Source organism: Ignavigranum ruoffiae (genome assembly GCF_900110675.1).
Lineage (GTDB): Bacteria > Bacillota > Bacilli > Lactobacillales > Aerococcaceae > Ignavigranum > Ignavigranum ruoffiae.
The window spans coordinates 1-108,833 of record NZ_FOEN01000007.1; the positions used below are offsets into that span (position 1 = coordinate 1).

Annotated in this window: 109 protein-coding genes, 2 pseudogenes and 1 riboswitch; of the genes and pseudogenes, 91 read left to right on the forward strand and 20 right to left on the reverse strand. The window is 39.8% G+C overall.

Annotation, left to right across the window (positions count from 1 at the left end; all coding sequences use genetic code 11):
- The 17 genes and pseudogenes from BMX34_RS06300 to BMX34_RS06380 form a co-directional block, all read left to right on the forward strand.
- Positions 1-810: 3-hydroxyacyl-CoA dehydrogenase family protein (locus BMX34_RS06300; RefSeq protein WP_143440736.1), on the forward strand; the 810-nt coding region annotated here is incomplete at its 5' end.
- A gap of 30 nt (positions 811-840) precedes the next feature.
- On the forward strand, positions 841-2,061 hold the full coding sequence (locus BMX34_RS06305) for an acyl-CoA dehydrogenase family protein (protein ID WP_092571939.1): 1,221 nt from the start codon (positions 841-843) through the stop codon (positions 2,059-2,061).
- 59 nt (positions 2,062-2,120) lie between these two features.
- On the forward strand, positions 2,121-3,368 hold the full coding sequence (locus tag BMX34_RS06310; RefSeq protein WP_092571940.1) for a thiolase family protein: 1,248 nt from the start codon (positions 2,121-2,123) through the stop codon (positions 3,366-3,368).
- 91 nt (positions 3,369-3,459) lie between these two features.
- The gene (locus BMX34_RS06315; protein WP_092571941.1) at positions 3,460-4,800 is read left to right on the forward strand and encodes a GntP family permease; all 1,341 of its coding nucleotides are present in this window, start codon (positions 3,460-3,462) and stop codon (positions 4,798-4,800) included.
- 24 nt (positions 4,801-4,824) lie between these two features.
- Entirely contained in the window at positions 4,825-6,414 is a 1,590-nt protein-coding gene (locus BMX34_RS06320; protein ID WP_092571942.1) for an acyl CoA:acetate/3-ketoacid CoA transferase, read from the forward strand.
- Positions 6,415-6,529: 115 nt separating this feature from the next.
- On the forward strand, positions 6,530-6,757 hold the full coding sequence (locus tag BMX34_RS06325; RefSeq protein WP_092571943.1) for a hypothetical protein: 228 nt from the start codon (positions 6,530-6,532) through the stop codon (positions 6,755-6,757).
- Positions 6,758-6,769: 12 nt separating this feature from the next.
- Entirely contained in the window at positions 6,770-7,249 is a 480-nt protein-coding gene (locus tag BMX34_RS06330; RefSeq protein WP_092571944.1) for a hypothetical protein, read from the forward strand.
- Positions 7,250-7,317: 68 nt separating this feature from the next.
- Positions 7,318-7,587 carry a 30S ribosomal protein S14 gene (rpsN, locus tag BMX34_RS06335; protein ID WP_092571945.1) on the forward strand — a complete coding sequence of 90 codons (270 nt, stop codon included), beginning with the start codon at positions 7,318-7,320 and terminating at the stop codon, positions 7,585-7,587.
- Positions 7,588-7,607: 20 nt separating this feature from the next.
- Positions 7,608-7,730, forward strand: coding sequence for a putative metal homeostasis protein (locus BMX34_RS09740; protein ID WP_159428871.1), 123 nt, complete (start codon positions 7,608-7,610; stop codon positions 7,728-7,730).
- 72 nt (positions 7,731-7,802) lie between these two features.
- Positions 7,803-8,198: a YccF domain-containing protein gene (locus BMX34_RS06345; RefSeq protein WP_092571947.1), complete on the forward strand. Its 396-nt coding sequence runs from the start codon at positions 7,803-7,805 to the stop codon at positions 8,196-8,198.
- Between the two features lie 202 nt (positions 8,199-8,400).
- Positions 8,401-10,494 (forward strand): LysM peptidoglycan-binding domain-containing protein, encoded by a 2,094-nt coding sequence (locus BMX34_RS06350; RefSeq protein ID WP_092571948.1) that lies wholly within the window; start codon positions 8,401-8,403, stop codon positions 10,492-10,494.
- 457 nt (positions 10,495-10,951) lie between these two features.
- Positions 10,952-12,112: an ABC transporter ATP-binding protein gene (locus BMX34_RS06355; protein WP_092571949.1), complete on the forward strand. Its 1,161-nt coding sequence runs from the start codon at positions 10,952-10,954 to the stop codon at positions 12,110-12,112.
- A gap of 68 nt (positions 12,113-12,180) precedes the next feature.
- Positions 12,181-13,077, forward strand: coding sequence for an ABC transporter permease (locus BMX34_RS06360; RefSeq protein WP_092572112.1), 897 nt, complete (start codon positions 12,181-12,183; stop codon positions 13,075-13,077).
- 10 nt (positions 13,078-13,087) lie between these two features.
- A pseudogene (locus BMX34_RS09965) lies at positions 13,088-13,994 on the forward strand (carbohydrate ABC transporter permease).
- Positions 13,995-14,013: 19 nt separating this feature from the next.
- The gene (locus tag BMX34_RS06370; protein WP_092571950.1) at positions 14,014-14,601 is read left to right on the forward strand and encodes an extracellular solute-binding protein; all 588 of its coding nucleotides are present in this window, start codon (positions 14,014-14,016) and stop codon (positions 14,599-14,601) included.
- A gap of 69 nt (positions 14,602-14,670) precedes the next feature.
- Positions 14,671-15,660 (forward strand): type 2 periplasmic-binding domain-containing protein, encoded by a 990-nt coding sequence (locus tag BMX34_RS06375; protein WP_143440737.1) that lies wholly within the window; start codon positions 14,671-14,673, stop codon positions 15,658-15,660.
- Between the two features lie 258 nt (positions 15,661-15,918).
- A complete protein-coding gene (locus BMX34_RS06380) occupies positions 15,919-16,518 on the forward strand; it encodes a YesL family protein (protein ID WP_092571952.1) in 600 nt (199 codons plus the stop codon).
- A 135-nt stretch (positions 16,519-16,653) separates the two neighbouring features.
- Here BMX34_RS06380 and BMX34_RS06385 read toward each other — a convergent pair whose 3' ends face one another.
- On the reverse strand, positions 16,654-17,214 hold the full coding sequence (locus tag BMX34_RS06385) for an NADPH-dependent FMN reductase (protein ID WP_092571953.1): 561 nt from the start codon (positions 17,212-17,214) through the stop codon (positions 16,654-16,656).
- 883 nt (positions 17,215-18,097) lie between these two features.
- Between BMX34_RS06385 and BMX34_RS06395 the strand changes: the two genes are divergently transcribed.
- Positions 18,098-18,514, forward strand: a complete 417-nt coding sequence (locus BMX34_RS06395; RefSeq protein ID WP_092571955.1) for a hypothetical protein — start codon at positions 18,098-18,100, stop codon at positions 18,512-18,514.
- A gap of 343 nt (positions 18,515-18,857) precedes the next feature.
- Positions 18,858-19,340 (forward strand): acyl-CoA thioesterase, encoded by a 483-nt coding sequence (locus BMX34_RS06400; RefSeq protein ID WP_092571956.1) that lies wholly within the window; start codon positions 18,858-18,860, stop codon positions 19,338-19,340.
- 231 nt (positions 19,341-19,571) lie between these two features.
- Here BMX34_RS06400 and BMX34_RS06405 read toward each other — a convergent pair whose 3' ends face one another.
- From BMX34_RS06405 to BMX34_RS06425, 5 genes are all read right to left on the reverse strand, one after another.
- The gene (locus BMX34_RS06405) at positions 19,572-19,979 is read right to left on the reverse strand and encodes a VanZ family protein (protein WP_092571957.1); all 408 of its coding nucleotides are present in this window, start codon (positions 19,977-19,979) and stop codon (positions 19,572-19,574) included.
- A gap of 38 nt (positions 19,980-20,017) precedes the next feature.
- A complete protein-coding gene (locus tag BMX34_RS06410; RefSeq protein ID WP_092571958.1) occupies positions 20,018-20,524 on the reverse strand; it encodes a GNAT family N-acetyltransferase in 507 nt (168 codons plus the stop codon).
- Positions 20,525-20,627: 103 nt separating this feature from the next.
- Entirely contained in the window at positions 20,628-21,857 is a 1,230-nt protein-coding gene (locus BMX34_RS06415) for an ABC transporter permease (protein WP_092571959.1), read from the reverse strand.
- A complete protein-coding gene (locus tag BMX34_RS06420; protein WP_092571960.1) occupies positions 21,847-22,596 on the reverse strand; it encodes an ABC transporter ATP-binding protein in 750 nt (249 codons plus the stop codon). Before BMX34_RS06420 ends, BMX34_RS06415 begins: the two co-directional genes overlap by 11 nt.
- Positions 22,589-23,941, reverse strand: coding sequence for an efflux RND transporter periplasmic adaptor subunit (locus BMX34_RS06425; protein ID WP_092571961.1), 1,353 nt, complete (start codon positions 23,939-23,941; stop codon positions 22,589-22,591). The genes BMX34_RS06420 and BMX34_RS06425 overlap by 8 nt, the downstream gene beginning before the upstream one ends.
- A 416-nt stretch (positions 23,942-24,357) precedes the next feature.
- On the opposite strand from BMX34_RS06425, the gene BMX34_RS06430 reads away from it, so the two are divergent.
- From BMX34_RS06430 to BMX34_RS06530, 21 genes and pseudogenes are all read left to right on the forward strand, one after another.
- Positions 24,358-24,795 (forward strand): VOC family protein, encoded by a 438-nt coding sequence (locus tag BMX34_RS06430; RefSeq protein WP_092571962.1) that lies wholly within the window; start codon positions 24,358-24,360, stop codon positions 24,793-24,795.
- 268 nt (positions 24,796-25,063) lie between these two features.
- Positions 25,064-25,513 carry a SixA phosphatase family protein gene (locus tag BMX34_RS06435; RefSeq protein ID WP_092571963.1) on the forward strand — a complete coding sequence of 150 codons (450 nt, stop codon included), beginning with the start codon at positions 25,064-25,066 and terminating at the stop codon, positions 25,511-25,513.
- A gap of 286 nt (positions 25,514-25,799) precedes the next feature.
- Positions 25,800-26,753, forward strand: a complete 954-nt coding sequence (locus BMX34_RS06440; protein WP_092571964.1) for an ABC transporter ATP-binding protein — start codon at positions 25,800-25,802, stop codon at positions 26,751-26,753.
- Between the two features lie 11 nt (positions 26,754-26,764).
- A complete protein-coding gene (locus BMX34_RS06445) occupies positions 26,765-27,751 on the forward strand; it encodes an extracellular solute-binding protein (RefSeq protein WP_092571965.1) in 987 nt (328 codons plus the stop codon).
- A gap of 10 nt (positions 27,752-27,761) precedes the next feature.
- On the forward strand, positions 27,762-29,423 hold the full coding sequence (locus BMX34_RS06450; protein WP_092571966.1) for an ABC transporter permease: 1,662 nt from the start codon (positions 27,762-27,764) through the stop codon (positions 29,421-29,423).
- 192 nt (positions 29,424-29,615) lie between these two features.
- A complete protein-coding gene (locus tag BMX34_RS06455) occupies positions 29,616-30,464 on the forward strand; it encodes a MerR family transcriptional regulator (protein WP_092571967.1) in 849 nt (282 codons plus the stop codon).
- A 124-nt stretch (positions 30,465-30,588) separates the two neighbouring features.
- The gene (locus BMX34_RS06460; protein WP_412457635.1) at positions 30,589-30,966 is read left to right on the forward strand and encodes a YkvA family protein; all 378 of its coding nucleotides are present in this window, start codon (positions 30,589-30,591) and stop codon (positions 30,964-30,966) included.
- Between the two features lie 221 nt (positions 30,967-31,187).
- Complete coding sequence (abc-f, locus tag BMX34_RS06465; protein WP_092571969.1) at positions 31,188-32,798, forward strand: ribosomal protection-like ABC-F family protein; 1,611 nt, start codon at positions 31,188-31,190, stop codon at positions 32,796-32,798.
- A 31-nt stretch (positions 32,799-32,829) separates the two neighbouring features.
- Positions 32,830-33,027 (forward strand): GNAT family N-acetyltransferase, encoded by a 198-nt coding sequence (locus BMX34_RS06470; RefSeq protein ID WP_092571970.1) that lies wholly within the window; start codon positions 32,830-32,832, stop codon positions 33,025-33,027.
- A gap of 89 nt (positions 33,028-33,116) precedes the next feature.
- Positions 33,117-34,091 (forward strand): 2-hydroxyacid dehydrogenase, encoded by a 975-nt coding sequence (locus BMX34_RS06475; RefSeq protein WP_159428873.1) that lies wholly within the window; start codon positions 33,117-33,119, stop codon positions 34,089-34,091.
- 315 nt (positions 34,092-34,406) lie between these two features.
- A complete protein-coding gene (locus BMX34_RS06480) occupies positions 34,407-34,943 on the forward strand; it encodes a hypothetical protein (protein WP_092571972.1) in 537 nt (178 codons plus the stop codon).
- A 176-nt stretch (positions 34,944-35,119) separates the two neighbouring features.
- Complete coding sequence (locus BMX34_RS09970; RefSeq protein WP_092571973.1) at positions 35,120-36,508, forward strand: GNAT family N-acetyltransferase; 1,389 nt, start codon at positions 35,120-35,122, stop codon at positions 36,506-36,508.
- An 88-nt stretch (positions 36,509-36,596) separates the two neighbouring features.
- On the forward strand, positions 36,597-37,115 hold the full coding sequence (locus tag BMX34_RS06490; RefSeq protein WP_234971691.1) for a GNAT family N-acetyltransferase: 519 nt from the start codon (positions 36,597-36,599) through the stop codon (positions 37,113-37,115).
- A gap of 47 nt (positions 37,116-37,162) precedes the next feature.
- Complete coding sequence (locus BMX34_RS06495; protein ID WP_159428874.1) at positions 37,163-37,462, forward strand: MBL fold metallo-hydrolase; 300 nt, start codon at positions 37,163-37,165, stop codon at positions 37,460-37,462.
- A 301-nt stretch (positions 37,463-37,763) separates the two neighbouring features.
- The gene (locus BMX34_RS06500; RefSeq protein ID WP_143440738.1) at positions 37,764-37,997 is read left to right on the forward strand and encodes a hypothetical protein; all 234 of its coding nucleotides are present in this window, start codon (positions 37,764-37,766) and stop codon (positions 37,995-37,997) included.
- A gap of 119 nt (positions 37,998-38,116) precedes the next feature.
- Positions 38,117-40,018 (forward strand): purple acid phosphatase family protein, encoded by a 1,902-nt coding sequence (locus BMX34_RS06505; protein ID WP_092571979.1) that lies wholly within the window; start codon positions 38,117-38,119, stop codon positions 40,016-40,018.
- 222 nt (positions 40,019-40,240) lie between these two features.
- Positions 40,241-40,558: pseudogene (locus BMX34_RS06510) on the forward strand (MazG nucleotide pyrophosphohydrolase domain-containing protein).
- Positions 40,555-41,115: an LOG family protein gene (locus BMX34_RS06515; RefSeq protein ID WP_092571981.1), complete on the forward strand. Its 561-nt coding sequence runs from the start codon at positions 40,555-40,557 to the stop codon at positions 41,113-41,115. The pseudogene BMX34_RS06510 and the gene BMX34_RS06515 overlap by 4 nt, the downstream one beginning before the upstream one ends.
- A gap of 243 nt (positions 41,116-41,358) precedes the next feature.
- The gene (locus BMX34_RS06520) at positions 41,359-42,330 is read left to right on the forward strand and encodes an FAD-dependent oxidoreductase (RefSeq protein ID WP_092571983.1); all 972 of its coding nucleotides are present in this window, start codon (positions 41,359-41,361) and stop codon (positions 42,328-42,330) included.
- 8 nt (positions 42,331-42,338) lie between these two features.
- Positions 42,339-42,791 carry an FAD-binding protein gene (locus BMX34_RS06525; protein WP_092571985.1) on the forward strand — a complete coding sequence of 151 codons (453 nt, stop codon included), beginning with the start codon at positions 42,339-42,341 and terminating at the stop codon, positions 42,789-42,791.
- 54 nt (positions 42,792-42,845) lie between these two features.
- Positions 42,846-43,802 carry a glutathione S-transferase family protein gene (locus BMX34_RS06530; protein WP_092571988.1) on the forward strand — a complete coding sequence of 319 codons (957 nt, stop codon included), beginning with the start codon at positions 42,846-42,848 and terminating at the stop codon, positions 43,800-43,802.
- A gap of 80 nt (positions 43,803-43,882) precedes the next feature.
- Here BMX34_RS06530 and BMX34_RS06535 read toward each other — a convergent pair whose 3' ends face one another.
- The gene (locus BMX34_RS06535) at positions 43,883-44,830 is read right to left on the reverse strand and encodes an alpha/beta hydrolase (protein WP_092571990.1); all 948 of its coding nucleotides are present in this window, start codon (positions 44,828-44,830) and stop codon (positions 43,883-43,885) included.
- Positions 44,831-45,225: 395 nt separating this feature from the next.
- Between BMX34_RS06535 and BMX34_RS06540 the strand changes: the two genes are divergently transcribed.
- From BMX34_RS06540 to BMX34_RS06550, 3 genes are all read left to right on the forward strand, one after another.
- Positions 45,226-45,456 (forward strand): hypothetical protein, encoded by a 231-nt coding sequence (locus BMX34_RS06540; RefSeq protein WP_143440739.1) that lies wholly within the window; start codon positions 45,226-45,228, stop codon positions 45,454-45,456.
- A gap of 12 nt (positions 45,457-45,468) precedes the next feature.
- Positions 45,469-45,915: a GNAT family N-acetyltransferase gene (locus BMX34_RS06545; RefSeq protein WP_092571994.1), complete on the forward strand. Its 447-nt coding sequence runs from the start codon at positions 45,469-45,471 to the stop codon at positions 45,913-45,915.
- Positions 45,916-46,065: 150 nt separating this feature from the next.
- On the forward strand, positions 46,066-46,845 hold the full coding sequence (locus BMX34_RS06550; RefSeq protein ID WP_092571997.1) for a dimethylarginine dimethylaminohydrolase family protein: 780 nt from the start codon (positions 46,066-46,068) through the stop codon (positions 46,843-46,845).
- A 92-nt stretch (positions 46,846-46,937) separates the two neighbouring features.
- On the opposite strand, the gene BMX34_RS06555 is transcribed toward BMX34_RS06550, so the two are convergent.
- A complete protein-coding gene (locus BMX34_RS06555) occupies positions 46,938-47,582 on the reverse strand; it encodes a GntR family transcriptional regulator (protein WP_159428875.1) in 645 nt (214 codons plus the stop codon).
- Between the two features lie 119 nt (positions 47,583-47,701).
- On the opposite strand from BMX34_RS06555, the gene BMX34_RS06560 reads away from it, so the two are divergent.
- From BMX34_RS06560 to BMX34_RS06575, 4 genes are all read left to right on the forward strand, one after another.
- Positions 47,702-48,469 carry a dimethylarginine dimethylaminohydrolase family protein gene (locus tag BMX34_RS06560; RefSeq protein WP_092572001.1) on the forward strand — a complete coding sequence of 256 codons (768 nt, stop codon included), beginning with the start codon at positions 47,702-47,704 and terminating at the stop codon, positions 48,467-48,469.
- Positions 48,470-48,596: 127 nt separating this feature from the next.
- Positions 48,597-49,685 (forward strand): alanine/ornithine racemase family PLP-dependent enzyme, encoded by a 1,089-nt coding sequence (locus BMX34_RS06565; protein WP_092572003.1) that lies wholly within the window; start codon positions 48,597-48,599, stop codon positions 49,683-49,685.
- A 22-nt stretch (positions 49,686-49,707) separates the two neighbouring features.
- The gene (locus tag BMX34_RS06570; RefSeq protein ID WP_092572004.1) at positions 49,708-51,132 is read left to right on the forward strand and encodes a basic amino acid/polyamine antiporter; all 1,425 of its coding nucleotides are present in this window, start codon (positions 49,708-49,710) and stop codon (positions 51,130-51,132) included.
- A 206-nt stretch (positions 51,133-51,338) separates the two neighbouring features.
- Positions 51,339-51,764 carry an SRPBCC family protein gene (locus tag BMX34_RS06575; protein ID WP_092572006.1) on the forward strand — a complete coding sequence of 142 codons (426 nt, stop codon included), beginning with the start codon at positions 51,339-51,341 and terminating at the stop codon, positions 51,762-51,764.
- Positions 51,765-51,856: 92 nt separating this feature from the next.
- On the opposite strand, the gene BMX34_RS06580 is transcribed toward BMX34_RS06575, so the two are convergent.
- On the reverse strand, positions 51,857-52,114 hold the full coding sequence (locus BMX34_RS06580; protein ID WP_092572008.1) for a hypothetical protein: 258 nt from the start codon (positions 52,112-52,114) through the stop codon (positions 51,857-51,859).
- 196 nt (positions 52,115-52,310) lie between these two features.
- Between BMX34_RS06580 and BMX34_RS06585 the strand changes: the two genes are divergently transcribed.
- From BMX34_RS06585 to BMX34_RS06630, 10 genes are all read left to right on the forward strand, one after another.
- Positions 52,311-54,989: a sensor histidine kinase gene (locus tag BMX34_RS06585; RefSeq protein ID WP_092572009.1), complete on the forward strand. Its 2,679-nt coding sequence runs from the start codon at positions 52,311-52,313 to the stop codon at positions 54,987-54,989.
- On the forward strand, positions 54,982-55,680 hold the full coding sequence (locus tag BMX34_RS06590; protein ID WP_092572011.1) for a response regulator: 699 nt from the start codon (positions 54,982-54,984) through the stop codon (positions 55,678-55,680). The genes BMX34_RS06585 and BMX34_RS06590 overlap by 8 nt, the downstream gene beginning before the upstream one ends.
- A 439-nt stretch (positions 55,681-56,119) precedes the next feature.
- Positions 56,120-56,197, forward strand: a complete 78-nt coding sequence (gene kdpF, locus BMX34_RS09995; RefSeq protein WP_412457636.1) for a K(+)-transporting ATPase subunit F — start codon at positions 56,120-56,122, stop codon at positions 56,195-56,197.
- 21 nt (positions 56,198-56,218) lie between these two features.
- Positions 56,219-57,961, forward strand: coding sequence for a potassium-transporting ATPase subunit KdpA (locus BMX34_RS06600; RefSeq protein WP_092572015.1), 1,743 nt, complete (start codon positions 56,219-56,221; stop codon positions 57,959-57,961).
- Positions 57,962-57,987: 26 nt separating this feature from the next.
- Entirely contained in the window at positions 57,988-60,042 is a 2,055-nt protein-coding gene (gene kdpB / locus BMX34_RS06605) for a potassium-transporting ATPase subunit KdpB (protein ID WP_092572017.1), read from the forward strand.
- A gap of 11 nt (positions 60,043-60,053) precedes the next feature.
- Entirely contained in the window at positions 60,054-60,704 is a 651-nt protein-coding gene (gene kdpC / locus BMX34_RS06610; protein ID WP_092572020.1) for a K(+)-transporting ATPase subunit C, read from the forward strand.
- Between the two features lie 339 nt (positions 60,705-61,043).
- On the forward strand, positions 61,044-61,733 hold the full coding sequence (locus tag BMX34_RS06615; RefSeq protein ID WP_234971692.1) for a type 1 glutamine amidotransferase domain-containing protein: 690 nt from the start codon (positions 61,044-61,046) through the stop codon (positions 61,731-61,733).
- A gap of 101 nt (positions 61,734-61,834) precedes the next feature.
- Positions 61,835-63,133 (forward strand): hypothetical protein, encoded by a 1,299-nt coding sequence (locus BMX34_RS06620; RefSeq protein ID WP_092572024.1) that lies wholly within the window; start codon positions 61,835-61,837, stop codon positions 63,131-63,133.
- Between the two features lie 481 nt (positions 63,134-63,614).
- On the forward strand, positions 63,615-63,965 hold the full coding sequence (locus tag BMX34_RS06625) for a DUF4298 domain-containing protein (protein WP_159428876.1): 351 nt from the start codon (positions 63,615-63,617) through the stop codon (positions 63,963-63,965).
- A 44-nt stretch (positions 63,966-64,009) separates the two neighbouring features.
- Positions 64,010-64,828, forward strand: coding sequence for a glycosyltransferase family 8 protein (locus tag BMX34_RS06630; RefSeq protein WP_092572028.1), 819 nt, complete (start codon positions 64,010-64,012; stop codon positions 64,826-64,828).
- Between the two features lie 221 nt (positions 64,829-65,049).
- Here the strand turns inward: BMX34_RS06630 and BMX34_RS06635 are convergent, their stop codons facing one another.
- From BMX34_RS06635 to BMX34_RS06650, 4 genes are all read right to left on the reverse strand, one after another.
- Entirely contained in the window at positions 65,050-65,706 is a 657-nt protein-coding gene (locus BMX34_RS06635) for a nitroreductase family protein (protein ID WP_092572030.1), read from the reverse strand.
- Between the two features lie 89 nt (positions 65,707-65,795).
- Complete coding sequence (locus tag BMX34_RS06640) at positions 65,796-66,986, reverse strand: ABC transporter permease (protein ID WP_092572032.1); 1,191 nt, start codon at positions 66,984-66,986, stop codon at positions 65,796-65,798.
- On the reverse strand, positions 66,973-68,184 hold the full coding sequence (locus BMX34_RS06645; RefSeq protein ID WP_159428877.1) for an ABC transporter permease: 1,212 nt from the start codon (positions 68,182-68,184) through the stop codon (positions 66,973-66,975). Before BMX34_RS06645 ends, BMX34_RS06640 begins: the two co-directional genes overlap by 14 nt.
- Positions 68,177-69,118 (reverse strand): ABC transporter ATP-binding protein, encoded by a 942-nt coding sequence (locus BMX34_RS06650; protein ID WP_200793423.1) that lies wholly within the window; start codon positions 69,116-69,118, stop codon positions 68,177-68,179. Before BMX34_RS06650 ends, BMX34_RS06645 begins: the two co-directional genes overlap by 8 nt.
- Before the next feature lie 188 nt (positions 69,119-69,306).
- Between BMX34_RS06650 and BMX34_RS06655 the strand changes: the two genes are divergently transcribed.
- Genes BMX34_RS06655 through BMX34_RS06670 form a run of 4 tightly spaced genes read left to right on the forward strand, consistent with a single transcriptional unit; the run spans position 69,307 to position 74,003 of the window.
- Complete coding sequence (locus tag BMX34_RS06655) at positions 69,307-69,960, forward strand: response regulator transcription factor (RefSeq protein ID WP_092572036.1); 654 nt, start codon at positions 69,307-69,309, stop codon at positions 69,958-69,960.
- A gap of 3 nt (positions 69,961-69,963) precedes the next feature.
- Entirely contained in the window at positions 69,964-70,839 is an 876-nt protein-coding gene (locus BMX34_RS06660; protein WP_092572038.1) for a sensor histidine kinase, read from the forward strand.
- Positions 70,840-70,876: 37 nt separating this feature from the next.
- Complete coding sequence (locus BMX34_RS06665; protein ID WP_092572040.1) at positions 70,877-71,557, forward strand: ABC transporter ATP-binding protein; 681 nt, start codon at positions 70,877-70,879, stop codon at positions 71,555-71,557.
- Positions 71,550-74,003, forward strand: a complete 2,454-nt coding sequence (locus tag BMX34_RS06670; protein ID WP_159428878.1) for an ABC transporter permease — start codon at positions 71,550-71,552, stop codon at positions 74,001-74,003. The genes BMX34_RS06665 and BMX34_RS06670 overlap by 8 nt, the downstream gene beginning before the upstream one ends.
- Here the strand turns inward: BMX34_RS06670 and BMX34_RS06675 are convergent.
- Positions 73,984-74,601 carry a TetR/AcrR family transcriptional regulator gene (locus BMX34_RS06675; protein ID WP_092572044.1) on the reverse strand — a complete coding sequence of 206 codons (618 nt, stop codon included), beginning with the start codon at positions 74,599-74,601 and terminating at the stop codon, positions 73,984-73,986. The genes BMX34_RS06670 and BMX34_RS06675 overlap by 20 nt on opposite strands.
- Before the next feature lie 128 nt (positions 74,602-74,729).
- Between BMX34_RS06675 and BMX34_RS06680 the strand changes: the two genes are divergently transcribed.
- The 11 genes from BMX34_RS06680 (at position 74,730) to BMX34_RS06730 (ending at position 86,000) form a co-directional block, all read left to right on the forward strand.
- Positions 74,730-76,502 (forward strand): oleate hydratase, encoded by a 1,773-nt coding sequence (locus BMX34_RS06680; protein WP_092572046.1) that lies wholly within the window; start codon positions 74,730-74,732, stop codon positions 76,500-76,502.
- 170 nt (positions 76,503-76,672) lie between these two features.
- Positions 76,673-77,137 (forward strand): NUDIX domain-containing protein, encoded by a 465-nt coding sequence (locus BMX34_RS06685; protein ID WP_092572048.1) that lies wholly within the window; start codon positions 76,673-76,675, stop codon positions 77,135-77,137.
- Between the two features lie 60 nt (positions 77,138-77,197).
- Entirely contained in the window at positions 77,198-77,704 is a 507-nt protein-coding gene (locus BMX34_RS06690) for a helix-turn-helix domain-containing protein (protein ID WP_092572049.1), read from the forward strand.
- A 106-nt stretch (positions 77,705-77,810) separates the two neighbouring features.
- On the forward strand, positions 77,811-78,587 hold the full coding sequence (locus tag BMX34_RS06695) for a MurR/RpiR family transcriptional regulator (protein ID WP_092572051.1): 777 nt from the start codon (positions 77,811-77,813) through the stop codon (positions 78,585-78,587).
- Positions 78,588-78,664: 77 nt separating this feature from the next.
- On the forward strand, positions 78,665-80,245 hold the full coding sequence (malX, locus tag BMX34_RS06700; protein ID WP_092572052.1) for a maltose/glucose-specific PTS transporter subunit IIBC: 1,581 nt from the start codon (positions 78,665-78,667) through the stop codon (positions 80,243-80,245).
- Complete coding sequence (locus tag BMX34_RS06705) at positions 80,235-81,416, forward strand: MalY/PatB family protein (protein ID WP_092572054.1); 1,182 nt, start codon at positions 80,235-80,237, stop codon at positions 81,414-81,416. Before malX ends, BMX34_RS06705 begins: the two co-directional genes overlap by 11 nt.
- Before the next feature lie 125 nt (positions 81,417-81,541).
- Positions 81,542-82,672, forward strand: a complete 1,131-nt coding sequence (hemW, locus tag BMX34_RS06710) for a radical SAM family heme chaperone HemW (RefSeq protein ID WP_092572056.1) — start codon at positions 81,542-81,544, stop codon at positions 82,670-82,672.
- 76 nt (positions 82,673-82,748) lie between these two features.
- Positions 82,749-83,081, forward strand: a complete 333-nt coding sequence (locus tag BMX34_RS06715) for a hypothetical protein (RefSeq protein WP_092572058.1) — start codon at positions 82,749-82,751, stop codon at positions 83,079-83,081.
- Between the two features lie 269 nt (positions 83,082-83,350).
- Entirely contained in the window at positions 83,351-84,139 is a 789-nt protein-coding gene (gene yghU / locus BMX34_RS06720) for a glutathione-dependent disulfide-bond oxidoreductase (protein WP_092572060.1), read from the forward strand.
- 28 nt (positions 84,140-84,167) lie between these two features.
- Complete coding sequence (locus tag BMX34_RS06725; RefSeq protein WP_092572062.1) at positions 84,168-84,848, forward strand: metal-dependent hydrolase; 681 nt, start codon at positions 84,168-84,170, stop codon at positions 84,846-84,848.
- A 225-nt stretch (positions 84,849-85,073) separates the two neighbouring features.
- Positions 85,074-86,000 (forward strand): DUF4349 domain-containing protein, encoded by a 927-nt coding sequence (locus tag BMX34_RS06730; RefSeq protein ID WP_159428879.1) that lies wholly within the window; start codon positions 85,074-85,076, stop codon positions 85,998-86,000.
- 238 nt (positions 86,001-86,238) lie between these two features.
- On the opposite strand, the gene BMX34_RS06735 is transcribed toward BMX34_RS06730, so the two are convergent.
- Positions 86,239-86,625 (reverse strand): type II toxin-antitoxin system HicB family antitoxin, encoded by a 387-nt coding sequence (locus tag BMX34_RS06735; RefSeq protein WP_092572066.1) that lies wholly within the window; start codon positions 86,623-86,625, stop codon positions 86,239-86,241.
- Between the two features lie 49 nt (positions 86,626-86,674).
- Positions 86,675-86,857, reverse strand: a complete 183-nt coding sequence (locus BMX34_RS06740) for a type II toxin-antitoxin system HicA family toxin (RefSeq protein WP_092572068.1) — start codon at positions 86,855-86,857, stop codon at positions 86,675-86,677.
- Between the two features lie 247 nt (positions 86,858-87,104).
- Here BMX34_RS06740 and BMX34_RS06745 point away from each other — a divergent pair, with 247 nt between their 5' ends.
- From BMX34_RS06745 to BMX34_RS06755, 3 genes are all read left to right on the forward strand, one after another.
- On the forward strand, positions 87,105-87,932 hold the full coding sequence (locus BMX34_RS06745) for an exodeoxyribonuclease III (RefSeq protein WP_092572069.1): 828 nt from the start codon (positions 87,105-87,107) through the stop codon (positions 87,930-87,932).
- Positions 87,933-88,036: 104 nt separating this feature from the next.
- Complete coding sequence (locus tag BMX34_RS06750; protein ID WP_159428880.1) at positions 88,037-88,567, forward strand: DUF1836 domain-containing protein; 531 nt, start codon at positions 88,037-88,039, stop codon at positions 88,565-88,567.
- A complete protein-coding gene (locus BMX34_RS06755) occupies positions 88,560-89,420 on the forward strand; it encodes a DegV family protein (protein ID WP_092572073.1) in 861 nt (286 codons plus the stop codon). Before BMX34_RS06750 ends, BMX34_RS06755 begins: the two co-directional genes overlap by 8 nt.
- Before the next feature lie 378 nt (positions 89,421-89,798).
- Here BMX34_RS06755 and BMX34_RS06760 read toward each other — a convergent pair whose 3' ends face one another.
- The gene (locus BMX34_RS06760) at positions 89,799-90,506 is read right to left on the reverse strand and encodes a DNA alkylation repair protein (RefSeq protein ID WP_092572075.1); all 708 of its coding nucleotides are present in this window, start codon (positions 90,504-90,506) and stop codon (positions 89,799-89,801) included.
- A 130-nt stretch (positions 90,507-90,636) separates the two neighbouring features.
- On the opposite strand from BMX34_RS06760, the gene BMX34_RS06765 reads away from it, so the two are divergent.
- From BMX34_RS06765 to ribH, 6 genes are all read left to right on the forward strand, one after another.
- Entirely contained in the window at positions 90,637-91,656 is a 1,020-nt protein-coding gene (locus BMX34_RS06765) for a serine hydrolase (RefSeq protein WP_159428881.1), read from the forward strand.
- A gap of 81 nt (positions 91,657-91,737) precedes the next feature.
- Positions 91,738-92,373 carry an HD domain-containing protein gene (locus BMX34_RS06770; RefSeq protein WP_159428882.1) on the forward strand — a complete coding sequence of 212 codons (636 nt, stop codon included), beginning with the start codon at positions 91,738-91,740 and terminating at the stop codon, positions 92,371-92,373.
- 128 nt (positions 92,374-92,501) lie between these two features.
- Positions 92,502-92,616: riboswitch (FMN riboswitch) on the forward strand.
- Positions 92,617-92,723: 107 nt separating this feature from the next.
- Entirely contained in the window at positions 92,724-93,818 is a 1,095-nt protein-coding gene (gene ribD / locus BMX34_RS06775) for a bifunctional diaminohydroxyphosphoribosylaminopyrimidine deaminase/5-amino-6-(5-phosphoribosylamino)uracil reductase RibD (RefSeq protein WP_234971693.1), read from the forward strand.
- Positions 93,818-94,465 (forward strand): riboflavin synthase, encoded by a 648-nt coding sequence (locus tag BMX34_RS06780; RefSeq protein ID WP_092572081.1) that lies wholly within the window; start codon positions 93,818-93,820, stop codon positions 94,463-94,465. Before ribD ends, BMX34_RS06780 begins: the two co-directional genes overlap by 1 nt.
- A 13-nt stretch (positions 94,466-94,478) precedes the next feature.
- Positions 94,479-95,687: a bifunctional 3,4-dihydroxy-2-butanone-4-phosphate synthase/GTP cyclohydrolase II gene (locus BMX34_RS06785; protein WP_092572083.1), complete on the forward strand. Its 1,209-nt coding sequence runs from the start codon at positions 94,479-94,481 to the stop codon at positions 95,685-95,687.
- Positions 95,688-95,702: 15 nt separating this feature from the next.
- Positions 95,703-96,173: a 6,7-dimethyl-8-ribityllumazine synthase gene (gene ribH / locus BMX34_RS06790; protein ID WP_092572085.1), complete on the forward strand. Its 471-nt coding sequence runs from the start codon at positions 95,703-95,705 to the stop codon at positions 96,171-96,173.
- A gap of 274 nt (positions 96,174-96,447) precedes the next feature.
- On the opposite strand, the gene BMX34_RS06795 is transcribed toward ribH, so the two are convergent.
- On the reverse strand, positions 96,448-97,005 hold the full coding sequence (locus BMX34_RS06795) for a chromate transporter (protein WP_092572087.1): 558 nt from the start codon (positions 97,003-97,005) through the stop codon (positions 96,448-96,450).
- 1 nt (position 97,006) lies between these two features.
- Entirely contained in the window at positions 97,007-97,573 is a 567-nt protein-coding gene (locus BMX34_RS06800; protein WP_092572089.1) for a chromate transporter, read from the reverse strand.
- Positions 97,574-97,903: 330 nt separating this feature from the next.
- Between BMX34_RS06800 and BMX34_RS06805 the strand changes: the two genes are divergently transcribed.
- From BMX34_RS06805 to BMX34_RS06845, 10 genes are all read left to right on the forward strand, one after another.
- Positions 97,904-99,343, forward strand: coding sequence for a carbon starvation CstA family protein (locus BMX34_RS06805; RefSeq protein WP_092572091.1), 1,440 nt, complete (start codon positions 97,904-97,906; stop codon positions 99,341-99,343).
- Positions 99,343-99,504, forward strand: coding sequence for a hypothetical protein (locus BMX34_RS09745; RefSeq protein ID WP_159428883.1), 162 nt, complete (start codon positions 99,343-99,345; stop codon positions 99,502-99,504). The genes BMX34_RS06805 and BMX34_RS09745 overlap by 1 nt, the downstream gene beginning before the upstream one ends.
- A 266-nt stretch (positions 99,505-99,770) precedes the next feature.
- The gene (locus BMX34_RS06810; protein ID WP_092572093.1) at positions 99,771-101,426 is read left to right on the forward strand and encodes an ABC transporter substrate-binding protein/permease; all 1,656 of its coding nucleotides are present in this window, start codon (positions 99,771-99,773) and stop codon (positions 101,424-101,426) included.
- Complete coding sequence (locus BMX34_RS06815) at positions 101,419-102,189, forward strand: amino acid ABC transporter ATP-binding protein (protein WP_092572095.1); 771 nt, start codon at positions 101,419-101,421, stop codon at positions 102,187-102,189. The genes BMX34_RS06810 and BMX34_RS06815 overlap by 8 nt, the downstream gene beginning before the upstream one ends.
- 468 nt (positions 102,190-102,657) lie before the next feature.
- Positions 102,658-103,869, forward strand: coding sequence for a bifunctional phosphopantothenoylcysteine decarboxylase/phosphopantothenate--cysteine ligase CoaBC (gene coaBC, locus BMX34_RS06820; protein WP_092572097.1), 1,212 nt, complete (start codon positions 102,658-102,660; stop codon positions 103,867-103,869).
- A 193-nt stretch (positions 103,870-104,062) separates the two neighbouring features.
- Positions 104,063-104,983: a peptidase U32 family protein gene (locus BMX34_RS06825; RefSeq protein WP_092572099.1), complete on the forward strand. Its 921-nt coding sequence runs from the start codon at positions 104,063-104,065 to the stop codon at positions 104,981-104,983.
- A gap of 13 nt (positions 104,984-104,996) precedes the next feature.
- The gene (locus BMX34_RS06830; protein WP_092572102.1) at positions 104,997-106,238 is read left to right on the forward strand and encodes a peptidase U32 family protein; all 1,242 of its coding nucleotides are present in this window, start codon (positions 104,997-104,999) and stop codon (positions 106,236-106,238) included.
- Between the two features lie 9 nt (positions 106,239-106,247).
- Positions 106,248-107,726, forward strand: coding sequence for an SLC13 family permease (locus BMX34_RS06835; protein WP_092572104.1), 1,479 nt, complete (start codon positions 106,248-106,250; stop codon positions 107,724-107,726).
- 11 nt (positions 107,727-107,737) lie between these two features.
- A complete protein-coding gene (locus BMX34_RS06840; protein ID WP_092572106.1) occupies positions 107,738-108,016 on the forward strand; it encodes a chorismate mutase in 279 nt (92 codons plus the stop codon).
- Between the two features lie 74 nt (positions 108,017-108,090).
- The gene (locus BMX34_RS06845; protein ID WP_092572108.1) at positions 108,091-108,411 is read left to right on the forward strand and encodes a heavy metal-binding domain-containing protein; all 321 of its coding nucleotides are present in this window, start codon (positions 108,091-108,093) and stop codon (positions 108,409-108,411) included.
- A 187-nt stretch (positions 108,412-108,598) separates the two neighbouring features.
- On the opposite strand, the gene BMX34_RS06850 is transcribed toward BMX34_RS06845, so the two are convergent.
- The coding region (locus tag BMX34_RS06850; RefSeq protein ID WP_200793424.1) for a transposase at positions 108,599-108,833 on the reverse strand (235 nt) is incomplete at its 5' end.

Sequence of the window (108,833 nt, forward strand, 5' to 3'; positions counted from 1 at the left end):
ATTGCGAACGCATTCGCAATGAACGGATACCAAGTTATTTTGCGGGATATTAAAGAGGAATTCCTACAAGGGGGACTGCAACGGATTGAGAAATTTATGGAGAAATCCGTGCAACGTGGGAAACTTTCTCAAGAAGATAAAGAAGCAACCTTAGGTCGTATCCAAACGACCACCGAATTAGCCGATTTTAAAGAGGTTGATTTCGTGGTCGAAGCCGTCCTTGAAAAGATGGACTTAAAGCAATCCGTCTTCAAAGAATTAGAAGGAATCGTTCGGCCAGAGGTTGTCTTAGCCACCAATACTTCTTCGCTATCAATTACGGAAATTGCCAGTGTCTTAGACAATCCAAGTCGTTTCGCTGGTATGCACTTCTTTAACCCGGCGCAAGTGATGAAATTGGTGGAAGTGATTCATGGCTATGAAACCAGTGAAGAGACCGCTCAAACGGTTCGTGAATTAGCTGAATCGATCGGTAAAGAAGTCGTGACCGTGAAGAAAGATTCGCCTGGCTTTATCGTCAACCGGATTATGATTCCACAATTTATTGAAGCGATCAAAGTTTTAGAAGAAGGGATTGCTTCGGTCGAAGATATTGATAAGGCGATGAAATATGGCTTGAATCACCCAATGGGTGCTTTTGAACTGCAAGACTATGCGGGTGTGGATATCGGTTACTATGTGATGGAATACTTCGCGAAAGAATTTGGCGAATCTCGTTGGACGCCACCAACCACCTTGAAGAACTTAGTTCGTGCTGGCCGCATTGGTCGCAAGGTTGGGAAGGGTTACTACGACTACGATAAGAAATAAGGAAAGAATCAAATAAGGGGGACAAACAAAATGGTCAAAGAATCTTATGCAGATAAACAATTTCAGAGTGGTGAGAAATTCTTCTATTCTGACTTATACAATTTCGCAGCCGACCTGACTGAAGGGGAGAAAGAGGTCCTAAGCGAACTTGAACGTGTATTGAAAGAAGATGTCTATCCAACTCTGGATGATGCTTGGGACAAGGCTGAAGTACCGTTAGAAGCGTTCTTGAAGATTATGGACGTTGGCTTAATGGATAACCCTAAATTGTTGGAAGGCCGGGAAAATGGACGCATCTCCGAATTATTCCGTGGTTTCCGTGCTTATACCTGTGCCAAAACAGATCCAGTAGCTGGAACATTCGTGACGGCGAATGCAGGACTGTTCCATGAGTGTGTACGTTTAGGAGGTAGCCAAGAACAAATCGACGAAATTATGCCTGGTGTCTTGTCATATGAACGACCAGGGGTACTGGCAATGACTGAACCAGATCACGGATCTGATATCGCAGGTGGTTTAGCTTCAACAGCCCGCCGTGAAGGGGATACTTGGATTCTTAATGGTCATAAGAAATGGATTGGTGGCGGAACATTAGCTCATTGGCATGCTTTCTTCGCCCGTGATGTCGATGACCAACAAGTAAAGATGTTCTTTGTTGAACGTGAAAGTGAAGGGGTAACCACCTTTGTAACGCCACAAAAAGCTTTCTTCCGTCATATGCCAAATGCCGAAATTATCTATGAAAATGTACGCGTTTCCGAAAAATATCGGGCTCAAAATGTTAATTCTTGGAAAGATTGCGCCAAAATCTTAAGAAACACACGTTCAGATGTGGCTTGGTTATTAGCAGGGGCAACTGCTGGAGCTTTTGAAGCTGCCTTGAAATATACGCGTGAACGTTTAGCTTTTGATAAACCTGTCGCAAGTTTCCAATTAATTCAAGAGAAATTAGCCCGGATGGCGATGAATGCTCAAGCGACCCTAGCCCTATCAGTGAAATTGGCCAAGGCTCAAGAAGCCGGCATCTATTCTGAAGAAGCTTCTTCAATGGCTAAAATGCACAATGGTTTAAGAGCCCGTGAGAATGCGGCCTTAGCTCGTGAAGTATGTGGCGGTAATGGTATCTTATTAATGCATGATGTCCCAAGATTTATGGCAGATATTGAGGGAATGTATACCTATGAAGGAACGCATGAAGTCAATTCCTTAATCATTGGTCGATACTATACTGGCTTAGGTGCCTTTGTTTAAAAGTTCATTTATTCGTAACCATGTTAGAAGCGCAAATATAAAGAGAGAAGGAAATAAATATGCAATATAGAGATGAAGATGTCGTCATCGTTGGTGGCGCTCGAACCCCAGTCGGAAGTTTCTTAGGTGGCTTAAAGACAGTGACCGAAGCAGAACTTGGTGTGATTGCCTTAGAAGAAGCGTTAAAACGATCCGGTGTCGCTAAAGAAGAAGTAGAAGAAGTCATCGTCGGACATGTAACAGGTAGTCAAACGTCTAACAACTTGGGAAATATCATTGGGATCGACGCTGGACTCCCACACACTTCTACTGGAATGACCATCAACCGCATCTGTGGTTCAGGTTTCCAATCTTTAGTATCTGCCGTACAACAAATTAAGTTAGGCGACAATGAAGTCGTGGCGGCGGGCGGTGTCGAATCCTTATCACGTGCACCATTCTATTTACCGATTGAATCACGTTACCAAGGATTGAAGATGGGTAATTTCAAATTGATTGATGCCAACTTAGCAGGACATGCATCAGCCAGTGGTACAGATTCAGGAGTCAACCACATGGGAAATACGGCAGAAAATGTGGTACGTCACTTGAACTTAAGTCGCGAAAGCCAAGACCAATTTGCTTATGATTCACAAATGAAGGCTAAGAATGCGATTGAAAAAGGATATTTTGCTGAAGAAATCGTCCCTGTTGAAGTCCCTGGTCGTAAAGGACAAGTCACTGTCGTTGATCAGGATGAATTCCCTAAGCCTAATACAACCTTGGAAAGTTTAGCTAAACTTAAACCAGTTTTTGAGAAAGATGGGACCGTTACTGCCGGAAATGCCTCAGGTTTAAATGATGGGGGAGCTTTCTCAATTGTTACGACCGCTTCATATGCGGAGAAGAATAACCTAACCGTTTGGGCTAAGGTGCTTGACTATAATATTTCTGGTGTGGATCCAAAAATTATGGGCTTAGGCCCTGTGCCAGCGATTAAGAAATTGCTTGAACGCAATCACCTCGATCTGCAAAAAGATATTGGCATTCTGGAAATTAATGAAGCCTTTGCTGCTCAACAAGTCGGTTGCTTAGTAGAGTTAGGTATTGATATGGATTCAGACTGGTATAAGAACCAATTTAACCCGCAAGGAGGCGGAGTTTCATTAGGTCATCCACTTGGTATGTCTGGCGCCCGTATTACCGTATCACTGCTTTATCAAATGAAACGTCATCCTGAATACAAATATGTGATTGGATCAGCTTGTATCGGTGGCGGTATGGGAATTGCTGTATTGTTTGAGAATGGGTTCTACCAAGGAGCCTAGACGGACGATTTCAAGTTGAAGGGTTCCTTTGTGGCCACGGGAAGACTTCCTTTGAATTCTGACAACAAAGAAGAAGTAAAGGAAGATGTATATGGAATATATAGGGGTTATTGGCATATTTATTGCGATTGCGACCATTATTTTTCTAACGGTGAAACGCTTAAATATTGTTATTGCGGCACCCTTAGCAACATTGATTGTTGTATTAGCCAATCAGATGAATGTCTTCGAGGCTTATTTAGGAGAATATCCCTCTTATATGACTGGATTAGCTGGCTTCTTGATAAAGAATTTCGCTATATTTCTGCTGGGAGCCATTCTAGCCCAATATATGGAGAAATCGCGAGCAACGATAGCGATTGCCAATTTTGTCTTAGAACGGGTAGGTACTGAACATAAATTCAGAGTGATGGTCGCCTTTATGGCCATTGCTGCTGTCTTGACTTACGGAGGCATCAGTTTATTTGTGGTCATGTTTGCCCTCGTTCCTTTAGCACGACCGATCTTTAAACGAATGGATTTAAATTGGGCACTTCTACCTATCCCTTTATTCATGGGAATGGCAACCTTTACCATGTCGACTTTGCCGGGAGCTCCTTCGGTTCAGAACGCGGTTCCGACGACCTATTTAGGAACGTCTTTAACCGCTGCTCCCGGCTTAAGTTTGGTGGGGACCGTAGTGATCATTAGCTATGGTTTAGCTTATATGTATATCATGTTAAGACGGAGCTTAGCCAAAGGGGAAACATTCTATACTTATTTAGAAAAGCGTCAGGACCCGTCAAGACCTGTTGAAGAAGATTATGATATTGATCCAGCCGATTTACCGTCGATTGGGATTGCCTTAATTCCCATTATTGTGCTTATCGGTATTAATTTAATATTTAGTCAGGTGACTAATATCATTCTCTTAGCTTTATCGACGGCCATTCTTTTAGCTGCCATTTTGTATCGTGATTATATTCCTAGCAATCAAGAACTATTAAATAATGGATCCGTAGGTGCGGTGGGCTCGGCCTTCGCCACCTCATCTTCGGTAGCTTTTGGCACTGTACTGACTTCAGCGGCTGGCTTTAGTCTGATTCAATCGGCCTTAATGTCTCTGTCGAATAATCCACTAATTGGTCTTTCATTGGCAACCGGTTTACTCGGGGGAATAACCGGATCAGCTTCTGGAGCGATTGGGATTGTAATGGGGAGCTTTGGTCAGCAATACATTGAGATGGGGATTCATCCTGAATTGCTTCATCGTATTGCGACCGTTGCTTCAGCCATTATTACGGTCGTGCCCCATTCTGGGGTGACGATTACTTTTGAAAGTTTATCGGGTACCCGTTTCAAAGAGACCTTCTGGCATCAATTTTTTGTGGTCAATGGGGGCCATATTGTGACGTTAATTGTTATATTGTTAGTATCGTCTTTATTCTATTAAAAGAAATTTAAGGGGGAAAATGAGATGGCTGAAAAACCAGTTATTTCTAGAATTGAAGCAGCCAAACTGCTCAAAGATGGAGATACATTAGCAACGGCTACTTTTGGTTTAGGGGGCTTGCCAGAAGATTTATTAGTCGGTTTAAAAGAACGTTATGAAGAAGAACAACATCCTAAAGAAATCTCAATTATGTGGTCTTGTGGAATCGGTAATAATCAACCAGGCCGTGGAGCAGACCATTTATTAGCGGATGGCTTAGTTAAGCGAATTATTGCTGGACACGTGGGTTCTTCGCCAGGTATGGTTCAAGCAATTGTTGATAACAAATATGAAACCTATCTGTTTCCACAAGGTGTATTTACCCAATGGTATCGAGCCATTGCCGGTAAGAAACCTTATCTCACGCAAGTTGGTTTACAGACCTTTGTCGATCCTCGATTAGATGGAGCCAAATCGACACCCAAAACGACTGAAGAATTAATTAAGGTGGTTAATATTGATGACCGAGATTGGCTACAGTTTCCACAGATGGATATCGATGTGGCTTTCATTCGCGGAACCACAGCCGATGTGAATGGAAATATCTCCGTCGAACATGAAACTTGTAAGTTGGAACAACTTGAATTAGCGATGGCAACCCATAACTCTGGTGGAGTCGTCGTTGCTCAGGTCAAATACCTTGCTGAAGGTAAGTCGATCGATCCGAAGTCGATTCTCGTTCCAGGTGGTTTAGTTGATTACATCGTAGTAGCTGATCCAGAATATCACTATCAAACCATGGGGACCTTCTATAGTCCGGAAATTTCCAACCAAGTGCGTAAGTCGGTGAAAGATGCTAAACCAGTGAAGTTCAGCACTCGTAAGATTATTGCCCGTCGGGCAGCCATGGAACTGAAACCTCAATCGATTGTCAATCTAGGGATTGGTACTCCAGATATGGTGGCCCATGTCGCTCAGGAAGAAGGGGTCAATGACGAGTATCAAGTAACTCTAGAAATGGGTATTTGGGGAGGAACGCCTACAGGTGGATTAGACTTTGGCGGCTCATACAATTCAGATGCGCAAATTCCGATGGCCAACCAATTTGATTTCTATGATGGTGGGGGTCTGGACCTTGCAGTGTTAGGAATTGGTGAAATTGATCAATACGGGAATAATAATGTGACCAAATTTGGACCTAAAGTTCCGGGACCGGGTGGCTTCATTAATATCTCGCAAAATACTAAGGATATTGTTTTTGTGGGTACTTTCACCATTGGCTCTAAAGCCCATGTTGAAGACGGTAAGTTAGTCATCACAGATCAAGGTAAGGGGCCAAAATTTGTTAAACAAGTAGAACAAGTTTCATTCTCTGGTAAATATGCGGCAGAGAATGAACAAAGAGTTCTCTATGTAACCGAACGGGCTGTCTTTGACTTATATCAAGGACAAATTCGTTTGATTGAATTAGCGCCTGGTGTTGATTTACAGAAAGATATTCTCGATTTGATGGAATTTGAACCTCTTATCGCCGAAGATCTTAAAGAAATGAATCCGGATATCTTCAAGGAAGAGTGGGGTGGTTTGAAAGAAATTATTCAAGCCAAGAAGCTCCAAGAAGAAGAGATTATTTAAGTTCACGAGAAATAGCATGGTAGCAATGACGCCTTTAGGGCGTCTTTTTTTATGCGAATGGGTCTTGAAAACAAGAACGTTTGTTCGTATAATTAAGAGGCGAGGGAGGGATTTCATGGAAACTAAGCTATTAAATCAATCGGTTCAGCCCATTCAACAAGATGGTGACGAGATGGCCGCGGTAATATTACGGGCATACAAAGATCAATATCGTGTTTGTTTAACGTTAAATCCAACGTGTATCGATCATGAGGGATATATTACTAAGTTAAGTCATCAGGCTATTTGTTTGGGACAACGGTGGATTGCACGAGAAAGTATTCGATGTATAGAATTTATTTAAGAGGCGATGAAGATGTTTGAAATTTTTGAGGATTTATATCGACAAGCTGAAAGAAATGTTAAAGAGGATAAATATGTTTTAGCTTTAGTTAAATTATGTCTATTAATGGACTTGGCGGTGCGTTATGATTATCATCAACTTTCAGAAGCGTCCTATTTGCAATGGCTTGAGGATCAGTTTGGCCAGCAATCTTATAATAATCTTACGTCGAGTATTTTGAAGATAAGAAATCATATGCTGCAAGGTCATCCTTTTAACGCGGAAGATAACTTACCGATTATCAGTTTAAGAAAGCAACCAGTAATTTTTAGAGCCTTGCTAGACCATCAGGAGCACTCCTTTATACATCTAGCCTATCTTAGTCAGATTTTATTAGATCACTTACTCCTTTGGCTAAAGAAAATTCCACGAGATGAAGATCATCAACTATTCGATATCAAGCAAGGTCTGATTTATGGGGATCAACAAATACTTATTACAAATAAAAAATAACTTGACCTTTCATAAAATTATGTTAAACTCTTTAAATAGTAATAATTACTTTTAAAAAGGAGTTTAATATGGCTAAAAAAGCAAAAATTGAAAAATATAAAAAACAAGTCGCTATGGTCGATCGCTATCGTGAACGTCGTCAGGCTCTAAAAGAAGCAGGAGACTACGCCGCTTTAGCAAAATTACCACGAGATTCTAGTCCAGTTCGTCTTCATCGTCGTGACGGGATTGATGGCCGACCTCGAGGTTATATGCGCAAATTTGATATGTCCCGGGTTAATTTCCGTCAACTGGCGGCTAAGGGTCTGATTCCTGGAGTTAAGAAAGCGTCTTGGTAGAAATAGAAAGGAAGAGTTTGATGAAAGAAAGTTTAGGAGCAGCCTATCGTCAATTACATAGTCCTAATATTAAAACACGTAAACGAGCAAAGAAAATCATTCAAGACTATAAACGAAATCAAAAAGCTAAACTATCAGCTTAATATCAGCCTAGGGTAGGATGTCCAAGGTCCTTCTCTCTCTTATAATTATTATAAGAGAAAGGGGGAGACAGGATGAATTTACTTGCTAATCTAATTTGGTTAATTTTTGGCGGATTGTTTGATGCGCTGGCTTGGTTTATTATTGGCTTACTTTGGTCGATAACGATTATTGGTTTGCCCATCGGTATCCAATGCTTTAAGTTAGCCCGCCTACATTTCTGGCCCTTTGGCAAACGAGTAATCTATAGTCCTCAAGTTTCTTCACTGATATTAAATATTCTTTGGCTTTGTTTCGGCGGAATTCCAATTGCACTGGCTGAATTAGCGAGCGGAGTTGTTCTGTGTCTTACGATTATTGGCATTCCCTTTGGTATCCAACAATTCAAATTATCCGTCCTGGCCTTAATGCCATTCGGGGCTAAAGTGGTTCGGAGTTCTGAATATTATGTCGCTGTTGAACGCGGATAAAAATATAAATATTAGCTTGAACTGGTGTCCTTATAGGGGACATCAGTTTTTCTTTGCTCAAAAAATGTATTGATATAGATTTGTAATGTTTGTGACAATAATGTAATAATATTTTGAGCTATTTTCTTCGAATTCATGATAAGATAAGCATGCAAAGGCTTTTTTACTTAGGTTTGATTATGACATATAAAGGGGAAGAATCATGGTTAAGAATGGTAAAAAATTAGGAAGTGCTAGCTGGGTCACGATGTCGATGGCTTTGTTAGCCTCTCTTTCTGCGGGAGCCCTGTCTCAAGTAGCAGCTGAAGAATTAGCAACAGACACCTATGCAGTAACAGATTCTAATTATACCGTGCAAGCTGGAGACGGCTTATATCGTATTGCTATAAATCATGGCATGAGTCTGGAAGAATTAAAAGCTTTAAATGGTTTATCATCTAATTTTATTTATCCAGGTCAAGTTCTACGCGTATCTACGGGAAATGCACCGGTAGAAACGACGGATCAGGAAGAAACAAATGTGACAGAAGAAACGACCAATAATTCATTCGAACAAAGTGAATCGGTTCAACTTAGTGAAGCTCAAACACTTCAACCCTTAACTCAGAGACAAAATAATGGAACTTATACGGTTAAAGCGGGTGAATGGGTTAATAAGATAGCTCAAGATCATGGTATTACGGCAGACCAGTTGCGCCAATGGAACAATCTAAAATCAGATTTAATCCACCCAGGTCAAGTCCTAGTTGTAAGTCAAGGAAGCACTACGCCGACCCAACCCAAACCAAGTCAACCCAAACCAAGTCAACCAGGTAGTAGCACTCAACCATCTAAAACTTATACTGTAAAAGCGGGTGAGTGGGTTAATAAGATAGCTCAAGACCATGGTATTACGGCGGACCAGTTGCGCCAATGGAATAATCTAAAATCAGATTTGATCCACCCAGGTCAAGTCCTAGTGGTAAGTCAAGGAAGCACTGTGCCGACCCAACCCAAACCAGCACAACCCAAACCAAGTCAACCAGGTAGCAACACTCAACCATCTAAAACTTATACCGTCAAAGCTGGGGAATGGGTTAATAAGATAGCTCAAGACCATGGTATTACGGCAGACCAACTACGCCAATGGAACAATCTAAAATCAGATTTGATCCACCCAGGTCAAGTCCTAGTGGTAAGTCAAGGAACTACTACGCCGACCCAACCAAAACCAGTTCAACCTAAGCCAAGCCAGCCTGGTACAAGCACTCAACCGTCTAAAACTTATACTGTCAAAGCTGGGGAATGGGTTAATAAGATAGCTCAAGACCATGGTATTACGGCAGACCAACTACGCCAATGGAATAATCTGAAATCAGACTTAATCCATCCAGGCCAAGTCTTAATTGTCAGTCCTGGCACCAACAATACACCAAGCCAACCAAAACCAGCTCAACCAAGTCCAAGCCAACCTTCAGGATCCTATGTGGGAACAAACTTGTCACGAGTAAATTATGGGGTTCAAGCTGGGGATACCCTTTATACGATTGCAAAGAATTTTGGTGTAACCCCTGAAGCAATTCGTCAAGCGAATGGTGGACTAAGTCGTCTGTATGTAGGACAAACCATTATTATCCCAAATGTGCAAGTAGTACCGATGAGTCATTCCCGGAGTTTTGATGGTAAGCGTGTGGTTTGGCTAGATGCCGGACACGGAGGCAATGATTCCGGTACACATACTGTTTCCGGACGAATCTATGAGAAAGATATGAACTTGAATTTAGACAATCAATTAACACGTATTCTCGAAGATATGGGTTATATTGTGCGTCGAACACGTACAGATGATTCTTCTTATGATTTTAGAACAGAACGGTCTCGTATGGTTAATGGATCTGATGCGGATATCTTTATTTCTCTTCACCATAATGCGATGCCAACGCCATCAGCTACCGGAATTGTATCTTTCTATTATGAATATGAAGATGGTTATAAACCTGTCATAAATGGTTCCCTTCATAATGATGGTATGCGGATTGCCAATAGTGCCCATCTAACGAATTTGATCCATAATAATTTGATTAGTACCGATCACCGCTTCTTCCCGAATAATCCAGCACGTAATCATGGAGTTCAGTCAGCATCTTATGCTGTGTTACGTGAAACCAAGGTTCCGGCTGCCTTACTTGAATTTGGTTTCGTAGATACTTGGAATGACTTTAATAAGTTAGTTGATAAGAATTATCAAAATCAAATCATGCACGCGGTGGCTCGTGGTATCGATACTTACTTTAATACTGTCTTTAGCAAGAAATAACAATAAATTTATTTTCCAAATAGAAACATGCTGGGTCTAAGAGGCTCAGCATTTTTTTGATTTGCATAATAGCAATATGAGTCGGGTTCATTGTTGAATTGAATAGCCATAAATTAAACATTCATCTGAGATGGATGGGTTACCCTGTACCTTCGCTGAATGAAAGCTCCAGCTAACAAAAAATTGAAATATTAATCCTATTGATTGATTAATAAAACCACATAAATAAGATTTTACTGACAGGGATTGATTTCAAATAAATCATATGAAATATAAGATGTTCTAATGCTAAGGATTAACATATGAACGATCAGGCATATTAATAGACAAGAAATAATGACTATAGTAAAATATTCTTGAATGAAAATGAATGCGCTTTCTTTATTTTTTAATGACTTTTTACTGAAAGTCATTTTTCTTTTCCGTATTTTTAGTCAACTGAATAGGGGGAAATATCATGGCAGAGGTTAACCTACACAATGTTTCTAAAATCTATCCTGATGGTTTTAAAGCAGTGGACCAAGTAAATTTGTCTATAGAAGATGGAGAATTTGTAGTCTTGGTTGGACCTTCAGGGTGCGGTAAATCTACTACCTTAAGGATGATTGCGGGTTTAGAAACAATTAGTCAAGGAGAATTATGGATTGATCAGCTAATGATGAATCAACGGCAACCAAAAGATCGTGATATTGCGATGGTGTTTCAATCTTATGCCCTCTATCCACATATGACAACGCGAGATAACATTGCTTTTGCCTTAAAGATTGCTGGACAAGACCGTAAGACACGTTATGCGAAGGTAGACCGAGTTGCTAAGATTCTCCAGTTAGAAGAGGTATTGGATCGTAAACCTGAATCTTTATCCGGTGGTCAACGTCAGCGAGTGGCTTTAGGTCGAGCCATGGTTCGTGAACCCAAAGTTTTCTTACTGGATGAACCTTTATCGAATTTAGATGCCAAGTTGCGAGTAACCATGCGATCTGAGATCGTCAGTCTTCATCGTAAGCTAGCAACAACCTTTATTTATGTGACTCATGACCAAACCGAAGCCATGACCATGGGTGATCGGATTGCTGTAATGAATCAAGGCCGTGTTGAGCAATTTGATACGCCCGATAATTTATATAATCGTCCCCATAATTTATTCGTCGCTCAATTTATAGGCAGTCCACAAATGAATATTGGCAAAGCAGTCATACGTAAGCAGGGTCAACAGACCATCTTAGATTTTGCGAATCATCAAGTTGATCTCTCTTATTATCCGATTGGACAAGTAGAGATTCCTTCAGAAGGTCTAGAAGTCTGGGTTGGCATTCGTCCTGCGAATATCGCATATGTGGAAGATAAGGACCAGCTGCATCGTGAAGAGAGTATAACTTCAAAGAATGAAATAAGTATTCGTTTGGAGAATGTAGAGCAAGTAGGCTCAGATACTTATGTTTATTTTAATTTTGCCGAGAATTCTTCGCCATGGGTGGCTCGTTTTAACCCACCTCTGAATGTCAAAGTCGGTCAGACAGTACAAGTTCATTTCAATCCGGATAAACTATTATTCTTTGACCGAAAGACTGAATTAAACTTGTTAGCAGAAGAAATAGATAAGGAGGCCGGCTCGTGAAGAATAAAGACATCCGAAAGTTAAAGCGGCCCACTCCGAAGCAAGCATCTGTCAAACTCACTCAGCGTATGAAGAACCATTTCCAGCGGTATTGGCAATTATATGTGTTAATAGCCCCGGCTGTGATCTATTTCTTGATCTTCCATTACGGACCCATGTATGGTGTTCAGATTGCCTTTAAGGATTATAAGCCATCGTTAGGAATTCTGGATAGTCCTAGGGTAGGCTTCAAGCATTTTAAACGATTTTTTAATTCTTACTATTTTTCTGATTTGATGCGAAACACCTTGCAAATCAGTCTTTATGAGCTAGTTGTGGGGTTTCCGATGCCAATCATCCTGGCTTTATTATTCAATGAACTACGCAATGGATTCTTTAAGAAATTCGCTCAAACAGTAACTTATGCTCCTCATTTTATTTCGACAGTCGTGATTGTGGGGATGCTCGTCGCCTTCTTGTCGCCGTCTACAGGTTTATTAAATCATTTATTAGCGAGTCTAGGTTTTGAACGGGTGGCCTTTCTCGAAGAAGCTTCTTGGTTTAAGACGATTTATGTCTTTTCCGGCATTTGGCAGAACACAGGCTGGAATACCATCATCTATATGGCAGCCCTTTTAGGAGTTGACCCCCAACTTTATGAAGCAGCTTCCATCGACGGAGCTAGTCGTTGGCAGAAATTAATCTACATCAATCTACCCGCTTTGATTCCTACGATGGTGATTTTATTAATTCTGAATTTTGGGTCAATAATGGCCATGGGTTATGAGAAAATTCTTTTAATGCAGAATGCACTCAATATCTCAGAATCAAATGTGATTGCGACCTTTACATATAAGCAAGGTCTACTGGATGGTAACTATTCTTATGCAGCCGCGATTGGTCTCTTTAATTCGGCGATTAATGCCATCCTTCTAGTAGTTGTAAATAAATTCTCACGCAAGCTCAGTCGTATTAGTCTTTGGTAAGGAGGGAATTATGGATAAAATTCAGCGGAATTATCAAGATATTATCTTTAATGTTTTAGTATATATATTTGTAGGATTGGTTTTACTTAGTGTGCTTTATCCTTTGATTTATATCCTCAGCGCTTCCATATCATCGCCGCAGTCAGTGAATTCTGGTCAGATGTTATTATGGCCTAAGGAGATTACCTGGGAGGGTTATCGTCTTATATTTGCTAACCAAGCGATTTGGCGGGGTTATCTAAATACGATTTTATACACGGTGACTGGCACCTTAATTAACTTGGCTTTTACTTTACCGGCTGGATTTGCGCTATCACGTCATGATTTTCCGGCTCGTAATTTTTTTCACTCAATTTATCATTGTAACGATGTTTGTTTCTGGAGGCTTGATTCCTTCGTATATATTAATTACTAATTTAAGTTTAACCGATACGATTTGGGCCATGGTCTTACCTGGAGCCGTGTCAGTTTATAATCTAATTGTGGTACGTTCGTATTTCGAGAGTTCGATACCAGAAGAATTGATTGAATCTGCCGTGGTTGACGGGGCTTCGTATTTCGATATTTTTCGCTTAATTATCTTCCCCTTGTCAAAACCGATTATTGCCGTGATGGCACTCTTCTATGGCATCGGCCATTGGAATCAGTTCTTTAATGCTCTACTATATCTCAATGATCGGGATAAATATCCTTTACAGATGATTCTAAGAGAAATCCTGGTAATTCAAGATATGTCATCGAATCCAAATTTGAATGTGACGGGTGAGATGGCCGAATTCATCTACAGTCAACAACAATTGGGCCAAGTTATTAAATATGGTGTGATGATTGTCTCTACTCTGCCGATAATTATTATTTATCCGTTTCTACAACGATATTTTGTCAAAGGTGTCATGGTTGGTGCGATTAAGGGTTAGTAAGTTAAGGAGGAAGAAGATGGAAGGTCACAAGGGAAGATTATGGATTATCTGGGCTGTATGTTGTCTGTTCTTATTAGGTTGTAGTAATAAAATGGCTGAAAAAGAGGCAGAAAAACAAGGCAATAATTCAAAACAGGATCAAGAACAAGTCGCTAATAATGTAAATAAAGAAGGTTTTCCCATTACTAAAGATACTTTAGAATTAACCATGATGGCGCCTAATCTGGGTCTTGCTGAATGGGCTGATATGCCTCTCATTCAAGATTATGAGAAGAAGACCAATATTAAGCTCAGCTTCCAAACACCACCGCAAAGTGAGTTCAGTACTAAATTTAATTTAGCTTTCGCTTCAGGCGAGCTTCCTGATATTATCTATGCGGGGGGACCCAATACACTTAATGATGCGATTGAAGTGGATTATGGTCAGCAAGGTTTACTGGTGCCGCTAGAAGATTATTTGGAGGAGTATGCCCCTAATTTCTATAAATTGATGAAAGAGAATCCTGAGATAGAGAAATCTATCACGACAGGGGAAGGCCATATTTATGCGTTACCACATATTACTAAGGGACCTACTTCTCAATGGATTATGGGGCCAATGTGATACAATGGGCAATGGTTAGAAGCTTTAGGGGTCGAAGAACTGCCCAAAACTACCAATGAATTTTATGACTTGATGGTTCGTTTCCGGGACGAAGATCCTAATGGGAACGGCGAGAAAGACGAAATCCCGATATCTGATGTGAACTTCGGTGGAATTCGACATTGGTTCATGCCAGCTTTTGGTTTAAAAGGTTGGGGAATTCAAGTGAAAGATGACAAGGTAAGTTATACCTTTGCCGAAGAAGGATTCCGTGATTACTTAGAATTTATGAATAAGCTATATCAGGACAAACTAATTGACCAAGAAATATTCTCTCAGTCAGTAGAACAAAAACAGGCAAAAGGACAGGCCAATCGTCTCGGTCTATTTCAAGATTGGTTCTCTTATTTTACAACGGGGCGAAGTGAAGAAGAAGCCTTAGAGGATCCTATGTATGCGCCGTTGACAAGTTCTTATCAAGAAACGCCTTTGATGCCGATTGGACCGGGAATTAAACGGGGTTCCTTTGCGATTACAAAGCACAATCCGAATATTGCCGCCAGCCTGCGGTGGATTGATTATTTCTATACCGAAGAAGGGTTCGATTATCTTTACTACGGACCCGAAGGAGCCTATTGGCAATGGGGTGCGAATAAAGAGCAGCGGCAATTGACGGAAGAAGCGGCAAGTCAAGAGAATGTCGAGGAATATCGAGGAACGATTACTCCCGCCTATGGCATCACGGTACCAGCTCTTTCAATTCCATTAGATCCGATTGGTGAAGAGATGGATCAGACGTTCAATGATTTTATTCAGAAAGAAACCGAAGAGAAGATTTTAAAGCACGGGGAAATCATATTCCCACTGACTTATCTCACGGTGGAAGAGCAGAATGAAGTGACGGATATTATTGTTGAACTAGAAACCTATATGCTGGAAAGTGAAGCTCAATTCATTAAGGGAAGTAAGCCGATTAACGATGAAACTTGGCAAGAATATCTAAAGACAATGGAAAATATCGGTTATAAACGTCTCGAAGAAATTTATCAAGCAGCCTATAATCGCTGGAAGGAAGTATAAAAGTATATTGTCAGCTGGAATGAGATGATTTGCGGAAACAAAATATTATTACTTATCCAGTTGATTAGTAATCACTTATGAAGCTCCACTTGAGAGACCTACCCCTATAAGCAACGAAAGTGGGGGTCTCTCTTTTTGGCTAGATTATGATGACATTTGATTTAATAGAGCTTCTTGTCTGATTTGAAAAGTTAGGTTAAGGCTTGAAAAAATTGGACGAAGTCGTAAATTTAGTTGAAGCTGAAGGAGTCAATAAACATGCGATGGAGTAAACAGATTGGCAATTTATTAGTAAATTTTATACGGATTCAATATTATTTCTATAAAGCCAGTTTCCAGGGCTGGATTCTTGCTGGAGTCTTTCCCGCTTTCTTTGCCAGTGTAGGTTTGTTGGCGAATCTTTTCCATTCTGACAGTCCTGAGGTTTCTTGGAGTCAATTCAAAATTTCTTTAGCGTCTGACGATCAATTGGCGAATAAAGTTGGCTATACGGCTCTGGGAATATTTTTAGTGTTATGGTTGGACCTAAAAATTATTAATCATTTCCCTCAGGCCGGTGTTTATTGGATTATCCCAATCCTCTTACTTCTTTATTGTGTCATCTTATCTCATTTGCCAATAGTCTTTGTCCGCTATCGTTTAACTTTGTGGCGCTATTTTCAACAAGCAGGCTTCATCGCTTTAGCCAGTATTTGGCAAGTTCTAGCAATTGGCCTCTCTTATCTCTTGCTAGATTTTCTATACCCTTATCTGGGTTGGTTATATTATCTTCTGCCGATACCTATTTTGGCTAGCCCGATCGCTTTCTTTGCAAGTCAGTCAATTATCCATATCAAAGAACTAAAGAATAACATGTAAAAACGACTAGGGAACATCACTAACCTAGTCGTTTTTTTGCGAATAATTATTGTATTTATCAGGGGAGTCGGATGAAGGGCCTCCCCTTTAGTATCGTAGTTTAAATGATTTTAGAGCTAGGGGTAACGATATAGCCTAGCGAATAGATGCGAATGCTTGAGCCCAAAGTAGAACATCTTCAAAAAGGGCTTTAATTGAGTTCGCATGATAATCTGCTGGTTGGAAGTCAGACATGTTCTTAAAGTCTGTCATCAATGAGAAGGTTGCTTGAGAGGCAACAGTAGCTAATTTCAAATTAGCTAAGACTGGACGTAAGCCAAAGGCGGCAGAAGCGCCCAATTGTCCACCATAAGAAGCAATACCTGCAGCTTTATTGTTCCATTCATGATATAAGCTATCCAAAGCATTTTTTAAGCTTGGGCTGGTAGCACGGTTATACTCCGGTGTTACAAAGATATAACCATCGAATTCTTGAATTTTTTCAGAGAAGCGTTTCACATTAGGGTGGTTACGTTCTGTAGTAAATGCTGGTGGTAAAGCTTCATTTAGAATAGGTAGATCATATTCTTTGATATCTACTAATTCAAAAGTATGATCAGCAAAATTTTCTTGAGCGAATTTTAATAAATATTCAGCAACTTGTAAGTTGACCCGGGTATCACGAGTAGACCCGGTTACAATGGCAATTTTAGACATTATTGTATCCTCCTAGGTGTTAAATTTATATTACAAAGACAATTATATCGAATTCGAACTAAATTGCAAGCGATAAATTTATCTATTAGTAAAAGTTATAGAAAATAATATTATTGCTAAATATCTCTAAGTAAAACTTGTAGAAAAAATAGAAAATAATCCAATATTTCAAGGCGAATGGCTATCATAAATCTAGTCAATGGCTTATAATGAAGATAGATAATAATGAATGTCTAGGGAGTGAGCTTTATGCGAGTGATTCGAATGCTTTCGTCTATCTTCGAAACCTCATCAGCATCTTTATCGTTATTATCTGCAACTTGGCTACCTGTGGAATTAGGTGGTCCTACATTGCTATCGACAAAATTAGCACCCATTCCTTGAGAATGTGGTGTTTTTTTGTGGTTCTAATCTCTTAGACGGAAGCGGTACGAAAGGAGTTGAAGTGGATTGATTTTGACCAATTATTCTATTAAAAAGAAAGGTTAAGGTGATCCATATGCCTTGTGCAGTATCTCGTGACTAGGCCGTAACCTAGAGAAATTATAAAAATTGAGAGGACCTAGCAGTGATAGGAAATCTCCTGCTGTTAGGTCCATTTTTTATTTAAGATCTGATGCCTAAACAAAATAGGAGGGAATCAATGCATAAATATTCTGAGTACAATTTATCCACAGCATTCGACCGGATCATGATGTTGAAGTTGATAAGATATCCTATCTGTACCCAGAGCTCCATTGCAATTATTAAACCTTTAAATTTATTAATGAATTTGAAACTAGCAAAACCTCCTTCTAACTGTGTGTCTATGCAAATTCTTTGAAAAATGGTGCTTTCCCCGCTAAAATAAACTCATAATTAATCATGATTAGGAGGAAGAACCATGACCGTTGAAAATCAAGTCTATTTCGATGCCTATGATTCTTTAGCAGAAGTGAAAGTGCTTGAAGACGTGATGAGACAAAATGGTCTCCCTGTCAATGCGCTTCATTTATACGCTGATGATGAATTTATCAAGGACAAAGAATGGACCACCCGTCTCGCTGGGATTAGTGAAGCATCGAATCTTATTGGTTACAAATTAGCTGACCAAGCAAAGAATATTATCGTTGGTATTGATGAATGTCACCAAGATAAGTTCCCCAATCTAAAATTCGCCATGGAACAAGCTTTGAATCAGTCAGGTTCTTCTTCAGACCTTGATGAAGGTCATGAATTAGAAAGTTTTGAACAAGATTTACGCGACCAAGAACTTGATGTACCCCCTGAAGAATTCGGTGTAAATCAGGATAATTATTAGGCAAATTTTAAGAAAAATAGAAAATCTCAGCTCTGGTACTGGTGAGATATCATCAGTACTTTTTTAATAGGAAAAACTAGATAGTATAGTAGAACATTCATGGATTTTTTCCATTATTTGAAAAAGAGAGATAAAGTTTAAGATATTTGCTTTATGGGGAAATAGTTAGTTGTCAAAATTTAGATACTAAATCAACCATGATTATACGTTTGCTGGAAACTTAAATTTTTGCGAAAGATTTATCATGCTTCCTTTGCAGATGTTTACTTTGCTTTTCGATGTCGTTATAATCAAATTGTAAGGGCTTTATTATTGAAATTAGTAGAATAAGGAGGGTGATTCTATGTCAGTAAACACCAAATTAGCCATCCAAGAAACCTATGGTGAGAGATTTCAACATTGTTGGGGTTGTGGACCTAAGAATGAACAAGGAATGCATATGAAGTCCTATCCCAGTGAAGATGGGGAGAGTTGTATTGTTCGCGTGATGCCGGATCAAATGTATACGGGGGGTGTCCCAGCCAATCTTTTCGGCGGTATGATTGCCGTAATCTTTGACTGCCATGGGACAGCTTCTGCAGCCTGGTTTAATCATCGGGCAAAAGGTCAAGAATTAAATCAAGACACGGTTATTGGACGCTTTATTACGGCTAGATTGGAGATCGATTATAAGTCACCGACACCGATGAATGAAGAAATTACGGTAACGTCTCAACTCGAAGAACTGACAGAAAAGAAAGCCATTATCAATATGACCATGGAAGTCAATGGCAAAGTCACAGCAAAAGCAAGAATGATTGCCGTGGCAGTCAAAGATAATATGTAAGATAAAAGAATTACGAAGGAATAATGACCCATGAAATCAATTCTATGTTTTAATTAGTGTTGAGAGGTTCGTATTAGGTTTAAAATTCATAATAAAGATAGTAAGACAGGGGGCTAAATTGTGTTTGATTAGCTCCTGTCTTTAAATTGATTCGTGATATTTTCCCTTAGTTAGAATTTTGGTCTCAAAGCTGACTGTCTTTTGGATTAAGAATCTTTGGACTGGATTAATTTACAAAATTCTTTCTCGATGGAGCAATTTGGCCAGGCCAAGCCCCACGGCTCCCCCTAAGGTATTAGAGATTAAATCGGTAATATCGGAAGCGCCAATAGCAAACACATATTGGCTGATTTCAAAGATTAGACTTAAGCCGAAGATCAGCAATAAATTTCTGATAAAGCTTCGTTTATAAACCAATCGGAGTAAATCACCAAAAGGAACAAATACGAGTAAATTCAGGAATGCTTCAAATAATGGGATATCTCCTTCGACTACATTCTCATAGTGAAATGGAATTAAATTGAGGTCTCTAACTCGGTGGATGTCGGTCCAAGATAAATTGAATTTAAAAATCACTAACCAAATCAAAAATATTAAATAAAGCCAAAATATCATCTTGGCAACGCCTTGCCGTCTCACTTTATATTCTCCCTCGTTAAGAACATCTCGAACAAATCTTATAATTCAATCCAGTATCTTCTAGAAGTTACCGTTCCGCGGCCTAATTCATTGATAAGCTTATTTTGTAGTATTCCACCATTCTTCTCAATGACTCGAATCGATCCCCAATTATTGTCATCACAGGTTAAGAGAACACGGGCTAAACCCAGTGTTTCCCGACAGTATTCTAGGCCTTTGCTTAGCATCTGAGTTCCGTAGCCTTTACCTTCTTCTGACCATCGTACTTCATAACCAATATGTCCTCCGTAATTTAATAAGGCAGGTGTCAGCTGGTGGCGAATATGAATCTCTCCAATAAACTTATTCTGGTCAATCAGCCAAAAGATAGAGGAATTTACAATACCTGGTGGCAAATTCTCCTCGTATTCATAATAAACTGCTTTTTGGATAATTGTGTCTGGATTTAAAAATAAGCAGGGTAAATGAGGTCGATGTAGGTAATCTTCCTGGATCGCTTGTCGATAGGCGTCAAGGTATTGCTCGTTGGGTCGACGTAGTTTCATCATATCCCCCCTTTATTCAAATGAGATGTTAAATCGACAAATTTTCTATATTTGCTTTCTGACCAAAATATAAAAATAGATCGTAGCCACCAGATTTGTTCCCTTAGCGTAAGATTTCAACGACGTTCTTCCGAGCAGCTTGGCGAGCGGGGAAGACACTAAAGATGATGCCAATCATAATCGATATAAAGACACTGACCAGGGCTGTGGGGATATCAATCGCTGCCTTAAAGGGTAAGAAGTTTCCGGCAATCGTAGCGATACCAATGCCACACAGGTAACCAATCGCGCCACCAAGTAAAGTAATGGAAATCCCTTCAAGCAGGAATTGCCATTGAATCGATTTGGCCGTGGCACCCATTGATCGGCGAATTCCAATTTCTTTGGTCCGTTCAGAAACAGAAATATACATCATGTTCATCACGCCGACCCCAGCAATAAATAATGAGATAGCGGCGACGGCGGAGATGAAGTAGGTAATGGTCTGCAAGGTGTTGGAGATTTCTTCCATCATTTCAGAGATATCGAAGTAGGTATAGGAACCTTTCTCCAGACCGGCACCTTCTTCTTGTAGATAGGTATTAATATCAGCCGAGATGGCTTTCATATCGGCCCCTTTATCAAAATAGACTTTCATCGAGAAATTAATCATATTGCTATCATTATATCGCTTATAAGTCTGAGTTGGCATATATACCTGGGCCTCATCCCCCATGGTAATGTCCATCATACCATCTGATTCTTCAGGCATCTGTTGGCGAAAGACACCGACAATGGTATATTCTCGTTCGTTCAGATTAATCGATTTTGATAAGGCTTGATCTGGTTGCCCATAGAGTTCGGTCGCTAACATCTCATCAATAACGATATACGGCTTGGCGCCTTGATTATCAGAAAAACTCAAATTCCTACCGTCAACTAAGTCTAATTCACTGTGGTCGACGACCTTTAATCCAGTATTCAGGCTTTTATCCCGATTTTTGATTTCTTGATAGAAAGTCTGATTACTTTGATCTTCATTCTCTAATACGACTTCAGATACTCCAGGAAATAGTTTGATATCTTGGACGTTCTTTTCAGAGAAGGGGTTGAAAGTAGCCCATTCATGGTCTAACAGGGATCCTTCAAGATTATAATAGAATTCCTGGCTCACCCGCCCCGATTCATCTTTAACGACTTCTTCCATAAATTGTTTACGAAAACCATTCCCTAAACTCATAATCGTGATAACTGCCGCAATCCCGATAATAATCCCAATCATAGTTAGGAAGGTTCGTCTCTTATGTAGACGCATGGTGGCTAGGGTAGATTTGAGTAATTCGTTAATTCTCATCATCAAGCTCCTTTAACTGGTTGAATTGGGCCGCCAAATCTTGCGCTTCAATGGCACCAGTTTGGTGAATTTGACCATCGACGATGACTAAATGTCGATCAGCATAGGTTTGTAAGCTCGGGTCATGGGTTACCATAATGACCGTCGTTTGAAATTCTTGATGCAAATCGGCCAAGACATCCATAATGACTCTGGAAGTTTTGGTATCTAGGGCTCCAGTCGGTTCATCGGCAATGATAAACTGAGGGCGATTGACCAATGCTCGAGCGATGGCCACACGCTGCTTTTGTCCCCCTGAAAGTTCATAGGATTTATTCTGGGCTTTCTCTAAAATTTCCAAGCGACTAAGCATTTTCTCAGCAATTTGTTTTGCATCTTTTCGAGATTTACCAGCATATAAAAGCGGTAGGCAAACATTTTCCATGACGGTCATATTCTCAATTAAGTTGAAGCTTTGAAAGATAAAGCCGACGTGTTTATTTCTCAGGGTCGAGATTTGTCGATCGTTTCGCTTGCGGACCGACTTGCCTTGGAAGAGATATTCCCCATCAAAATCGTTGTCGAGGAAACCAATAATATTAATTAAAGTTGACTTTCCCGAGCCGGAAGGACCCATGATTGAAACAAATTCTCCTTCATAAATGGTTAAGGAGATATCTTTCAAGACTTGAAAAGAATCCTTTCCTAATTGATAGTATTTATTTAAATTTTTGAGTTGAATCAAGGCTTGCTTATTCATTGCCATCTTTCCCCGCTGTCATTTCATCAATGGTTTTCACTTCTTGTCCGTCAGTGAGTAGTGAGCCCGCTAATAATACTTGGTCTCCTTCGTTGACACCACGGTGAATGACTACATTGCCACTTTCTCTTTCAGTTTTGACTTCGGTTTTGCGGGCGATACCTTGATCATAAACAAAGACGTAAGTTTTACCTTGTTCTTCTACGAGTGCTGAAGGGGAAATCATAAAACCAGGTGATTTAATCTTCACTTTGACCGAAAATCCTGGTTGAATAAATTCGTCAGCTTGAACAGTATAACCGTATTGGCTACCAGTTTGTGATCCAGGGGCAGGGCTAAATCCTGCAGAGAGACCAGCGGGATCCTCTTTACTAGGCGCAAAGCTCTGAGGATATTGATCATAGGCGACTAAGGTTCCCGGTATTTCTCGGTCTTCTGCGTTGATATAAATATCGACAGGGATGTCTTCTTTCAACAAATAAAATTCATATTCGCTGGCAGTCCCCGTAATTGAAATATCCTCACTAATAATACGGACTAGCGGGATTTGAGCATTATCTTTGCCGTCTTGGTTTAGGATGACTTTACCATTGACTTTAGCCTTGACTTGGGTTTGAGATTTCTCATTAAGTCGACCAATTTCAATTTCAATATCCTCAATCTCGCGGTTAAGTTGACGAATTTGTTCCTTAATCCCTTCAACTTGTCCTTCGAAATCATCCATCATCATAGCCTCATCCATACTAGGCATCTGTGCGGCTGCTTCGTTATTCTCGTTCATTGGATAATCTTGCGCTTGGCCAATTTCTTCGAGGATATAATAGCCACCTTTTTCGTCCCAGCCATTATAGTCAATCCAATCTCCTTGATAATTATAAATATTTCCAGTTAATTGGCTTAACTGGTCAATCAAATCTTCTCGCGCATTATAAAGGCGCGTTTGTTTACGTTGGGCATCTTCCATTTGGTAGATGATTTCTTTGTCAGCAGCCTGATAAGTAAATAGAACCTGTCCTTTCTTAACTTTTTGACCGTCTTTCACCTTGATATTATTGATATCACCCAGCTCTGGGTTATAAAAGTAGGATTGGTCAGTAGCTAATTGAACTTCACCTTTGAGACTAATCGGTTCTTGGGGAGTCATCATTTCATAGTAGTAGAACTCATTTCCTTCTTCATCGGTTAAAGGAGCTTGGTTCATCATGGCTGGATCCATGGACGGATCACCTAGTTGAGCACCGACGCGATCTTGGCTAACCGGAATGAAAAGATTAGAAAACCATACAATCCCAACCATTAATACAATTATTGCAGCCACTACTATACTTGTTCGTTTCGTGCTCATTTATCTTTGCCTCCATCTTAACATCATCATTGTAAGGCGGATTAAGCGCCTTCTTCATGCTAAGTGTATTATACCAATGATACACCCAAAGTCAATGAAATTTAGAAGAAATATTTGAATAAATAAAGATTATTTGATTAGTATTTTTGCTGATATGAATTGACTATTTGCAAACTGACAATGCAACAATACGATATGCAATAATATGTTATTGCATATTATATTGTTATATAATAATAATTTTCATGAATTTTACTCATTAGAAAAATTTTTATTAAGAAATTTAGATTTTCCTAGCAAATTAACGCCTTATTTAATCTTTATTCGTTGCTTTCCTTGAGTTCACTCGATATTATTTACTTGAATCGTAGCTTATTAAGAGTTTGCCGATTCAATATCAAAAGGGAGTGATATCCATGTTTAAAGCGGTCGTTTATTTAAATACCAATCGGGCGAATGAAATGCTAGATTTCTACCAAGAACATTTTGATGCAAAAATCTTGAGTAAAGTGATGGGCGATGATGCCATGTTTGCTGATTCAGCTGAAGATATGCAGATGCCAGCGGATATGGCTAAAGATTTTGTGATGAATGCGGAATTTGAGATTTTGGGTCAGACTTTAATGGTCTCTGATACCTGGGGGAAACGCGAGATTGATAACACAGGAGCGAATGTATGCTTCACTTTTGATGGTAATCATCCAGAAGAAGTGGCGATGGCTAAGGAGTTTTATCATAAAGCAGAAGCAGCGGGCTGTGAAATTACCATGCCTTTGGGTGAAACAGAATGGACTTTCTTATTTGCCATGTTCGATGATCCTTTTGGAATTTCATGGATGTTGTCTGCTTACTAATAAATTGAAGAGAATATGGTATCGAATCGAAATATTCTTTCATAAAAATTGTAATAGCAAGTAATTTTTTCGCCAAAATTAAGCAAGTGAAATGTTGGATTTGACACGGGTCGTAAACTTTGTTGTTACAGGACGTAAAATTCTGGGTCAATTAAATAAGCTATCGTGAAGTCTTAAGTTTCTTTAATATCTTCAAACTGTATTTGCTTGGGCTTCTTTCTTTAAAGTGATAAGATATTGCACAAAGAGAACTTTCTAAGGAGGAACTATGGAGCGATTATACTTACTCAGACATGCCAAGAGTTCTTGGGATCAAGCTCAATTAGCAGATTTTGATCGGCCCTTGAATCAACGAGGCTACAATGATGCCCAAGCCATGGCTGATTATATTGACCAACAGGGTTATCAGCCCGAGGTCATTCTTTGTTCGAGTGCCATGCGGACCCGAGAAACCCTCAGTCCAATTCTCAAATTAATGAAAAATCAACCAGAAGTGATTTTTCTAGATTCAATTTATGAGGCAGAATGGACAGCTCTACGTGATGCGGTGGAAGAACGGACGGAAGACTCAATTATGTTGATTGGTCATTGCCCAGGGATTGAGCTGTATTTATCACGTATTTTAGGTCAGATCAAGGAGATGAAAACTTGTCATTTGGCGGTCATTGATTGGCCAGACAAAAAACTCGTTGATTTTATCCGACCGAAGGAATTTTAATCTTTTCGATTGATTTGTTCGTAGGATTTTCACTTTAATATCAGTTCATGGCAAACTATTTTTATGATAAATTCTAAATAAGCTGTTATAAATGATAAGCTCTGATCAATTAGGTCAGAGCTTTTTTTGATGGATTGAATCACAGATTTTAATGGTTTCTGGTGTTTTAAGAATGAGATGATGATAAATTCCAAATAAAACATCTTTACATATTATTTACAAAAAATCTACATAGAGTTTACATTGCAAGATTATAATATATATGTTGTTATGAAAGGAGGAAATTATGGAAATTAAGCTGATCAATCTTAGTAAGAGTTTTGATCACAAGCTAGTATTGAAAGATATCAATTTGACGATTGATTCGCAGTCTTTTACGACGTTATTGGGTCCATCGGGATGTGGAAAAACAACTTTGTTACGCATGATTGCTGGTTTAGAAGAACCAGATGAGGGCGAAATATATTTCGATGATACTTGTGTTTTTTCTCGTAATAAAGGGATTTTCGTTCCTACTGAACAGAGAGGGTTAGGCTTCGTATTTCAAGATTTTGCCTTATGGCCGCATCTAAGTGTTTTTGAGAATGTCGCTTTCGGTTTGAGAGTGAGGAAGTATCAGGGGAATATCTCTGAAGTTGTCCTAGAAGCACTTAAAAAAGTTAAATTAGAATCTTTTGCTCAAATGAAGCCGGGTTCTTTATCGGGAGGACAACAACAGCGGGTGGCCTTTGCTCGTGCTTTAGCGATAAAACCAGATATTATTTTATTTGATGAACCATTCTCGGCACTTGATGCCATACTCCGAGAACAAATGCGTCTTGAAATCAAGAATTTAGCTGATGAGTCACAATTTACTTCGGTCTTTGTCACCCACGATCAAATTGAGGCTATGGCGATGAGTGATCAAATTGTAGTCTTATCAAATGGTCAGGTGGAACAAGTTGGGACACCAGAAGCAATTTACAATCAGCCCGCTAGTAAATTTGTCGCCCAATTTATAGGCGATTCTAATTGGTTGGATGATGAAAGAATGTTTCGAACTGAGTCAGCCTTGCTCAATCAAGAGGGCAAAGGTTTTCCAGTAAAAGTAATGAGTAGTGAATTTCTTGGCACTCAGTATAAAATCCATCTATCTTATAATGATAAACAATGGATTGGTTATTCAAGATATAAGTTTACAAAAGATCAACATTTAAACATGGACATTCAGCAAGAAAATATTATTCAAGTTAAATCTTAGGAGGGTTAACCATGAAAAAATTATTTAAATTTATTTTGGCATTTTTATTAATCGTTCTTCCAATCTCAAATTTATTAACAAAAAATACTGTTGCTGCTCAAGACAAAGGTAAAATTACGGTCTATATGCCATCACCGGCGGGACTTGCTGAGAAAATTGCTCAAGCCTTTACCGAAGAAACTGGTATCGATGTTGAGCTCTTCCAAGGAACCACTGGAGAAATAACAGCTCGTCTTGATGCAGAAGCCGCTAATCCAGTAGCTGATGTGGTAATTCTTGCTTCATGGACTGATGGACTCCGAATGGAAGCTGAAGATAAAATTGCCAATTATGATTTAAAAGCGGAAAATATTGTCGAAGGATGGGTTGATAATGATTCAACTTTATTTGGTTATTCTGCTTCTGCCATGGGGGTCATTTATAACACTGATCAATATCCAGAACTCGATGCGGATTGGGCTGATTTCGCTAAAGAAGAATATAAAGATAATGTGGCTTTCCCTGATGCTGAAAAATCTGGATCAGCTAAAGATTTCTTAGCCGCTTATGTTGAAAATAATGGTTGGGATACATTTGAAGCGATTGCTGCCAATGGTTTAGTCATTCCTGGAGCCAATAAAGCTGCCTTAGAATCAGTAACCGTGGGTGAAGTAGGTGCCTTAATCGCTGGCGTTGACTATAATGCTTATAAATCGATTGCAGATGGAGAACCATTACAAATCTACTACCCTAAAGGTGGAACCATTGTTAATCCTCGTCCTGCGATGATTATGAAAGAAGCTCCAAATCCTGAATTAGCTCAACAATTTATTGAGTTTTTATTCTCAGATAAAGCACAAGAACTTGTTATTGACGCTTATCTATTACCCGGACGATCTGACATCGAAGTAACGAATCGTGCCGCTTTACAAGATATTCCACAATTAGAAATTAATTGGGAGAAAATGATGGAACACGCGGATGAAGATGCTGCCCATATGAACGAAATCGTTCAATAGTTTCTATTCCATGCAGAAAAATCAAAAGATTCCCTTTCTCAGAATAGGATTGGGAATCTTATTCTTTATACTTATTCTCGGGCCGATTTTGATACTTTTATCACGGGCAGTCTATTCAAATGGGCAATTGAATCTGACACAATCATTTACCGTATTATTGGATTCTGAGAATGTAAATACCATTGCAAATTCACTTCTTTTAGGTTTTCTGGTGGTGGTCGTAAGTACGATTTTAGCCTTTCCCATCGCATTCTTATTAGCCAAAACTGAATTTAGTAAACATCGTTGGCTTGATATCATTCTTATGGTACCTTTTATGACACCACCATATATCGCTTCGATGGGCTGGATTCTTTTTATGCAGAAAAGGGGATTGCTGCAACAGCTGATACCACAAATTACTGGGAGTCACCGATGGTTTTTCTCGTTGGCGGGTTTGGTTATTGTGATGACCTTTTCTAATTTTCCATTTATGGTAAATATGATGCGCGAGGCTTTAAGTAATGTTCCCCATAGTCTCGAAGAAAGTGCGGCTGTATTTGGGGCGCCACTTCATCAAAGAATCAAGAAGATTTTATTCCCCTTAATTCGAGCAAATTATGCTATCGCAGCTTTATTGATTTTTGTACGGACAATTTCGGAGTATGGTGCTCCCGCGACAATCGGAGCTCGTTTTGGTTTTGAAGTTTTTACAACATCGATTCATCGCAATGCGACCGTCGCTCCAGTAAGTTTTGAGAATGCCTCGATTTTATCAATCTTACTGATGGTGATTTGTTTTTTGGTGTGGTGGGTTCAATCCAAGATTACCCGTAAGAGTCAATATAATTTGGTTGGATCGCGGTCCAATCGAACGGGAACCATGAAGCTTTCTTTGATTAAAAAGTTATTTTCTTGGATTTATCTCCTTATTATTTTTCTAGTTAGTATAGGTATCCCTTATTTTTCAGTAATTATGACCTCGTTGATTAAAAGACGGGGCCGAGGTTTACAATCTGGAAATTTTACCATGGATCATTATATCCATCTATTTACTGATAATCAGAGAGCTTTGAATGCTTTAGGAAATTCTTTTGTGCTAGCCACGGTATCTGCTTGTCTCTGCGTGCTTATTGGGACTTTGCTCGTTACAGTTATCCGGAAAAAAGAGAAAAGGATGGACTACATTTTAGAATTCACAGCCTTGATTCCACAAATGTTGCCAGGAATTGTAATTGTCTTGGGCTTAATGATATTTTGGAATACTGTATACCAAACTCTGCCGGTCTACAATACTATGGGGATGTTATTGATAACCTATGTCGCTCTGTTTATTCCTTACACGATAAATTATGTCAATTCAGCTTATAACCAAATTGGAGAAAATATTGTTGAAGCGGGTAAAATATATGGAGCATCTACCCTTCAAATATTTATTAGGATTCACTTACCACTTTTAGCGCGGTCAATTATCTTGGCCTGGATGATGTCCTTTATTATTGGATTAAGAGAGCTTGTCGGATCGAGCATGGTTTCGCCGCCAGGACAATATGTGATTTCAACATTTATCATGCGTGAATCTGAACAAGGATCGGTCTCGATTGGCATGGCTATGGCGACAATTACGGTTGTACTTACAATATTGATTTTATTGGTTCTCTATCAACTCATTCATCGTTTAAAGAACGAATAGGGACAAACCTTCAATTCAATCACCATATTCCCATTTCCAAAAACCACTCACAGATATTTCTGAATAATCATTCAATGGAGATATTTTGTTTGGTATTATAGTTTAAGCACGTACCTTTTCATAAAAATTAAAAGTGTACTTGACCTGTTCCTTGGGGGCGGTGATATAGTGCTTATGAAGGGGGAGAGGATGATGTTAAGAAGTCAAGTTCAAGAAGTTACCGGCCTGACTCGGAAAGCCATTGAATACTATGAAGAAAAAGGGTTAATTCAACCTACTAAAGATGCCAATGGCTATCGAGATTATTCAACTCAGGACATTCAGCAATTAAAAAAGATTAGTCTTTACCGCAAATTAGGATTAAGTTTGAAAGATATTCAGACGATATTGACTGGGTCAGAAAATCGGGCCTCCATTTTGCGTCGACAACAGCACCAAGTAGAAGTGGATCAAAGACGAAATGAGCTACTTAGCCAGTTGATTGATGGACAAGCTGATGAGGAGATTGAGCAAGAATTAGCCCTTTTAGAAAAAAGCGAAAGTATTTACCAGCGATTAACCCACATCTTTCCAGGTTACTTTGGCCAAGCTTTCTTCGCAGCTTATCAACCATTCTTTACTGAAGAGCTGGTTGAGGATAAAGCATCGGCATTTAATCGCTATGTTGCCTATTTAGATTCTCTGCCGGATATTGATTTTTCTGACCTTGAAATATCTTATATTGAACAAGTGACGGCAAACTTCGATTATCAAGTCTTAGCAGAAATTCAAGCGGATAAACAAGCAGCCGTTGAACAACCTGAACAATGGTTGGCTGAACATAAGGAGGAAGTCGACACCTATCAAGCTTTCATACAGAGTCAAGATTATTTGACCAGTCCTTTGAAATCTATCAAAGATAAAATCAAACAATTTATGTTAGATCATAAATACTATGAGATTGCTATTCCAATGATCCGCGAATTTAGTCCCCAATATGATGCTTATTATCATAAGCTGATCAAAGCAAGTCAGGTAATGGAAGAGAAAACTAATTTATAGTCATCTCCAAAGACAGGCATGTTGGATAATCAGCAAAATTATTCCCATTTAAAGGGTGAGAAGGGTAAGAAACGACGATTGGATTGGAAAGTTACTGAAAGATTAAATATTGCTGATGGAGAAGGTGAGTGCGATTCGATTAAGGGAGCGAGCTAAACAGTTGAAGACGGATATTCCAGCCTTATATTTGTGTTTGAAGAGTTCGCAAGTATCACTGCTGCCTAAATTTATTGCCGGAATCACAGTCGCTTATGCCTTATCGCCGATTGATTTAATTCCTGATTTCATCCCTGTCTTAGGTTACCTTGATGACTTAATCATTCTACCCTTATTGATTGCTTTAACGGTTTATTTAATCCCCAAAGACATCCTAGCTGAGAAACGCCAACAAGCTAATGAAGTTTATGCTTCAACCAAGAAGAACAAATGGCTCTTTGCTTTACCAATTCTGTTTATTTGGCTAGTATTAGCGGTTTGCTTGTATCTTTTGTTTCAAAAATAAGTTAAGATGATTCAAACTGAAAAATATTAAAGATGCCCTCAAACTTAGTTTAAGAACCAGTTTGAGGGTTTTCGACTTGATAAAGGGCATTGCTTTGGAAATATTGGCTTCAATGGTAAAATATGATTAATAAGATACAGGAGGTACAATGCGATGAACACAGTATGTTGTCTATTACCCAGTTAATGAGAGGATAAGTCCTCTCAACTAAAGGAGGATTTATGATAAACATACAACAATTGAATAAAACTATTGGCGTTCGTAACCTACTTCATGTAGAAGCCCTATCGATTGAAGCGACTGATAAAATAGGCTTAATTGGCCAGAATGGTGTAGGTAAATCGACTTTACTCAGAATATTGGCCGGCTTAGATCAAGAATATAGCGGACAGATTGATATTCAAATGTCCCTAAGCTATCTTTTCAGCGATGATCAGCTTGGCGTAGAGTCTGGTCAAGATCAGGATACTTCTATCGAACAAACGGATTTACTCAAGCAGGGCAGTCCAGGACAGGTCCAAAGCCAACGATTGGCTCAAGTCTTAGACCATCCTGATTCATTCTTGTTATTAGATGAGCCTACTTCTCATTTAGATCTCGAACAGAAGGATTTATTGAGCCAGCGATTGCAAGCGAGAACTATGGGATATCTAGCTATTTCTCACGACCGGGATTTTATCAATCAAAATTGTCATAAAATCTTTGAATTGAGCCAGGGAAGTATTGAAATTTATAATGGCAATTATGAATTCTATTTGGACGAGAAGATTAAGCGCGAGAAGTTTGCTCAACGTGAATACCAGCAATTTGTCAAAGAGAAGCAACGCTTAAAGAAGTTAGCTCAGGAGGTCCGCCAACAATCGGCTGCCGTGCGAAGAACACCCAAGAGAATGGGGAATTCTGAAGCGCGTCTGCATAAAATGGGGGGTCAATCCGTTAAGAAAAAGTTAGATAATAAAGTCAAAGCCATTGAAACTCGGATGCAACAGCTTGACGTTAAAGCGAAACCCAAAGAAGATAGCGTGATTAGACTTTCGTTGCCTGAGGGAGAAGCTATTCAGGCTAAGGTTTTGGTTTCGGCTGAATCGCTGAACAAATCATATCAGGATAAGAAAATTTTTCGACAGGCTAAATTTACCATTGAACGCGGGGATCGAATTGCATTAATCGGTCCGAATGGTTCGGGCAAAACCACGTTGTTAAAGATGATATTATCAAGAAAGCAAGTCCAGACCCATCCTCGGTTGCAGATTGGTTATTATAGTCAAATGGAAGAAAATCTGGATTTAGAGTCCAGTATTTTAGAGAATATTTTGATCAGTTCGATCTTTGATGAGACTTTGACTCGGATTGTCTTGGCTCGTTTAGGATTCACAGGCGATAGTATTTATAAAAGGGTGGCGGTTCTCAGTGACGGTGAGCAAGCTAAAATCAAACTCGCTAAGTTAATCACCTCAAAAGCGAACCTGATAATGTTAGATGAACCGACCAACTATTTGGATATTCAGGCCATTGAAGTCTTAGAAGAACTCTTATTGCATATGGATCGTCCACTTATTTTTGTGAGTCATGATGTTTCACTCATCAATCATTTGGCGAATAAATTATTTCTGATTAAGCATCAGCAAATAGAAACTTTCGCTGGAAATTTACAAGACTATCAACAAGATCAGCTGACTAAGAAACAAGCAAAAAGTGATCAACAGATGTTAATCGATTTCAGATTGACCCAGCTAAATAGCCTACTTTCTCTGGATTTACCGGCCGATGAGAAAGCTCGTCTAGAAGAAGAATATCTTGATTTATTAAATCAAAAACACAACCGTAATTAATATCCTTTTGGCAGAAAGAAGGAGAAAGCTTATGACAGAGATAGAGAGCCAACGAATGATTATTCATCATGTAAAGAACGTTTTAAAGATTCCTTATCCCCTGATGGCATTGACTAAGGAAGATAATCTTCCATCTCGCCGAACTGCCGAAAGTTTAGGTTTAGTGTATCAGACAACATTTGATCGTTACCAAGGTCAGGGAATGTATATTATTGCAGTTCCGATTTAAAGCGTGAATATTTCAAAAAATAGATTGATAGCAATGAACAATCTGCAAAGATTTCTTACAATCGTTATCCAAAGAAAGGAATGAAGTCATTGACTAAGAAAATTTATTCAGCGGTTAAATTACCTCAAGAAGCAGTTGATATGATTAAGGATGCTGGTTTTGAACTGGAGATGCATGATGAACTGACGACACCATCCTCCAAAGAGATTATAGAAAAAAGCAAGCAAGCTCAGGCGATTATTTCTGGAGTGAATGTTCAGATAACGGCTGAAATCATTGAAGCCAGTCCCCAATTAGAAATCATTGCCAACGTGGGTGCGGGCGTCAATAATATTGATATTGAAAGCGCAGAACAACATCAGGTCGTTTTAACCAATACTCCGAGCCGAGATTCTGTTGCTTCAACGGCTGAATTAGCCCTTGGTCTCGTCTTAGCCTTATCGCGAAATATTCTGCAAACCCAGGAAATGGTCCAAGCCAATGATTTTCCCGGTTGGCAAGTGATGGGCTTCTTAGGCGGCCATCAAGTAGCCTATAAGAAACTCTTGATTGTTGGCTTCGGCAATATCGGTCAGGAAATTGCCCGGATGGCCAAAGCTTTCCATATGGACTTGTATTACTACGATATTAAAGACCGTTCAAATTTTGCAGCGGCGGAAAAAGAGACCGGCGCTCAATATATTGACTTCGAACAAGGATTGAGCTTGGCCGATTACGTCATTCTGCAAATGAACTACACGCCAGATAATCATCATTTCATCAGCGAAAAAGAACTTAAACAGATGAAAGAAGAGGCCTATTTAATCAACACGGCTCGTGGCGGAATTATTGATGAAGCAGCCTTAGTCAAGGCGTTGAAGCAAGGTTGGATTGCTGGCGCTGGTATCGATGTCCACGAAGAAGAGCCAAAGATTAACCAAGATTTATTGGCGACTCAGAAAGTTGTGATGACGCCACATATTGGTAACGATACCTACGAGGCTCGAACCGAAATGGCTAAAATTGCAGCCACTGAAGCGGTCAAAGGGCTCAAAGGCCAGACACTAACTTATCAGGTAGACTAAAAATATTCTCATCCTCCTGTCGATTTCCAAAAGACGAAAACAAGTGAGGATGGGAGTTTTTTGTGGCCAATTTTTCTATTACGTTAGACATTCAAGGAGGGATTGTGTGTTTGCTTTGACGGTGTCTAAATATTGTTTCATCTCAAACATTATCTTTTCTCGTATGCTGTTCTTTTATTTAGAGGAATGAAGCAGGCAGTTTCAGGTGTTGTCTACTCGCGGAAAAAATAAAGGTGCTAAATAGGCTAATAAATAGAAAATCTAAAATACTCATGGCATAATTAAGAAAATTATCCCGATGAAGGAGACTCCTATATGTTTACAATTATTATTATCTGCCTTGCCTTTCTTGGCTTAAGTATTTTTATATTTTTTAAGCAATTGCGAAAAGACCAAGTTTGGCAACATAGATTTCTACTCTTGCCAGCTAGTCTTCTTCTAATTGCAGCTTCTTTACTCCCTATTTTCTTTGTGTTAGAAATGAGCCAGAGTCTTTCTAGCGAGGATGAATATCGATTTGGATTTATTATTATTTTAGTTTTGACCCTTCCCATCCTGATTTTAACCCCGCTTTCGATGATTCAGAATTTGATCAATGGATATATTTTTTGGAAACATCGAACAGTAGTCAATATCTCATCAAAGCTGACCAAGATTTATTTCGGCAATCTGAGTCTTTACGCTCTATTTATTTTGATAAAAATCGTTTCAATCTTAGTTGATCATGCCGTTTTTTATTTTCATCTTATCACTGTTTTACTAGACTTGATTTTTGCCATTGTGTTGGTAATTTCGACAAAAGAGGTCAAGGATCAGATCTTGCTGACCTTAGAGCCAGAGAGCATCTCATGATTTTGATAGATCAAGATGATATAACTACGGACTATTTCTTTGGAAATGTATTAGTTACTTAATATTGAGTATTTATAAGTGGATTTAGAGTTGGGACGATAAGGACAATCTTCTACAGTAGAGTAAAAGTTAATCCTTTTGAACAAATATTGATTGATTAAGAAAGGAGTCTTTAAATGGTTTATCCTTTAATGACACCCTTTGGCGAAATAATAATTAGCTTGGATGGTCACGAAATAGTTTATGAAGCTTATCCTTTGAGTTTGCTTTATCGAGACATTAAGTTATCGGGGCGGTATGCTATCATAGTCCCCTTTAATCCCGATCGGAAAAATCATCTCATCAGCTGTAAATTGAATACTGAGGAAAAGTTAAACGTTGATTATGAATCCGGCGAGAACGTTCAGATAGTTAATTATGCAGATGTTGAGAAGCAAGGTTATGATTTGTCAATTGGCATCTCCGCAGAGACAGACTATATATATGGCTATCGTTACTCTTATTTTGATTTTGATGGAGCAGAGGTTAGAAATGGGATTGGCTATCAAGTCCTACCCTTTACTAAAACCCAACATTATCCTTTTGCTATTGCTTGGTCAGAAACAATGTCTGAAAATGAGGACACTCAAGCAAATTTACATCGGCTAACAATGACTTCGATAGCGGCGGAACCACAAGATTTAGATATTCAGCTAGGGCATAAGCAAACAAATGGGGATATTATTTGGAATCAGAGGTCAAAAAACTTCTTATATCATACTTGGTTGGTAGGCAATCATTATGTAGATACTGATATAGAGCTAATTGCATATGGGGAGAAACTATCTTTAGTTCGGGAACCTCGAAACACTTATGATAAGTGGGCAATTAGAGTGAACAACGAACAAGGAGATAAATTAGGTTATATTCCCAAAGAGTTGAGTAGAAGATTGGCTCAGCGAATGGATGCTGGCCACGAAATAATATGTTTCGCTGAAGGAATCTCGAACATTCAAGGAAAACGACGCTTATTTTTAGGGATTTATACTGAAAGGATATTTCCTCGAACCATACAAACAGATCGACTAAGTATTAGGCCCTTTAAACTATCAGATCGAGCAGATCTCTTAGAAATTTATGGGAATCCTGAGGTCTGTCAATTCTTGCTCCATGAACCTTGGAATGAACAGCAAAGTTACGATGAAATTATTATAAAGAACAATCATGATTTATTAACAACAGATGCGCCCTTAAACTTAGCCGTTGAGCTTGACCAGAAAGTAATCGGTGAAATTTCGGCATGGTTTACGGATATGAAGGAGACCCTTGAAATTGGTTTCGTCTTTAATCTAGACTATGGGGGACAGGAGTATGCGCAAGAAGCTGCAAGAGCGGTCATTGAGCATCTGGTTAAGTATTATAAGATTCATCGGATTATTGCCAATCTTGATGCGCGAAATCAGGCTTTAGCCAGATTATGTCAGCGAATTGGTATGCGTCAGGAAGGACAGTTTATCCAGGACTATTGGAATAAAGGTGAGTGGACGGATAGTTATATCTATGCCATCTTGGCCAGTGAAATTTAAGTTGATTTGGCAGTCAAGCTTTTGATGGGTTTAACTCTGGTTTAGTACTAGCTAAGAATTTCGATTGACTTTTCTCTTATGAAGGTGATTGACCTTTGAAGGAGCTAAATCAGCTGAAATTCAACGAGTAAAGAAAGATTATGGAATTGTAGATGGAGATTGTATGATTATTAGAGAAATTAAGCATCGGAAACGAGATTATTTGCCACTCTTGTTATTGGCGGACGAGCAAGAGAGTATGATTGATTGTTATCTTGATCGAGGGCAGCTTTATGTCCTCGAAGATCCAGATCTAAGAGCGGTCTGCGTTTTGACCGATGAAGGCGACGATATTTTAGAAATTAAAAACTTGGCCGTCGATACTCCTTTTCAAGGGCGGGGATACGGTAAGGCAATGATTGAATTTGTCGTCGAAAAATATAGGCAGACCTATTCAATTCTACAAGTCGGAACTGGGGAAAGCACTCTAACGCTCCCTTTCTATCAAAAATGTGGTTTCAGCCCTCATCATCGTCTTAAAAACTTTTTCATTGAAAATTATAACCAGCCAATTATTGAAGCGGGCCAGCTGTTAAGGGATATGATTTATTTACGCCGAGATATTTAATAACTTGATTTCATAACTATGCAAATGACAAAAAAGGAGTGAACTCGTTGAAGATTACCAGTTTTGGCACGACCACTTTGTTGTTTGATGATGGTAGGGATCAGATTCTATTTGATGCCCATTTTAGCCGTCCATCGATCGGTCAAGCCCTGTTTACCAAGTTGAAAGTTGATCATGAAATCATTCAAGAGATGATAGAAAAGCATGATTTCAGTCGTTTGAAAGCAATCTTTGTATCTCATTCACATTACGACCATGTACTTGATGCGCCTTATCTGGCTCAAATAACCGGGGCAAAGTTATATGGCAGTCCTTCAACAATTAACGTAGGGCGCGGGCCTTGCTGACAGCCAATTAGAGACTTTCCAGGCTGATCAAGCTTATCAAATAGGGGATTATCAGATTCGCATAATTCCCTCGATTCATTCCAAACCAATTCCTTTTAATGATGATTTAGGCCAAGAAATCGAAGAACCGCTGAGCCAACCTAATCGTGTTCGGGCCTATAAAGAAGGAGGCTCGTTTGATTTTTATATTCAACATGGTAAGAAGTCGTATTTAATTCATCCAAGCTGTAATTATATTGAAGGAAATCTAAAGGGTTGGACTGCTGACCTCTTGTTCTTGGCTTTAGCCGGAATTACCAAGATGAAACCCGAGGAAAAAGAGGCATATTTTGATCAAACCATCGGCCAGACCCAAGCCAGTTTAGTGATTCCCATTCATTGGGATAATTTTTTTGTATCTTTGGCTAAGCCGACTAAAGCAATGCCTCAGCTTGCCGAGCATACCGATCAGGTTCTTTTCGAATTAGTTCAATATTGTGAGAAACACGGCATCAACACCTTAGTTCAACTCCCACGTACGAGTTTTGATTTTTAATGTTGAAAGACATTTTGGAATTTACTCAATCTTTACCGAACCTTTACAGAAGATTTACACTACTCAGTTATACTGAACATTGTAACTGAGTTTACAATATCTTTGTAAAGGAGAAGTCGATGAAATCTTTAAAGAAAGCGGTATTAACGACTGTATTGGTATCGAATTTATTAGCTGGTGTTAGTGTTCCGGTGTTTGCTCAATCAGTAGCTGAGGAAACTTTAGCCCATAATGAGGAAAAGGCTAAGGATCCAAAATTAACGCCTGAAGCCTTCTCAGAGAATGATGGCATTGAGAAGGATGATCAAGGCAAGGTCATTTCTGTCACCATCGGTGGCGAGAAAGCTGAAGTTCTTGAGGAGAATCCTGCTAAGACCGAGGCGCCTGTTAATAACAAGCCGAATCGTATCACCACGAATCTAAGTGAAGATCCAGCGACCTCAATGTATTTCCAATGGCATACGACGGATGAAGACAAAGAAGCGCGTTTGTATCTTTGGGAAGAGGGTCAAAGTATTGATGAGGCGGTCGAAATAACGCCAGAGATCTCAGTGATTGAAGATGCTTATTATGTACAACAAACCGATGATGGACATTTCGTCTATGCGATTATGTGGGACGAAGAGGAAGATGAACCTTTAACCGATCTTGATGATCCATTTCAACCCCTTGATCAAGCTGATAAAGTTTTAGGTTACTTCACCGATGAAGCTTTTAGCAAGGATAATTTATTATGGTTGGATAAAGGCTATGAAGAATATTCCGTGCCAGTGCCTTATGCTAAATTTAATGAAACAGCTTATAAAGCAGTGGCAGAAGATTTAAAACCAGCAACGGTTTATCATTATGCTGTAGGCAACAAAGAAGGTGAATTGTCAGAAGAAGCTAGCTTTACTACTGCCCAAGCTGAAGCTAAAGATTTTACTTTCGTCCACTATACCGACACACAAAATGCGTTCGCTTCTCAAAATCAACGTTCAGAGGCATATTATTCTAAATCTACTATGGATTCAATTTTAGCTAATGAGGAGGCTCAAGGAGCCAGCTTTGCTATCCATACGGGTGACGTGGTTAATGATGATTACAATGATACTGAGTGGAATTTAACCTTGACCGCTTTAAGTGAATTAAATCAAACCATGCCTCATCTATTCGTAACAGGTAATCATGACAATGAAGATTTCCAACAACATATTTATACCCCCAATGAAATTGAAGATATGAAATCTGGTGTGGCTTATTCAACACGTTATAATGGTGTTCAATTCATTACCCTCAATACAGAAAATGATATGGAGTCAGAAGAAGATGCATCACCAATGATTTCTGAGGAACAAATGACTTGGTTTGAAGAAGAACTTAAGGCAGCTCAAGAAGCACGAGATAAGGGTGAAATTAATTGGATTATTGTTAATTATCACCGTCCGCTGGTATCAGCTTCTTATCACTCTTTAGAAGATGAGAAAGTTCAATTAGTTCGCGATGAGTTAATGGCTATCTTAGACCAATATGATGTCGATTTAGTCTTAAATGGTCATGACCATAATGTTACAGCCACCCATGCATTGAAATACGATGAGAAGAGTTTCGTTAAAGCCAGTGTAGCTACTGAAGGGGTTACCAAGGATAATGTAACAACTTATAGCTCTCCGGAAGGAACAATTAATATCGTGCCTGACACAGCCGGAACGAAGAACTATGATGCGATTTATAAGAATCAATCCTTTGAATGGTTAAAAGAGAATGAAGATATTCATGAGACTTTCGCTGAATTGATGGATTACGAAGTCACTGAAGATGATATCAAAGCTTTCCGCGAATTATTTGTTACTGAAGATCAACCCTTCCGTTCACCATTCTATACCGACGGCCACTCCAATGCCCGTGAAGGAAATATCCAACACTATGCAGTGGTTGATGTGACCGCCGATAAGATTACATATAAAATGTATGAAGTGATTGGCGAAGATTTAGATAATCGTGAAACCAACTTAATCCATACTTATGTGATTGAAAAATAAATCTTAAATTTACCTACGGAATTCATATATCCCTATTTATATTCTTAACTCGATTTAGTTATAAGTTAGGAATAAAATAGGGATTTTTTAATGAATAAAAACATATTCAGATGGCGAAATATAGTTGATCATCAAGATACTAGATGAAAAAAGTTCTTATGTTACAATAGTTCAGACAGTGTTCTCTGCATTGTCTGAAAAGTAGTAGAGGTGATTGAATTAATGGATATTAAGAATTATCAAGCTTGGGTCAGTGAATTTTATTAGGAGCGCCACTGGTATCAATATAATCCTTTTATTCGGAGCAATTTTTTGACGGAAGAGGTAGGCGAATTAGCCCAAGCCATTCGTAAATATGAGATCGGTCGTGACCGACCTGATGAAGAAGTCCCTTCACAGGTTGAGAATCTAGCCGATATCAAAGAAAAATTAGGGGATGTCTTGGATAATATCTTTATTTTAGCTGATAAGTATCAAATTTCTTTAGAAGAGATCATGGTTGCCCATAAAAATAAACTAGAAAAAAGGTTTGATCAATGAATATTACCGTATATTGTGGAGCAAGCGTAGGGAATCATCAAGTTTATCAAGAAAAAGCTCAGGAATTGGCCAAATGGATGGCTCAAAATAATCACACGTTAATTTATGGTGGTGGGAATGTTGGTCTGATGGGGGTGATGGCCGATACCATATTAAACGATGGTGGTCAGGCTATAGGTGTGATGCCGTCATTCCTAAAAGAACGTGAAATCGCTCATAATCGACTGACCGACTTATTTCTAGTAGAAAATATGACTGAGCGAAAGCTTAAAATGATCCATCTGGCTGATGCCTTTATTGCTTTGCCTGGAGGTCCTGGAACCTTAGAGGAAATATCTGAGGTCATCTCATGGGCGCGGATAGGACAGAATAATAAACCTTGTATTCTTTATAATATTGCTGGTTATTACAATCATTTAAGTTATCTATTTGATCATATGGTAAGTGAAGGTTTCTTGAACCAAGCTGATCGTGATCAGATTATGATTGACAATAGCCTTTCGCGGATGGAAAATTTTATCATAAATTATCGTCCGCCTAAAATTAGATCCTATTGAGTGAGGTGCTTGCTTAATTTGTTCATAACATATCCTTAAATTGCATTACTTCAGCAAATTGGGATTAGGGATTAAATTATTAGATTTACATACAAAATCATAAATGTTTTTGTAGCTTTTTCTCTGCAGCCATAAGTGATATTCCTTGTAGACATTCTAATCTATGATAAAATAGAGATGTAAAGCTTAGATTTCGAAATATCAGCACAGCTTTTGGACTCAATAGAAAGAAGGAATATTTCAATGGTCTTAGAGAAAATTGAAGCAGTCCTTGATTATGACATTGTTGTGATTGGAGCAGGGTCACCAGGTGTGCCAGCCGCCCTAGCAGCTGCTGAAAGTGGGGCAAAGGTAGCCATTATCCAAAAGGAACGCCATGCCTCTGCCTGTGGTCACATTAGTGCAGGAATTGATGTAGATCATTCTGATCCCGTTGCCGTTCAAAAATTAGTCAAACGAATGATGACTGACAATGATGATCGATCTAAACGGGGTTTGATTGAATCCTATGTGAAACACTCAGACAACGCTTTGTTATGGCTGTACGACAAGATGAAAGAAGCTGGCGTTCATGTGAATGAACTAGGGAATGGACCGCAACAAGGATTGATTGAGGAAGAAGACTTAGATTTACAATTTGTTACCTTGCTTGTCGGCCCTAAACCTAATGATGTCGGCGACGCCATGATTGCCCTTTGTCAACTAGCCCAGCAACAAGGCGTTGATATTTATTATAATGCACCTGCTGTACGATTGATTAAGGAACAAGGACGAGTAACCGGCGTGATTGCCCGAACGGTCGATGGCTATCAAAAATTTTATGCCAGTAAGGGAGTCATCTTAGGTACGGGTGATTATCAGAATGACCCAGCCATGATGCAGCAGTATTTACCAGATGTGGCCCATTTTGAGAAGAAGAAGACGGGCTGTACAGGCGATGGTCATAAAATGTTAATCGGTATCGGCGGCCGAATGGAAAATGTAGGTCATACCAAGATGGTTCATGATATGGATTCTGGACCGAGTGCAATGATGTCCTTACCATTCTTACGGGTGAAACTCGATGGAACTCGTTTCGTCAATGAAGAAGTTAAGATGGAATACATGAACTGTTATACCTTAGCCGAAGGTGGCCATTATGCACAGATCTTCGACGATGCCTATCTGGAAAAGCGAAGGATTGGGCCAAGAAAATTCCAGATAAAGCTGAACTGAAGAATTATATGCCTGAAGAGCCCGGCGAGAAGAAAGGGGTCCTAGTTGATCAGATTGCAACTTTTAAGGCCAATAGTCTCGAAGAACTTGCTGAAAAATTACAGATCACTGATGTCGAAACCTTCAAAGAAACCGTCCAACGGTATAATGAATTAGTTGAAGCAGGTAAAGATGTCGACTTTGGTGTTGCTCCAGAACATCTTTCAGCCATTGATACGCCACCATATTATGGAACCCACCGTCATGTTCGCTTTACTCAAGGTTGTTCCGGTATTGTGGTTAATGAATATAATCAGGTCCTTGATGTTCATGATCAACCGATTGAGGGAGTTTATGCGATTGGTAACCTAGCGGGTAATTTCTACGGCTCGATTGATTATCCTCTTTCAATTGGTGGTTTGAATTTAGGTCACAATTACACTCAAGGTTATGTTGTTGGCAAGATGTTGGCAGAACAGTAATCGACATTAAGTAGGCGGATTGAGGTAATTCATACACATTAAGGAGGAATTTGAATGGGACTTTTAGTGGATGGTGTTTGGCAAGACAAATGGTACGATACCAAGAAATCTAAAGGACATTTTGTCAGAACTCAAACTCAATTTCGTAATTGGATCACTAAGGATGGTAGTCCGGGACCAACGGGTGAAGGGGGCTTTAAAGCAGAGAAAGATCGCTATCACCTATACGTATCTTATGCGTGTCCTTGGGCTTCTCGTGCTTTAATTTTCCGGAAAATCAAGGGATTGGAAGATATTATTTCTCTATCGGTGGTCCACCCTTATATGGGCGAAAACGGCTGGACCTTTGAAGAAGGGGACGGTGTGATTCCAGATACAGTACATCAATTTGATTATTTATATCAAGTATACTTAAACGATGATCCTAAGTATACGGGACGGGTAACTGTGCCAGTCTTATTCGACAAGAAACAAGATCGCATCGTTTCCAATGAATCGGCTGATATCATTCGCATGTTTAACTCAGCCTTTGATGACTTAGGGGCTAAAGAAGGCGACTATTATCCAGAAGAATTGCGTGAAGAAATTGATGAAATTAATGAGTTAGTCTACCACAATGTGAACAATGGGGTTTATAAGGCTGGATTTGCCACTAAACAAGAAGTTTATGAAGCAGAAGTTCGCAACTTATTTACCACCCTAGATAAATTAGAAGAACGGCTTATCGATCAAGATTATTTAGTAGGAAATACACTTACTGAAGCGGACTGGCGTTTGTTCACCACTTTAATTCGTTTTGAACCGGTATATTTTGGCCATTTCAAATGTAATCTGAAACATTTAACGGATTACCCAAACCTATGGAACTATACTAAGCGTCTGTATAATTATCCGGGTGTCAGCGAGACGGTTAATTTTGATCATATCAAGCGTCACTATTATATGAGCCATCCAACCATTAACCCTAATCAAATCGTGCCACTGGGTCCTGATTTGGATTACACTGTTTAAAAGTACAATAAAACATCCATCCTGGGCAAGTCATCGAGCTTGTCAGGATGGATGTTTTTTGTTTGTTATTTTATGATGAGTCAATCAGAAGTTTGATTTAGAAACTGTTCAATCGATTGACGATACAGATCCGTTTGTTCATAGAAGAGAGAAGCATGTTCCCCTTGATTTACCGAGATAAACTTTTTGTGTTTTGCCGGGCTAGCCTGAAAAACTTCTTGACCCATGGTATAAGGCACCACTTCATCGGTTTTGGAGTGAACGATTAACAGTGGGGTGGGAACCTCTTTAATCTGTTCGGTGACCTTACTGTCAGCTAATGAGAAGCCTTGGCTAATGCGGAGATTCCAATCACCTAATGTTAGCATGTAATCTAGAGGAAGGCCTGTCTCTTCTGAAATACTGTTAAGTTCTTGCCGAGTCATGGCTTCACCATCAGCAACCGGACTATCTAGAATGAGATAATCGACCTCTTTACTTAAATTTTTGGCTCCTAGACCGACTGTTGCTCCACCGAATGATTCTCCCCATAATATCAGTGTTTGATTGGAATCTAATGACTTGGCGACCCGATGAGTAACATCTTCTAAGTCTTTACTTTCTAATACGCCAAAGGTGTTAGTCTCAGCCATATTTTCGCCAGAATTGCGTTGGTCATAAGCGTAAACATCATAACCTAAGTCTAGAAACATTTGACTAATAGGTAGGATACTCTCCTTGCTGCCCCCAAGGCCATGGACCATGATGACGGCTCCATTAGATGGGGCGCTTGTCTTGACCTCAAGCAAGGGAATTTTATGGCCAAAAGCTGAAGAAGTTATTTTTGAAAATATCATCTTGTGCTCTTTCTTAAATTGATCCAAATCAAAGTCATGTTCTTTTAAATAAGTCAATGAATTTTCGTAGGTATCTTCACGCTCGACTAAATGAGTCGTGCCGTCAGCTACCTGTATCGAAATATAGACCGAAAAGCCTACGAAAAGTAACCCAATGACAGCCAAGATTGACCATAATATCTTCTTTCTCATTCGTTCCTCCTAAATAAGCAAATAAGCATGGTGAGCCCTTTCAAAAAATAGTGAGCGAATTAACTAGTTATATTTTAACATAGGTAGTATATTAATAATAATCAAAATAAAGATATTTTGAATCTTTATCTCGGGACAAACTCAATAAAACTTTTTTCCAAGGTTATAAAAGCATAGGTTCTCAGATTTTTCTAGATTTATTACTTGGTGGGATATATTAACCAAACCGACATAAGAGGAAAACTATAACCATTTGTGTGCTAAAATAGATGCTTTAGCTAAGATAAAAAGATGTTTTAAGTCTTGCTTTTGCAGAAGATGAGGGTCCTAATGGTTAAGTAAAAATATTTATTTTGGCTCCTTTAGCTGTCCTATCTGAGGGTATCAGTTCACAATTGGTCCGTCAAGGCCATCAAATTGCGCGTAAACTTTCGTTTCCATATTCGATTGTGTTGGGCAATCCAGCCTATTATCAGCGCTTTGGTTATCGACCTGCCGATCAGTTCGGTATAAATTCTCCTTTTGAAGTAGCCAAGGAATATTTTATGGCCTTAAAATTAGATTCAGCCGCTATGACACTATCGGGCACCATGCGCTATGACCAAGCATTTAAGATTTACAACTAAAAGGAGAATAAAATGACAGTGATTGAAATTAATCATGAATTAAGCTTACTTCCATATTATGCCAATGAAGCAGAGGCTCTAGTCTGGTACCAAGACAAAGAAACCTGCAAAATGGTCGATAATATTGATCAAGTTTATGATATAGATCGACTCAAGGCGATGTATCACTATCTGGATCAACATGGAGATTGTTTCTATGTGAAATATCGGGGCAAGTTAGTCGGGGACTGTTCGTTACAAGATTCTGGTGAGCTTGCTATTGTGATTTGCAAGGAATTCCAAGGACGAGGAATTGGAAGTAGATGCATTCAAGCAATGGTTCAGCGGGCCCAAGATAAAAATATGGCCAAAGTATTTGCTAGAATTTATTCGTTTAATGAACGCAGTCGACAGATGTTTATGAAGCAAGGCTTTCAACAGGTGGAAGAGGAATTGTTTGAATTACGATTTAACAAATAAAAGTTGTATACATTAATTTTATGTGATTTACCTTAATATAACAGTTCTCGTCAATTTTCTTAATAAATTAAGTTTACTTTGCATATTGTATACTATATAATAACAATGAAAGCGCGTAAACGCTTAAATAATTTATTAGGAGGATGTTTCATGCTGACTTTTGATAAGGCTATCGTGCGTAAACCAAGTAAATCAATGTTAGAGGGGATTACTACGGGAATGTTTAGTGATGATGCCCCGATATATGAGGATGCTGTAAAGCAACATGCAGGTTATGTGAAAGCTCTGGAAGAATTAGGTCTGGATGTTTTGGTTTTGGAAGCATTGGAAGAATACCCAGATTCATGTTTTGTTGAAGATCCTGCCGTAGTGATGAAGGAATGTGCTATTATCACCAATTCACCTCGAGAATCAAGAAACGGTGAAAAATTTGAGATCATGGATGCGATTAAGAAATATTACAAAGATGATCAAATTTTTCATATTGAAGCACCCGGAACCATGGAGGGTGGCGATGTAATGCAGGTTGACAAACATTTCTTCGTCGGACTTTCCGATCGAACCAATGAAGAAGGGGCTAAACAATTTAATGACATTGTCAGCAAATTCGGTTATACTTCTTCAACCGTTCCTGTAACTGAAGGACTTCATCTAAAAGATTTCGCCATTTACTTAGAAAATAATAATATGTTGGTAAGTCCAACCATGAATAAGGTTGAGGATTTCCAAAAATTCGACCGGCATGTCGTTGAAGATGAGGAACTCTATGCTATAAATAGTTTATACATAAATGGAACGGTTTTAGTACCAGCTGGACATCCGAAAACACAAGCTTATATTGAAAGTAAAGGTTATCCCGTTAAAGTTGTCAATACCGATGAATTTAAGAAAATAGACGGTAGCTTAACCTGTCTTTCATTAAGATTCTAATTATAATCTGCTACCTACATATAAATATCCCTTAAAACTTATGGCCTTGAGAAGGTTCTCCTAAGTTTTAAGGGGTATTTTTTCTTTATATTTTACCAAAGATCATAACGGGCATTTTCAATTCGCCAATGGACTTCTTCTAAATAACGACGCAGTTCACACAAATTATTTTCCTTAAACAGATTTAAAATGACTTGATGTTCGTCGTTGGTTTTATTCAAAATATCTTTCAAATTATTAGGATCGGATTTACTAAAGGCTTTAGCGATTAAAAATTGTTTTTGCTGATGAATTTCTTTAATTAATCGTCGATTTTGTGCCTTATTTATATAGATATCATGAAAAGCTTCCTGAATCTCGTTGTATTTTATATACAGACCATTCGCTATTGCTGAATACATCGTATCGATATGGAATTGCATTAAAGAATAATCTTCTTCGGTCAAGAAAGGTGCGGCTAATTGAGCCGATTTTCCGTCTAATACACCAATTAGTTGATAAACTTCTTCAAGATCTTTGAGCGTATAGTTGACTAGTTTAAATCCTTTATTTGGCGTATGTTCAATAATCTCTAAAGCAGCTAGGTGTAATAAGGCTTCTCGTATTGGTGTACGGCTAAGACCTGTCGCTTCTGCCAGCGATTGTTCAGTAATGCGTTCATTAGGGAGAATATTTCCTTCAGTAATTTGTTGGGAAATATACTCATAGACTTTATCTTTAGAATTGATAACTAGCACCTCCATCGTTTATAAAAAATATTGTAGTATATATTTTTCTTTCTGACAATCGAGTAGCTATTGACAAAAAACATTGTATACAATATACTTTAGATAAGAAATCATAAAGGAGTGGTGTTATGTTCAAAAATGTTATCGTTCGTGTACCAAGTAAATCAATCTCTGAAGGCTTGACCAGTGCTAACGAAGGAAAACCGATTTACGAAAAAGCATTAGTTCAACATGAAAATTATGTAAGCGCTCTAACTAAATGTGGTGTGAATGTAACAGTATTAGAACCTAAAGATGAATTTCCGGATGCTTGCTTTGTTGAGGACGTGGCTTTATGTACACCAAAATGTGCTATCATCACTCGTCCTGGTGCTGAAACCCGGCGCGAAGAAGCCGCTTTAGAAGATATGCACCAAGCACTTAGAAAATTCTACGACAATATCGAGAAAATAGAAGCTCCTGGGACGATTGAGGCTGGAGATATTATGATGGTTGGCGATCATTATTACATTGGTTTGTCTGATCGGACTAATCAAGAAGGAGCCGACCAAATGATTGCAATTCTAGAAAAATATGGAATGTCCGGAGAAACCGTCAAATTGGACACTATGCTCCATTTAAAAACTGGACTTGCTTATTTAGAAAATAATAATTTAATTGTCTGCGGAGAATTTACGACCAAAGAATGCTTTAAAGATTTTAATAAACTTGAAGTGGAAATGGATGAGGCTTATGGGGCTAACTGTATCTGGGTAAATGGAACAGTGATTGTGCCAGAAGGTTATCCAAATATTAAGGCAAAGATTGAAGACTTAGGATATAAAACTTTAGTAGTTGACACTTCGGAATATCGCAAAATTGATGGTGGCTTGTCTTGTCTTTCATTACGTTTCTAAGAAAATAATATAAATTTGAATGGTGTAGGGTAGGATTCGCAATGAGTTTGATAGTGGATGCTGCCCTTTATTTTTACATATCATCTATTTGAAAGCGGTAACAATGAACATCCAGGGAGGGAGAATCATGACTAAGGGACCATATCCTCGTTTACTCATTGATACTAAGAAATTACAATCAAATATTCAAACCATGATGAAGGTGTGTCAAGATTATGGAATCGTAGTTAGTGGAGTAGTTAAGGGTACTAATGGTATACCCGAGATTATAGAAAATTTTATCCAGGCTGGGATGAAACACTTAGCTTCATCAAGACTTTGTCAACTTGAAAGGATTAAAAAGATGGATTCGTCGGTCCATACTTTAGCCTTAAGAATTCCCATGTTAAGTGAACTCGATGAATTGATTGAAGTTGCAGATTGCAGTCTGAATTCTGAAATAGAAACATTAACTGCATTAAACGAACTTTGTCAGAGAAAAAACAAACATCACGAAGTCGTCTTGATGAATGATCTTGGTGATTTGCGTGAAGGATTTTTTGAGCAAGAAGAACTGATTCAGGCAGCGGTTTATGTAGAGAACAAATGTCCCAATCTTTATCTAAAAGGCATCGGAACTAATTTAGGATGTTATGGTTCGATAGAACCAGATCAAGAAAATTTAGGCCAATTAATTGAGAATGCGCGCATTATTGAAGAGCAGATCGGTCGATCGCTAGATTGGATTTCTGGAGGTGCTACGACCTCCGTGCCATTAGTCTTAAACAAAACCATGCCAAAGGGAATCAATCATCTGCGGATTGGTGACGGCATTTATTTAAGAGATATGGAATTATATTTTGACTATCATTTTGATCAGATGTATGGGGATGTATTTATTTTAGAAGGTGAAATTATTGAGATCCATAATAAACCAAGTCATCCGATTGGTACGATTTCAGTAGATGCTTTCGGCAATCGACCAGTGTACGAAGATATCGGCCGAAGAGATCGGGCTCTCTTAGCAATGGGACGGCAAGACATTGGCGACATGACCAAATTGATTCCCATAGATCAGAATATTGTAGTAAAAGGCGGTTCAAGTGACCATACTATCGTAGATATTACTGAATCTGAAAAAAATTATAAATTGGGAGATACAATAAAATTCACCTTACAGTATGAAAATTTATTACTGGCATCAAGTTCAGAATACATCTATAAGCAATACATATAATTTATAATAAAGGAGTAGAACAATGGAAACAAAAGAAAAGAAAGTAGGTTTATGGGGCCTCGTTGCCTTGACTGTAACTTCTGTCGTCGGTGGCGGTATCTTCAACTTGATGTCTGATATGGCTAAGTCAGCTGCTGTCGGACCAATGATCGTATCCTTAGTTCTATCTGGGATGGGAATGGGCATTTTTGTCCTATGTTTAGAAAATTTAAACAACAAATTACCTGAGTTGGATGCTGGAATTTATAGTTATGCCAAGGAGGGCTTTGGAGATTTTGTTGGTTTTAATTCTGCTATTGGTTATTGGTTGTCCATTGTATTGGGGAACGTGGCTCTAGGTTCATTAGCTCTCAGTGCCCTAGGTTATTTTATCCCGGCCTTTGGAGATGGTCAGACGATTTGGGCGGTCATCGGGGCTTCCATTCTTTTATGGATAATGCACTTTACTATTTTACGTGGTTCTGATTTCGCGTCTAAAATTAACGGTTTGATTATGATTGCTAAATTGGTCCCTCTGGCAATCTTCGTGGTCGCATTATTAATCGCTTTTAACTTTGATATGTTTACTGCTGATTTCTGGGGAACAATGAATCAAGGTTTTGATTGGGGACTGGTCGGACCGCAAATTAAAGGAGCAATGATTTCAGCGGTTTGGGTCTTTGTGGGTGTGGAAGGTTCTATCGTTTATTCTGCTCGTGCTAAAGATAAAGCTACAGTAGGACGTTCAGTGATTCTCTCTTTTGCAATTATTACGGCGATCTATTTGTTAACTACTGTATTGAGTTTCGCAGTAATGAGCCAAGGAGAGTTGGCTACCTTGGGCAAACCAGCCATGGCCTATGTCTTAGAAAGTGTGGTCGGTCCTTGGGGAGCTGCTTTAATTAATATTGGTGTGGCCATTTCTGCGATTGGATGTTGGTTTGCTTGTATCATGTTTAGTGGGGAAATCTGTTTCCAAGCGGCCAAAGAAGGTATATTCCCGAAAATCTTTGAAAAAGAGAATAAATATAAAGCCCCAGTTAATGCATTGTTGATTTCCAACGGAATCATTCAATTCTTCTTCCTGTCTTTATTAGTCAATCAGTCAGCCTATAACTTCATGGCTTTACTTGCATCCAGTACCATGTTAGTGCCATATTTCTTCGTCTCCTTGAGTCAAGCTAAACTATCCTACAAATGGGAAGGTGGTTTATCAAAGAATGTTATTTTAGGAATTATTTCAACGATTTATATGGGGTATTGTATTAATGCTTCAGGGATTGAGTATATTCTGGTCACCACATTCTTATTTGCTCCTTGTATGCTGTTCTATATGCTAGCTTGTAAGCAGAATAATAAGAAGATGTTTAACAAGTATGAATTAATCGGTGCGCTGGCTATTCTCGTATTGACATTAATCACCATTGTTATGGTAGTCAATGGCACCATTGATATCGCCTCAATGTAGTATATATTTAATCTTAATAAATATTCTCGGTTGTATTTCAAGGAATTAAAATCTGAATTCATTCTCTCAAGTTTTTTAATCCAAATAATATCTTTTCTTAAAATTATAATCGCGAATCTATGTTATAATGAAAGTAGATTGAGAAATGAAATAATTTAAGGGAAATTCTCATGAATATAATATAGAAAGGTTTGTAGGGGGCAACAATGGCTAAGGCAAATATCAAGGTCACTTTATTGTGCCCGATCGATCGGGTATGGCAACAAGTGACTGATGTTGCGAATTATCAATGGCGTAGTGATTTAAGTTCAACAAGGATTATCGATGATAAGCATTTTGTAGAAGTTAGTAAGAATGGCATCGAAACTACGATGACAACCTGTCAAGTTGTGAAATATAAATTATGGGAGTTTGAGATTGATAATCGTTATTTAAAAGGTAAATGGACGGGGAAATTCTATAAGCAAGGTGATAATACCACCCTTGATTTTACTGAAGAAGTTGTTGCTAAGAAGTTATATTTAATACCTTTCGTCGGCAGTTTTATACGGAATCAACAAAAGTTATTCATGAAAGATTTAAAGAAAAGTTTAGTCTGTGAAGAAGCCTGTCTGATTAGTGTCCTAGGTTAACATCAAAAAAATAAAGACAAGATAAGTGTTGCAACTTGCTTATCTTGTCTTTTTTTGTCTTAATGATGTTGAAATAAGAAAATCGCGAATGGTTAACTGAGAGAATCGAAGAAAACAAAAAAGAGACTGAATAATGAAGTCATGGTAGCTACAGCCAAGAGGCTGGCTAAAGGCATTCCCACAAGAATCACTATCCACCATAACCATGGGTGCTCTTGTAAATGATTAATCAATTGGTGATCATGCTGGAAACTTGTCCGCGATACGGACGGTTTTAAGGTATATTTATGCGTTTCTGTTGGACTGATTAAGAAATGCACTTTTGGCACGGTAGTATGTTGGTTGCGCATGATAAGTCCTCCTTTTTTATTTGTCTTTAGTATAGGACAAATAATAAAAAGATAGTGTTAAAGCATCAGCAAAGGTATTAATATTAGATTAAGATAAAATCTTTATACAATCTTAATGTCATGGTATTAGTCTTTACGAGGTCAAAAGGTCGGATAAAGTACAATAATCTTAGGAGAATCGAAAGAAGGTGAGCTTATGGTGAAAGATTTAAAATCGGATTATCAGCTTGATCAGTCAGGATCGATGCAAGGGAAATTAAAGATATTCTGTGGCTATGCCGCAGGAGTAGGTAAGACCTATGGAATGTTAGAAGCAGCTCATAGCGCCAAAGACCAAGGCATTGATGTCGTGATTGGCTATATTGAGCCCCATACTAGACCGGATACTTTGCGCTTACTTGAAGGATTAGAGACGATTCCAGCGCAAGAGATTAACTATCGAGGTTTGACTTTGAAAGAATTCGATCTTGATGCAGCATTGGAGCGTAAACCGCAACTTATTCTGGTCGATGAATTAGCTCATTCTAATGCCCAGGGCTTAAGACATAGCAAGCGATATCAAGATGTTGAAGAGCTATTGCGCGCTGGGATTGATGTTTATACGACCTTAAATATACAACACCTTGAATCATTAAAAGACGTGGTCGACACAGTTACTCAGGTGGCCGTGACGGAACGGGTGCCTGATTCAGTCTTCGATGCAGCTGAGCAAATTGAGTTAGTTGATATTGAACCAGATGATTTAATCCAACGCTTAAAGTCGGGTAAGATTTACCAACGGGTTCAAGCTTCACGTGCCCTAGATCACTTCTTTACTCGTGAGAATTTAACCGCTTTAAGAGAAATCGCAATGCGTCGAACTGCCGATCATTTAAGTCGCCATGCCCAAAGAGCGGGAAATGAACAAAGTGTCAAGGCCAGTGAACATATCCTCGTCTGTATCTCAAGTTCGCCGAGTAATGCTAAAGTGATCCGGACAGCTGCCAGAATGGCTGAGGCCTTTCATAGTCATTTTACGGCTTTGTATGTGGACGATTCAGAACACAAAGCTGTAAAAAGTAATGAACTGAAACAACTAAGAGCTAATTTACGTTTAGCAGAACAACTTGGCGCTCAGATTTCTACCGTATATGGCGATGATCCAGCTACTCAGATTGCCGAATATGTTCGAGTCAGTGGCATTACTAAAATCGTGCTCGGACGGACCCATCAACCCAATCGTTTATTGATGGACCAGAAAACTTTGGCGGATAAGTTAACTCGATTAGTAACTGATATTGACATATATATTATCCCCGACAGCCAGATGAATCAGCCAAGAGATTATAAGCTGTTTAATAACACATCGCTCGCTTTTTCTTGGGAGGATATTCTTAAAGTCATTGCTTTAAATATTTTAGCCACGGTGATTAGTTTTGGTTTTTATCAAATTGGTTTACGGGAAGCCAATATTATTACGGTGTATATTCTGGCAGTATTATTAACCGCTGTCTGGACTCGGGGGCATTGGTATGGAGGCTTAGCTTCCTTATTAAGTATGATTGGCTTTAATTACTTCTTTACGATTCCACGGTTTTCGTTGGCGGCTAACGCGCCTGATTATCCGGTTACCTTTCTGATTATGTTATTTTCTAGTTTGATTTCGAGTACATTGGCCAGCCGAGTGAAGAAACAGGCTCAAGAATCGGCTCAGCGAGCTTATCATATGGAGATTCTGATGAATAGTAATCAGAAATTAGCTCAGGGCCAAAGTGAAGCTGAGATTCTTCAAGTAGCGGCAAGTCAAATTACTGAGCTCCTCAAGCGCCCCATCTTATATGGCTTGGCCAAAGTCAATATGCCTTTGCAGTTTCATGAGACTAGCCGACCTGGGATGGGCAAGCTGATTGGTGAATTAACTCAAGACGAATTAGCGATTGCGAGTTGGGTGATTAAGAACAACAAGCACGCTGGTGCAACCACCAACACCTTATCGCATGCGCAGAACCTATACATGGCAGTGCGGGGAACTCAAGGGGTCTTAGGAGTCATCGGTATTCCAACCAAATATTATCCAGATTTAACGATGTTTGAGAAGAACCTGATGGTTTCCATTTTGAATGACTGTGGTTTAATGTTGGAAAGACGACGACTGATCGAGGAAAAACAATTCATTGAAATTGAGACACAACGAGAGCGACTGCGGTCTAATCTCCTACGATCGATCTCTCATGATTTGCGGACCCCTTTAACGAGTATTAGTGGCAATGCTTCTGTATTAATGGATCAAAGTATTCATTTAGCAGAGAGTAAGAAGCAAGAACTTTATACTTCAATTTATGATGATGCGATGTGGCTAGTCAATCTGACAGAAAACTTGCTCTCAATAACCAAAATTGATAATGGAACCATGCAGTTAGCCATCAATGCTGAATTATTAGAAGATGTCTTCCATGAGGCGGTGACTCATGTGGACCGAAAGATAGCAAATCATCATTTAAAGGTTGAACTCCCCGATGAACTTCTCGTCGCAAGAATGGACGGCCGCTTAATTGTCCAAGTGCTAGTGAATTTATTGAACAATGCGATTAAATATACTCAAGAAGGCTCTGAAATTTATTTAAAGGCAGAACGAAAAGCCCATTCGGTATGGATTCAGGTCAAGGATAATGGACCAGGAATTCCGCTGCGGGCCAAAGAACATCTTTTTGATATGTTTTATACAGCGGATTTAGGGCGGTCGGATAGTCGTAGAGGCTTGGGGTTGGGCTTAAGTCTTTGTAAGTCTATTGTGGAAGCCCATGGAGGTAGAATTTGGGTGAAAGATAATCAACCCCAAGGGACAGTCTTTACCTTTACGCTTCCTTTAGAAGAGGTGAATATAGAAAATGTATAAACCAAAAGTATTAGTCATTGAAGATGATCCTGCAATTACAAATTTGATTCGAACAACTTTGGATACGCAAGCCTATCAATATCATACAGCTAAGACTGGATCCGAGGCTTTGTTAGATGCCGTATCTTATAATGCAGATGTCATTATTTTAGATTTAGGTTTGCCTGATATGGACGGGGTGGAAATTATTCACAAAGTACGCGGTTGGAGCCAAGTGCCAATTATTGTGGTTAGTGCTCGTAGCGAAGACCAAGACAAAGTAGAAGCCCTGGATGCCGGTGCCGATGATTATTTAACCAAACCCTTTAGTATTGAAGAATTCCTTGCTCGTTTACGAGTTGCTCTAAGACGAAGTCAAACAGAAACAACGCTAACGCAAGCGCCATCTAGCCTATACCAAAACGGCGACTTAGAAATTGATTATGCAGCTGGGTGTGCTTATATGCATGGTGAAGAAATCCATTTAACGCCAATTGAATATAAATTACTAACGGTATTGGCCAAACATACAGGTAAAGTCTTAACCCATAATTTCATCCTTAAAGAAGTCTGGGGAAGTAGTATCGGTGCTGATGTGCCGTCTCTACGCGTATTTATGGCGACCCTGCGTAAGAAAATTGAACCCACCCCCTCAGATCCCAATTATATACAAACCCATATCGGTGTGGGTTATCGAATGATAAAACAATAAATTATTGATGATGAAAGAGCTGACGAGTTAAACAACTTCAATGATTCCCATAGCTCAAGATATAAACGCGACCTCTTGTTTATTCATCACATAAAATTGAACTGATGAAATTTTTAGGGAAATCCAGCACTCCTTGCTATCAGCTTTCATAACATCCGTGTCTTTCTGACCGTAATAGATCTTGGATGATCTAATTCGGTGGATTGATGCGGATTTTTTCTTATTTTAGTTAATCTTTATGCAATCTTAATGTCCGAGCTCAAGCACTAAGACCAACTTTATAAGCTTTGCTGTACACTAAGTTTTGAAATGATGAAGGAGGAATAACCATGTTAGATATCCTAATGATTTTAATTGGAATGATGTCTATTATCGCTGTCATCTTATTAATTCAATGGTGTCAGGGACAAATCGAACACAAAGAGTAAGGAGTCAGATTATGATTGTACTTTCAGTAATTATTATCTTGTTATTTATCTATTTGATTTACGCTTTAGTCCATCCAGATAAATTTTAAAAAGACAAAGAAGGTGAGTTTATGTGGCAGATTCTGCTGACTTTATTGATTTATTTAATCTTGGTAATTCCGGTAGGGACTTATATGTTTCGTGTCACGCTTCAGAAGGAGACTCGACTAGATCCGCTATTGAATCCACTGGATCAATTTATTTATAAATTGGCGGGGATTCATCCAGAACAGGCGATGAATTGGAAACAATATGCTTTAAGTTTGGTCAAGACCAACGGTATCATGCTCTTATTGACCTATCTTATTCTACGTTGGCAAAGTATAGGATTATTCAATCCGAATCAGATTGGGGCAATGGAAGCATCTTTATCATTTAATACTGTAATCAGCTTTATGACCAACACGAATTTACAACACTATGCTGGAGAAAGTGGTTTGTCCTACTTATCTCAGATGTTGGTCATTATCTTTATGATGTTCGTTTCAGCAGCTAGTGGTTATGCCGCTTGTGTGGCTTTTATCCGTGGACTTGTCGGTAATTCCAAGGATAATATGGGAAATTTCTATGTCGGCTTGGTTAGAATTACCAGCCGAATATTACTCCCATTCTCTTTAATCGGGGGTCTACTTTTGGTCTGGCAAGGAGTTCCGCAAAACTTATCGGGAAACATCATTGTCGATACCTTGGAAGGCAGTAAACAAGTCATTGCAATGGGACCGGTAGCGGCTTTAGAGATTATCAAGCACTTAGGAACGAATGGGGGTGGATTTCTGGGCGCCAATTCGAGTACGCCAATTGAGAATCCAACTATTCTCTCTAATTTGATTGAACTCTATTCAATGATGCTTTTACCAGGCGCTTGTGTTATCACCTTTGGCAAGATGTTGGTCGAACGAAACCAACCTTCAAATCCACTCAATCTAGTAAAGTATCGAGTTAAGGGGCTCACAGCCCGATTCTTTGGTCCGCAAGGTCGAAGTATCTTTACGGCCATGAGTATCTTGTTCTTCCTAGGTCTAATTCTCTGTGTTTGGGCTGAAAATCAAGGTAATCCGATCCTAGCAAGACTCGGCTTGAGCCAGGCGATGAGAAGTATGGAAGGCAAAGAAGTTCGCTTTGGTATTGCTCAATCCGCTTTATTTACCACCACCACGACTTCCTTTACGACGGGTACTGTTAATAATATGCATGATACGTTAACCCCACTGGGTGGCTTGGTTCCCCTGCTCCATATGATGCTAAATGTGGTCTTTGGGGGCAAAGGGGTAGGATTAATGAATATGATTATGTATGCCATCCTATCAGTATTTATTTGCGGATTGATGATTGGCCGTACACCTGAATATTTGGGTAAGAAGATAGAAGGCCGAGAAATGAAGCTCACCGCTTTAGCCATTATTATTCATCCCTTATTAATTCTAGCTTTTTCGGCTTTAGCCGTTGGGACGACTTGGGGAAGAGAAGCCTTATCTAATCCAGGCTACCATGGACTATCGCAAATACTTTATGAATATGCTTCTTCGGCGGCTAATAATGGTTCTGGCTTTGAAGGCTTAGGCGATAATACACCATTTTGGAATATTACGACAGGTTTGGTAATGTTCTTTGGGCGATATTTATCGATCGTGATTCAATTAGCGATTGCTGGATCTTTAATGCGCAAACCTTTCATGAATCAATCTGTCGGAAGTCTAGAAACGGATACAATTAGTTTCGCGCTGATTTTAGTCTTTGTGGTCTATATCTTTGCTGCTTTGACCTTCTTTCCGGCTTTGGTATTGGGTCCAATTGCAGAGCATTTAACTTTATAAGATTATTTGATGAGGAGGAAGATTCCATGGCGCGAGATAATCAATCGTTGCTTACTAAGGATTTAATGAAAGATGCCCTGCTGGGGTCAGTCAAGAAACTAAATCCACTCTATATGGCAAAGAATCCTGTGATGTTTGTCGTTGAAGTTGGTTTCTTGATTAGTTTATTGTTAAGTGTATTTCCCCAATTATTTTCTAAGACAGGGGTGGATGCGAATTCACAGACTTATAATTTGTTTGTGTGTTTGATTTTATTACTGACTTTATTATTTGCTAATTTTGCCGAATCTATTGCTGAAGGCCGAGGAAAGGCTCAGGCGGCCAGTTTGAAGAAGACCCAACAAGATACTAAGGCACGACGGCTCTTAGCAGATGGCACTGAAGAAGTCGTTCTTTCTAGTGAATTAAATAAAGGTGATCTTGTCTTAGTCGGAGTGGGCGAAGTCATTCCAGGTGATGGTGAAGTATTGGAAGGAGTGGCTTCGGTTGACGAATCGGCGATTACTGGTGAATCCGCACCAGTTGTCCGTGAATCGGGCGGTGATTTCTCATCGGTAACTGGGGGAACGACGGTTGTATCGGATTGGTTGAAGATTCAAATTACTTCAGAATCTGGGAACAGTTTCTTGGATCGGATGATTGCACTGGTAGAAGGGGCTTCAAGAAAGAAGACGCCTAACGAAATTGCCTTGAACACACTGTTAGTATCTTTGACCATTATCTTTCTTATTGTGATTGTAACCTTATATCCAATGGCCCAATATTCAGGAATTACTTTACCTATTTCAACCTTGATTGCTTTATCGGTCTGTCTGATTCCTACGACGATTGGTGGACTCTTATCCGCGATTGGGATTGCTGGAATGGACCGAGTCACTCGATTTAATGTCATCGCCATGTCAGGGAAAGCTGTAGAATCTTGTGGCGATGTTGATACCATGATTCTTGATAAGACCGGAACGATTACTTATGGAAATCGCTTAGCTGCTGAAATCATTCCCGTCGGCGATGTTGATTTATCTTCAGCACTTCGCTGTGCCAGCTTAACGAGTCGCCATGATGAAACTCCGGAAGGGAAATCAACCTTAGATTTGGCCATTAAATTAGGCGACCAAAGTCATATCGAGGATAGGGTCGAATTTATTCCTTTCACTGCTCAGACTCGAATGAGCGGGGTAGATTTAGCAGATGGGAGTCAATTACGTAAAGGTGCTGTCGATGCCATCATATCTTTTGTCAAAGAACAAGGGGGGCAGGTCCCAAGTGACTTAATCGGTCAAGTAGAACATATTTCGAGTTTAGGGGGAACGCCTTTAGTGATGTGTGAAAACAATCGCATCCTTGGGGTCATCTACCTTAAAGATACAGTCAAAGAAGGTATGGCAGAACGGTTCGAACGCCTACGGGCGATTGGAATTAAGACGATTATGTGTACCGGAGATAATCCTTTAACCGCTGCTACGATTGCTAAAGAAGCTGGCGTCGATGGGTTCATCGCTGAATGTAAACCTGAAGATAAGATAGAAGTGATTAAGAAAGAACAAGCTGAAGGCAAGATTGTAGCGATGACTGGGGATGGAACGAACGATGCCCCTGCTTTAGCCCAAGCTAATGTTGGTTTAGCCATGAATAGTGGTACGACTGCGGCGAAAGAGGCGGCTAATATGGTCGATCTAGATTCTGATCCAACCAAGATTCTGGAAGTGGTTGAAATTGGTAAGCAATTATTGATTACGCGTGGAAGTTTGACAACTTTCTCAATTGCCAATGATATTGCCAAATATTTCGCTATCATTCCAGCCATGTTCATGCTAGCGATTCCTGAATTAGGTGTGCTAAATATCATGCAACTAGCGACCCCTCAAAGTGCCATACTCTCGGCTTTAATCTTTAACGCCGTAATTATTCCTTGTTTAATTCCCCTAGCCATGAAGGGTGTTAAATATCGACCTATGTCTGCCGCTAAATTATTAGCTCGCAATATGATGATTTATGGTCTGGGTGGCGTGATTACCCCGTTTATCGGGATTAAATTAATCGATATCTTGATTACTCCACTATTAAATGGATTAGGAATGTAGGAGGCGGATTCATGAAAGTAAAACAATTATCTTTCTGGCAAGATTTAGCGCAAGGGTTCAGATTAACGTTGGTCATGCTTGTTCTCTGTGGCTTTATTTTTCCGATGATTTTGACCGGATTGAGCGCTATGTTATTCCCCAGTCAAGCTAAGGGGAGTTTAGTAGAATTTGATGGTCAGCATGTTGGCGCGAAGAATGTTGGCCAAGAGTTTCGTCAAGATTATTTCCTCTGGAGTCGACCATCGGCTTATCACTACAATGTATATCGAGAAGATTCAGCGGGCAATCAAACCTATCTCGATGGCAGTGAGTTTGCTGGCTTAGCATCGGGTTCAGATAATTACGCTCCATCCAATCCAGCACTCGCTGACCGGGTTAAACAAGATATGCAGACATTTCTGGCCAAAAACCCAGGAGTTAAAGTCGAAGACATTCCGACGGATTTAATGACCGCTTCAGGATCAGGTTTAGATCCACATATTTCCAAAGCGGCCGCTGAAATTCAAGTCGACCGGATTGCCAAGGCATCAGGTCTAGCTAAAAGTAGTATAGAAAAGATTATTCGGAAACATACGCAAGGGAAATTATTGTCTATCTTAGGTGAAGAAACAGTCAATGTTCTGCTCGTAAATATCGATATTGCTAAAGCGATGCAGAATTGATCCGTTTGAATAATATGTAGGCTCTCTACAGGATTTGCAATAAACAAGTTCTACTGAACGATAGTGACCATTAAATTTAAAAATTTCTACCTAACAGGCTGGATAATCAGTGCCGATTGTTAGGTAGTTTTTTTATGGAGAATGTTTTTCATTGATAGGCTTAAATATCTCAACCAAAAATAATTTGTGATATTTGTGACCCTAGAGAAACTTTTTGTTTAAATATCGCTTTATATTTTGAGCGTTTAAGTAAGAAAGCAAAGCTGAATTGTGCTAGGCTTAAGTTAAGCAATACAAATATTTATGAGTCATTCAAGGTCAATAAGAGGGGTGGTTGGATTGAAGGTCTTAGTTGTCTTAACGAATTCTGAGTATTACGATCGAGCACACAAATATGCTAGCGGTTTATGGTTAGCCGAGGCGACTGATTTCGTCGATGTAGTTGAACAAGCTGGACTAGAGGTAGATTTTATGAGCCCTAAAGGAGGGGTGGTGCCGATTGATCCAATGAGTCTCCACTGGTTATTTACCAACCGATCAACCTTAAATCGTTATCAATCCGTTCAATTTCAAGATCGGGCCTTAACTTATTCGCTGAATCCAGCGCAAGTTAAATCTCGAGATTATGTAGCGATTTATTATACAGGGGGTCATGGGGTCTTAGCAGATTTCAAGGATAATCCAGCTTTGAAGCAAGTTGCTGAAGAAATCCACCAACGAGGGGGTTATCTTTGTTCAGTCTGTCATGGCTTAGCAGGCTTGTTAAATTTACAAAATTCAGATGGAAGCTATCTTCTCCAAGGTAGAAGAGCGACTGGTTTTACCACTCGCGAGGAGAAGTTAATGGGTAAAGCCCAAGCTGTGCCTTACCATGTCGAACAGATTGCACGCGAACGCGGCTGTAATTTCCGTCGGGGCATTCCTTTTACACCTTTTGCCCTTAAAGATGGGCAAATAATTACAGGACAAAATCCGATGTCCAGTCACTATGTTGCTCGCTTGTTGATGCGTAGTTTAAGCAAAAAGTAAATCATTATTAGTTAAAGCTTTTCGCGTAATCAAGAAATAGATTTAAAATGTTAATCAATACTAGCCTTAAAAATATGAATCAATATGATAGGAGCGATAAAATGGTCGAAGTGAGTTCAAGTGCCGAATTAATGCAAGCTGTTCGAGAGAGAAAGACGGAGATTGTGTTAACCCGTTCAGTGACCTTGGCCAGTCCTTTATATTTAAGTCCTGAGGTATCGATCTCTGCCAAGGCTCAAGAAGATGGGAGCCTGCCGCGATTAATCTTCTCCCATTCAGATGGGCTGATTCTTAGTGGTTCTAGCCAAATTAAAGATATGATTTTGATGACTCGACAAGATAAGAAAGCGATCCAAATATTAGCTCAACAAAGTGAAGAAGATTTCGGTCAACTTATTTTGGAGAATTTAAAGATTAATGGACAAGTCTCATTGATCTTCCGGGCGCCTACCTTGAAAGCATCAGTCAAAGTGAACGATGTACATGTGATCAATACGGATACGCGGGCTTATCTGGAACAACCACAAAAATATGGGGTCAATGTTTTGCAAGGGGCTTTTACCCTTTATAACTTCAATCCGAACCAAGATAGTCAGATTGAAGCGAGTATTGAAGGGTTGGCCATCGGTTTACCAGATCAACCGGTTTGGGGTTCTGGTGTTTTTATTTCTGGCTTTGGCGACCAAGGTAGTCAAGTTCATGTCGACCGCCTACAAGTAAATGATATTTATTCTACCGGAGTGCTTCCTCAAGGTGTCGCTGATTATATCACGGCAGGAATGTTTATTTCATACGGCGCGCTGGTCGACGAACTTATCCATGATGGTGTGACCATGACCTATGGGGTCAATGATATGGTTCTTGATGCTTGGGGCAAAGTTCAACGATGGATCGTTAACGACAAGGTAGTTTCTTATGGACCTTCTGGTGTGGGCTTCGTTAATTTCGGTCAAGTTGATTATTTTGAAGCCAATGCTAGCATTGAAACCTACGGTACTGGGGCACGTGCTTATAACCAATATGATGGATACCTCAAAGAAGGCCTTTTCTCTGATATTATGACTCATAATGATGGGGCCGTCGGGATTCAAATTTCTAAGAAAGTAGATCGCTTAAGAATTCGCGGGAATATTCATACCTTTGGTAGTCTAGGTCAATCCCTAGTCAAAGGGGTGAATGTTGATCTTCCGGCTTATGCCTTCTCACTCAAGGAAGGGGGAGCTTTGGACGAATTCATCGTTGAAGGAGATATCCTCAGTGAGGGAGACCAAGTAACGACTGTGATTATGGAAGAAGGCGCTCAGATTGGTCAAGTGAAAGTCGCCGGTCGGGTTGACGCCAAGGGTCAAGACTCTCAAGCCTTTTCAAGTCAAAGTTTGGCGCAACAATTTGAAGCTTAATTTAGTATTCACTAAGAAATCTATTTGATTTCGCCGATATCACGAGATTTGAGATAATACATTGACGGACCAGATTGGCCCTTTCGAACAAATACAACCATTCATCCTTATAAAATAACATCTGTTTCTTTGTATTGAACAAGAGAATAGCTCATCTAGCTAGTTAATCAGCCTATGTTTATTGATTCGTTAGCTTTTTCACTGTATTTTTCCGTGAAAGCTGGCTGTTTAGCTGGAATGACGACGCTTGTTCTTGCGGAGATTCAGATGTTTTCTTTTTCTAAGCTGAAATAAGGATTGATCTGCTTATAAAAGTTTCCCACGCTTAGGGTATTATCTTCAGCCATGCAGTCTGGTCAATCTATCTGAAGTTTATGTGTTAATTTATATATTTATATCATTGATTTCTGAAAGAAGATTCTTGCAAATCTTTCATGATTGGTGGATGATAGAGAAAAGATCAAAAGGAGTGGAACCCTCGATGTCATCTCATCAACCTGAAGCAGGAAAAGAAGAAACTCAATTAAAGCAGCGGATCGAGTGGGTCGAATATATGGAGGCAGTCAAAGATCGTCGTTGGCAGCTTGTCAAAACATTGGACCAGGCCCTGTCACAACTCGTAGACTCCGAAGAAGACTACCAGCGCTTATTAGATTATTACGGAAGTCAAGAATTTCGCCAAGATGTGGATGACAGCAACCAAGGAATTATTCCGGCCGAAGTCAAACAAGGCGTTCTTTCTGAAGATGAAGTGTTTAACTTGGTTGGGGCCAACTACGATTTGTCGGTTCGTTTGATCGAAGTTGCTGCTTTACTCTTAAAACATCCCTAGGAATTTATTGAAGGAAGTTGTCTATGATCTAGGAAGGAAGTCCCATGAATCTATTATTTTCAATCGATGATAATTTTGTCGATCAAATGTTGACCACACTATATTCTATTTCTTGTCATCATCAAGAAAAGATGAGCGTCTATATTCTACAAAAAGAGGCCCTAAAGGAGACCGATAAGATAACGGATTTTATTAATAAGCTGGGCTATGACTATCAACCCATAATTATTGGTCAGACCGGGTTTTCTGATGCGCCAACCACCGACCGGTATCCAGAAACCATTTATTATCGGCTCTTAGCCCATGAATTCTTACCGGAGGATTTAGATCGAATTCTCTACTTAGATGCTGATATTCTTTGTATTAATGATTTTTCTAATCTTTATAAGTTAGATTTAGGCTTGAATTTATATGCGGCAGCAAGTCATACCAAGGTTGGTAATTTATTAAATAAATTCAATCAGAAGCGTTTAGGTCTGGCTGAAGTGACCGAGTATTTCAATTCGGGTGTCCTGTTAATGAATCTTAAGCAAATTCGCCAACAAGTTCGACGAGAAGATATTTTTGCTTTTATTGAGGACAATTATCGGACTCTATTTTTGCCGGATCAAGATGTTTTAAATGGTCTCTATGGACCGGAGATTATTTCACTTCCCGACGAAGTCTATAACTATGATACACGCTATGGTTTTATTTATGAAAGCTTGTCGCGCGGTGAATGGAATTCAGATTGGGTGATGGTCCATACGGTCTTTCTCCATTTCTGTGGTCGCAATAAACCTTGGATTCCCAAAGTCGCTGACGGCTTGGCTTTACTATACAAGCACTATCAAGCCCAAGCTCAGAAAATATTAGAAAAATAATATAGCTAAAATCCACCAAGGCAGGATTTCTTAGTCGTTCAGGCTAAGAAATTGCTTGGTGGATTCTTAGTTTATCTTTACTACAGTATTAAGACAAACTGTTGTGTTCGAATTAATCAAAGTTAGCTATAAATGACCTTAATTTCATGACATGATAAATAGGTCAAGCGAAAATTGCTAATTTGATGGTTAAGCTAGGCATCATCGATTCATCTGACCACTTAATCGACGAAGCTTAATACATCTTCAAGGGCATAACGGATAGATTTAACTTCTTCTTCGGCATGGTCAGGATCGGCTTTACCAATAGCTAGGGCCATACATGGCGTATAACGTTCAGGATCCAAATCAAGTAATTGAGTCAATTGCTTGCCATCGTAGCCAGCAATCGGATTAGAATCATAACCGTAAGCCCGGGCAATCAACATGAGCTGCATCGCAGCCAAAGAGGCATCCCGTTGGGCATCGACGATGAGCATTTCCTTGGGGGCTCTTTCATATAGAGGTAAGAAAGTAGCCAGAACTTCATCGCGTTTCTCGGCCGTGATTCGACCAGCTTGGTAAGCTTGATCCCACAAATCTCGATAGGAATGGAAGGCTAGGGCATCGGCGAAGATGACGACCATGGCGGCACAAGTTTCCAATTGAGGAGAATTAAACTTCATAAAGCATTGTCTTAATTTGTCCTTGCCGGCTTCGGTATCGACAACGATAAACTTCCAAGCCTGCAGATTACAGGCTGAGGGAGCCGTAATGGTGGCTGAAATCATATCGGTCATCGTTTGGCGATCAATGTTTACTTTCGGGTCGAAGTGACGGATAGAGTGGCGATTGAGTAAAATATCAGCAAAATCATTATTCACAAAGTCTTGTTTCATAGCAATCCTCCTGTTCATTTGTTCACAATTTAATTATAAAACTAAATGAAAGGGGATTCAAGCCGTCTAAGCTACCGCTTATCAATCATTTAATTTACTCTATTCATAAATCGATGACGCTGGATCATATAGCTGATAGCGAAATAAGCGAGGATAATCAGCACTTGGATGCCAAAATTGCGCCAGATTGCTTGACTATGAGCCCAGTCAAAGCTAGATAAGTTAGCAATCATTTCATTGGTTTGGACTTGCCAGATTGGTGTGGCTAAGGATGCTAGCTTCTTCATGGTTGGGTCAATAATTTGCAAAGGAACGAACACACCAGAGAAGAAGGACAAGAGTAGACTTAAGCCAATGGATAGGAAATCAATCACGCCCTTTTTTTGGGCTAAGGTAGAAAGTAAATAGGCCAATCCATGAATACCGAATATCGCCAGCAAGGCATTCAGCATGTAGAGTTGACCTTGGGTTTGGAACAAGGGCTCGAAGCCAAAAATAATCAGTCCCAGCATCATTAGCATTAGCCAATAAGTAAAGGCCCAAGTCAATGAGGCGAACCAGAGTTGACTGGTTCGAGAAAATTCAGTCATTTTACTGAGGTGGTCTCTTTTTTTAATTTCTGGATTTTGGGTTGAACGTTGGACTCCACCAATCACTTTGATAAAGGTCATCATCGTGACAAAACCAATCATCGAACAGTAGATTAAACCAAAATTTCTAACATTATTCTGCTGATTTTCTTGGCGAATCACATGTGGTTGAATATGGGGCTGTAAATCAGCCTGCATTTGATTTAAAGAGCGCTGAATGGTTTCATCGTCGGAATTCTGATTGAAATTGATTATTTCGGCTTCCAGACTTTTCAAATAAGTAAAGATGATATTATCAATATAAATTTCAGCTTCGCTGTCGGCAGTAGGCTGCTTTGCTAATGGTGGAATGGTCTTATCAGTCAGAATCGTCTCTGACCAATGTTCAGGAATCGTTAAGATGTAATAAGTATCAAAGTTGTAAAGGGCATCCGCCTTCACTTCGGCATCATCTTCTAGTTCGACGATTTCGGCCTTACTTGCTAAATAGTTAACTAAATGCCTAGAAATTGACCTTTGATCTTGATTGAAGATGGTAATTTTGAAATCAAAACTTTGAAATTCCTGATCGTTTTGAAAGGCTGAATTACCTTTTAAGGGTAAGGTGACGACCAGTAATAAAATAATGGTAATCAAATAATATATTTTATATTTTCGGGCCAGTCGGAAGAATAATTTAAAGAGTTTCATAACGCTTCCCTCCTGTTCCTAGGAAGATAATTAAACTTAAGCCGACGACATAGCTGGCTAGAATGAGCAAGTTCTGCTGATATTGTTGCTGGCTGGGATAATTATTTAAATAATAAATCCCTTTGCTGACTAAAGCAACGGGGTTGATCACGTTAACCCAGCTTAGGTTCTTCTGCAACCATGCTGTTAGTGGCGGGGCCATTAAACCAGCAAACGCACCCAGAATCAGACCAATCACACTCATAATCGCTGAGATCTGTTCAGGACTTACCGGAAGAATTAGGGCGAGAACCATACCTAGTAATAAACCGGTCAGGACCCCCAATGTCAGTAATAATAGAATTTCAAGGTGATAGGGACCTAAGGGTATCTTAGCGATGACAAAGATAGCATAAGCGAGATAGGTCAAGCAGAGTGAACTGACAGCCACTGGGATAAAAGATCGTAGAATCTGGAGCCGATGAGGCAGGGGAGCAATCTCTAATCGGCCAGCTTGGACGACACGATCAGCCCGATTGTTGATGATAATCTGACTGCCCGATGTCATAAAATAAATACAGATATAGCCCAGACAGGCATAGAAGAAGACCGTAAATCCTGAACTGCCTTTATTCCCCTGCGCTTGGATAATCGTTTGGGGTTGAATTCCAGAGGATAGATTCTTCTGCATCTCTAATAAAGAGAGTGGTTGATCAAGATGGGTCTTGATTTGGCGCTGGATGACCTGTTGAATACTTAGAACAGATTCTAAAGCTTGGTAGAGGACACTGGTTGATAAACTTTTGGTCGCTGCTGGTAATATTTCTAAGTCTGCCTTGATTTGCTCCTGATCTTGACGGAGAATTAATTTATGACTGAAGATTTGTTGTTCGAGGTAGCGGTCAGCCTCCGCTTCGCTCAAGGGCACATAGATGATTAGGTCCATAGCATCTTCTTTAGTTGGCTCTAGTGCTTGGACTTGGTCATCAACAATTTCACCTGGACGACCAATATTATCTAACACTTGACTAATTTGTTCCGGCTGATTTTCAAATATGGTGGCGACCGGTAGGGGGTCGAAAGTAGCTTCGTCTGACAAAAGATTCGAAAAAGCAAAGACATAGATCAGGGCAAAACCAATCGGAAATAAGATGCCGAACAAAGCCCCATCACGGTTACGGTAAAATTTCTTAAATTCATAATGGAGGTGTTCAAGCATGGTCACGCAACTCCTTCCCAGTAATCTCCAGGAAGACATCATTGAGGCTAGGTTTTTGGATGGTTAGGTTGAGAATATCGATTTGAGCTTGGTCAAAGTGATGGATTAGGGGAACAATTTGTTGACTGTTCTTCTCAAAGCGGATTTCGAGCCCTTTATCTAAAGGTTGAACCGATTGAACACCAGGAAACTGGGACAGTTCTTGGATAAAACCTTCAGGCAGGGCATAACTTTCAACTTGGACCACATCCCCACTGACTGAGAGCGCCTTAATTTGCTCGCTGGTGCCCGACACGAGTTCTTTGCCCCGATCCATAATGGTGATGCTATCACACAGGGCTTCCACTTCTTCCATATAGTGGGTAGTATAGATAATCGTCTTGCCCTGATTCCTTAAATCTTTAATCCCTTGCAGGATTTTATTGCGAGATTGAGGATCGACAGCTACCGTTGGTTCATCCAAAATAATCAATTCAGGCTGATGGGCGATTCCGCAAGCCAAATTCAGACGTCGTAAAAGCCCCCCAGATAGTTTCTGTGGTCGATACTTGACAAAATCTTCTAATTCAACAAATTCGATTGCTTGTTGGACCAAGTCTTTGCGTTGCTTGCTATTATCGATATATAAGCTACAGAAATAATCAATATTTTCATAGACGGTTAATTCATCATAGACGCCGACATTTTGCATCACTAAGCCAATCCTGCGTTTGACACCATAGTTATCTGGCGACATCGGCTGACCAAAAATTTTGATGGATCCTTTCTCAAATTTGAGTAAAGAGAGTAGGCAATTAATGGCGGTTGTCTTTCCCGAGCCATTTGGACCGAGTAAGCCATAGATTTCTCCTGCTTGGACTTGTAGATTAAAGTGATCTAAGGCCAGCGTTTGTTGATAACGTTTCACCACATTTTCCATTTCGACGATGTTCATTGGGCGCCCTCCTTTTTACTTTTCTTTCAGATTCATTATGGCATGAAACCGGTTAAAAAGTAATTGGCGGATGTCATCAGTTAGATGACAAATGTCATTAACAACGCTCAAGAAGCATCTATTTAGCTACAGCAACAATGGTATAATAAAGAAGTCATCAATATTTATTAAAGAAAGGGTGAGGGTCCTTGAATGCTAAGTTGTTACTCATCGAGGATGATCCGGTCATTGGACAAGCAGTTCAAAGCTATTTAATTAATCTAGGTTACCAGGTTGATATTAGCCAAGATTATCTGACGGCTAAACTAAAAATAATGGCGGGATATTCCTTAATTATTCTTGATTTAAATCTTCCTGATGGAGATGGATTAGATTTATTACCCATAGCTAGGAAACAAGGTAGTAAAGTGGTTATTACAACGGTTAAAAATAAACCGCGAGATATCGTGACTGCCTTAGACCAAGGGGCGGACGATTATCTAACGAAACCCTTTGATTTAGCAGTTTTACGAGCGAGAATCGATGTGTGTTTACGCCAATCTACCATAAAGTCAGGATCAATCATAAAATATAAATCCTGTTCATTAAATACTGACCAAGGACAAATTACTTATCGCCAGCGGCTCCTAGAATTGACCGCTTTGGAATATGAGATACTAGCTCACTTTATTCTTCATCCCCAGCAAATTTTCACTCGTCAACAATTATTGGCACGGTTTTGGGATCAACGACAAAAGTTTGTCAATGATAATACTTTAACCGCGACCATTAAACGAATTCGTGATAAAAGTGATAAAAGCATTATTACAACAGTTCGTGGGATTGGTTATAGAATGGAGTAAATTATGGTATTAATATTTTGGCCATTAAGCATTCTAGTGGTTTACTTATGGCTTCGTTGTCGTCAAAGTCGAAGAATCCGTGAAATCCTTGAATATATTGATCAAATGTATCATCAAAATTATAGGATGACCATGAAACAAGATGATTTTGCCCTTTTGGAAGATCAAATTTATAAATTATTTCTTGAATTAATCGAAGAGCGTGAACAAACTCAGGCCATGGCTGCCCTTCAAAGTCAGAATCTAGAAGATATTGCCCATCAAATTAAAACACCCATGACAGGCATTTCCTTAAATATCGAAAAACTGAGACAGGGACAGGCTTCTAGTGAAAAGTTAGCGGTATTAGAAAGTCAATTTACTCGGCTTCAAGTGTTGAGTGAACAATTATTGAAATTAGCCAGTCTACAAGTGCCAGATAAGTCGATGCAGGTCGAAATAATTTATAGTAATGAGTTGGTTGACTATGCTCTAGAAATATTAGAAGAAGACATGGATGTCCACAGTGTTCAGATTATTCGCCAAGGCGAGTCAGATCTGATTGAAGGAGATTTTTATTGGTTGGCCGAATCATTGATTAATGTATTGAAGAATGCTCTTCAACAGCAAACTACTCGAAAAATTATTATTTCTTTGCGTCAGAATCCCATTTACCATCAAATTGAAATAGAAGATGATGGTGGGGGAATTGACGAAGATTCACAAAGCAAGATTTTCCAGCGTTTTTATAAGCAACCCGATTCCAATGGTTTCGGACTTGGCTTAGCAATCGCCAAAGAAGTGATGCTAAAGCATCATGGGGACCTTGAAGTTATGAATACAGACCAGGGCGCCAAATTCTCGTTTAAATTCTATCATGTCACTTCTTTATCACATTGACCTTGTATGATGACAGTAGAAGGAGGTCATCAATACGATGGAGATTTTAAGAACAGAACATTTAACAAAAATTTACCAGCAGGGAAAGCAAGATCTCTATGCGGTAAATGATGTCAGTTTGAAAGTTGATAAAGGTGAATTCATAGCATTGGTTGGACCGAGTGGGTCGGGGAAATCAACTTTCTTGCATATGATCGGCGGAGTAGATAGTCCGACTTCGGGAAATATATATATTGAAGGGACCAATGTAGTTACTTATTCCGAGAAAGAATTAGCGTTGTTTCGCCGTCGTAAAGTGGGTCTGATTTATCAGTTCTATAATCTTATCCCTAATCTTAGAGTTAAGCACAATATTGAGTTACCATTGAAGCTAGATCATCGACCTGTTGATTTAAATTTCCGCGATGAACTCTTAAGGAAATTAGGCATTGAAAATAAATTAGACTACTTTCCTAATGAACTTTCTGGTGGCCAGCAGCAACGGGTGGCTATTGCCCGTAGTCTAATCTATCGTCCAGCGATTATTTTGGCAGATGAACCAACGGGAAATCTTGACCGAGGTAATTCTCAAGAAATCATTGAACTATTGAAATATTTTAATCGTTCATTAAAGCAAACCATTATTATCATTACTCATGATGAATCAATTGCTCTTCAAGCAGATCGTATTCTAACTTTCGTTGATGGACAGCTAGTAGGAGATGATTCTAATGGGTAAACGAAGACTGCCATTAATCTTGGCTATTTTCATCAGTTCGCTCTTTATAACATTTATTCTTTTCTTTTCCTACATTCAAATGAAAACAATTAAGGATGCTTTCACTTTAGAATCACCTTATCAGGCTGCATTGAATCAACCGCTTAGTCTTGAGGAAAGTAGAAAAATTGATCAAGTCAAACAAGTGGAACGCGTAGCTAATGAAGGCACGAGAAAAGTTAGTCAGATTGCTGATCAGCTTACAATTGTTCGTTCAGTAGATTTAAATTATCTAAAGATGTTAGGATCAGGATTGATTTTAAAGGGCCGCTTACCTCAAAAGCCAAATGAAATCATCTTGTCAGCAGATTTAGTCGACACTTTAGGGCTATCATTGGATAATCAGATAGAAGTGAACTATGGACAGCGCCAATTAGGATCGGAAGCGATTCCTATTGATGCGACATTGACCTCACAAGAAAGTTTTATTATTCAAGACTCAGAGTCATATCGCTTGGTTGGCATCATCGATAACCCATATAATCGAATGACTGGGCTTCATGGAGCCTATCGTTTGTTGAATCCTAAGGATCAAATTGAAAAGACATTTTTGAATTTTTCAAATTTTGTCGCGGCATATCAAGATAAAGATGAGCTCGAAAGAATCATCCAAGAGGAAACCCATAAACAATCTCCTGAAATTAACTTTGTTCAAAGTTGGGTAAGCTATTATCGTGCGGATCAAACTTTTTGGCAACGAAATCGAGTCATGATATTAAATGGTTTCTTCTTAGTTATTTTAATCTTGGTTTTGGTTTTCTTTATCAAAAATATTTTTACTGTTTGGGGCTTGGAGAAAGTTCGAGAGTTATCCATGTATAAATCAATTGGATCGACATCTTGGCAAATATATTTACAATTATTAAAGGACGGTAGTCTGATTGCGATAGTGCCCCTACTTCTGGGGCATGGTTCGGGCTTCGTGTTAACCAATTTGTTGAGTAATCTACTAGCAAAAATTAATGGTGTCCCTATAATTCGCATTCCCTATCATTTGGGTATAAGTCTGACTTTCCTACTAGTGATGCTAGTCATGATTAGTTTAGCAATCATTGCACCTGCACGAAGATTAAGTCAGATTTCTATCATTGAGGGATTGCGAGGGAATATTGAATTATCTCATTATCAAAGAAAAGCTCGGCCAAATTTCTGGCAAGAACTTCATGGAAATAACGCCAGGGTTATTCGAAGCCAGCGCTATATTTCAATGATTGGGATTTTTATAGTGGCCTTGCTTTGCTTTGTAGGGGGTATAGCTCGATTTTACCGAGTTCATTATAGTTATCAACCAGCCTATAATTTGGAAATTAATTTACGAACCCAACAAGCCGAAACACCTGAAATATTGAAGGATTTAAAAGAGAGCATTGAAGCAGAATCTTCCTTTATAAGTACTCAAAAGTATTTAATGATTGATCCTCAATTGAATTATTCTGAAGCTTTAGAGGAGAATTTACTAAATGAAGAGCTTTTTTCACGAGAAAATTCTGAATATCTAGAAGGATTCTTATTTGGGCTTGATGATCAAGCGTTTGCCAACCTTGGGGGCAAAAAAGGCGAAATTTTATTGTTGAACCAAACACAAAGCGATCCTAATCAAGCACTTGATGAAGCAGATTATATTCCATATTTCTCTTCATTAGAATCTATTGATTACAGTATTCTTGAAAGTCAGCTGACGCAATCTGACACGTTTAAATTGCCTATCGATCGTCTGATTGATGATGTAGGGATTTATCAGGAGCGTTTATTGCCTTATCAAATCTTTATGTATACAGATATGGATACTTTTCATACCTATATGGAATCTTGGCAAGACTACTCAGAAAAGAAACATTCGCAGAAATTCGCTCATAATTATTCCTTGAAATTAAAGGTGGATCCTTCAATCATTGATGATTTGAAGGAATATGTTGTTCAGCGATTGAAGGACACAGTAGCGCCCAATGAGCGTTTTGGAATCAACGATGTCCGCGATGCAGAAGCTGCACGTATCAAAGATCTGAAATCCTTAGCCATCCTAGCTCTTTTTACTGCTTTATTAGTGTTGATTTTTAATCTTACCAATGGATATGCTTCAATTCAATTGGCTTTACAGACGCAAAGTAAAGAGATTGGTGTCCTTCAATCTTTGGGAATTCACCGCAAGGATTTAGCTGCTGAATATCAAAAACATTATAGCTTGGAACAAATTAAATCATTTGTTCTCGTCTTTATTCTGTTAGCCATCGTTATCCTCGTCACTTCTTGGTTAAATCCTGATTTGAGCTTGCCAATTCTGCTGAATTATTTTCCATGGCCTCTTTTTATGAGTTTTGCCCTGTTAATTTATTTACTGAATATAGTCATCTTCCACTACAGCCTTAAGAGAATTCTAAATCAAGCTATTATTGATTTAATTCGCTAGAATCTTGGCTTTGTTGAGTATTCGGAATTGATTTCCAGAATTGAATCAACATCTTATAAATTTGTTCAGACAGTAGATCGATTTCAGTGGTTTGACCACTGCGAACCCAGTTAAAGACAACGCGGATAATGCCGCCGGCCAAGAACTCGGCCAGCCGCTCTTCTTCCATACAGAAGACAAAGCCATTTTTCTTTTCCAGTTGGAAGCGATTGGCGATGGTCTGATAAATTTGCTGGTAGAGGATATCAGCGATTAAGGTATAGTAGTCACTGGAAAGCAGACTCAAAGATAGATAATGGTAGTCCTGGAGGAAATTTAGGATATCTTCGATTACGGCCCGATAGAAATCCTCTGGTTGAAGAACGGAGTAGCTGGTACGATTTTTTTGGTTAAATTCGGCCAATAAATAATGGGTGAGCTGACCTAGGAAGTCAAATTTATCTTGGTAGTGGCGATAAAAGGTCGAACGACGAATTTGGGCCTGATTACACAGGTCTTGAATAGTTAATTTGTCAAAGGATTGGTGGCGAGTTAAATCTAGGAAGGCGTTTCGTAGGGCTTGTTCGGTTTTCTGGGCTCTTAAATCTTTTGAACTCATAGCTTCACCTCTTTTGTGGACAATTATACGCTATTTGTCGCTTATGCGACACTGAGGAGCTTTTATCTCTGTAAGGTAGAGATTAATCGCAGTAAAATGAATACATAGATTAATAAGGAGTGATATCTATGTATTACACAAATGGTAATTACGAAGCATTTGCTCGCCCAAGAAAACCTGTCGGAGTCGACCAAAAATCTGCCTATATCATCGGTTCAGGGCTAGCCTCCTTAGCGGCCGCTAGTTTCCTAGTCCGTGACGGTCAGATGGCTGGCGAACGCATTCATGTCTTAGAAGAACTGCCCCTGCCTGGTGGTAGCTTGGATGGAGCCTATGTACCCAATGAAGGCTTTGTTTTACGTGGGGGTCGTGAAATGGAAAACCATTTCGAATGTTTGTGGGATTTATTCCGTTCGATTCCTTCTTTAGAAATCGATGACGCCTCAGTCTTGGATGAATTCTATTGGTTAAATAAAGATGATCCTAATTTCTCAAGATGTCGGATTATTCGTAAGCAAGGTCAACGGATTGATTCGGATGGCAAAATGGTCTTATCAGATCAAGCTCAAGCAGAGATTATCAAACTTTGCTTAAGAAAAGAAGAAGACCTGGATGATGTCACGATTGAAGAAGTTTTTAGTGAAGAATTCTTTAAATCTAATTTCTGGATTTATTGGAAGACGATGTTTGCTTTTGAGCCTTGGCATTCAGCGATGGAAATGCGCCGATACTTAATGCGCTTCATCCATCATATTGCGGGTATTGCTGATTTTTCAGCCTTGAAATTTACCAAATATAATCAATATGAATCGTTGGTGCTACCATTAGTCGCTTATCTAGAAGAACATGGTGTTGAATTTGTTTATGATACCCGTGTAGATAACATTGTAGTCAATGCTTCTAATGATAAGAAAGTGGCTACACAGATTGAAATGACTCAAGAAGGTGAAAAGAAAACAATCGACCTTACCGAGAACGATCTGGTATTTGTTACAAACGGTAGTATTACCGAAAGCACGACTCGAGGTGATAATCAAACACCAGCACCCCCAACGGAAGCGATGGGCGGATCTTGGAAACTATGGCGCAATTTAGCTGCCCAAGATAAAAGCTTCGGCCGACCTGAGAAATTCTACCAAGATATTCCCAAGAAAGCCTGGTTTGTCTCAGCAACAACGACAACTTTAGATGATAAAATACCTCCATATATTGAGAAAATTTGTCAACGGGATCCGTTTTCTGGTAAGACAGTGACGGGAGGTATCGTAACCGTAACCGACTCCAAATGGCAATTGAGTTTCACTTTAAACCGGCAACCTCAATTCAAGGCACAAGCCGATGACCAATTAGTTGTTTGGATTTATGCCCTATATTCTGACGTTCCCGGTGATTATATCAAGAAACCAATTGTCGAATGTTCAGGGGCTGAAATTGCTCAAGAATGGCTCTACCATATGGGAGTACCACTCGATCAAATCGAAAGCTTAGCCAATGAATCATGTAATACGGTACCAACATATATGCCTTATATTACAGCATACTTTATGCCGCGCGCCAAAGGTGACCGTCCTTTAGTAGTACCCCATGGCTCCAAGAACCTAGCCTTTATTGGTAATTTCGCTGAGACAGAACGAGATACCGTCTTCACGACTGAATATTCTGTTCGTACTGCGATGGAAGCTGTTTATCAACTCCTTCATGTCGATCGTGGTGTGCCTGAAGTATTTGCTTCTACCTATGATTTAAGAATGTTACTGCAAGCAGTCAATTGTTTAGCCGATGGCCAAAAATTAAGCGAGCAGAAATTACCACTTTCTAAACAAATGCTTATGAAGAAAATCCTCACTAAAACAGAGGATACCTTTATCGAAGAACTCTTAGAAGACTATGATTTAATTTAGAGTTAATCGAATAAGGAAACATTCATAAGTAATCAAGTAGCTCCCCTCTCGCAACTTGATTAATATAGAGTCTCACTGGAGTCGTTGACTGAGTGAGGCTCTTTTTTGATTCTCATATTGGTGGATTTCATATTTTTCGCTATAATATAAAGAAGATAGGAGTGGAGTCGATGAAGCAAACAGATAAGATTCAAGCTCGAGAGCCCAAAGAAAAAGCTTGTGGGGCGGTATTATTTACTCGAAATCACGAAGAAATTAATTATTTATTAATTGAAGACCAACACGGGACTTTTGGTTTTCCCAAAGGACATGTAGAAGCGAACGAAAGTGAGGTTGAGACAGCACTTCGTGAAATCGAGGAAGAAGTCGATGTACGTCCGCGCCTGTTGGCTAATTTTCGTAAGGTTGAACGATATATTCTTCCTGAAAAGAACAATGCAGAGAAAGAAAATATCTATTTCTTAGGGGAGTTTGACCAAGAGGAGATTAAGATCCAAGAAGAGGAAGTGCGCCATGCACTGATTTTACCTTATCAAGCCTGTTTGAAGTACTTACAATTTGAAAGTAAGAAACAACTCTTGCAAGAAGCTAACGAATTTCTGCGCAAAAATATTAATCAATTAGACTATCTGTAGCAATAAGTAAGTGCGATCAGGTCGGCCAGTAAGATAAATAAGACTGAAAAGAGGAAGATGATGGATCAAATTGGAGAAATTATCAAGCATCGTCGTCTACAATTAGGAATGACCCAATATACGCTAGCAGATAAAATCTATGTAGTCCCTAAGACGATTCAGCGATGGGAACACAATAAATGTCAGCCGGACTGGTTGTCCCGGCGCTTGCTTACTCGATTGTTTCAATTAGAGGCGGGCAGTGTGCAGATGAATTCACCGGAACGGACAGATTCGAATTCCTCAGCCAGTGATTTCTTCAAGAAAGCTTTACGCATTATTTTAGCCGTGGGTGCTTTATTAGCTTTTGTCTGTCGCTTTCTTTATCTCTTTATCCATCGGCCTGGGCAAGGTTTACTTAAAATTTTTATCAAGACGGGGTGTGGCTTACTGATTGTGCTAGCTTTAAGATTTATGCCGGCAACCAGTTTCTATATCAATCTATTATTGTTGACGGCGATTTATCTGGCCCTCCGTCTATATTTCTATTATGGCCAGGAAGTCAATGGTTCTGAGAAGTCAATTTAGCCAGAATTTTTTCTGCCAAGGTGAAAAATTAAAGCAACATCAACAAGACAAATCAAGAAATGATGAATCAACTATGACGATTGTTTGAGTGAGGTGATCTAAGTTATTGAACCAGAAGATTAAATATAGCAAAATGCGTGCTCAGCTCAGTGAATCTGAGAAACGTCTCCTAGATTATTGCTTGCAGTACCCCCAACATATCGAGCGAATCACCATTAATCAGTTGGCCAAGGAGTTGTACATCTCACCCTCAACCATTTCCAGAACCGCCCAGAAATTAGGCTTTCACGGATTTAAAGAAATGAAATACGGTTTCTTGAAAGAAGAGTCAACGTTGACTGATCTAACAGCTCATAATGGGTCAATCAAGCCGGGGAACCAGGCATATTTCAGTGAGATTCAGACTAAGCTCCAGACAACCTGTCAACAGCTGGATAAATCATCACTTGAGCAAGCCGTATCTTTTATTCATGATGCTGAGAATATCGAAATTTTCGCGGTGGGCGGGAGCGAGTGTATTGGCAAGGAATTAAACCGCAAACTTCAACAATTGAATTACTCAGCCAATGCCCGCAGTGATTGGGATGATTTAACCCGTGTTTCCAAGCGCTTAGATGGTCAATCCATAGCGATATTTATCAGCCAAACTGGCGAAACGCCCTTATTACTTAACTGGGCTCAAAGCATCCACGACAATCGGGTCCGCCTAATCAGCATCACTGGGAATCAGCATTCTAGCTTACAAAGCTTATCCACCCTGCATTTTTATGGACCGACCGCACTTAGATATCAATTGGATGCCGATATTAGCTCGCGACTCAGCTTGCAATATCTTTGCGATCTCTTAGTCTGGAAATTAGTGGAAATATTTGAAAGTCATTGAAATTATTTCGAACTTATTTGTAAGTGCTTTCGAATTTCGCTTTCTTCAGTATAATGAGTCAAAAAGGAGTTGATTCAATGAAGAAGAAATCATCAATGATGGAATTCTTTCAAGGCTTAGGCCGAACATTCATGTTGCCGGTAGCCCTTTTAGCCTTTATGGGCTTGTTATTAGGAATAGGAAGTTCATTTACGAGTCCAGCCGTGCTGGATAAATTACCATTTCTAGCGCATCCTATTCTGCAGTTAATTTTTGCCTTCATGTCGACCATTGGGAGCTTTGCCTTTACATATCTACCCGTGATGTTCGCGATGGCGATTCCGCTCGGTTTAGTTCGCAAGGAAAAAGGGGTAGCTGCCTTTTCCGGATTCGTCGGTTACACCGTGATGCATTTAGCGATTAATTTCGTCTTAAATGCTCGAGGAATGCTGGCTGAAGCAGATCAAATGCGGACTGCAGGTCAAGGGATGGTCTTTGGCATTCAAACGCTAGAGATGGGAGTCCTCGGCGGAATTATTGCTGGGCTAATTGTTTATAAGTTACACAATAAATATTTTGACATTCAATTACATGATAGTTTCTCTTTCTTCTCTGGTGTCCGTTTTGTACCTATTATTAGTTCCTTGTTGATGGGCTTAGTCGGCTTGGGCTTACCCTTTATCTGGCCTTACTTTGCCATGTTTATTGCTCTAATTGGTAAAGCCATTCAAAGTTCTGGGGTCTTTGGACCTTTCTTATTTGGTTCTGGGGAACGCCTTTTACTGCCTTTTGGTTTACATCACATCTTGGTTGCTCTGATTCGCTTTACCGAAGCCGGAGGATCCATGTTGGTCGATGGTCACCAGACTGCTGGAGCTTTAAATATCTTCTATGAAGAATTGAGTAAAGGCTTAGCGATTTCACCCCAAGCCACAGCTTTCTTGTCACAAGGTAAGATGCCGACATTTATTTTCGGTCTCCCTGCGGCCGCATTAGCCATGTATCATACAGCATCGGCTGACCGTCGAGCTTCCATTAAAGGTTTGCTAATTTCTGGCGTCGTAGCTACCGCTGTGACTGGAATTACCGAACCGATCGAATTCTTATTCCTATTTGTGAGTCCTTTATTGTGGGTCTTCCATGTTATTATGACTGGACTCGGCTTCATGGCAATGGCCTTACTTGGTGTGACCATTGGTAATACGGATGGCGGTATTCTAGACTTTATTATCTTTGGAATTCTACAAGGTAATCAGACTAAGTGGTATCTGGTCTTAGTGGTTGGATTAATCTGGTTTGCGATTTATTATTTCGTCTTCAAGACGGTTATTCTTAAGAAGAACTTACCCACACCAGGAAGAGCGAAATTAGCTAGCGAAACAGAATATAGTCGGGAAGAGTTGAAGAGCAAAGGGCAATCAGACTATGATATTCCAGCAATCTTGGCTGCTTTAGGTGGGAAAGATAATCTATTATCATTGGATAATTGTGTAACCCGTCTTCGTTTAGTGCTGGCTGACGGCGACCAAGTTCAAGATGAGAGATTAAAAGAACTCGGTGCCCTAGGGGTCGTTCACTTAGATAAAGAGAATGTTCAAGTCATTATCGGAACGAAGGTCACTTCGGTCCGCAATCAATTGGAAGATTATATGATGAGTGGGGATACTCATGAACTTTGATCAAGTCATCAATCGAAAGGGAACCTATTGTACTCAATGGGATTATGTTTATGATCGATTTGGTAAAGCTGACTTGCTGCCTTTCACGATTTCAGATACTGATTTTCCTTTGCCTGAATCTACCATTCAGCTTTTGAAGAAACGACTGGACCATGGTATCTTAGGGTACACCCGCTGGAATCATCCAGATTTTAAAGAAAGTGTTGTGTCTTGGTTTAAGCAACGCTTCGATTCAACCATTGATTCAGACTGGGTGGTATATAGCCCCAGTGTGATGTATTCAGTGTCCTTATTAATTCGTTTATTAAGTCAAGAAGGCCAAGGAGTGATTGTTCAAACACCTGCTTATGATGCCTTTTATAAGACGATTCGAACCAACCAACGTCAAGTTGTTGAGAACCCACTCTGCTATCACGAGGGACGCTATTCTATAAACTGTGATCATTTGGAGTCCTTAATGCAAGATTCACAAAATCGGATCTTGTTACTCTGTTCGCCCCATAATCCGACCGGTCGGGTATGGCAGCGGGAAGAATTACAGAAGATCGTTAATTTGTGTCAGCAATATCAAGTTTTTATTATTAGCGATGAGATACATATGGATATTGTCCGTCAGGGCACACAACACCATCCGATTCTAGATTTCAAGCAAACAGGGGTTGCCTTACTTAGTTCCGGTTCCAAGACCTTTAACTTTGCTGGTTTATTGTTCTCATATCTAATGATCCCTGATCAGGACTTACGAGACCAATTCTTAAGTTTGCTTAAAGGAGCAGATGGGCTTAGCTCACCGAGTAATCTAGGCATGTTAGCGACCATGGATACTTATCAGCACGCCGGAGATTTGGTAGATGAGCTAAATCAGTATATTGAACAGAACGAACAAAGAACCATCGAATTTATTGAACAATATTGTCCTAAATTATCGGTAGTTCCGGCTGAAGCCACTTATTTATTATGGATTGATATGAGTCAATTGCCTAGCTCGATGAAGGATTTTCAGAACTTACTGGTTAATCAAGCTAAGGTGGCGATTATGGATGGCTCAGTTTATGGTGGCAACGGAGCTGATTTTCTCCGCTTAAACATAGGTTGTCCGTGGTCCAAACTACAAGCAGGGTTGAATGGCTTGCGACTGGCCTATGAAATTGTTGAGCAGCAGAAACCCTAATTTCCTCAATAAACGGTTTGAATCGAACGGATTCAAATCGTTTTTTTGTTAAGATTTAGTCTAGAGGCTGTTATTCATCGATAGATTCTTTATAATAAACTTAAGAAAACAAGAAGAGGGTTTATATGAAAGAAACAATGGGACTCTATGTCCATATTCCATTTTGTCAGAAGAAGTGTCATTATTGTGATTTCCTTACTTTTGCCCGACAAGAAGGGATGATTAAGAAGTATGTCGATTATTTAATTAAAGAAATGGCTTTATATGCCAAAGAAGATTACTTATTAGATAGTATTTATTTTGGTGGTGGCACCCCGTCCTATCTGGCTGCTGAAGAGATGGATCGAATTATGCAGGCAATTTACGCCTATTTTGACGTAAGTGAAGACTGTGAAATTTCAATAGAAATGAATCCAGAATCGGTCACGGCGGAACGCCTTGAAGTCTATCTTAAGCACGGCTTTAACCGTTATACGATGGGGGTCCAATCGTTTGATGATGCGGTATTGACTTTGATGGGTCGCCTACATGATGGTCAAACCGTTCGCGACCGAGTGGATTTATTACGCAAGATGGGTGTCAAGAATTTAGGCATTGATTTAATGTTTGCCAATCCGAAACAAAATATGGCGATTCTCAAATCTGACTTGAAACAAGGCTTGTCATTAAATCCGGACCATATTTCTTATTATTCCTTGATGATAAAAGAAGGGACTCCCTTTGCTCGTTGGGTTCAGACGCGGCAAATTCAATTAATCGAAGATGAAGCAGAACGCGATATGTATCATTACATACAGTCTGAGCTAGCTAAAGCGGGCTACCAGCAATATGAGATTTCTAACTTTGCCCGACCTGGTGCAGAAAGTCGTCATAATCAAAAATATTGGACACTAGCGAATTATATTGGTCTAGGCTTAGGGGCCCATTCGAATATTGATTTGGTTCGTTACAGTAATTGCCGGCAATTTGATCATTATTTTGCCAAAATTGACCAAGGTCAGAAACCGATTGCTTATCAAGAACAGTTGTCACTCGAAGATCGCGAAAAGGAATACATCATGTTGAACCTGCGTTTAATAAAAGGCTTTGCCATTACCGAACTTAATCAGAAATTCAACATCAATTTCGAAGAAAAATATAGAACAGCTATCGACAAACACCTTAAACTCGGAACGGTATCAATCAAAGATGGGCAATTCACTTTTACCAAATTTGGTTTGGATGTCGGCAACCAATTTTATCTAGATATATTATAAAAGATTAAAATTACGGCTGAGGACTGAGGTATTTCAGACAAAATCTGGTATCTTTAATTTATAAGGAGTGATGACAATGGAACAGCTTCGTAATAAATTAACGACTATGCCACAGAAATTCTGGATTTATAATTACGCCATGTCGCTTGTTTACTTTCTGTTAGATAATCATTGGGCTGCATTGCCGCTTATCTTATTTCCAGTAGCAGTTATTTTAATTTCAAGTCTAGCCAAGACATATCGGATTGATCCCCACTATCAGACTTTGATTGGGTTTTATCCTTTTGAGAAAGGGAATCTCTTGAGTTTTGGCCTGGCCTTATTACTTAATTTCATCATTTGGCAGGTTTCTCACTGGTTAGTATTGATTGCTTTGTTTCTACTTTATACGCAAGATAGAAATCATTAATTGTACAGACTACCTCAGAACGTTGGCGATTGGTTTAAGGCTGTTGGAGTGTCAATATTAGGCGATTGGAGTAATTCAATCGCCTTTTTTGGTCTGTACTTGAGACCCGGGTTGCTAGGTAATTACTAGACCAGAATAATTATAGAATTGGCGGTCTTTCACTGATCTGGCTTTGCTTCTTGAAGCTATCTAAACCATCGACGGCCTTATTTTTATCTTTCTTTGTAATCAATGATATAATGTTGTTAAGTAAGAGAAGGAGGGATTAGATGGAAGCATACAAAGTTCCTAAAGTTTGGCAATGGGAAGACGAGAATTCTAAGCGTTCTGGTAATCGACCGACAGCAGGTAAGCGATTTGAGCAAAGCTTGCCCCAAGGCGACCATGACTATCAAGTTTATTCACTCGGCACACCCAATGGGATTAAGGTAACGATTATGCTAGAAGAATTAAAAGCGCTAGGTTTTTCGGTAGATTATGACTTGTTCTTAATTAATATCCAAGAAGGCGATCAGTTTGGTTCTGACTTTGTTGAATTGAATCCGAACTCCAAGATTCCTGCCTTGTTAGATACGTCAGCAGACCCAGCGATACGTGTATTTGAATCCGGATCAATTCTACTATATTTAGCTGATAAGTATCAGGCCTTGATTCCTCAAGATTGGGCAGGCCGCACTGAATGTTTGAATTGGGTCTTTTGGCAAGTAGGGGCGGGACCTTTTATTGGTGGAGGATTCGGTCATTTCTTTACCTATGCTCCGACCAAACAGAAATATCCGATTGATCGATATGCTATGGAAACCAAACGTCTGCTAAGTGTGCTTGAGGGTGTACTGGCTCATCAACCATATTTATGTGGCGATGATTATACTATTTCCGATATTATTAATTGGTCTTGGTTTGGTCGCTTAGCTTTGGATAAGATCTATCCAGGCTCGTATGAATTCTTATCATTAACAGATTATCCTAACGTTAAGGCTTGGGCCGAACGGATTAATCAGCGCCCTGCCGTCCAAGCTGGATTAGCCGTAGAATATCAGTCCATTGATGCAGAATAATTTCAGCTAAGCAGAAAGGAGCCTTACCATGAAAGTTTCATATCATAATCATTCAGTAGTTCAAGTCTTCCCCAATTCTGGCCACCGACTTATTATTGATCCCTTTATTGAAGGGAATGAAGGAACCGATCTTGAGGTTGAGCAAGTTAAAGTCGATTATATTCTTTTAACCCATGCACATAGTGATCATTTTGGGGATACAGTCGCGATTGCTAAAGCCAACCAAGCCCTAGTGATTTGTAATGTAGAGCTGGCGGGATACTTAGCGAGTCAAGGCGTTCAATGTCATGGTATGCAACCAGGCGGTAGTCATCGTTTTGATTTCGGTCGAGTAACCTTCACCCAGGCGATCCATGGTTCCTCGTTAGAAATCGATGGCTTACCTGTTACTTTGGGCTTAGCTGCTGGTATAATTATCGAAGCTGATGATCAGGTCCTTTATCACTTGGGTGATACTGCTCTATTCTCTGATTTGAAATTGTATGGCGACCTATTTGATATTGACTTAGCGCTGATTCCAATCGGCGATAATTTCACGATGGGTCCGCGCGATGCGCTTTTAGCAGCTCAGTGGCTCAAAGCTAAACATGTCATGCCGGTTCATTACAATACCTTCCCACTCATTAAACAAGATCCCCAGGCTTTTGTCGCCAGTTTACCTGATGGCCAAGGTTTGTTAACCGATATTGGCGAAGTCATCGAACTATAAGATGAGTAAGGATAGCGATTTAGACCAGTCTGCCTAAGTTTTGTTATCAAATACCAAACCCACAAGACGTCGTATTAAATCAGCGAGTTCTTGTGGGATTTTTTGTTTTACGATAGCCAAACGAGAAACACGCTCAACCATGCATACGAATTCAAAGAAGAGACGTCATATTATTTCTAATGTTTAATCAGACTCAGTATAATGAGTACAAAAGGAGGAAATCTCATGAAATTAAAGAAGATTGTTTTGTTCCTGTTTTGTGCCTTATTTCTCTGGGGTTGTGACAATGCGACTAATCTATTTCCAAATACGACACCGACACGAACGGATTATGTTGAGAAATCTGAATCAGGATATAGCAGTCAACAACAGGTATCTTATAGTGGGTCGGCAACGATTGAAAGTAAAGCCTATCAGAAAGATTACGAACGTTTCCTACAATCCGTAGAAGCTGTTAAGGGCAAAGTTACCTCTCAGAGCTCGACTCAGTATTCTGATGAAATGAGTCGAAGTGTCTTAAATCAAACTTCTATTACCGTGGATGTCCCTCAAGAACAATTACAAGAATTTATTCAAACGATTAAGAAAGATTACAAGGTGGCCAACTTTTCCTTGTCTAGCCAGGATCAGACCGACACAATTAATCAAGATCAAGAAAGGCTAGAAGAAGTAAAGGCGGAGATTGCTGATTTAGAGAAGAAATTAGCGGAAGAGAATCTGCCTTCAGCCGAAAAAATTGCTTATCAAGATAATTTACGTGAATTAAAAGCCGAACAACGAAATCTGGAAGCTAGTCTGAATCAGACCCAAGACTCGGTGAAATATTCTACTTTAGATATTAGTTTGAAAGAAGTAAAACGTTACTATAACGAGAAACCTAGTGTGGCTGATTATTTCGTCCAAGCTTTCTCCGGATTCTTCACTTTCGCCATTCCTTTGTTTGCTTGGTCATTAATCAGTCTATTCTTTGTGATTCCTTATTTATTCGTCGCTGTCTTTACCTATGTCTTTGCCCGTAAAATGGTCAACAAGTTCGTTCACAAAGGACATGCACCGACTAAAGTCTATATCAAAGAGATTCCTTCAATTCAAGCAGACAAAAATGCGGACACCCGTGACGAAACAATAGATAGTGTAATCGATCGGAAGTAACACTAGTTGGTCAATAGAGTTTGCAGAGAAAAATTGGATTCAAAGGACTCCTTTAAATAAAAAATGAAGCACAATTTCCGAATTTTGAGAGCAATAGCCGCCAAGATTCGGTTTTTTTATCGCTAATCAGTGGCTTAAAACTAGAAAAAAGTATCGCGAGTCAAGATTTTTCCAATCTAATAATGATATTGAACGAATTGATTGCTCAAAGTGTATAAGCATAAAAAAACTAGCCGTTTTACACGCCTAGTTTTTCTTTTAATGCTTCAGTTAATGTTTGGGAGAAATTAATGTTATAGCTTACTGCGATATCGTTTAAATATTTGGGAATCGTAAGTGTTTTCTTAATTAATTTAGCTTCATGTTTTTCTCGGGCTAATTTTAAATCAACTTGGATAGGAATCAGGAGCTCATCAGGTTCAATTTTAAGCGATTCAGGTTCTGAGGCTTGGGGGATTTTATCATGTTCATTCTCGGCAACTAATAACCAACCTTCAAGTAAGTCCTTGGCCATGGCTAATGCGTCAGTCATATCATTACCAAAGGTATAGGCACCTGCTAAATCAGGAAAATGGACATTATATTGATTATTTTCTTTTGTGAAAACAGCATAGTACAGATACATTTAATCACTCCTAAATATCATTAAGAAAATATGGCTAAAGTTTAATGAGTTATTTGAGTCCAGCTTGTTTAAAAATGCTATTCAGGGTTTTAATAGGGAAATCCCTAAGTGGAGGAGAAACGGTTACTTTAACCTTTTTAATAAGATGGTTGAAATGTTTATGACTACCAACAGATCCGACAAGATACCCACCATCTTCTTTTAAATATTTAATAATTTCTTTCGAATCCACTACAATCTCCTTTATAAATTTTTATTATGATATTTATAAAACTAATCAATCCACTCAAGCGTTTGTCAGAGGCTGTTTTTTTAGAGACTGATTGTGTCGGTTTAAGAGTATTAGATAGACTTTCTAGCTTGATTTTATTCCTTTATCCATCATCTTTAATTTAATCTCTAATCAAGTCTCTGTTCTATATTGTTCTAAACGTCTATGCTATAATTTAAATGATAAGCATTAAATAAGGAGAGTAGTTATGAGATTAATTTCATGGAATATTGATTCATTAAATGCAGCCTTAACTTCAGATTCAGCGCGCGCTATTCTATCACGAGAAGTGCTCAGCACGATTAAGGAATTGGATCCAGATATAATTGCCTTGCAAGAAACAAAGTTATCGATTAAAGGTCCGACTAAGAAACATTTAGAAGTTCTTGTCTCTTACTTCCCCGACTATGACCTTTGTTGGACTTCTTCTGAAGAACCCGCCCGCAAGAGTTATGCTGGGACCATGTTCTTATACAAAAAGGCTTACCAACCTCAAGTAAGTTTCCCTAAAATTGGGGGACCTGAACCAATGGATAGCGAAGGACGAATTATTACTTTAGAATTCGATGATTGTTTCATTACCCAGGTTTATACACCAAACGCGGGTGATCAACTGCGTCGACTGGCTCATCGTCAAGTTTGGGATCAGAAGTATGCTGATTACCTCAGTCAATTAGATCAAATCAAACCTGTCTTAGCTACAGGAGATTATAATGTTGCTCATAAAGAAATCGACTTAGCCCATCCCGAATCTAATCATATGCATGCAGGCTTTACAGACGAAGAACGCGCAGGTTTTACTGCGTTATTGAATCGCGGATTTACAGATACATTCCGTCACCTACATGGTGATGTCGAAGGGCAGTATACCTGGTGGGCGCAACGAGTGAAGACCAGTAAGATTAATAACTCAGGCTGGAGAATTGATTATTGGTTAGTCTCAAACCGGATTGCCGATAAAGTTCTTACTTCAACCATGATTGACTCCGGAAGTCGTCAAGACCATACGCCAATCATGATGGAAATCGAATTATAAAAATCGAATGTCCACAGTTCTCCATCTTTGTCCTCAAAAATATTGACTTTTCTTTTATAAATCGCTAACATATGGTTATCTTGACTAGATACGGAGGATTAATCATGTTAGATAGCGAAGCCATCTTGAAATTTCGTTGTCCACGCTGGGATGATTTACCTGCAGAATCCCTGTTTAATCGTGAAGTGGTCGAATATTTATCAAAGACACTTTCCGTATTATTCGCGGAAGATGATTTTATAACGCAGACGATCATTCAAAATTACAGCAAACGTGGCATTATTCCTAAATTAGCTGGTAGGAAATATGAACGAGAACATATCGCTTATCTGATTATCATATTAATTTATAAACAGATTTTGAGTATCGATCGGGTCAAGCAAGGTGTTGATTTACAATTGGCTTTAATGCCACCAGCACAAGCCTATAATGTTTTCGCTTTGGCTTTGGATCAAGCTATTCAGCGAACTTTCAAACCTGTTTTCGATCAAGATAGATATACCATTGCTGCTCAACCAATTGAATTAAATAGTGAAGGTGTTCAGGTCATTGCCAATGCCTTTGCCTTAAAATTATTAGGAACGATTATTATCCAAGCAGAAGGATATAGAAAAGTAGGGGGAAAAGATGAATAAACTCGTCGTTGTTACGGATACCGCATCCGATTTAACCTTTGAAATCGCTGAAAAATATAATATTGCTTTGATTCCTTATCAATTACAAATGGGTGACAATCACTATAATGACCAAGTCGATATTAGTGCTGAAGAATTCTATGCCACGATGGAGAATTATGATGTCCTGTCTACTGGGATTCCTTCAATCCAGACCGTAATTAATAAATTAGAAGAATTACAAAAGGAAGGCTATACTCAAGCCCTTTTGGTTTGTTCATCGGATCGGATTACCGGTATGGAGCAACTTTATCAAGTCGTTAAAGATGAATATAGTGATATGGATTTATATATCGTCAATAGTGGCCAAATTGCTTCTAGTACGGGACTTTTGGCGATCTATGCTGCGCAATTAGTTCAACAAGGACAAACCATTGATGAAGTCTTGTCCGAATTAGACCGCGTAGGTCAACATATTAATATCTTTGCTGTCTTTAGAACCCTGACCTATATTATTAAGGGAGGCCGTCTGAATAAATATAAGGGGGCCATTGGGAATCTGTTAAATATCAATCCGATTCTATCTGAGGTCAATCGTGAAGTAAGTATTATCAAGAAAGTCCGAGGTACCAAACGGAGCTTGCAAGCTCTGATTGACCAAGCTAAAGAGGAATTAGGTCAATCTAAGGAATATATGATTGCAATTTTCCATGCCAATAACCCTGAAGAAGTAGAAGAAGTCAAGAAACAAATGGCTGATGAAATCAGCAAAGCCAAATTATTCTTGGTAAGTAACTTAACTCCAGTCTTGGGTAGCCATTCAGGACCTAAAGCGATTGGTATATCAACAATCCGGATTGATGGGATTCAATAAACTTAACTGAATATACAATATTGCCCCCATTTTTATTTAGGATCTTACTTGTCGAGACTGTTCCGACAATCCTAATTACAGAAATGGGGGTTAAATAACGTTTTATAAGAAATTAAATTAGAAATACATGTATCCACTTGCTATATCGTTTTTCGCATGAATTATCTGCCGTAATGAAATAATAAAACCATTGGCACTGCTAAGATCCTTGAATATCCACCTAGCTTACATGGCCATAGCGAATATAAGCTTCGGCAATGTCTATTGAATTGAATCTGGAGAAGTCCTGACTTGTAGGACAATCTCTTGCCAGTATCATAGTTCGAATAATTTTTTTGTTTTTTAATGACAGTTTATCAAGCTAAGACCATTAATGACTTAACAACGCACGTATTTGCGTTTAAATCCAATCCGATCTTTCTCGACCTGCTTTTGAATTTGTTCGTAGGCCGAGAGTTTTTTTATTTTCTGTTGTGGATTCATGATTTCCACGCTACCAATTTGCTCAGCAATCTTTAGTGCTTCTTGATGAAGGGGGCGATAGGAAATGCCAACCGTTTGGATAAAATTAACTAAACTAGCCTTAACCACGTCGGGAGCATCAGCCATTTCAGCTTGCGCCTGCTTTAATAGCTTATTCATCTTTTGTTGATCGAATTGCTCATCTGGCCAGCGTCCTAGGGACCAACAATAAGTAGACCAACCTGCTGATCGATCCAAAGGACGACTTGATTGAATCCATTGATCGGCCAAGGTTTGATTAAGCGAAGATTCAGTTAAGGTAACCGCCACTACGAAATCCGAGATCATGTAGAAATAAGCCTGATCCAGCCAGCGATTAAAGTCCGCTTCGGTCATGGCTAAGGGGTCGGCAATCACTCCAGCGAAATACATGGCATCATAATTCCCACTAGCATAAAGTTCTTCTGCTAAATCCTGATCTTGTTTAATTTGCCGGCTTAAGGGTTTCATCGCCCCCGTATTCACCCCAAATAAAGGTTCGCGAGCCCCGTTCTTTAGATAAATCTTCTTGGTTCGTTCTTTACCCAAGCTTTCCAATTCTTTCATCACTGTTTGATAATCCATTGGACTTTGCTCCTTTTTGCTAAACTATAGCATAATTTCTGGCTGAAGTATTTAGACATGCTTTATGAATTGTATTTTCATTCCATTAGGGTACAATATGACTAAGTTTATTTGGAAGGGTGAAAATGTTGTGTCGAAGATCCAGAAAATGATCCTGGCCTTAACCCTGGTTCTTATCATATTGGCTTCTAGTCTAGTATTGGGACTGACTAAGCAAACTCGCCGCCAGGAGCTGGCAACCCGTCAGGCTATAGAGGAATCAATCCAAGAATCTGTTCAAGCGATTAAAGAGGCTGAACAAAAAGAATTAGCTAAATTTGATTACCCGTCTGACATTTACGACAAAGAATTACTGAAAAAGAATCAACTTCAAGTCTTAGCGACTGATCAATTCTCCAGTGTGGATCAAGTCATTGAGAAAGTCTTAACCGATTATCATATAGATACGAATGCCGTTTCGATAGTTTATCAAGATTATGTGACTGGAGAAGCTTATCGCTTAAATGCAGACCAATATCGGATTGCTGCGTCGACTATCAAACCGATCTATGCCATGCTATTCTTGGATCTAGTTGATCGTGGGGTATATCAATTGGATACTGAATTTCCCTATTCAGCATCCTACCATGCTGATGGTGCAGGCTCGATTACTAACGGTCAACCCCAAGCTTCATATAGCTTGAAAGACTTAATGGCTGAAATGATTATCTATTCAGATAATACAGCAACCAATATGTTATATTCGATTTATAATGGTCAAGTACAACCGATTCTTCAAGCTGTGGCCCAACGAATGAATCTGCAAGATTTACCTGGAGATTTCTATGTCGATAATTATATTACGGCGGAGGCCCTCTCACAGGCTTTGACAGCGATCAGTCAAGAGACAAAATATGAATACTTGTTGACACTCATGAAAGAAGAGAAAGAACGGCAATTATTTACTAGCTATGTCAAACAAGGAATGGCCAATAAATTTGGTCGAATTAATCAATATGTACATGATGCCGGAATTTATTATGAGAACGACCAAGCACAATACAGCCTAGTTGTTATGACGGAAAACTTAATCGATGCTGATCAAGTCCTTGCAGAACTTAATTTGCGAGTCAATGAATGGCACCGGAGTCAAGTTCAGTCACAAGAATGACGGATTGATTTTACTTCAATCATTCCTCTATAAATACATTGATTAGCAATCTATATTTACTTAAGAAAGGAGGCGGTTCACTTGAATTTGAATCTTCAACAATATATCGAACAAGAGATTATTCCTCAATACCAAGCCTTTGATCCGGCCCATCAATCCGAACATGTCTATCAGGTCATCGAGAACAGTTTGGCTTTAGCCGAATCGATACCCGTGAATCAGAATCTAGTCTATACGGTAGCAGCTTACCATGACCTCGGCTTAAGTAAGGGACGGGTAGGACATGAGACCGCCTCCAAATTGATTGTTTATCAGGATCGAAACTTAAATCAATTTTTTAGCCAATCAGAGATTCAGCTTATCGGTGAAGCTGTTGAAGATCACAGAGCGTCGATTGAATACGAGCCACGATCAATATACGGTAAGATTGTCTCCGATGCAGATCGAGATATTGAGATTCATCGCTTAATACAACGTACTTTAAGTTTTATTCATCACTATTATAGCCAGGCAGATTATTACTATTGCCGCCAAGATACTTATTCATACCTATTACGAAAATATGGTCCCCAGGCTTCGCTGAGGTTATGGCTAGATTTGCCAGCAACCCGACAACGACTAAGGAATTTGCAGGCTCAATTGCTTAATCAACACGTCTTCAAACAGATTTTCGACCCGATTTATGAGGAGATAGTCGGGCCTGTTCCTAAAGATTAGCCAAGAATAGAAATTCTAGCTATTGAATAGATCATTTCCTGGGAAATTTTAAAGAAAATGTCTTATGCGAAGCTATTGACAAGGCTTACATTATTTCCTATACTTAGATTAAATAAATATTAAAAAACTAATATCTTCAGGGCAGGGTGAAATTCCTGACCGGTGGTTATAGCCCACGAGCCGTAAGGCAGATTCGGTGTGAGTCCGAAGCCGACAGTAAAGTCTGGATGAAAGAAGATAGATAAAATGAACTGTAAGAGAACCGCTCAAGGTTTTTTTATGCTATGTTTATGTAAGCTTTTATCTACATGTCCTGTTTTCAGGGCATGTTTTTTTTATTGGGGGAAATTATGATGAATGATGATCTTAAATATATGAAGCTTGCGATGGATTTGGCGGCAAAAGGGAAAGGATGGGTCAATCCCAATCCCATGGTCGGGGCAGTCATCGTTAAGAATCAAGCTATTATTGGACAAGGCTATCACCAGCAGTTCGGCGGTCTTCATGCTGAGCGAGAGTCCCTAGCCAATTGTCAAGAAGATCCATCTGGCGCCACTATCTACGTCACTTTAGAGCCGTGTTGTCATTGGGGCAAGACCCCACCCTGCACGGAGGCACTCATTGAAGCAGGAATCCAGCGAGTGGTAGTAGCTTGCTTAGATCCCAATCCCTTGGTGGCTGGCAAAGGGGTTGAAAGACTCCAAGCAGCCGGTATCTCAGTGGATGTAGGAATTTTGGCTGATCAAGTCAGTGATCAACTTCGCTATTTCTTCCATTATATCCGTACCGGACGGCCTTATGTAATCTGCAAATATGCCATGACTTTAGATGGCAAGATTGCCAGTCGAACAGGAGATTCTCAATGGATAACCGGACCCCTAGCTCGAGAACAGGTCCACCGACAACGTCATGAATTTATGGCGATTATGGTCGGTATCAATACAGTTCTGCAAGACGATCCATTACTAACTTGTCGGCTGGCTGGTGATTATCGCCAACCAGTTAGAATCATTTGTGATCGTCAACTTCGCCTTCCGCTGGATTCACAGCTCGTGCATTCAGCCAGTCAAGTTCCTACATTAGTCGCTACGTCTAGTCAGAATCAAAGCAAAATTCAACAACTACAAGCCAAGCAAGTTGAAGTGATCCAAGTCAACGAGAATGAATCCGGTATAGATTTATCTGCATTACTATCCATGCTCGGTGAACGAGGAATCGATAGTCTCTATGTTGAAGGCGGGGCGCAAATCCATGGTTCACTCGTTGATTTAGGCTTAGTCAATGAGTTTCAGATTTATCTTGGCAATCAAGTCCTAGGGGGAGTTCAAAGTCCAAGCCCGATTGCCGGACAAGGCTTTGCTAAGATGAATCAGGCACTGACAACAAACTTAAAGGAAGTCCAACAATTAGGTAAAGATATGTTTTTGCGAATGGAGGTTGAATAATGTTTACCGGAATTATTGAAGAAGTTGGTCGGTTAAAGGAAATTCAGAGCAAAGATCGAGGGAAGCGAATAGAAATCTTGGCCCATGAGATTTTGACTGATGTGGAGTTGGGTGATTCGATAGCGGTCAATGGGATTTGTCTAACGGTTAGTCAATTAGCTCATCAGAGTTTTACAGCGGATGTGATGCAAGAAACCTTGGATCGAACTGCTTTGGCTAAATTAACGTCAGGAGACCGGGTCAATTTAGAAAGAGCGATGGCAGCTAACGGTCGTTTCGGCGGGCATATCGTATCGGGGCATATTGATGGGGTTGGGACCATTCAACGGATTCGTCCAGATGGTATGGCCCAGCGCTATACGATTAGAGCCAACCCGAGTATCCTCAAATATGTCATCGAGAAAGGATCGATTGCGATTGATGGGATTAGTTTAACAGTAACTGAAGTGACGGCGCAGACCTTCTCGGTATCAATTATTCCTCATACTCAGGAACAGACAAATTTATCCGATCGGGCTGTGGGTGATCCAGTCAATTTAGAAGTAGATATTGTAGGAAAATATATCGAGAAATTCATTAATCAAGACAAAACAGGTCCAACCAAAATGAATCAAGATTTTCTTCAAATACATGGTTTTATGGGATAGAAAGGGGATTACCATGGCGATTGAACAAGTGGAACAAGTGATAAAAGATTTACAAGCAGGGCAAATTATTCTGGTCACGGATGACGAAGATCGGGAGAATGAAGGAGATCTAATTTGTGCGGCTGAGTTTGCTACTACTGAGAATGTTAACTTTATGGCGACCCATGCCAAGGGATTAATTTGTATGCCGATGACTAAGGAGATTGCTGAGCGCTTAAATTTTCCCCAGATGGTCACTCACAACACTGATCATCATGAAACAGCCTTTACAGTTTCGGTTGATTATTGGCAGACCAGTACGGGAATTTCCGCTGAAGAAAGAGGTTTAACTGCACGAATGGTGGTGGATGAAGCCAGTACAGCTCGTGACTTCCGTCGGCCTGGTCATATGTTTCCTTTAGTGGCTAAACCAATGGGAGTCTTAGAACGAAATGGTCATACCGAAGCCACCGTTGATTTCTTGCGTTTAGCGGGATTGAAAGAATGTGGACTCTGCTGCGAAATCATGGCCGATGACGGTCGGATGATGCGCTATCCGCAACTCAAGGCGTTTGCGCAAGAGCATCAAATAACCATGGTTACCATTAAAGATTTACAAAAGTACCGCAAAATTTATGATGAGCTATTAGAATGTAGCTCGATCAGTGCCATGCCGACTAAATATGGAGACTTTGTAGCCCATTGCTTTGTCAATCGAGTGAATCAAGACCATCATGTGGCCTTAGTCAAAGGAGATATTTCTAGTGGTGAAGATGTACTGTGTCGGGTTCATTCTGAATGTTTGACCGGCGATGCATTTGGCTCCTTGCGCTGTGATTGTGGTCAGCAATTAGCTGCAGCCATGCAGGCGATTAACCAAGAAGGACGTGGCATCTTGCTTTATATGCGCCAGGAAGGTCGGGGAATTGGTTTGGTCAATAAGCTACAGGCCTATGCCTTACAAGATCAGGGGCTTGATACTTTACAGGCTAACCACGCCTTGGGCTTTGCGGGAGATTTAAGAGATTATTATGCGGGGGCTCAGATCTTACGGGCTCTGGGAGTTAAGACCTTGCGCTTACTGACCAATAATCCTGATAAGGTCTATCAATTGGAAGCATTTGGCCTCAAGATTACTGAACGCTTACCGATTATTATGCCGGTTACCCCTTTTGATCAGAATTATTTACGCACCAAGCAAGTCAAGATGGGTCACCTGTTGAATATCGCTGAAGGACAATAAGAAAGGAAGAATAGAATGACTGTATATGAAGGAAGTTTAGTGGGGCAGCAACTTAAAGTGGCGATTGTCGTTGCTCGATTCAATGCCTTTATCAATGAGCGATTACTCGCTGGAGCCCTGGATGCTCTGAAACGCTCTGAAGTAGCCGAAGAAGCCATTGATATTTGTTGGGTGCCTGGGGCTTTTGAAATTCCATTATTAGCGGCCCAATTAGCCCAACAAGATAAATATGATGCCATTATCTGTCTGGGAACCGTCATCCGCGGGGCAACCAGTCATTATGAATATGTCTGTGCCGAGGTTTCTAAGGGCTGTGCGCAAGTTTCTATGCAGTATCAAATTCCGGTCCTCTTTGGCGTGTTGACAACCGAATCGATTGAACAAGCGATTGAACGCGCAGGCACTAAGGCTGGTAATAAGGGCTTTGAATGTGGTCAAGCTGCCGTTGAGATGGCTAACCTGATGAGACAAGTCCAACAAAATTAAAAGAAAAACCAAAAGACTGGCTAGCTCACGAAGCAAAGCAATACAAAATGATTGTCTATTTATTTAAAATTATAGGGTTGAGGGAAGATGAATACTTCCTACAACCCTATTTTTTACATTATATTTTGGAATCATGTATCTTGCAAAGGCAATTAGCTTCGTTCGTAGGTAAGATTTTTGTTTGACACTTATCGTGCAACGAAACAAGGAATCTCGCTGACTCAATCAAATTTTTGCGGTGAATTATTTTTTCAATTTATTCTAGCTCCAATCTTTATTGATAAATAAAGGCGCCGAGAATTCCCGTGGCAATGATGATCAGAATCGGGTTGATTTTTATTTTTCGTTGGATGAATAGAGCAGCTAGGAAGATAACGACGGCGATCCAGTTGATATCCTGAATATTACTGCTGACACCCGCTTCGCCCCAGAAAGCCAGGACGACAATGGCCGAGCCAGCGGTGGCGATTAAAGAGACGACTGCAGGTCGCAGTCCCGAGAGTACCCCTTGCATTAAGCGTAAGTCCTTGTAGCGGAAGTAGAACCAGGCTAGAGCTGAAATAATAATACAAGAGGGGGCGATACAACCCAGCGTAGCCACGATGGCTCCTGTTGGACCAGCGAGCCGGGTGCCGACAAAAGTAGAAGCGTTAATCGCAATTGGACCTGGGGTCATCTCAGCCATGGTTAATAAATCGGAGAATTCGGCGATCGTCAGCCAACCATGACCTTCGACAATGGCCGATTGAATTAGCGGTAACGCCGCCATGCCCCCGCCAAAGCTTAAGAGACCAATTTGGAAGAAGGCGATAAATAAATCAATCAATAACATCTTATACTCCTCCTTCTTGGAAATGAAGCAGCGTTCGTAGAGCGCCTAAAAGACCACATACTAGAATAATATAGACTACATTAATATCAAAGACAAAGGTCGCCAGGAAAGCGCCAACCATAATCGCTATCGAGAGCAAGGATTTCTCTTTGAGGACATTCTGTCCCATATTCAAGACAATATTAATGATAATAGCAGCGACCCCTGCTTGCATCCCTTTGAGGACGGCTTGAACGAGTGGATTGTCACGGAAAACTTGATAGAAATATGATACCACTGACATGATGATTAAGGGTGGTAGAATAGTTCCCAGTAAAGTTACAATTGCTCCAGCCAGTCCGGCAATTTTGTACCCTAAGATAATCGATGTATTCACGACAATCGGCCCGGGTGCGGACTGAGCAATGGCCACCATATTCAGCATTTCCTTCTCTTCAAGCCAGCCCAAATCTTCGACGAATTTTTCCTTCATTAAGGGAACGATGACATAACCACCACCAAAGGTAAAGGAACTAAGCATAAAGGTCGAGCTGAATAATTTCATCAGTACTTTTCGTTTATCTTCCATTAAGAACCTCCTCGAATCAATGAACTGAATCTTTAGCTATCATTATAGCGGTCTACAGCCAATAAATAAAATGTTCTAGTAACTTCACAAAAATCAAGCCTTAGAAGTTGTTATAGTATAAAAAAATTTAGAAATTAATAATAAGTAAATTTGGCTCTAAGTGCTTAAATGCGTCCTATTGAAACAGCGATATAAATTGTTTATGAGAAATAAATGAGTAGATTTCACCATTAATTCATGATAAAGTAGGTCTAATTAACAAATGATGCGACATATTATTAGAATAGGTTGATTCAAATTTGTTAAATTAATTTATAAAGGAGAGCCATGATGATAACTTTTATTTTATCTTGTATTGCGTTAGCTGTGGGTTATTTTGTGTATGGCAAATTTGCTGATCGAGTCTTTGGAACGGATCCTAATCGGGAAACGCCAGCAGTTTCAAATTATGATGGAGTCGACTATGTTCCCTTGCCTTTATGGAAATCATTCTTAATTCAATTCTTAAACATTGCCGGAACCGGTCCAATCTTTGGTGCGATTGCTGGGGCTATGTGGGGACCTTGGGCCTTTGTCTGGATTGTCTTTGGTTGTATCTTCGCCGGAGCGGTTCACGATATAATGATCGGTATGATGTCGGTTCGCTCCAATGGGGCTTCTGTCTCCGAATTAGTTGGTGAGAACTTGGGTGAAACAGCACGTTGGGTGATGGTTGTCTTTTCGATAGTCTTATTACTCTTGGTTGGTGTTGTCTTTGTTTCTTCACCGGCTGACTTATTGGCCAATCTGACTCAATGGAATCGTTGGTGGTGGGTTGCAGCTATTTTAATTTATTATATTGTGGCGACGATTTTACCAATCGATGCGATTATCGCTAAAATTTATCCAATTTTCGGAATTTCCTTAGTTTTAATGGCAGTGGGTATTGTCGGTGGAATGATCTTTAATGGAAGTTTCGCTGAAATTCCTGAGTTTGCTTTTACCAACCCTCATGTTGATGGGGTATCTGTCTTTCCTTATGTATGTATTTCGATTGCCTGTGGCGCTATTTCTGGTTTCCATGCAACTCAGTCGCCACTAATGGCACGGACAATTAAGTCTGAAGCTGAAGGTCGACGTGTCTTCTATGGTGCAATGATCACCGAGGGCTATGTCGCTTTGATCTGGGCGGCAGCAGCGATGACGTTCTTCGGTGGTTTAGAAGGTTTAGCGGCTGAAGGTGGTAAGGCTGCAGTCATTGTGAATAAGATTTCGCAAGGTTTAATGGGCCGTACTGGGATGGTCTTAGCCATCTTGGGTGTGGTTGCTTGTCCAATCACTTCGGGCGATACAGCGTTCCGTTCTATTCGACTGATTATTGCGGATACCTTCAAAATACCACAAAAAGCAATCCGTCAACGTTATATGATTGCTTTACCATTATTTGTTATTGCGGTTGCTTTGCTTTTTATTGATTTCAATATTATTTGGCGCTATTTCTCTTGGTCTAACCAAACCTTAGCTGCGATTGCTTTGTGGGCAGCAGCAGCTTACCTGAAGAAACATGGTCGACAATATTGGGTAGCCATGGTGCCTGCAATGTTCATGACTGTCGTTGTGACTTCCTACATTATTATTGCGCCGGAAGGATTTGGGGCCGTTTGGGGAGCCAATACTCAACTTGCTGAAATGGTTGGACTGATTGCTGGTATAGTTGTCATGGTCATTTGTAGCCTTGCTTTCATGCGGACTGACTTTAAGAAGGAGGGCTTACCATCGCAGATATCATAATGCCGATCATTGTTATTGGTCTCGTCATTGGCTTAACAATCTTTGTTCAAGACAATCGGAAGAAACATGGGGTAGAATTTGGCCGGTCATGTTCGGCCCGCCCCTTGGATTCAGATTTAAGTAAGAAGCATCAAGAGAGCAGATCAGATTCTTCTAAATAAGTCTGGCAAAATTTCATTTACCGCTTGGAAAAGTTCAATCTTTTCTTGGCGGTATTTTTATGGAAGATTTATAAAATAGAGTTCGCTCAAGCTCCCGGCTAAAAGATCGTCTAATCAATCAAAAAATTTTATTCATTGAATATTTTAAAGAAAATATTAATCAAGGCCGTCATGTAAGCCTTTTACTTGACTTGGAGGTCTTGAAATCGGTCAGCAATCCAGGTATATTGAAGTCTACAACAAAATCAAAGACAAGGAGGAAACGAATGAAACGTCGTTGGCTAAGAAAAATTCAACTGATTGTGACTTGTATATTCGGTTTGGGACTGGCTTATCAACCGATAGCTGGGCTAGCTCAAACAGAAGATTCACAATCAAAGACTCAAGTAGAAATAAATGAGGGCTTGGAAGCCAAGGGAATCCTCCGTGTCGGTATGGAAGCGAATTATGCTCCTTTTAATTGGTCCCAGCCATCTGATTTGAATGGTGCAGTTGCTGTTTCAAATTCACCCGGTGAATATGCGAATGGATATGATGTACAAGTCGCTAGAAGGCTTGCCGACCAACTCGGCTTAGAACTAGAAATTGTTAAATTAGAATGGGATGGTTTACCACCGGCCCTGACTTCAGGTAAAGTCGATGCCATCATTGCCGGGATGTCGGCTACTCCCGAGCGTAAGAAAGAAATTGATTTCACTGAAAATTATTATGACAGTCAAATGGTTCTCGTCGTACGCAAAGATAGTTCCTACGCTACGGCCAAAAGTTTAGCCGATTTTAAAGGGGCGAAAATAACCGGACAATTAAATACCTTTCACTATGACTTAATTCCCCAAATTCCTCAAGTCCAACAACAAACGGCGATGGATTCCTTTCCGACCATGATTTCATCGGTCTTATCTGGCAAATCCGATGCCTATGTTTCTGAAGAACCCGGAGCCATGGCTGCTGTTGCTGCCAACTCCAAGTTAACTTATGTTAAATTTGCCGATCAGCAAGGATTTGCCTTAACCGATTATGATACAGGCATCGCGATTGGCTTAAGGAAAGGCAGTCCATTGACCCAGCCTTTTAACCAAATTTTGGCGGAATTTGCCAATGAAGATCGTGACGAGTTAATGAAAGACATGGTTCAACTTAACCTTCGTCAAGAGGATCCAAGCTTTTGGGGTGAAGTAGTCTCTCTATGGGATAGCTATGGTAATCAATTCCTAAAAGGAGCTGCCAACACCATGCTGATTGCTTTGGTATCGACCATTGTGGGCTCACTGATTGGTCTGGTAGTGGCGGTGATTCGTTCAATGCGCAGTCAATTTAAGAAAGGGCGTCCGGCCTATTACTTGTATCGAGTGATTGATTTTCTTCTAGTCGCCTATATCGAAATTTTCCGGGGGACCCCAATGATGGTTCAAGCCATGTTGATATTCTATGGTTTGAAGCTCTTTTTCAATATTGATTTGTCTTCGATGACTGCAGCTTTCTTGATTGTATCGATTAACACCGGTGCTTACTTATCTGAAGTCATTCGCGGGGGTATTCATGGTGTGGATAAGGGCCAATATGAAGGTGCCAAAGCGATTGGTATGACCCATACCCAAACCATGCGCTATGTGGTTTTACCACAAGCGATTCAATCGATTCTACCCACTTTGGGAAATGAATTTGTGATTAATATTAAGGATACCTCAGTGCTGAATGTAATTGCAGTGACCGAATTATTCTTCGTAACGCGATCTGCAGCTGGTTCAACTTACTTAACTTTCCAGGCCTTTTTAATTACTTCTATTATTTATTTTGTATTAACCTTTGTAACCACACGAGTATTAAACTTAATTGAGAAAAGTCTGTCTGGGACCGACTCCTATACTGTCAAGCAGTCGTCTTCGACAACAGCCGTGAGAGGGGTGAAGACCAATGACTAATCAACCAGCAAGTATCCTCGAAGTGTCCCATCTGTCTAAACAGTTTGGCGACCATGTGGTATTGAAAGATATCGATTTCTCAGTGAATAAAGGCGAAGTCATTTCGATTATTGGCTCTTCTGGCTCGGGAAAATCTACCCTCCTACGTTGCTTGAATCTTCTGGAAGAACCTTCAGGGGGCGATATTCTCTATCAAGGGACTTCGATCTTAGGCGCAAATTATAAGCAAAATCATTTCCGTGCCGAAGTCGGGATGGTATTCCAACAATTTAATCTCTTTAAGAATATGAATGTTTTGAAGAATTGTACCTTGGGACAAATTAAAATATTAGGTCGCTCTAAAGAAGAAGCAGAACAAATTGCCTTAGCCAATCTTGAAAAAGTAGGCATGGCTCCTTATGTTGATGCTCGGCCTAACCAATTATCTGGTGGCCAACAACAACGGGTGGCTATTGCCCGTGCCTTATCGATGAATCCTGAAGTTTTACTCTTTGACGAACCGACCTCGGCCCTAGATCCGGAGATGGTCGGCGAGGTCTTAGATACCATGACTCAGCTGGCTCATGAAGGGCTGACCATGATTGTAGTCACTCATGAAATGGACTTTGCCCGCGATGTTTCGACCCGAGTTATCTATATGGATCAGGGAGTGATCGTCGAAGACGGGCCGGCGGTTCAGGTGATTAATCATCCTCAACACAAACGGACTCAAACTTTTTTGGCACGTTACCATGGCGATCAAGCCCGTAAGGAACAAGACTAAATAGTTTTGTTCTAAATATCTTGTTGGTCAAACTTTGTTGCTAATAGTGATTTCCCCCTGTATTTGGATCAGAGATCTGCCAAAGTTTTGACAAGAGACGACAGCAATAACCATTTAATTTGGGTCAATTTAACAAAGATTTCAAGAAAGATTTTCCACTAGACAGGCTCAGCAGTTTTCTGCTCGGACAACTGTCTAGTGGATTTTTTGCGAGGAGAATAATTTGTTGGCTAATTTTTGTCAAAGAACTGATGATCAAGAAATCGACAGCTTAAAAGAATAATATAATAAGAAGAGAGTCATCCTTTTTGGGATATTTTTTGTTATGATGGTAGGGATGATGGACTTGACTTGTCTGAGATAGCCAGATTTTGTTGCCTACTTGATTCAATCAATCAGAGAAATGGGCAGGCGTCATTAATTAGTGTATAATCATTAAGATAAAAGAATTTTATGAAGGAGCGAATCATGTTAGAAGGATTAAAGATTGCCGTCTATGTCAGTGGCGGTATAGCAGCTTACAAGATTCCAGATTTCGTCAGATCCTTGATTAAGGCTGGGGCTCAGGTTCGGGTAGCGATGACGCCGGCAGCAGAACAATTTGTCACCCCGTTTACCTTTGAAGTCTTAACTAAATATCCAGTTCTAAGAGATCAATCCACTTATCCCGATCCAGTCGGGCATATTCATTTGGCAGATTGGCTAGATCTGGCCATCTTAGTACCTGCTACAGCCAATAGCCTAGGGAAATTGGTTCATGGTATCGCTGATAATGAAGCCCTTGCATCGCTACTGGCCTGTAATCGACCTTGTTTAATTGTGCCAGCGATGAATAATAAGATGTGGGATCACCCAGCGACCCAACGAAACATTGATCAATTACGTCAAGATGGGTATTATGTTCTTGACCCGGCTAAAGGTTTCCTAGCAGAAGGTTATGAAGGCAAGGGCCGGATGCCGGAAGGTCAAGAAATTCTTCAGGCGGTTATGGCGTTAGCGACCATCAGTCAGCAAGAACAAAGATTAGATTTAACTGGACAAAAAATTGTGATCTCAGCGGGAGGGACCCAGGAAGCCATTGATCCTGTTCGTTACATATCGAATCATTCCAGTGGCAAGATGGGCTTGGCCATCGCCCATGTCGCAGCCTTGGCCGGGGCCCAGGTTACTTTAGTCCGAACTCCAAGTGCTCGCGATTTGGCGGTAATTCCCGAAATTCAGTTGATTGATGTGGAGGATGCCCACCAATTGCAGACAGCGATGACTGAAGAAGTGCAAGAAGCAGATATGGTTGTGATGGCCGCAGCAGTCTCAGATTATCGGCCAGCTCAAGTGGCAGAGCAAAAGATTAAGAAAGATAAGAGCCAAGTTTCAAATGATTGGCACCTTCATCTAGTTGAAAACCCTGATATCTTAGCTGGTTTACCTAAGGATCGGGCTTTGGTCATTGGTTTTGCAGCTGAAACTCAAGATGTTGAGAAGAACGCGACGGCTAAGCTAGTTCGTAAAGGCGCTGATATGATTGTGGCCAACGATGTTAGTCGGTCAGATATTGGCTTTGGTACTGATCAAAATGCGGTGACCTTAGTCACTCATCAAGATAAACGCTGTCTCGCTAAAACCTCGAAATTTCAAATTGCCTGGGCCATCTTAGATATGGCACAAAGCATTCAAAAATAAATTAAAGCCTACCGGCAAAATATCGTAAATAGTTTCTTCAGTTTCTATGGCTGATGGTGCTGTTTGCGATATTTTTTATATTGTACGCGATTAAAGGGTTTCCATTCGCTAGGAAAGGGAATAAAGGATTGAATCTAAATTCTTTGAGCATTATAATTGACAATGACACTTTTTATCTGATAGGAGGGATTGGATGATTAAACTGATTGCAACAGTGGAATCTATCCAACAAGGCCGAGATTTATTGGCCGCAGGCGTCGACTGCCTTTATTTTGGTGAGGATCGTTTTGGTTTACGTTTACCATATTCGTTTAGTCGTGAAGAACAAGCAAGCTTAACTCAACTGGCCCATGAAGCTGGTAAAGAAGTATCTATTGCTTTGAATGCTATTTTCCATAATGAGGGAATTGATCAAGTTCCTGAATATCTTGAGTTTCTCAAAGAGATTGGCGTAGATAGTGTGACCTTGGGCGACCCGGGTGTAATTCAGAAGATGAAACGCCATGATTTATTTATTCCTTATCGTTATGATGCTCAAGTGGTCGTGACCAATTCCAAACAAATTAACTTCTGGGCCAAGCGTGGAGCAATTGGAGCCGTCTTGGCGCGGGAAATTCCACGTGACGAGCTAAAAGTCTTAGCCCGAGAAGTGACGGTGCCAGTAGAAACGCTGGTCTATGGGGCAACTTGTATCCATCAATCCAGACGACCTTTATTAGAAAATTACTTCAATTATATTGCTAAGAAAGAATCGGTGGGCCGGGATCGCGGTTTATTCTTATCAGAGCCATTGAAGAAGGATACCCATTACTCAATTTACGAAGACGACAATGGCACTCATATCTTTGCGAACAATGATATCTCTATGGTAGAACATCTGGATGAACTATATCAGATGGGTTTGAGGACTTGGAAATTAGACGGACTCTTTAGCCATCCGGATCAATTTGTGGAGATTGCTTCAGCTTTCGATCAAATGAGACAAGCGATTGAGGCAGGTCAGTGGGACCAAGAGAAATCTGCTCATTATCAATCAATCGTAGCCAGTCTTCATCCCGCTACACGGGGTCTCGATACTGGTTTCTATGAGAAAGATCCTAAAGAGATAGTCTAAGAGAGGTGTAATTATGACAGAAATTAAATTAAAAAAACCCGAAATTCTAGCGCCAGCTGGAACCTTAGAGAAATTAAAAACAGCCATTCACTATGGGGCTGATGCCTGCTATATTGGGGGCGAAGCTTACGGTTTACGGAGTCGAGCTGGGAATTTTAACTATGAAGAAATGGCGGAAGCTGTTGGATTTGCTCATAAACGTGGGGCAAAAGTCTATCTCGTTGCCAACATGATCACACATGAGGGCGATGAAGTAGGCTCAGGAGAATTCTTCCGTACGGTGCGTGATTTAGGGATTGATGCGGTCTTAATCTCAGATCCAGGACTGATTCAAATTTGTGTGTCTGAAGCACCAGGCTTGCCAATCCATCTATCCACCCAAGCTTCAGCAACCAATTATGAAACGCTCAACTTCTGGGCTGACGAAGGATTAGAACGGGTCGTCTTGGCGCGTGAAGTTTCGATGGAAGAGATCCGTACCATGAATGAGAAGGTAGACGTAGAGATTGAAGCTTTCGTTCATGGAGCCATGTGTATCTCTTATTCTGGACGCTGTGTCTTATCTAACCATATGTCGCAACGGGATGCCAACCGAGGAGGTTGTGCCCAGTCTTGTCGCTGGAAGTATGGACTGTTCGATATTGATACTGAAGATATTCGTCATCATGTCGGCGCCGGCGAAGAAGGTATCCGCGAGAAATTCGCCATGTCCTCCGTTGACTTGGCGATGATTGAACATATCCCCGACTTAGTTCAAGCTGGTGTGGATAGTCTGAAAATTGAAGGGCGCATGAAATCCATCCATTATGTGTCGACGATTGTGAATGTCTATCGAGCGGCCGTCGATGCCTACTGTGAAGATCCTGAGCACTATGAATTAAAGCAAGAATGGGTCGACGAATTATGGAAGGCTGCCCAACGTGAATTATCGACAGGTTTCTTCTATGGTACACCCACCGAGAATGAACAATTATTTGGTCGCCGCCGCCGCATTCCTCATTATAATTTTGTCGGTCAAGTTCTTGACTACAATCCTGACACCGGCATTGCCACCATTCAACAACGGAATAAGTTCGTTGTCGGCGACACCGTCGAATTCTACGGACCAGGGATGCGCCATTTCCAACAAGAAGTGCGTCAATTATGGGATGAAGATGGTTTGGAAATTATGGAAGCCCCTCATGCCATGATGATTTGTCAGTTGAAAGTCGATCAAGCGGTCGAACGCTTTGATATGATGCGCAAGGAGAAGTAAGAATTAGCCATGTCATTAAATCAAAATAAATTATATTATTCATTTTCTCAAAAAATTGTCATGGTTGTTTCTTTGTGTTTATTGTTGAATAGCTTTTTGATTCAAGTTTATGATTGGCAGTGGCTAAATTTTACCACTGATCAATTCTCGCTGATCTGTATTTTTATCGGCAGTTTATTGTTATGGTTGTTTGTTGCTCTGGATTGGCCCAGTTTACTCACCTTATTGGCCTTGTCATTTATTGGCGATTACAATTTGGCCAAAATTGCCAGCCTTTCCTTTGGTAATAGCACTTTTGTCTTTCTATTTCTAACCTTTATTGTGACGGCTGCTTTGAATCAGACTAGCTGTCTTAGTCGCTTAACCGCCTGGGCCTTGAACCAAGCCTGGGTTCAAGCGCAACCCCGGCGATTTATTCGGGTCATGTTGTTGGTCTTCCTGGCTTTGGCCATGATATTCTCGCCTTCGGTCTTATTTATGTTTGTCTTTCCAATTTATGAAGAACTATGTCAGCAGTTTAACTGGCAGAAGGGTGAAACCTCAGCAGCCTATTTATTATTTGCTGTCTATGCTACTTTAGCCATCGGCACGGCCATGACACCGATTAACCATGTCTTTGCAATTACGGCGATGGGGATTTATCAATCCGCCAGTGGTCAAGGTATTAGTAACTTTCAGTATATGCAAATCGGGATTCCTACAGGTTTGCTGATTTATGCCGTACTTCTGCTCAGTTTGCGCTATGTTTTCCCATTGAAAATTGATAAAATGCATATATCAGATATAAAAAGTATTCAAGTTACGGGTAAACTGACCCTCAGAGAAAAAATAGTCGGGGCTTTATTCTTACTGATGGTAGCTTTATGGATTTTGCCAGAGTTGATGAGCGGGCTTTGGCCAGCATTTAGTCTAATAATAAAAAATGCTGGCATTGTCTTTTCACCATTGTTGGTTGCAATATTAATGGCAATGATTGTAATCGATGGTGAACCACTACTGAATATTCCGCAAACGATGAGTAAAGGTGTTCATTGGCCAAGTCTCTTGTTGGTTGCAGCGACCCTCTGCTTGGGATCGATTATTGCGAGTCCGGAATTGGGACTGGTCGACTTGATTAATCAGACTTTCAGTACTTGGTTCCAAGGTTTACCCGTCCTACTATTCATTTTGTTATTTGTAGTTTGGGCCGGTCTACAAACCAACTTGTCGTCGAATTTGGTTACCGTCTCCATGGTCACGACGGTTGCAGTCAGTCTGATCGGCAGTTCAGCCATGCAAGACATTCACTTAAATGTCTTAGCCTGCCTCATCGGTTTAATGGCTTCCTTGGCCTGGATGACACCACCGGCCATGCCATATGTGGCGATTTCAATCGGTAGCGGTTGGATTCATAGTCGGCAAAGTTTAACTCTCGGTTTGTGGCTCTTGTTTTGGAGCATTCTTATTGTCAGTTTCATCGCTTATCCATTAGGGATGGTTTTAATTTAAGGGGGAAGAACATGTTTGAAGATTATCGTCAGCAGATAAATCAAATCGATCAGCAAATGGTCGGCTTGTGGGAAGAACGGATCAAGATTGTCGAAGAAATTGCAGCCATTAAGCAAGCTCAAGGGATGGAAGTCCTCGATGAAGAACGTGAAATAAAGGTCATCGAACAGGCCAAATCTTATTTGTCAGACCCTGATTTGTCCCCTCTATTAGAAGAGTTTATGCAAGAGGTACTCAGATTATCTAGAAAACATCAAGTCACTTGGATGAATCAACACGAAGAAGAATAAAATCAGACCTAGGGTGGATTCTAAGAAATCGTTAACATGACATAATATAGTAAATCTAACTAAGGAGTGAGGCTATGTTATTAACTACAACACCATCTGTCGAACACCGCAGTATTAAAGAATACAAGGGAATTGTCTTCGGTGAATCGATTACTGGGATTAACTTTCTAAAGGATTTTTCAGCAGGATTGCGCAATGTCTTTGGTGGACGGTCAAAAGGCTATGAAGAAGAATTAATCCGAACTCGCCAAGAAGCCATGATGGAAATGGAAATGCGAGCCAAAGATTTAGGCGCAGAAGCCGTGATTGGCATTGAATTTGATTATTCCATGCTGGGCTCTGATAATGGCATGATGATGGTGACTTGTACCGGCACAGCCGTCACTTTTGAATAGAAGATAAATAACTAACAGCCTTCGGGCTGTTCAGACTTAAGACAAACTTTGATGATGTAGGATTTCATCGTCAGGGTTTGTCTTTTTGATTGTAGAGGATTCCTAAATAAAAATAATGATAGTTTACATATTCATTAGTCAAGTCCATAATCTTGTGTAAAATATATTACAATGTTTCACCGGTCTTTTACTGATCAAACTTAATATACTTTCTTGTCGAACTAAGCCATTCTTCATGCATGTCCATAAGAATAGTACCTATTAATCGATTGGCTGAAGCTCGATTGGGGAAGATACGAATGATTTTTTCTCTTCTACGGATTTCTTGGTTCAATCGTTCAAGAAGATTGGTGCTTTTCAGTCGGGTGTAGCCATTCCCGATGACGGTATATTGAAAGGCATCTTCAAAGCCACTATCCAAG

What these genes read in the sequence shown, in the direction of transcription:
- BMX34_RS06305 (WP_092571939.1), top strand. Translation starts at nt 841, where the DNA reads ATGGTCAAAGAATCTTATGCAGATAAACAATTTCAGAGTGGTGAGAAA.
- BMX34_RS06310 (WP_092571940.1), top strand. Translation starts at nt 2,121, where the DNA reads ATGCAATATAGAGATGAAGATGTCGTCATCGTTGGTGGCGCTCGAACC.
- BMX34_RS06315 (WP_092571941.1), top strand. Translation starts at nt 3,460, where the DNA reads ATGGAATATATAGGGGTTATTGGCATATTTATTGCGATTGCGACCATT.
- BMX34_RS06320 (WP_092571942.1), top strand. Translation starts at nt 4,825, where the DNA reads ATGGCTGAAAAACCAGTTATTTCTAGAATTGAAGCAGCCAAACTGCTC.
- BMX34_RS06325 (WP_092571943.1), top strand. Translation starts at nt 6,530, where the DNA reads ATGGAAACTAAGCTATTAAATCAATCGGTTCAGCCCATTCAACAAGAT.
- BMX34_RS06330 (WP_092571944.1), top strand. Translation starts at nt 6,770, where the DNA reads ATGTTTGAAATTTTTGAGGATTTATATCGACAAGCTGAAAGAAATGTT.
- rpsN (WP_092571945.1), top strand. Translation starts at nt 7,318, where the DNA reads ATGGCTAAAAAAGCAAAAATTGAAAAATATAAAAAACAAGTCGCTATG.
- BMX34_RS09740 (WP_159428871.1), top strand. Translation starts at nt 7,608, where the DNA reads ATGAAAGAAAGTTTAGGAGCAGCCTATCGTCAATTACATAGTCCTAAT.
- BMX34_RS06345 (WP_092571947.1), top strand. Translation starts at nt 7,803, where the DNA reads ATGAATTTACTTGCTAATCTAATTTGGTTAATTTTTGGCGGATTGTTT.
- BMX34_RS06350 (WP_092571948.1), top strand. Translation starts at nt 8,401, where the DNA reads ATGGTTAAGAATGGTAAAAAATTAGGAAGTGCTAGCTGGGTCACGATG.
- BMX34_RS06355 (WP_092571949.1), top strand. Translation starts at nt 10,952, where the DNA reads ATGGCAGAGGTTAACCTACACAATGTTTCTAAAATCTATCCTGATGGT.
- BMX34_RS06360 (WP_092572112.1), top strand. Translation starts at nt 12,181, where the DNA reads ATGAAGAACCATTTCCAGCGGTATTGGCAATTATATGTGTTAATAGCC.
- BMX34_RS06370 (WP_092571950.1), top strand. Translation starts at nt 14,014, where the DNA reads ATGGAAGGTCACAAGGGAAGATTATGGATTATCTGGGCTGTATGTTGT.
- BMX34_RS06380 (WP_092571952.1), top strand. Translation starts at nt 15,919, where the DNA reads ATGCGATGGAGTAAACAGATTGGCAATTTATTAGTAAATTTTATACGG.
- BMX34_RS06385 (WP_092571953.1), bottom strand. Translation starts at nt 17,214, where the DNA reads ATGTCTAAAATTGCCATTGTAACCGGGTCTACTCGTGATACCCGGGTC.
- BMX34_RS06395 (WP_092571955.1), top strand. Translation starts at nt 18,098, where the DNA reads ATGACCGTTGAAAATCAAGTCTATTTCGATGCCTATGATTCTTTAGCA.
- BMX34_RS06400 (WP_092571956.1), top strand. Translation starts at nt 18,858, where the DNA reads ATGTCAGTAAACACCAAATTAGCCATCCAAGAAACCTATGGTGAGAGA.
- BMX34_RS06410 (WP_092571958.1), bottom strand. Translation starts at nt 20,524, where the DNA reads ATGAAACTACGTCGACCCAACGAGCAATACCTTGACGCCTATCGACAA.
- BMX34_RS06415 (WP_092571959.1), bottom strand. Translation starts at nt 21,857, where the DNA reads ATGAGAATTAACGAATTACTCAAATCTACCCTAGCCACCATGCGTCTA.
- BMX34_RS06420 (WP_092571960.1), bottom strand. Translation starts at nt 22,596, where the DNA reads ATGAATAAGCAAGCCTTGATTCAACTCAAAAATTTAAATAAATACTAT.
- BMX34_RS06425 (WP_092571961.1), bottom strand. Translation starts at nt 23,941, where the DNA reads ATGAGCACGAAACGAACAAGTATAGTAGTGGCTGCAATAATTGTATTA.
- BMX34_RS06430 (WP_092571962.1), top strand. Translation starts at nt 24,358, where the DNA reads ATGTTTAAAGCGGTCGTTTATTTAAATACCAATCGGGCGAATGAAATG.
- BMX34_RS06435 (WP_092571963.1), top strand. Translation starts at nt 25,064, where the DNA reads ATGGAGCGATTATACTTACTCAGACATGCCAAGAGTTCTTGGGATCAA.
- BMX34_RS06440 (WP_092571964.1), top strand. Translation starts at nt 25,800, where the DNA reads ATGGAAATTAAGCTGATCAATCTTAGTAAGAGTTTTGATCACAAGCTA.
- BMX34_RS06445 (WP_092571965.1), top strand. Translation starts at nt 26,765, where the DNA reads ATGAAAAAATTATTTAAATTTATTTTGGCATTTTTATTAATCGTTCTT.
- BMX34_RS06450 (WP_092571966.1), top strand. Translation starts at nt 27,762, where the DNA reads ATGCAGAAAAATCAAAAGATTCCCTTTCTCAGAATAGGATTGGGAATC.
- BMX34_RS06455 (WP_092571967.1), top strand. Translation starts at nt 29,616, where the DNA reads ATGTTAAGAAGTCAAGTTCAAGAAGTTACCGGCCTGACTCGGAAAGCC.
- abc-f (WP_092571969.1), top strand. Translation starts at nt 31,188, where the DNA reads ATGATAAACATACAACAATTGAATAAAACTATTGGCGTTCGTAACCTA.
- BMX34_RS06470 (WP_092571970.1), top strand. Translation starts at nt 32,830, where the DNA reads ATGACAGAGATAGAGAGCCAACGAATGATTATTCATCATGTAAAGAAC.
- BMX34_RS06480 (WP_092571972.1), top strand. Translation starts at nt 34,407, where the DNA reads ATGTTTACAATTATTATTATCTGCCTTGCCTTTCTTGGCTTAAGTATT.
- BMX34_RS09970 (WP_092571973.1), top strand. Translation starts at nt 35,120, where the DNA reads ATGGTTTATCCTTTAATGACACCCTTTGGCGAAATAATAATTAGCTTG.
- BMX34_RS06500 (WP_143440738.1), top strand. Translation starts at nt 37,764, where the DNA reads ATGAAACCCGAGGAAAAAGAGGCATATTTTGATCAAACCATCGGCCAG.
- BMX34_RS06505 (WP_092571979.1), top strand. Translation starts at nt 38,117, where the DNA reads ATGAAATCTTTAAAGAAAGCGGTATTAACGACTGTATTGGTATCGAAT.
- BMX34_RS06515 (WP_092571981.1), top strand. Translation starts at nt 40,555, where the DNA reads ATGAATATTACCGTATATTGTGGAGCAAGCGTAGGGAATCATCAAGTT.
- BMX34_RS06520 (WP_092571983.1), top strand. Translation starts at nt 41,359, where the DNA reads ATGGTCTTAGAGAAAATTGAAGCAGTCCTTGATTATGACATTGTTGTG.
- BMX34_RS06525 (WP_092571985.1), top strand. Translation starts at nt 42,339, where the DNA reads ATGCCTGAAGAGCCCGGCGAGAAGAAAGGGGTCCTAGTTGATCAGATT.
- BMX34_RS06530 (WP_092571988.1), top strand. Translation starts at nt 42,846, where the DNA reads ATGGGACTTTTAGTGGATGGTGTTTGGCAAGACAAATGGTACGATACC.
- BMX34_RS06535 (WP_092571990.1), bottom strand. Translation starts at nt 44,830, where the DNA reads ATGAGAAAGAAGATATTATGGTCAATCTTGGCTGTCATTGGGTTACTT.
- BMX34_RS06545 (WP_092571994.1), top strand. Translation starts at nt 45,469, where the DNA reads ATGACAGTGATTGAAATTAATCATGAATTAAGCTTACTTCCATATTAT.
- BMX34_RS06550 (WP_092571997.1), top strand. Translation starts at nt 46,066, where the DNA reads ATGCTGACTTTTGATAAGGCTATCGTGCGTAAACCAAGTAAATCAATG.
- BMX34_RS06560 (WP_092572001.1), top strand. Translation starts at nt 47,702, where the DNA reads ATGTTCAAAAATGTTATCGTTCGTGTACCAAGTAAATCAATCTCTGAA.
- BMX34_RS06565 (WP_092572003.1), top strand. Translation starts at nt 48,597, where the DNA reads ATGACTAAGGGACCATATCCTCGTTTACTCATTGATACTAAGAAATTA.
- BMX34_RS06570 (WP_092572004.1), top strand. Translation starts at nt 49,708, where the DNA reads ATGGAAACAAAAGAAAAGAAAGTAGGTTTATGGGGCCTCGTTGCCTTG.
- BMX34_RS06575 (WP_092572006.1), top strand. Translation starts at nt 51,339, where the DNA reads ATGGCTAAGGCAAATATCAAGGTCACTTTATTGTGCCCGATCGATCGG.
- BMX34_RS06580 (WP_092572008.1), bottom strand. Translation starts at nt 52,114, where the DNA reads ATGCGCAACCAACATACTACCGTGCCAAAAGTGCATTTCTTAATCAGT.
- BMX34_RS06585 (WP_092572009.1), top strand. Translation starts at nt 52,311, where the DNA reads ATGGTGAAAGATTTAAAATCGGATTATCAGCTTGATCAGTCAGGATCG.
- BMX34_RS06590 (WP_092572011.1), top strand. Translation starts at nt 54,982, where the DNA reads ATGTATAAACCAAAAGTATTAGTCATTGAAGATGATCCTGCAATTACA.
- kdpF (WP_412457636.1), top strand. Translation starts at nt 56,120, where the DNA reads ATGATTGTACTTTCAGTAATTATTATCTTGTTATTTATCTATTTGATT.
- BMX34_RS06600 (WP_092572015.1), top strand. Translation starts at nt 56,219, where the DNA reads ATGTGGCAGATTCTGCTGACTTTATTGATTTATTTAATCTTGGTAATT.
- kdpB (WP_092572017.1), top strand. Translation starts at nt 57,988, where the DNA reads ATGGCGCGAGATAATCAATCGTTGCTTACTAAGGATTTAATGAAAGAT.
- kdpC (WP_092572020.1), top strand. Translation starts at nt 60,054, where the DNA reads ATGAAAGTAAAACAATTATCTTTCTGGCAAGATTTAGCGCAAGGGTTC.
- BMX34_RS06620 (WP_092572024.1), top strand. Translation starts at nt 61,835, where the DNA reads ATGGTCGAAGTGAGTTCAAGTGCCGAATTAATGCAAGCTGTTCGAGAG.
- BMX34_RS06625 (WP_159428876.1), top strand. Translation starts at nt 63,615, where the DNA reads ATGTCATCTCATCAACCTGAAGCAGGAAAAGAAGAAACTCAATTAAAG.
- BMX34_RS06630 (WP_092572028.1), top strand. Translation starts at nt 64,010, where the DNA reads ATGAATCTATTATTTTCAATCGATGATAATTTTGTCGATCAAATGTTG.
- BMX34_RS06635 (WP_092572030.1), bottom strand. Translation starts at nt 65,706, where the DNA reads ATGAAACAAGACTTTGTGAATAATGATTTTGCTGATATTTTACTCAAT.
- BMX34_RS06640 (WP_092572032.1), bottom strand. Translation starts at nt 66,986, where the DNA reads ATGAAACTCTTTAAATTATTCTTCCGACTGGCCCGAAAATATAAAATA.
- BMX34_RS06645 (WP_159428877.1), bottom strand. Translation starts at nt 68,184, where the DNA reads ATGCTTGAACACCTCCATTATGAATTTAAGAAATTTTACCGTAACCGT.
- BMX34_RS06650 (WP_200793423.1), bottom strand. Translation starts at nt 69,118, where the DNA reads ATGAACATCGTCGAAATGGAAAATGTGGTGAAACGTTATCAACAAACG.
- BMX34_RS06660 (WP_092572038.1), top strand. Translation starts at nt 69,964, where the DNA reads ATGGTATTAATATTTTGGCCATTAAGCATTCTAGTGGTTTACTTATGG.
- BMX34_RS06665 (WP_092572040.1), top strand. Translation starts at nt 70,877, where the DNA reads ATGGAGATTTTAAGAACAGAACATTTAACAAAAATTTACCAGCAGGGA.
- BMX34_RS06670 (WP_159428878.1), top strand. Translation starts at nt 71,550, where the DNA reads ATGGGTAAACGAAGACTGCCATTAATCTTGGCTATTTTCATCAGTTCG.
- BMX34_RS06675 (WP_092572044.1), bottom strand. Translation starts at nt 74,601, where the DNA reads ATGAGTTCAAAAGATTTAAGAGCCCAGAAAACCGAACAAGCCCTACGA.
- BMX34_RS06680 (WP_092572046.1), top strand. Translation starts at nt 74,730, where the DNA reads ATGTATTACACAAATGGTAATTACGAAGCATTTGCTCGCCCAAGAAAA.
- BMX34_RS06685 (WP_092572048.1), top strand. Translation starts at nt 76,673, where the DNA reads ATGAAGCAAACAGATAAGATTCAAGCTCGAGAGCCCAAAGAAAAAGCT.
- BMX34_RS06690 (WP_092572049.1), top strand. Translation starts at nt 77,198, where the DNA reads ATGGATCAAATTGGAGAAATTATCAAGCATCGTCGTCTACAATTAGGA.
- malX (WP_092572052.1), top strand. Translation starts at nt 78,665, where the DNA reads ATGAAGAAGAAATCATCAATGATGGAATTCTTTCAAGGCTTAGGCCGA.
- BMX34_RS06705 (WP_092572054.1), top strand. Translation starts at nt 80,235, where the DNA reads ATGAACTTTGATCAAGTCATCAATCGAAAGGGAACCTATTGTACTCAA.
- hemW (WP_092572056.1), top strand. Translation starts at nt 81,542, where the DNA reads ATGAAAGAAACAATGGGACTCTATGTCCATATTCCATTTTGTCAGAAG.
- BMX34_RS06715 (WP_092572058.1), top strand. Translation starts at nt 82,749, where the DNA reads ATGGAACAGCTTCGTAATAAATTAACGACTATGCCACAGAAATTCTGG.
- yghU (WP_092572060.1), top strand. Translation starts at nt 83,351, where the DNA reads ATGGAAGCATACAAAGTTCCTAAAGTTTGGCAATGGGAAGACGAGAAT.
- BMX34_RS06725 (WP_092572062.1), top strand. Translation starts at nt 84,168, where the DNA reads ATGAAAGTTTCATATCATAATCATTCAGTAGTTCAAGTCTTCCCCAAT.
- BMX34_RS06730 (WP_159428879.1), top strand. Translation starts at nt 85,074, where the DNA reads ATGAAATTAAAGAAGATTGTTTTGTTCCTGTTTTGTGCCTTATTTCTC.
- BMX34_RS06735 (WP_092572066.1), bottom strand. Translation starts at nt 86,625, where the DNA reads ATGTATCTGTACTATGCTGTTTTCACAAAAGAAAATAATCAATATAAT.
- BMX34_RS06745 (WP_092572069.1), top strand. Translation starts at nt 87,105, where the DNA reads ATGAGATTAATTTCATGGAATATTGATTCATTAAATGCAGCCTTAACT.
- BMX34_RS06750 (WP_159428880.1), top strand. Translation starts at nt 88,037, where the DNA reads ATGTTAGATAGCGAAGCCATCTTGAAATTTCGTTGTCCACGCTGGGAT.
- BMX34_RS06755 (WP_092572073.1), top strand. Translation starts at nt 88,560, where the DNA reads ATGAATAAACTCGTCGTTGTTACGGATACCGCATCCGATTTAACCTTT.
- BMX34_RS06760 (WP_092572075.1), bottom strand. Translation starts at nt 90,506, where the DNA reads ATGGATTATCAAACAGTGATGAAAGAATTGGAAAGCTTGGGTAAAGAA.
- ribD (WP_234971693.1), top strand. Translation starts at nt 92,724, where the DNA reads ATGATGAATGATGATCTTAAATATATGAAGCTTGCGATGGATTTGGCG.
- BMX34_RS06780 (WP_092572081.1), top strand. Translation starts at nt 93,818, where the DNA reads ATGTTTACCGGAATTATTGAAGAAGTTGGTCGGTTAAAGGAAATTCAG.
- BMX34_RS06785 (WP_092572083.1), top strand. Translation starts at nt 94,479, where the DNA reads ATGGCGATTGAACAAGTGGAACAAGTGATAAAAGATTTACAAGCAGGG.
- ribH (WP_092572085.1), top strand. Translation starts at nt 95,703, where the DNA reads ATGACTGTATATGAAGGAAGTTTAGTGGGGCAGCAACTTAAAGTGGCG.
- BMX34_RS06795 (WP_092572087.1), bottom strand. Translation starts at nt 97,005, where the DNA reads ATGTTATTGATTGATTTATTTATCGCCTTCTTCCAAATTGGTCTCTTA.
- BMX34_RS06800 (WP_092572089.1), bottom strand. Translation starts at nt 97,573, where the DNA reads ATGGAAGATAAACGAAAAGTACTGATGAAATTATTCAGCTCGACCTTT.
- BMX34_RS06805 (WP_092572091.1), top strand. Translation starts at nt 97,904, where the DNA reads ATGATAACTTTTATTTTATCTTGTATTGCGTTAGCTGTGGGTTATTTT.
- BMX34_RS09745 (WP_159428883.1), top strand. Translation starts at nt 99,343, where the DNA reads ATGCCGATCATTGTTATTGGTCTCGTCATTGGCTTAACAATCTTTGTT.
- BMX34_RS06810 (WP_092572093.1), top strand. Translation starts at nt 99,771, where the DNA reads ATGAAACGTCGTTGGCTAAGAAAAATTCAACTGATTGTGACTTGTATA.
- BMX34_RS06815 (WP_092572095.1), top strand. Translation starts at nt 101,419, where the DNA reads ATGACTAATCAACCAGCAAGTATCCTCGAAGTGTCCCATCTGTCTAAA.
- coaBC (WP_092572097.1), top strand. Translation starts at nt 102,658, where the DNA reads ATGTTAGAAGGATTAAAGATTGCCGTCTATGTCAGTGGCGGTATAGCA.
- BMX34_RS06825 (WP_092572099.1), top strand. Translation starts at nt 104,063, where the DNA reads ATGATTAAACTGATTGCAACAGTGGAATCTATCCAACAAGGCCGAGAT.
- BMX34_RS06830 (WP_092572102.1), top strand. Translation starts at nt 104,997, where the DNA reads ATGACAGAAATTAAATTAAAAAAACCCGAAATTCTAGCGCCAGCTGGA.
- BMX34_RS06835 (WP_092572104.1), top strand. Translation starts at nt 106,248, where the DNA reads ATGTCATTAAATCAAAATAAATTATATTATTCATTTTCTCAAAAAATT.
- BMX34_RS06840 (WP_092572106.1), top strand. Translation starts at nt 107,738, where the DNA reads ATGTTTGAAGATTATCGTCAGCAGATAAATCAAATCGATCAGCAAATG.
- BMX34_RS06845 (WP_092572108.1), top strand. Translation starts at nt 108,091, where the DNA reads ATGTTATTAACTACAACACCATCTGTCGAACACCGCAGTATTAAAGAA.